Annotated in this window: 109 protein-coding genes (1 of these 109 running past the window's edge); 56 read left to right on the top strand and 53 right to left on the bottom strand. The window is 61.0% G+C overall.

Annotation, left to right across the window (positions count from 1 at the left end):
* Positions 1–68 precede the first annotated feature (68 nt).
* The 4 genes from R1T45_RS09875 to R1T45_RS09860 all read left to right on the top strand — a co-directional run bounded on the left by R1T45_RS09875 (position 69) and on the right by R1T45_RS09860 (position 4762).
* The gene (locus tag R1T45_RS09875; protein WP_317390720.1) at positions 69–872 is read left to right on the top strand and encodes a BtpA/SgcQ family protein; all 804 of its coding nucleotides are present in this window, start codon (positions 69–71) and stop codon (positions 870–872) included.
* Positions 873–1061: 189 nt separating this feature from the next.
* The gene (locus tag R1T45_RS09870; protein WP_317390719.1) at positions 1062–2564 is read left to right on the top strand and encodes an FGGY-family carbohydrate kinase; all 1503 of its coding nucleotides are present in this window, start codon (positions 1062–1064) and stop codon (positions 2562–2564) included.
* Complete coding sequence (locus tag R1T45_RS09865) at positions 2561–3262, top strand: HAD family phosphatase (protein ID WP_317390718.1); 702 nt, start codon at positions 2561–2563, stop codon at positions 3260–3262. Before R1T45_RS09870 ends, R1T45_RS09865 begins: the two co-directional genes overlap by 4 nt.
* A 15-nt stretch (positions 3263–3277) precedes the next feature.
* On the top strand, positions 3278–4762 hold the full coding sequence (locus tag R1T45_RS09860) for a sulfatase (RefSeq protein WP_317390717.1): 1485 nt from the start codon (positions 3278–3280) through the stop codon (positions 4760–4762).
* Positions 4763–4810: 48 nt separating this feature from the next.
* On the opposite strand, the gene R1T45_RS09855 is transcribed toward R1T45_RS09860, so the two are convergent.
* On the bottom strand, positions 4811–5572 hold the full coding sequence (locus R1T45_RS09855; RefSeq protein ID WP_317390716.1) for an SDR family NAD(P)-dependent oxidoreductase: 762 nt from the start codon (positions 5570–5572) through the stop codon (positions 4811–4813).
* A gap of 593 nt (positions 5573–6165) precedes the next feature.
* Between R1T45_RS09855 and R1T45_RS09850 the strand changes: the two genes are divergently transcribed.
* Positions 6166–7149 (top strand): DUF3800 domain-containing protein, encoded by a 984-nt coding sequence (locus R1T45_RS09850; protein ID WP_317390715.1) that lies wholly within the window; start codon positions 6166–6168, stop codon positions 7147–7149.
* Positions 7150–8196: 1047 nt separating this feature from the next.
* Here R1T45_RS09850 and R1T45_RS09845 read toward each other — a convergent pair.
* The gene (locus R1T45_RS09845; RefSeq protein ID WP_317390714.1) at positions 8197–9204 is read right to left on the bottom strand and encodes a tyrosine-type recombinase/integrase; all 1008 of its coding nucleotides are present in this window, start codon (positions 9202–9204) and stop codon (positions 8197–8199) included.
* A 972-nt stretch (positions 9205–10176) separates the two neighbouring features.
* On the opposite strand from R1T45_RS09845, the gene R1T45_RS09840 reads away from it, so the two are divergent.
* Together R1T45_RS09840 and R1T45_RS09835 are read left to right on the top strand one after the other, a co-directional pair.
* Positions 10177–11256, top strand: coding sequence for a DUF262 domain-containing protein (locus R1T45_RS09840; RefSeq protein WP_317390713.1), 1080 nt, complete (start codon positions 10177–10179; stop codon positions 11254–11256).
* Complete coding sequence (locus R1T45_RS09835) at positions 11249–11791, top strand: HEPN domain-containing protein (protein ID WP_317390712.1); 543 nt, start codon at positions 11249–11251, stop codon at positions 11789–11791. Before R1T45_RS09840 ends, R1T45_RS09835 begins: the two co-directional genes overlap by 8 nt.
* 283 nt (positions 11792–12074) lie before the next feature.
* Here the strand turns inward: R1T45_RS09835 and R1T45_RS09830 are convergent, their stop codons facing one another.
* The 5 genes from R1T45_RS09830 to R1T45_RS09810 form a co-directional block, all read right to left on the bottom strand.
* On the bottom strand, positions 12075–12794 hold the full coding sequence (locus R1T45_RS09830; protein WP_317390711.1) for an HNH endonuclease: 720 nt from the start codon (positions 12792–12794) through the stop codon (positions 12075–12077).
* 340 nt (positions 12795–13134) lie between these two features.
* Positions 13135–13500, bottom strand: coding sequence for a hypothetical protein (locus R1T45_RS09825; RefSeq protein ID WP_317390710.1), 366 nt, complete (start codon positions 13498–13500; stop codon positions 13135–13137).
* A 10-nt stretch (positions 13501–13510) separates the two neighbouring features.
* Positions 13511–14734 carry a c-type cytochrome gene (locus tag R1T45_RS09820; protein ID WP_317390709.1) on the bottom strand — a complete coding sequence of 408 codons (1224 nt, stop codon included), beginning with the start codon at positions 14732–14734 and terminating at the stop codon, positions 13511–13513.
* Positions 14731–16491 (bottom strand): GMC family oxidoreductase, encoded by a 1761-nt coding sequence (locus tag R1T45_RS09815; RefSeq protein WP_317390708.1) that lies wholly within the window; start codon positions 16489–16491, stop codon positions 14731–14733. Before R1T45_RS09815 ends, R1T45_RS09820 begins: the two co-directional genes overlap by 4 nt.
* A 16-nt stretch (positions 16492–16507) precedes the next feature.
* Positions 16508–17248 carry a gluconate 2-dehydrogenase subunit 3 family protein gene (locus R1T45_RS09810; RefSeq protein ID WP_317390707.1) on the bottom strand — a complete coding sequence of 247 codons (741 nt, stop codon included), beginning with the start codon at positions 17246–17248 and terminating at the stop codon, positions 16508–16510.
* Positions 17249–17438: 190 nt separating this feature from the next.
* Here R1T45_RS09810 and R1T45_RS09805 point away from each other — a divergent pair, with 190 nt between their 5' ends.
* Both R1T45_RS09805 and R1T45_RS09800 read left to right on the top strand, forming a co-directional pair.
* Complete coding sequence (locus R1T45_RS09805) at positions 17439–18158, top strand: cytochrome c oxidase assembly protein (protein ID WP_317390706.1); 720 nt, start codon at positions 17439–17441, stop codon at positions 18156–18158.
* On the top strand, positions 18155–18667 hold the full coding sequence (locus R1T45_RS09800) for a CopD family protein (protein ID WP_317390705.1): 513 nt from the start codon (positions 18155–18157) through the stop codon (positions 18665–18667). Before R1T45_RS09805 ends, R1T45_RS09800 begins: the two co-directional genes overlap by 4 nt.
* Here R1T45_RS09800 and R1T45_RS09795 read toward each other — a convergent pair.
* Positions 18637–19152 carry a DUF2231 domain-containing protein gene (locus R1T45_RS09795; protein WP_317390704.1) on the bottom strand — a complete coding sequence of 172 codons (516 nt, stop codon included), beginning with the start codon at positions 19150–19152 and terminating at the stop codon, positions 18637–18639. The genes R1T45_RS09800 and R1T45_RS09795 overlap by 31 nt on opposite strands.
* A gap of 45 nt (positions 19153–19197) precedes the next feature.
* Here R1T45_RS09795 and R1T45_RS09790 point away from each other — a divergent pair, with 45 nt between their 5' ends.
* The 10 genes from R1T45_RS09790 to R1T45_RS09745 all read left to right on the top strand — a co-directional run bounded on the left by R1T45_RS09790 (position 19198) and on the right by R1T45_RS09745 (position 29657).
* Positions 19198–19839, top strand: a complete 642-nt coding sequence (locus R1T45_RS09790) for a cytochrome B (RefSeq protein ID WP_317390703.1) — start codon at positions 19198–19200, stop codon at positions 19837–19839.
* A complete protein-coding gene (ctaD, locus tag R1T45_RS09785; protein WP_317390702.1) occupies positions 19836–22319 on the top strand; it encodes a cytochrome c oxidase subunit I in 2484 nt (827 codons plus the stop codon). Before R1T45_RS09790 ends, ctaD begins: the two co-directional genes overlap by 4 nt.
* Positions 22320–22327: 8 nt before the next feature.
* A complete protein-coding gene (locus tag R1T45_RS09780) occupies positions 22328–22639 on the top strand; it encodes a hypothetical protein (RefSeq protein ID WP_317390701.1) in 312 nt (103 codons plus the stop codon).
* 284 nt (positions 22640–22923) lie between these two features.
* Positions 22924–23802, top strand: a complete 879-nt coding sequence (locus R1T45_RS09775; protein WP_067627078.1) for a LysR family transcriptional regulator — start codon at positions 22924–22926, stop codon at positions 23800–23802.
* Between the two features lie 185 nt (positions 23803–23987).
* A complete protein-coding gene (locus R1T45_RS09770; RefSeq protein ID WP_067940074.1) occupies positions 23988–24656 on the top strand; it encodes a DUF4286 family protein in 669 nt (222 codons plus the stop codon).
* A 69-nt stretch (positions 24657–24725) separates the two neighbouring features.
* Entirely contained in the window at positions 24726–25685 is a 960-nt protein-coding gene (locus R1T45_RS09765; protein ID WP_120351599.1) for a TRAP transporter substrate-binding protein, read from the top strand.
* 93 nt (positions 25686–25778) lie between these two features.
* The gene (locus R1T45_RS09760) at positions 25779–26288 is read left to right on the top strand and encodes a TRAP transporter small permease (protein WP_132444396.1); all 510 of its coding nucleotides are present in this window, start codon (positions 25779–25781) and stop codon (positions 26286–26288) included.
* A 2-nt stretch (positions 26289–26290) separates the two neighbouring features.
* Positions 26291–27589, top strand: coding sequence for a TRAP transporter large permease (locus R1T45_RS09755; RefSeq protein ID WP_120351600.1), 1299 nt, complete (start codon positions 26291–26293; stop codon positions 27587–27589).
* 11 nt (positions 27590–27600) lie between these two features.
* Positions 27601–28806, top strand: coding sequence for an amidase family protein (locus tag R1T45_RS09750; RefSeq protein WP_317390700.1), 1206 nt, complete (start codon positions 27601–27603; stop codon positions 28804–28806).
* A complete protein-coding gene (locus R1T45_RS09745) occupies positions 28803–29657 on the top strand; it encodes a hypothetical protein (protein ID WP_317390699.1) in 855 nt (284 codons plus the stop codon). Before R1T45_RS09750 ends, R1T45_RS09745 begins: the two co-directional genes overlap by 4 nt.
* A gap of 185 nt (positions 29658–29842) precedes the next feature.
* On the opposite strand, the gene R1T45_RS09740 is transcribed toward R1T45_RS09745, so the two are convergent.
* The 6 genes from R1T45_RS09740 to R1T45_RS09715 all read right to left on the bottom strand — a co-directional run bounded on the left by R1T45_RS09740 (position 29843) and on the right by R1T45_RS09715 (position 39306).
* A complete protein-coding gene (locus R1T45_RS09740) occupies positions 29843–31825 on the bottom strand; it encodes a tyramine oxidase (RefSeq protein ID WP_317390698.1) in 1983 nt (660 codons plus the stop codon).
* Between the two features lie 74 nt (positions 31826–31899).
* Positions 31900–33318 carry an aldehyde dehydrogenase family protein gene (locus tag R1T45_RS09735; RefSeq protein ID WP_317390697.1) on the bottom strand — a complete coding sequence of 473 codons (1419 nt, stop codon included), beginning with the start codon at positions 33316–33318 and terminating at the stop codon, positions 31900–31902.
* A 100-nt stretch (positions 33319–33418) separates the two neighbouring features.
* Positions 33419–34363, bottom strand: coding sequence for a helix-turn-helix domain-containing protein (locus tag R1T45_RS09730; protein WP_120351603.1), 945 nt, complete (start codon positions 34361–34363; stop codon positions 33419–33421).
* 241 nt (positions 34364–34604) lie between these two features.
* Entirely contained in the window at positions 34605–34928 is a 324-nt protein-coding gene (locus tag R1T45_RS09725; protein ID WP_317390696.1) for an RcnB family protein, read from the bottom strand.
* A 164-nt stretch (positions 34929–35092) separates the two neighbouring features.
* A complete protein-coding gene (locus R1T45_RS09720; RefSeq protein WP_317390695.1) occupies positions 35093–38182 on the bottom strand; it encodes an efflux RND transporter permease subunit in 3090 nt (1029 codons plus the stop codon).
* Positions 38179–39306, bottom strand: a complete 1128-nt coding sequence (locus R1T45_RS09715; RefSeq protein WP_067941158.1) for an efflux RND transporter periplasmic adaptor subunit — start codon at positions 39304–39306, stop codon at positions 38179–38181. The genes R1T45_RS09720 and R1T45_RS09715 overlap by 4 nt, the downstream gene beginning before the upstream one ends.
* Positions 39307–39659: 353 nt before the next feature.
* On the opposite strand from R1T45_RS09715, the gene R1T45_RS09710 reads away from it, so the two are divergent.
* Both R1T45_RS09710 and R1T45_RS09705 read left to right on the top strand, forming a co-directional pair.
* Entirely contained in the window at positions 39660–40118 is a 459-nt protein-coding gene (locus tag R1T45_RS09710) for a MarR family winged helix-turn-helix transcriptional regulator (RefSeq protein ID WP_165935555.1), read from the top strand.
* A gap of 19 nt (positions 40119–40137) precedes the next feature.
* Complete coding sequence (locus tag R1T45_RS09705; protein ID WP_317390694.1) at positions 40138–41274, top strand: YHYH protein; 1137 nt, start codon at positions 40138–40140, stop codon at positions 41272–41274.
* Between the two features lie 237 nt (positions 41275–41511).
* Here R1T45_RS09705 and R1T45_RS09700 read toward each other — a convergent pair whose 3' ends face one another.
* Entirely contained in the window at positions 41512–42309 is a 798-nt protein-coding gene (locus tag R1T45_RS09700) for a helix-turn-helix transcriptional regulator (protein WP_317390693.1), read from the bottom strand.
* A gap of 135 nt (positions 42310–42444) precedes the next feature.
* On the opposite strand from R1T45_RS09700, the gene R1T45_RS09695 reads away from it, so the two are divergent.
* The 6 genes from R1T45_RS09695 (at position 42445) to R1T45_RS09670 (ending at position 49275) form a co-directional block, all read left to right on the top strand.
* Positions 42445–43518 (top strand): ABC transporter ATP-binding protein, encoded by a 1074-nt coding sequence (locus R1T45_RS09695; protein WP_317390692.1) that lies wholly within the window; start codon positions 42445–42447, stop codon positions 43516–43518.
* A 3-nt stretch (positions 43519–43521) separates the two neighbouring features.
* On the top strand, positions 43522–44433 hold the full coding sequence (locus R1T45_RS09690; protein WP_067626922.1) for an ABC transporter permease: 912 nt from the start codon (positions 43522–43524) through the stop codon (positions 44431–44433).
* On the top strand, positions 44426–45229 hold the full coding sequence (locus R1T45_RS09685) for an ABC transporter permease (protein WP_067626923.1): 804 nt from the start codon (positions 44426–44428) through the stop codon (positions 45227–45229). Before R1T45_RS09690 ends, R1T45_RS09685 begins: the two co-directional genes overlap by 8 nt.
* A gap of 20 nt (positions 45230–45249) precedes the next feature.
* A complete protein-coding gene (locus tag R1T45_RS09680; RefSeq protein WP_317390691.1) occupies positions 45250–46269 on the top strand; it encodes an extracellular solute-binding protein in 1020 nt (339 codons plus the stop codon).
* 76 nt (positions 46270–46345) lie between these two features.
* Positions 46346–48028, top strand: a complete 1683-nt coding sequence (locus R1T45_RS09675) for an amidohydrolase (RefSeq protein WP_317390690.1) — start codon at positions 46346–46348, stop codon at positions 48026–48028.
* A 224-nt stretch (positions 48029–48252) separates the two neighbouring features.
* The gene (locus R1T45_RS09670) at positions 48253–49275 is read left to right on the top strand and encodes an NAD-dependent epimerase/dehydratase family protein (protein WP_317390689.1); all 1023 of its coding nucleotides are present in this window, start codon (positions 48253–48255) and stop codon (positions 49273–49275) included.
* Positions 49276–49284: 9 nt separating this feature from the next.
* Here the strand turns inward: R1T45_RS09670 and ptsP are convergent, their stop codons facing one another.
* The 5 genes from ptsP to R1T45_RS09645 all read right to left on the bottom strand — a co-directional run bounded on the left by ptsP (position 49285) and on the right by R1T45_RS09645 (position 54739).
* Complete coding sequence (ptsP, locus tag R1T45_RS09665) at positions 49285–51528, bottom strand: phosphoenolpyruvate--protein phosphotransferase (RefSeq protein WP_120351614.1); 2244 nt, start codon at positions 51526–51528, stop codon at positions 49285–49287.
* A gap of 161 nt (positions 51529–51689) precedes the next feature.
* Positions 51690–52928 (bottom strand): aspartate kinase, encoded by a 1239-nt coding sequence (locus R1T45_RS09660; protein WP_132444380.1) that lies wholly within the window; start codon positions 52926–52928, stop codon positions 51690–51692.
* Between the two features lie 87 nt (positions 52929–53015).
* Positions 53016–53660 carry an SDR family NAD(P)-dependent oxidoreductase gene (locus R1T45_RS09655; protein ID WP_317390688.1) on the bottom strand — a complete coding sequence of 215 codons (645 nt, stop codon included), beginning with the start codon at positions 53658–53660 and terminating at the stop codon, positions 53016–53018.
* A gap of 58 nt (positions 53661–53718) precedes the next feature.
* A complete protein-coding gene (locus R1T45_RS09650) occupies positions 53719–54177 on the bottom strand; it encodes a DUF1178 family protein (RefSeq protein WP_120351617.1) in 459 nt (152 codons plus the stop codon).
* Between the two features lie 94 nt (positions 54178–54271).
* Positions 54272–54739 (bottom strand): NUDIX hydrolase, encoded by a 468-nt coding sequence (locus R1T45_RS09645; protein WP_317390687.1) that lies wholly within the window; start codon positions 54737–54739, stop codon positions 54272–54274.
* Positions 54740–54850: 111 nt separating this feature from the next.
* Here R1T45_RS09645 and modA point away from each other — a divergent pair, with 111 nt between their 5' ends.
* Genes modA through modC form a run of 3 tightly spaced genes read left to right on the top strand, consistent with a single transcriptional unit; the run spans position 54851 to position 57355 of the window.
* Positions 54851–55588 carry a molybdate ABC transporter substrate-binding protein gene (modA, locus tag R1T45_RS09640; RefSeq protein WP_067939887.1) on the top strand — a complete coding sequence of 246 codons (738 nt, stop codon included), beginning with the start codon at positions 54851–54853 and terminating at the stop codon, positions 55586–55588.
* Positions 55578–56270: a molybdate ABC transporter permease subunit gene (modB, locus tag R1T45_RS09635; RefSeq protein WP_132444377.1), complete on the top strand. Its 693-nt coding sequence runs from the start codon at positions 55578–55580 to the stop codon at positions 56268–56270. Before modA ends, modB begins: the two co-directional genes overlap by 11 nt.
* Entirely contained in the window at positions 56270–57355 is a 1086-nt protein-coding gene (gene modC / locus R1T45_RS09630) for a molybdenum ABC transporter ATP-binding protein (RefSeq protein ID WP_411041391.1), read from the top strand. The genes modB and modC overlap by 1 nt, the downstream gene beginning before the upstream one ends.
* On the opposite strand, the gene R1T45_RS09625 is transcribed toward modC, so the two are convergent.
* Positions 57356–58123: an EcsC family protein gene (locus R1T45_RS09625; protein ID WP_132444375.1), complete on the bottom strand. Its 768-nt coding sequence runs from the start codon at positions 58121–58123 to the stop codon at positions 57356–57358.
* Between the two features lie 51 nt (positions 58124–58174).
* Positions 58175–58654 carry an N-acetyltransferase gene (locus R1T45_RS09620; protein ID WP_317391066.1) on the bottom strand — a complete coding sequence of 160 codons (480 nt, stop codon included), beginning with the start codon at positions 58652–58654 and terminating at the stop codon, positions 58175–58177.
* Between the two features lie 105 nt (positions 58655–58759).
* Between R1T45_RS09620 and R1T45_RS09615 the strand changes: the two genes are divergently transcribed.
* Complete coding sequence (locus tag R1T45_RS09615; protein WP_259945703.1) at positions 58760–59365, top strand: flavin reductase family protein; 606 nt, start codon at positions 58760–58762, stop codon at positions 59363–59365.
* A 291-nt stretch (positions 59366–59656) separates the two neighbouring features.
* Here R1T45_RS09615 and R1T45_RS09610 read toward each other — a convergent pair whose 3' ends face one another.
* Positions 59657–61288 carry a SulP family inorganic anion transporter gene (locus R1T45_RS09610; RefSeq protein WP_317390686.1) on the bottom strand — a complete coding sequence of 544 codons (1632 nt, stop codon included), beginning with the start codon at positions 61286–61288 and terminating at the stop codon, positions 59657–59659.
* Positions 61289–61576: 288 nt separating this feature from the next.
* On the opposite strand from R1T45_RS09610, the gene R1T45_RS09605 reads away from it, so the two are divergent.
* The gene (locus R1T45_RS09605; RefSeq protein WP_317390685.1) at positions 61577–62449 is read left to right on the top strand and encodes an S-methyl-5'-thioadenosine phosphorylase; all 873 of its coding nucleotides are present in this window, start codon (positions 61577–61579) and stop codon (positions 62447–62449) included.
* A 168-nt stretch (positions 62450–62617) separates the two neighbouring features.
* The gene (locus tag R1T45_RS09600) at positions 62618–63148 is read left to right on the top strand and encodes an adenine phosphoribosyltransferase (RefSeq protein ID WP_067939895.1); all 531 of its coding nucleotides are present in this window, start codon (positions 62618–62620) and stop codon (positions 63146–63148) included.
* On the opposite strand, the gene R1T45_RS09595 is transcribed toward R1T45_RS09600, so the two are convergent.
* The 10 genes from R1T45_RS09595 to coxB all read right to left on the bottom strand — a co-directional run bounded on the left by R1T45_RS09595 (position 63145) and on the right by coxB (position 72220).
* Complete coding sequence (locus R1T45_RS09595; protein WP_317390684.1) at positions 63145–64560, bottom strand: FAD-binding oxidoreductase; 1416 nt, start codon at positions 64558–64560, stop codon at positions 63145–63147. The genes R1T45_RS09600 and R1T45_RS09595 overlap by 4 nt on opposite strands.
* A 144-nt stretch (positions 64561–64704) precedes the next feature.
* A complete protein-coding gene (locus R1T45_RS09590; RefSeq protein ID WP_067621886.1) occupies positions 64705–65289 on the bottom strand; it encodes a GNAT family N-acetyltransferase in 585 nt (194 codons plus the stop codon).
* Positions 65289–66551 (bottom strand): M16 family metallopeptidase, encoded by a 1263-nt coding sequence (locus R1T45_RS09585; RefSeq protein ID WP_120351626.1) that lies wholly within the window; start codon positions 66549–66551, stop codon positions 65289–65291. The genes R1T45_RS09590 and R1T45_RS09585 overlap by 1 nt, the downstream gene beginning before the upstream one ends.
* A complete protein-coding gene (gene thrC / locus R1T45_RS09580; protein WP_317390683.1) occupies positions 66548–67936 on the bottom strand; it encodes a threonine synthase in 1389 nt (462 codons plus the stop codon). The genes R1T45_RS09585 and thrC overlap by 4 nt, the downstream gene beginning before the upstream one ends.
* Positions 67937–67940: 4 nt before the next feature.
* Entirely contained in the window at positions 67941–68627 is a 687-nt protein-coding gene (locus R1T45_RS09575) for an SURF1 family protein (RefSeq protein ID WP_132444370.1), read from the bottom strand.
* A 95-nt stretch (positions 68628–68722) separates the two neighbouring features.
* On the bottom strand, positions 68723–69529 hold the full coding sequence (locus R1T45_RS09570; RefSeq protein WP_120351629.1) for a cytochrome c oxidase subunit 3: 807 nt from the start codon (positions 69527–69529) through the stop codon (positions 68723–68725).
* Positions 69530–69564: 35 nt separating this feature from the next.
* Positions 69565–70140, bottom strand: a complete 576-nt coding sequence (locus tag R1T45_RS09565) for a cytochrome c oxidase assembly protein (RefSeq protein WP_132444369.1) — start codon at positions 70138–70140, stop codon at positions 69565–69567.
* On the bottom strand, positions 70140–70307 hold the full coding sequence (locus R1T45_RS09560) for a cytochrome C oxidase assembly protein (RefSeq protein WP_120351631.1): 168 nt from the start codon (positions 70305–70307) through the stop codon (positions 70140–70142). The genes R1T45_RS09565 and R1T45_RS09560 overlap by 1 nt, the downstream gene beginning before the upstream one ends.
* Positions 70307–71242 (bottom strand): heme o synthase, encoded by a 936-nt coding sequence (cyoE, locus tag R1T45_RS09555; protein WP_317390682.1) that lies wholly within the window; start codon positions 71240–71242, stop codon positions 70307–70309. The genes R1T45_RS09560 and cyoE overlap by 1 nt, the downstream gene beginning before the upstream one ends.
* 60 nt (positions 71243–71302) lie before the next feature.
* Entirely contained in the window at positions 71303–72220 is a 918-nt protein-coding gene (gene coxB / locus R1T45_RS09550) for a cytochrome c oxidase subunit II (RefSeq protein WP_120351633.1), read from the bottom strand.
* 180 nt (positions 72221–72400) lie between these two features.
* On the opposite strand from coxB, the gene tldD reads away from it, so the two are divergent.
* From tldD to R1T45_RS09520, 6 genes are all read left to right on the top strand, one after another.
* Positions 72401–73822, top strand: a complete 1422-nt coding sequence (gene tldD / locus R1T45_RS09545) for a metalloprotease TldD (RefSeq protein ID WP_317390681.1) — start codon at positions 72401–72403, stop codon at positions 73820–73822.
* 96 nt (positions 73823–73918) lie between these two features.
* Positions 73919–75079: a DNA-processing protein DprA gene (gene dprA / locus R1T45_RS09540; RefSeq protein WP_317390680.1), complete on the top strand. Its 1161-nt coding sequence runs from the start codon at positions 73919–73921 to the stop codon at positions 75077–75079.
* A 242-nt stretch (positions 75080–75321) separates the two neighbouring features.
* Entirely contained in the window at positions 75322–77994 is a 2673-nt protein-coding gene (topA, locus tag R1T45_RS09535) for a type I DNA topoisomerase (protein WP_317390679.1), read from the top strand.
* A 151-nt stretch (positions 77995–78145) separates the two neighbouring features.
* A complete protein-coding gene (locus tag R1T45_RS09530; protein WP_067935999.1) occupies positions 78146–78733 on the top strand; it encodes a L,D-transpeptidase in 588 nt (195 codons plus the stop codon).
* Between the two features lie 95 nt (positions 78734–78828).
* A complete protein-coding gene (locus R1T45_RS09525) occupies positions 78829–79533 on the top strand; it encodes a CoA transferase subunit A (RefSeq protein WP_067935997.1) in 705 nt (234 codons plus the stop codon).
* On the top strand, positions 79533–80156 hold the full coding sequence (locus R1T45_RS09520) for a CoA transferase subunit B (protein ID WP_067621991.1): 624 nt from the start codon (positions 79533–79535) through the stop codon (positions 80154–80156). Before R1T45_RS09525 ends, R1T45_RS09520 begins: the two co-directional genes overlap by 1 nt.
* Positions 80157–80211: 55 nt before the next feature.
* On the opposite strand, the gene R1T45_RS09515 is transcribed toward R1T45_RS09520, so the two are convergent.
* The gene (locus R1T45_RS09515) at positions 80212–81027 is read right to left on the bottom strand and encodes a lytic transglycosylase domain-containing protein (RefSeq protein ID WP_317390678.1); all 816 of its coding nucleotides are present in this window, start codon (positions 81025–81027) and stop codon (positions 80212–80214) included.
* A gap of 358 nt (positions 81028–81385) precedes the next feature.
* On the opposite strand from R1T45_RS09515, the gene R1T45_RS09510 reads away from it, so the two are divergent.
* The 16 genes from R1T45_RS09510 to R1T45_RS09435 all read left to right on the top strand — a co-directional run bounded on the left by R1T45_RS09510 (position 81386) and on the right by R1T45_RS09435 (position 97450).
* Positions 81386–81586, top strand: coding sequence for a hypothetical protein (locus tag R1T45_RS09510; protein ID WP_317390677.1), 201 nt, complete (start codon positions 81386–81388; stop codon positions 81584–81586).
* A gap of 105 nt (positions 81587–81691) precedes the next feature.
* On the top strand, positions 81692–81859 hold the full coding sequence (locus R1T45_RS09505; RefSeq protein WP_243266850.1) for a hypothetical protein: 168 nt from the start codon (positions 81692–81694) through the stop codon (positions 81857–81859).
* 142 nt (positions 81860–82001) lie between these two features.
* Entirely contained in the window at positions 82002–82862 is an 861-nt protein-coding gene (cpaB, locus tag R1T45_RS09500; protein WP_317390676.1) for a Flp pilus assembly protein CpaB, read from the top strand.
* 205 nt (positions 82863–83067) lie between these two features.
* Positions 83068–84495, top strand: a complete 1428-nt coding sequence (locus R1T45_RS09495; protein ID WP_120351638.1) for a type II and III secretion system protein family protein — start codon at positions 83068–83070, stop codon at positions 84493–84495.
* Positions 84496–84499: 4 nt separating this feature from the next.
* Entirely contained in the window at positions 84500–85174 is a 675-nt protein-coding gene (locus tag R1T45_RS09490) for an OmpA family protein (RefSeq protein WP_317390675.1), read from the top strand.
* Between the two features lie 289 nt (positions 85175–85463).
* The gene (locus R1T45_RS09485) at positions 85464–86708 is read left to right on the top strand and encodes a CpaE family protein (protein WP_317390674.1); all 1245 of its coding nucleotides are present in this window, start codon (positions 85464–85466) and stop codon (positions 86706–86708) included.
* Between the two features lie 23 nt (positions 86709–86731).
* Entirely contained in the window at positions 86732–88201 is a 1470-nt protein-coding gene (locus R1T45_RS09480; protein WP_120351641.1) for a CpaF family protein, read from the top strand.
* A gap of 11 nt (positions 88202–88212) precedes the next feature.
* Positions 88213–89175, top strand: a complete 963-nt coding sequence (locus R1T45_RS09475) for a type II secretion system F family protein (protein WP_067621969.1) — start codon at positions 88213–88215, stop codon at positions 89173–89175.
* A gap of 10 nt (positions 89176–89185) precedes the next feature.
* Positions 89186–90163, top strand: a complete 978-nt coding sequence (locus tag R1T45_RS09470) for a type II secretion system F family protein (protein ID WP_165935553.1) — start codon at positions 89186–89188, stop codon at positions 90161–90163.
* The gene (locus R1T45_RS09465) at positions 90163–90762 is read left to right on the top strand and encodes a tetratricopeptide repeat protein (protein ID WP_205570867.1); all 600 of its coding nucleotides are present in this window, start codon (positions 90163–90165) and stop codon (positions 90760–90762) included. The genes R1T45_RS09470 and R1T45_RS09465 overlap by 1 nt, the downstream gene beginning before the upstream one ends.
* 27 nt (positions 90763–90789) lie before the next feature.
* Positions 90790–91641, top strand: coding sequence for a tetratricopeptide repeat protein (locus R1T45_RS09460; RefSeq protein WP_067621966.1), 852 nt, complete (start codon positions 90790–90792; stop codon positions 91639–91641).
* Positions 91642–91644: 3 nt separating this feature from the next.
* The gene (locus tag R1T45_RS09455; RefSeq protein WP_132444361.1) at positions 91645–92139 is read left to right on the top strand and encodes a prepilin peptidase; all 495 of its coding nucleotides are present in this window, start codon (positions 91645–91647) and stop codon (positions 92137–92139) included.
* A gap of 128 nt (positions 92140–92267) precedes the next feature.
* A complete protein-coding gene (locus R1T45_RS09450; protein ID WP_132444360.1) occupies positions 92268–93575 on the top strand; it encodes an ATPase in 1308 nt (435 codons plus the stop codon).
* Between the two features lie 45 nt (positions 93576–93620).
* Positions 93621–96074, top strand: a complete 2454-nt coding sequence (locus R1T45_RS09445) for a ligase-associated DNA damage response DEXH box helicase (protein ID WP_317390673.1) — start codon at positions 93621–93623, stop codon at positions 96072–96074.
* Positions 96075–96359: 285 nt separating this feature from the next.
* A complete protein-coding gene (gene pdeM, locus R1T45_RS09440; RefSeq protein ID WP_317390672.1) occupies positions 96360–97031 on the top strand; it encodes a ligase-associated DNA damage response endonuclease PdeM in 672 nt (223 codons plus the stop codon).
* Positions 97028–97450 (top strand): PaaI family thioesterase, encoded by a 423-nt coding sequence (locus tag R1T45_RS09435; RefSeq protein WP_120351645.1) that lies wholly within the window; start codon positions 97028–97030, stop codon positions 97448–97450. Before pdeM ends, R1T45_RS09435 begins: the two co-directional genes overlap by 4 nt.
* Here the strand turns inward: R1T45_RS09435 and folD are convergent.
* The 17 genes from folD to ruvC all read right to left on the bottom strand — a co-directional run bounded on the left by folD (position 97447) and on the right by ruvC (position 113591).
* Positions 97447–98337, bottom strand: a complete 891-nt coding sequence (gene folD / locus R1T45_RS09430) for a bifunctional methylenetetrahydrofolate dehydrogenase/methenyltetrahydrofolate cyclohydrolase FolD (RefSeq protein ID WP_120351646.1) — start codon at positions 98335–98337, stop codon at positions 97447–97449. The genes R1T45_RS09435 and folD overlap by 4 nt on opposite strands.
* Before the next feature lie 74 nt (positions 98338–98411).
* Positions 98412–100088 carry a formate--tetrahydrofolate ligase gene (locus R1T45_RS09425; RefSeq protein ID WP_317390671.1) on the bottom strand — a complete coding sequence of 559 codons (1677 nt, stop codon included), beginning with the start codon at positions 100086–100088 and terminating at the stop codon, positions 98412–98414.
* A 111-nt stretch (positions 100089–100199) separates the two neighbouring features.
* Positions 100200–100784, bottom strand: coding sequence for an MOSC domain-containing protein (locus tag R1T45_RS09420; protein ID WP_317390670.1), 585 nt, complete (start codon positions 100782–100784; stop codon positions 100200–100202).
* Between the two features lie 45 nt (positions 100785–100829).
* Entirely contained in the window at positions 100830–101483 is a 654-nt protein-coding gene (locus tag R1T45_RS09415; protein ID WP_317390669.1) for a hypothetical protein, read from the bottom strand.
* Positions 101484–101630: 147 nt separating this feature from the next.
* Positions 101631–103547: an ATP-dependent zinc metalloprotease FtsH gene (gene ftsH / locus R1T45_RS09410; protein WP_317390668.1), complete on the bottom strand. Its 1917-nt coding sequence runs from the start codon at positions 103545–103547 to the stop codon at positions 101631–101633.
* Between the two features lie 101 nt (positions 103548–103648).
* On the bottom strand, positions 103649–104920 hold the full coding sequence (gene tilS, locus R1T45_RS09405; protein ID WP_317390667.1) for a tRNA lysidine(34) synthetase TilS: 1272 nt from the start codon (positions 104918–104920) through the stop codon (positions 103649–103651).
* Positions 104921–104926: 6 nt separating this feature from the next.
* On the bottom strand, positions 104927–105787 hold the full coding sequence (ybgF, locus tag R1T45_RS09400; protein ID WP_132444433.1) for a tol-pal system protein YbgF: 861 nt from the start codon (positions 105785–105787) through the stop codon (positions 104927–104929).
* Positions 105788–105860: 73 nt separating this feature from the next.
* Positions 105861–106391 carry a peptidoglycan-associated lipoprotein Pal gene (gene pal, locus R1T45_RS09395; RefSeq protein ID WP_067624244.1) on the bottom strand — a complete coding sequence of 177 codons (531 nt, stop codon included), beginning with the start codon at positions 106389–106391 and terminating at the stop codon, positions 105861–105863.
* A 100-nt stretch (positions 106392–106491) separates the two neighbouring features.
* A complete protein-coding gene (gene tolB / locus R1T45_RS09390; RefSeq protein WP_067624240.1) occupies positions 106492–107838 on the bottom strand; it encodes a Tol-Pal system beta propeller repeat protein TolB in 1347 nt (448 codons plus the stop codon).
* 1 nt (position 107839) lies between these two features.
* Complete coding sequence (locus tag R1T45_RS09385) at positions 107840–109006, bottom strand: energy transducer TonB (RefSeq protein ID WP_317390666.1); 1167 nt, start codon at positions 109004–109006, stop codon at positions 107840–107842.
* Positions 109007–109009: 3 nt separating this feature from the next.
* On the bottom strand, positions 109010–109483 hold the full coding sequence (gene tolR / locus R1T45_RS09380) for a protein TolR (RefSeq protein ID WP_067626442.1): 474 nt from the start codon (positions 109481–109483) through the stop codon (positions 109010–109012).
* Between the two features lie 3 nt (positions 109484–109486).
* Positions 109487–110182: a protein TolQ gene (gene tolQ / locus R1T45_RS09375; protein WP_120351653.1), complete on the bottom strand. Its 696-nt coding sequence runs from the start codon at positions 110180–110182 to the stop codon at positions 109487–109489.
* A gap of 119 nt (positions 110183–110301) precedes the next feature.
* Positions 110302–110700 (bottom strand): YbgC/FadM family acyl-CoA thioesterase, encoded by a 399-nt coding sequence (locus tag R1T45_RS09370; RefSeq protein ID WP_067626446.1) that lies wholly within the window; start codon positions 110698–110700, stop codon positions 110302–110304.
* Complete coding sequence (locus tag R1T45_RS09365) at positions 110697–111314, bottom strand: hypothetical protein (protein ID WP_317391064.1); 618 nt, start codon at positions 111312–111314, stop codon at positions 110697–110699. The genes R1T45_RS09370 and R1T45_RS09365 overlap by 4 nt, the downstream gene beginning before the upstream one ends.
* A gap of 30 nt (positions 111315–111344) precedes the next feature.
* A complete protein-coding gene (gene ruvB, locus R1T45_RS09360; protein WP_067626448.1) occupies positions 111345–112364 on the bottom strand; it encodes a Holliday junction branch migration DNA helicase RuvB in 1020 nt (339 codons plus the stop codon).
* A 46-nt stretch (positions 112365–112410) separates the two neighbouring features.
* Positions 112411–113088, bottom strand: coding sequence for a Holliday junction branch migration protein RuvA (gene ruvA, locus R1T45_RS09355; protein ID WP_067626450.1), 678 nt, complete (start codon positions 113086–113088; stop codon positions 112411–112413).
* Positions 113085–113591 (bottom strand): crossover junction endodeoxyribonuclease RuvC, encoded by a 507-nt coding sequence (ruvC, locus tag R1T45_RS09350; protein ID WP_067916382.1) that lies wholly within the window; start codon positions 113589–113591, stop codon positions 113085–113087. Before ruvC ends, ruvA begins: the two co-directional genes overlap by 4 nt.
* Positions 113592–113944: 353 nt before the next feature.
* On the opposite strand from ruvC, the gene R1T45_RS09345 reads away from it, so the two are divergent.
* Positions 113945–114163: a DUF1127 domain-containing protein gene (locus R1T45_RS09345; RefSeq protein WP_120352269.1), complete on the top strand. Its 219-nt coding sequence runs from the start codon at positions 113945–113947 to the stop codon at positions 114161–114163.
* A 96-nt stretch (positions 114164–114259) separates the two neighbouring features.
* Here R1T45_RS09345 and R1T45_RS09340 read toward each other — a convergent pair whose 3' ends face one another.
* Together R1T45_RS09340 and R1T45_RS09335 are read right to left on the bottom strand one after the other, a co-directional pair.
* Positions 114260–114604 carry a hypothetical protein gene (locus R1T45_RS09340; RefSeq protein ID WP_317390665.1) on the bottom strand — a complete coding sequence of 115 codons (345 nt, stop codon included), beginning with the start codon at positions 114602–114604 and terminating at the stop codon, positions 114260–114262.
* Positions 114605–114714: 110 nt separating this feature from the next.
* Positions 114715–115343: the 3' portion of a 50S ribosomal protein L11 methyltransferase gene (locus R1T45_RS09335; RefSeq protein WP_317390664.1), read on the bottom strand. The gene runs 244 nt beyond the window's last position; 629 of the gene's 873 nt are visible here — the last part of the coding sequence; the start codon falls outside the window, past its right edge; its stop codon occupies positions 114715–114717.

Genomic DNA, 115343 nt, shown 5'->3' with positions numbered 1-115343 from the left:
ATGTTGCATAACTGTGTTTTTATGTTAGTTATTGTTCTGTAGAAATTTTACCCAAGGAGCCTCAACCCATGATTTTCGATTTTTTGGGGGATAAAAAGCGCGCTGTTGTCTCTATGTGTCATATGGGGGCCCTGCCCGGGTCGCCGCTTTATGATTCAGACGGCGGCATCAATAAGTTGATCGACGACGCACTGTCCGACATCCACAAGCTGCAGGAGGGTGGCGTCGACGCGATCATGTTTGGTAACGAGAATGACCGCCCCTACCTGTTGGAGGCGACGCCCGAATCCATTGCTGCCTACTCTGCTGTCGTTCAAGCCTGCAAACCGGAACTGAAGGTCCCGTTCGGGGTGAACTACCTCTGGGACCCGACCGCCTCAATCGCGATTGCAGTTGCCACCCAGGCCAAATGGGTACGCGAAATCTTTACCGGAGTCTTCGCATCTGACATGGGCGTCTGGGCACCCAATGCAGCTCGCCCAGCGCGCATGAAGCGCAACCTCGACCGTCGCGACGTTAAACTATTCTTTAATATCAATGCCGAGTTTGCCCACTCGCTGGATCAACGCCCCATCGAGCTTCGCGCGAAATCCGCCATCTTCTCCTCCATGGCTGACGCCATCCTTGTGTCTGGTCCGATCACTGGTCAACCCGCCGATGCATCAGACCTACGCAAGGTGGCAGAAGCTGTGGGCGAAATGGTGCCCGTTTTTGCCAATACTGGCGTGAATGTCGACAATGTAACTGACGTGATGTCTGTCGCGTCAGGCTGCATTATCGGTTCACATTTCAAGATTGATGGTGACACCTGGAATGCGGTGGACGGAGACCGGGTCAAACGGTTCATGGATAAGGTCAACACTTTGCGCTAAACTTTCCATCCGCTCAAGGGCAAGCAAGCCACGAACGGCCCAACTGCCGTTCGTGCGAATGCTTTTTTTGGAATTATCGAAGCCCATCTGACGGATAACCAGCAATCGGAAGTTTCGAACAATACTTAACAGAAAGCAACAAGCCACCTGGAAACTCGGCATGTGCTTTCATGATCATAAGGGCGGTTCATGAGCTGCGTCATCGGTCTGGACATTGGGACAACCTCAACCATTGGCATCGTTCTTGATGTCTCGACGTCAAGGATCATCGCCTCCGCGACTCGGCCTGTAACACTCTTGTCACCTAAACAAGGCTGGGCTGAGGAAGAACCGAATGAATGGTGGGCAAATGTCTGCTCTATTGTTCCAGAGCTTTTGCATCAGTCCGGTCTGGATCGCACTGCCATTACGGCGATCGGCACAACCGGCATGCTGCCCGCAACGATCGTGCTGGACAGCGACGGGACAGTGCTACGCCCCTCCATTCAGCAAAGCGATGGGCGTACCGGGCAAGAGGTTAAGGAAATTGCTGGCGAGGTTTCAGAGGACGCATTCGTCATGCGCGCCGGCAATGGCATCAATCAACAGTTGGTAGCAAGCCGCATTCGCTGGATCGAAAAGCATGAGCCCGAAGTGTTTAACCAGATCGCAACGGTTTTCGGATCCTACGACTATATTAACTGGCGTCTGACTGGTGAGCGCGCGGTAGAGCAGAACTGGGCGCTGGAGGCTGGGTTTATTGATCTTGAAACGAACGAACTGTCGGATGACTTAATTTCCCTCGCCCACCTGACGCCCGGTACGGTCCCTAAAAAGGCATTTTCCTCCGAGATCATAGGACATGTGTCAGCCGAAGCGGCTGCGCAGTCAGGCTTGGCAGAGGGCACACCGGTCGTTGGCGGTGCGGCGGACCACATTGCCTCCGCCTATGCAGCAGGGGTGTTGGCCTCTGGTGATGTACTCCTCAAATTCGGCGGTGCGGCCGATATCATGATCGCCACCGACAAAGCCCGCCCCGATCCGCGCATGTTCCTCGATTATCACATCATTCCAGGCTTATTCATGCCTAATGGGTGCATGTCGACCGGGGGGTCGGCTCTGAACTGGTTCATTGCGCAATTCGCCAAGGCAGAGACCGCCGAAGCTAAGAAACGCGATATCAGCCCACATCAATATTTAGATGGATTGGCAGCAGAGATCCCGCCGGGCTCCGATGGCGTGACCTTTATCCCCTACCTTTTAGGTGAAAAAACACCCATTCACGATCCAGATGCGCGGGGCACCATTCTGGGCCTCAGCCTCAACCACGACATCCGACACCTCTGGCGCGCACTGCTGGAAGGCTACGCCTACGCCTTCCGCCACCACGTCGAGGTTTTTAACGATATGGGCTTTCCAACCACGCGCTTTCTCGCATCCGATGGTGGTTCTAAGTCGGCGCTTTGGATGCAGATCTGTGCCGACGTCCTCCAGACACCAGTGCAACTTCTGACCGGACATCCCGGTTCGTGCCTTGGTGCAGCTTGGCTGGCAGGGATGGGCACGGGGGCCACCAATGACTGGAGCGGCGTCGCTAAGTGCGTCAGCTACGGGGCCGAAGTCCAACCTAATACCGGGATGCGAGCTCGCTACGACGCCGGATATGCACTCTTCCGCGAAACCTATGAGATGCAAAAGGAACTGCGAAAATGATCAGAGCGATTGCATGGGATATCGATGGCACACTGGTCGACAGTGAGCCTCTTCATCTGTTCGCCCTCAAAGAGGTCTGCCGGGTCAACGACGTGGATATCTCTGATCTGGATGATATGCATTTCGTCGGCGTCCATATCGGCAACGTTTGGAAGGAACTGCAATCGCGCTTTCCCGCCAAGCTCTCCTTTGCGGGCTGGTCAACGCAGTTAAACCGCGTGTTCGCAGAGAACGCGGGTCGACTCGTGGAAATTGAAGGTGCCGTTTCGGCGATTGAAGCTATCGCTGCAATGGACTTGCGGCAGGCCGCGGTCTCTAACTCCAACCGCACAGTGGTAGACACCAACCTTAGCGCCATAGGTGTCACTGACTTCATGAATTTCAGCCTCAGTCTCGATGACGTCTGCGAAGGCAAGCCCGATCCCTTTCCCTTTCGATACGCCTGTTACCGGTTCGGGCTGAATGCGAGCGAGGTTCTGGCCGTAGAAGACAGTGCGACAGGTGTTGCGAGCGCACTTGCGGCTGGCCTGCCCGTCGCATGCATTGGGGGTAACACGGGCGTAACAAAGGGACCGGTTTTCCCGATCTCCACCCTCGCAGATCTTCCGCATGTGATCGCGGAATTGAATGGCGCATCCGATAACGTCCGGAAAATCCGGGAGCATCCTCACGCTCGGCACCAGCTGCGAGAAGCCTGAATGGCAGGAAATAGCATGACATACAAACCGAACATTTTATGGATCACGACCGATCAGCAGCGTTTTGATACAATCAACGCTCATGGAAATGCTGCAATAAATACACCGAACCTCGACAAGTTGGCCGCGGAGGGCATGTCGTTCATGCAAGCGTACTGCCAAGCGCCGATTTGCACACCGAGCCGCGCGTCCTTCATGACAGGCCGCTACCCTGCATCGCATCATGTACATCGCAACGGAAATGATCACTGGCCCACAGCCGAAAAAATCTTGCCAGCAATGCTGAAAGACACGACGAACTATACCACTGGCCTGATCGGAAAACATCACTTGTCGCGTTCTGAGGACCGGATCGAACTGATTCCTGAAGACGGCTATGACGTGGCTGAATTGTCTGATTGCTGGCCGATCGGACGCGATTACGACAAGTGGCTTAAAGAAAAGCATGATGTCGAAGATCCGCTGAAACTCTACCCTGATCTGCTGGCAAACGCCCCGCGCGACTACGGCCCTGGCCTGCCAATGGAGTTGCAGCAGTCGACATGGTGGGCCGAAAGGGCGACAGCCTTTATCAAATGTCACAAAGACGTCCCATGGTTTCTAAACCTCAACGCAGTCGATCCACACCCGCCTTTTTTCCCGCCACAAGAGTTTCTCGACAGATACAAGTGCGAAGACATGCCCCTTCCCCTATTCTGCGAGAGCGACATCGCGCGACAGGAAGAATTCTGGGATGTCGACCAGCAATGGAAGAAGATTCAGGACGTCAGACACTATGACCCGACTAAAGATGTCAACCAATCCCAAACACCACTACAAGACCGCAACCTGTTCGACTTCCCGCCCGATACGTACGACGCGCGTATGGTCAAAGCGTGCTATTACGCGATGATCGAGATGGTCGATGATCGGATCGGCGCGGTGCTGAAGGCACTGGAAGACAGCGGGCAGTCCGAAAGTACGATCATCATCTTCACCTCGGACCACGGTGAGATGATGGGCGATCACGGCATGCTTTACAAAGGTTGCCGGTTCTTTGAAGGGCTGGTTCACGTGCCGCTCATTATCCGCTGGCCCGGCGTAACCGAGCCGGGCGCGCGGACGGATGCACTTGTTGAGCTCGTCGATCTCGCGCCGACGGTGCTTGACATCGCAGGCGTTGACATTCCCTACAATATGCAGGGCATCCCACTGACCGATCTACTTACAGGCAAAGTCACATCACATAAGCCCCATGTGGTCTGCGAGTTTAACGAGGCGCTTGCGGGGATGCCCTATCAGAGTCACGGCACTATGGTATTCGATGGTCGCTACAAGACTTGCATGTATCACGACGCGGGCAAGGCCGAGATTTTCGATCTGCAACAAGACCCCGGTGAGTTCACCTCACTATGGGATAAACCGGGTTTCGAGCGTCAACAGATCCAGCTTTTGAAGCAGCACCTTGATGCGGTCATGGCCACGTCCGACGCCGGCATTGAGCGAACTGGAAATTATTGAAACAGATCGGCGGCGCGGGACACTTTACTATGCCCCGCACCGCTGGCGTTAGGTCATATAGACCCCGCCAGTGACATTTACGCCCTGCCCGGTCATGAAACGCGCGCCATCCGAAGCCAAAAACACCACGACGTCGGCAACGTCCTCTGGGGTTTCGATACGACCAAGCGGGGTCTGGCTTACGTAGTCGGCCAACACCTCCTCAGGTGTCATGCCACGCAATTCCGCTTCCCAAGCGACTTCACGCTCTTGCATCGGCGTGCGTACAAAGCCAGGGCACACCGCGTTAATCCGAATTCCGTCCTTGGCATGCTCTCGCGCGAGCGCTTGGGTCCAGCCGAGCACTGCAAATTTCGACGCTGAATAATGCGCCAAGAGCGGAGCACCGACCTTAGAGGCGAGTGAAGCGGTGTTGACGATCACCCCTTTGGTGTTACGGCCAAGAAAATGCGCCACTGCGACCTGATTGGTGAAAAAAACGCCCTTCGCATTGACGTCAAAGTTAAAGTTCCAATCTTTTTCGGTCAACTCAAGCGCAGGCTTCATATTCGACACGCCCGCATTCGCATGACAATGGGTAATCGTTCCGAATGTCCCTGCCCCTTCCTCAAACGCCGCCTCGATTGACGCCTTGTCTCTCACATCAATCTTAAGACAGATTTTGGGGGCATCGATCCCTTTTGCAGCGGTTTTGCAGCCGTCAAGGTTAATGTCGGTCAAGACCAGATTGAACCCGGCTGCTGCGAACGCGCGCGCCGACGCCAAACCAATTCCGTTGGCCGCGCCAGTGATGAAAACTGTATTTGCCATAGTTATAAGCACCTCTTTTTACTTCGAACATAATATAACTTTTTATAACACAAACGAACCAAAATACCCACTGCTAACAGGATGCGTAAGTGCTTCCCGAGTGATATTCTCCCCGATAATATCGCCGGTAAGCCATGCTTTGCAGGGGTTGGCGCAGAGAGTTCGAAACGTCATCTCTCCCTAATATTGAAGGCATCCAATCCGCGATGCCATCGTCGCACGCCCTGTCCGCATTGGAAGGGCGGCACTTTAGGATAGCGATGCCGCCCAGCTGTGCCTGCCTGATCGCCGACAACAATCCTTGGATTCGAGCAACCATTCCCCCGCTGCGTGCCACCCAATATCCGCAGGCGCCATGTCAGCTTACGGCCCATAGCGGACTTTCTGAGATTTCCCAACACATGACCGTTTCACTTCAAAAGCTACCCTTCGGGTTGCGCCGGCGTAAGGTTGGCTGCACGGGATTGGTAAATACCTTCCTGGCGCACTAAGTTGAGTGGACACCTGAACCGATGTGTTAGGGGCCTCGGACCTCTGAATTATTGCTTAAGGCAACCCACTGGCCTTGAATGGAATCAGAGGAAATCCCAATAATGCATTGTGAAATTTGGGGGCATATCTTAGTGCATCACTACACATTGTTCGTGGACGAAGCCGGGGACGATAAAGTTGACCAGCTCAAGCCATGCCATAAAGACGGAAATTCAGAATGGCTATGTATTGGCGGATATCTCGTTCGCGCGGATCAAGAGAACGATCTTGAGCGCCGTAGAGACGAGATTTTGACTTCATTTGGCGGACAAGCCGGAGGAACTCTCCACTACAAGAAACTCAAGGCTAAAAATAGGATATCTACAGCAAAGCGTTTGGCAAAGAGAGACTTCTCTGCGCGTGGCTTCGTTGTTTGCTCCTATAAACAGACAATGATTGGATACGAAAATCCCCGTGCCGCAGCAGCAGCGACTGGGAACCCGAGAGACGTTCTATACAATTTCGTAAGCAGACTATTGTTGGAGCGTGTCACAACATACGTAACCAAATCCGCAATGCGGCACGCAATTAGAGAACCTGTTTTGCGCGTTGTGATGGCCAGCCGCCGCGGGCACCATTTTGGAAGGTTCAAGGCATATGTGATCCAGCTAAAAAATCAGGCCGTCGCTGGAACAACCTATTTGGACGCAAGGGAAATTGATCCCAGCGTCCTTTGCACCAATCAAATCCTTCGGCTACCCGCTTCAGAGTCACCTGGACTTCAATTGGCCGACACTTTGGTCAGCGCTTTCTTCCAGTCCATAGAACAGGCTTCTCCCAACTACACTGATCAGCCCGCGCTCCATCTGAAGCCTCTGATGGCGGAGAGAGAAAAGAGATTTAGAGGTCAACTTAGGTATAATAACGAAGGGGTGACACTTTATCCGGCCAAAGACGCCATACACTCGTTGACGGCTCAACAATGCGGATTCTTCGAGGCATTCGGGTATGATCCAGAATGGCTGAAATCACGTCCAAGAGAGAGACATAGCCAGCAGTTCTCACAGTCGCAAAGGATGTGGTCTAAGGAGCATCGTGAAGAATAAGATGGGCTACGGACCTACAGAAGATAGCATACAGTAACTCACGCCAAAGGCGCACATTCATCTATGTCCGGTTCCGCGGCATAGCTGTCGGTCGTTCATGGCGCAGCGAGTGGCGGTTCTCCGCCCATTTTGATCAGCGCCGGTGACAGCTTTGAAGGCTTCTTGGAAGAGGATGGGGCCGATGCTACGCGCAACGAGGGGAAAGAAGGACTGCGGCCTCGAGGGCATTAATAGCCAAACCCACGGTGCCAAGGCCTGCTGTCAAGCAAGCTTAAATCAAGGTCGGCTACGTCGGCGCAAAGATCGCATCCGGGTGCAGCACGGACGATGCGAATTTAAGCGAGGAGCCCACCCGGGATGAAGAGGAACAGTTTCTGTCTAATTGACGGGCGCTCTGTACTATCCTTATTGAAGGCGAAAGGGCTAAGAGAAAGTGCGGTTTACAAGGGGCTTGTAAGCCTCTGATCCCAAAGAGGTCAATTTGGGTTCGGTTTACAGAAAAATTCAATCTTTTCAGCGCATGTCGACGGATTGCAAATCCGTGTACACCGGTTCGATTCCGGTACTCGCCTCCATTAAAAATCAACAGTTTAGCTGATTTTTTAGAAACTCGCTCTCGCGCGTCTAAACAAATGTCTAAACATTCTGTTTTTGTTCCGTTCCGTTTTGAATGGCACCTAACAACAGTGCTTGAAGCTCAAACCGGAGGAACTTCCCACTGTTTTTTTGGGTTGGGCTAGGAGCTTGCTGCCGACCGCCCCAGATCAAGCGAATTACCAAACTGAGGATACCAATGTTTTTCACATGGCTTGGAAGGATTTTGGCCTTTGGCCTTTTACTTCGGGGGCTGCTACTTGCAGCGCTCGGTCTCTACGTAGCATATAATTTCGTCGACCAAGCGGCATATGAGGCAGCATCCGCGCGCTATCTTGGAACTAAGAGTTCGGGCCAATCCATCGATCAGGGATTGGAGTACATTGGTTGGGGCATTGTGGTTGGGCTGTTAACGACCATTTCCGGCGCATTGGCAAAGAAGAGTACCTGAAACTATTGGTCGCGCTGCATGGCGCGTCGTTGCTGGGCTTCGACAGCTCTGATCCGCTGGCGTACCTTCTTCGTATAGTGTAGCACCATGGCCGGGCTTTGGCCCGTTACTGCAGCTACAAGATCATCGCTACAGCCTGACTCGACCAGCTCACAGGCGGCATTGTAGCGCCAGCTATGAATATCATAACGTAGGGCACCGATCCGGTCCCGGACCTTTCTGACCGCAGCAGAGGCACCCCTGTAGGACCATCGGTTAGTCCCACGCTCATTTGTTAGAATGAAGACTGAGTGACGACTTGCCGCGTCAAGAGCGGCTTGTAGCTCGTCGAGTATTGGAACCCATAGCTCTTTTTTCGTCTTGCTCTGCCGTACGAAGAACGCGCCCTCCTGAATATCGGACCACCGCATTTCCAATACGTCCCCAATTCGCTGCCCCGTACCGACGCACAGCTCCATGACCAGCCGCTCACGTGTCCCGATGGGACAAACATCCCGATAGGCCTCCAGAAGCTCCTGAGGCCATGGCTCACGCTCCTGCTTAACAGTCTTAAGCTCGGGGACACCACGTGCCGGATTGGTGTCACGCCAGCCAAGGTCTACACAGTGCTCCATGAGCACCCTGAGGACCCGGAGCGAGTAGTTAGCGAAATAAGCCTTTTCGGCGTTTGCATCGCGCAAGCGGATCACATCCTTGCGCTGCATCTTAGCCGGGTTCCGGTCCCCCATGATGGTGGCGAAGAAGTCGAGATGCTTGTCGTAGTCAAGCGCCGTACGGGTCTTCAAATTCGCATACCGGGGCGACTTGTGATAGCTTTTAATGAGCGCATGGAAGGTTCGTGATGTAACGACGCGCGGCTTGTCCTTATGACTGAGTATGTCCGCGTATTCTTTCCAGAACGCGGGTGTTCCAAACTCATGCTCGAACTTCTGGGACGACCATCCGCGCCGCTGAAAATACAGCCCGTTGCGCTGCTTGTAGACGTGCTTTGGTAGCTCACGTTTGGTCATGACGCATGTCTATCCCCGCGTACTCGTCATCCTCACGTTCTTTGGATAGCACGAGTTCAATCCGTTTGCCTTCAATTGTGACACGGCTCACCGTTTTGCCTGCACTTTCGAACGCTCTGAGCATAGAGAGAGCGCGTTGCTCAATGCTAGCGGTGGACATCAGGTCCACCTTGAAAGGGATACTAGTGACACCCCCCCGAAGTCGTCTGCTGAAGCGCTACAGAAAGGAGATATGCGCCGCAGACGCGGCTTAGCTTCGCCGCCCGTTTGACGGTTCGGCTTCGCGACTGCTCGATAGGTTTCTGCCGAAATGAACCTGTTCAATAACTTGAAGATTAAACCAAGGGGGTTTCCTCTGCCGACCCCAAGATTGCCTAATTTTCTCATAGCTAACGTCTTTCACTGATCGGGTCCGCGCGCCTTTTAGGACGAATGGGATAAACCCATGCAAACCACTCTGAGGATCAGTTAGGACATGAAAATAAGACAATACAAACCGGGCATTCGCCTCAGGGTCACTAGATGCATATACTGATCTGTAACAATTCGTGAACTCAGTACTCCAAAAGGAGTGCTGTCTCATGGCGACGATTTTGGAGGCTGCGTCACTAGATGCAGTATTGGATCGAGGGATATACGCATGAGCGCGTGTTACTGATGTGATTCAGAACACGCGCTGTGTCAAGCCTGGTCTGTCGACGGCGGCGCAAGTGCCCAAGGCCCGCATCGCGCCCTTTAAATCTCTACGTCTATAAGGTCGAGAGGCTATCACATTGCTAGCATGCTTTTTAGCTAGCAAGGCAAGAAGGGCGTTGAGCAGAAGTTCCCTGCTAGCGGAACAGACGTCAAATTCGCGTGCTCATAAATTTTCCGCAATTAGATCTATTAACCTTTCTTGCCTTTGCGCCGTTGTCAAACTATCCCAAACAGAGGGACCATTTCTTGAGGTCAATATTGATGAGGCACTTGAGCATGAGCGATCACACGGACCTAGAAATCGAAGACATCACTAGCGAAGAAACGGAGACGTCGACCGTTGAATTCAATATAGTAGTGACATCAAGTGATTGGACGTTGGAATTGCTAGCCAGCAAATTTCAAAGTGGCGACATCATTATCCCAGACTATCAACGGAAATTTGTCTGGGATATCCGAAGGGCATCTACACTTATTGAGTCATTTGCTATTGGACTTCCCGTACCTCAAGTTTTTTTCTATGAGAATGAGGAAGGACAACTTGAGGTAATTGACGGTCAGCAACGAATAACGGCAGTAACATACTTCTTTGAAGGGTACTTCGGAAAAGCAGATGCGGCAGGAAACCGTAAAGTTTTTTCCCTCAAAGGATTAGAACAAAGAAAAGATCTAGAGGGTAAAACCTTTGAACAGCTTGATGAGCGCACAAAGCGAAAAATTAAGAATGCGAGCCTGCGAGGGGTAACAGTCAAGCAGTTGACTCCGGAGCAAGAACAGCCAGAAAGCGTCTACCATATTTTTGAACGACTAAATACAGGTGGACAGCCACTAAATGCCCAAGAAATTAGAAACGCTGTTTATCGCGGGCCTATTCTAGAAAACTTGAACCGTCTAAATATGGACCCAAACTGGAGGACGATTTATGGAAAATCGACTCCGGACCCTAAGCAACGTGATATCGAACTAATTCTCAGACTTTTCGCATTTTTCGAGAATATAGAATCTTACGCGCCTCCAATGAAAGACTTTTTGTCTCGGCAGATGGCAGCAAATCGCGAATTCCACTCAGAAAGAGCGAGGAAATTCAACGCTTCTTTCCTACGTGCCACTCAGACAGTTGTTGATTCTATTCAGCGCCCATTTAGGCCCAGAGGGTTGCTGAATGCTGCCACCTTGGAAGCAGTATTAGTTTCTTTAATGGAGCAAAATGCAGAGGTCGAATTTAACAAGGCCTCATACGACGTGCTTTTGAAGGATGATGATTTTCTTGAAAAAATATCCTCAAACACGTCGAGCCTCGACAATGTGAAGTCTCGAAAAGAAATTGCAACCAAAGTACTCTTTGGTAATGAGTGAACTTGTAGATGAAAATTTTAACCACCTCCGGAACTTGGCCTCAGACATAGAGCTCAGGCTAAGCGGCACATCCACCGCGGAGCAAAGGCTAAAGAATGAGTTGGCGGGAATGTTCGCAGTTACAGTAGCTGCAACTTATGAGGGGATAATCAAAGATTCTTTGATAAATTATGCGACGGAAATTCATCCGACTTACGGCCAACATATTGAGAAAGATTTCGAAAAATTGAACGCTAGAGTTTCTCTAGAGCATCTAAAGGGATACTCAATTCTCTTTGGCATTCCAGAGTGGACTCGCCCCGGTTCAGTGAAAAAGTTGACTACTTTTCACCGGCTTTTAGAGCAAAGAATGAAGGTAGTGGAACGGCGGTTTCGAAAAAACCCATATGATAGTTATAGGAATATATTCATATGGCGAAATGCGTATGCTCATGAGCGTACGACTTCTGCGACATTTAAGGATGTTTACGAGTCCCATAGAGTTGCTCAATATGTGGTACGGACGTTTGTAACATCATTCGATATAGGAGGCTAACCCTTCAGAATAGAAATCAGGTAACGTCAGCTTAAAAAATATACTGCCTTGGTTAATATACCCTTAATGATTAATCTTCGACCTTAGTGAAGCCTGGTATGATAATGTCTTGCCTTGAGTGTTCCAATTAAATGTCCAAGCCCCACGTAGTCGGGCTCGGCCTGCCGAATGCTACTAAACAGCACTACGAAAGGCCGCTTTGGAAGCTGCGCCGCAGTAATTGCCGTCTTTGCGAAGGTCCAGTTCTTACCGTTGTAACCAAAGCAATAATTTGCTGCATTCCTTAGCAGAGCGTCGTCCGCAGCTTCTGCAACGTCCACCATGGCCTCGATGCGTGAACCATTCGGTGACAGTTCGCACAAAGCAGCACGAGGTCGCTCAGCTTGGTCGTCTCGCCCACGGTAAGTTCCGACACAGGCTTGGTATGATGGCATTCAATGAAGCCCTCTCCTCGATCGCCATACGTGGCCTGGAAGTCGAAACCACAAGCTTCACAGCATAGATGCCCATGCTGCTTAAAATGGGATGCTTTCTTACGCTTCACGATAGCCGCATTGCGCTCTCGGTAGCGGTGAATTCGGGATAGCAATTTTCCTTCTCGCGCTTCGGTCACATCATCCACGGCAAGCACAGGCGCGTTAACCTCAATAGCGGCTTGAGTAACGTCAAGGATTGTGGTGACAATTCTGCTTAAAGCTGCGGGATCGTTCGAAAACTCAATCCAAACGACTTTTTCTAGTCTATTTCCTCTGCTCAAGCCTTTGGTATCGTGGTTCGGGTCATGTGACCGGAAGTTCAGAAGCTTCATTGAAACGCCGTTGGCGTTGCGTAGCGTGTCAGAGCCTGACAAGCCAAGAACCTTTGCAATCTGACTGATCGTGGCAGTCAGTGCGAGCACACCTTCACCTGACGGAGAGAAGTAGTCGTCCGGATTGCGAAGGTAGTAGTCAAGCGCGACAAGTAATTCGTCACGGGTCCAAGGCGGGTTTCGATCCGTAACCATAAGCGGACGCTAACTCTTCTGCTCGTCCACCACAAGATTGCGTTGCAACTTAGAAGCTGATGAGCGCCGGATGGTGACGCCAATGCAAGGCTCACGAAATCGGTCTAAACATTCACGCTATGTTCCGCCGGCTTTCGCTAGCCGTCTAAACATATTTCTTAATATTCCCATATACAATCAGTGTCTTGCAAATCCGTGTACACCGGTTCGATTCCGGTACTCGCCTCCAATTTATCTTTATGCAAATCCGGTTGTTTTTGCCCCTTTGGGGACGCTGAGTTAGCCGAAAGCGGCCCTTAACGTCTGCAGGCGAGCCCCCCAAAAAAATGGCGTCTTTCCCCTAATATGTGATGCCGGCCGCGACACAGTCCCTCGCAGCTACGTGAGAGAGGTCCGGCAGTTCGCCCGTCCCGTTACCTGAAGCAAGGCGGTCTACTGCAATGCCAGGGGAGCTGGCGAAAGGCTTTGGCTGTCCTGCACCAGCTTCCTTATTGCCCTCCTCATCATCTCTTGAAAGCCCGGCGATTTTTGCTGCCTCAACCTCTGCCTGCAGGCCAGCACAATGCTCCACGATCGCAACCATGACAGCGCGGTCATCGGTATTGTATTCCACTTCGCCAAGATAGAGCGGTTCCGCCATCGCCGCGCGCGAGAAGCACAGCGCAAGGCTCAATGTCGCGACAAGCGACGGCTCGGCATTTGTCATCGGGTCACCCTCAATATTCCTCAGCTAGATATTCGCGCATCTCGGCCACGGCCTCAGCAGAGACCGCGCCGCTCTGGCGGTCCCCGGTATTGCGCAGGTAGGTCAGCAAGTCGGCGATCTGCGCGTCGGTGAGTTTCCACGCGAAGGGTGGCATGGCCAGCATGCTTGGGATCGTTTCGGTCGGCTGGGCGCGGGCGCCGCCGAGGATGACACGGATCGCTGTCGAAGGATCCTTGGCGTGTAATTTGTTCGACGTGCTGAGCGGGGCGAAGAAATAGGGCACGCCCGAGGCATCGGCCACGTGGCAGGCGGCGCAATTGTCGAAGTAAAGCCCTTCCCCGGCCTCCATTCGCGCCGTCTCGGGGGCCTCTTCCGACGCGCGCGCCGTGTCGTCGAGGGTTTTGAGATAGGTGGCGACGGACCGCAGGTCTTTCTCTTCCAGAAACTGGGTCGAGATCGAAACAACCTCCCCCATGCGCTGCATCGGGGCGGTGTGTTTGGCGCGTCCGTATTTCAGGAACTCGAAGATGTCGTCCTCGCTCCAATGCGCAATGCCGCCATTCTCACCGCCGCGGATGTTCGGGGCGAACCAATTCTCCAGCGTACCGCCGCGCAGGTATTCATCGTCCTTGCTTGCACCGAGGATGTTCTTGCCGGTGTGACAGCCGCCACAGTGCAGCGGCCCGTCAACGAGGAAACGGCCACGGTTCCATGCCTCGGAGCGGTCCGGGTCGGTCACAAATTCCTCGTCCTCGAAGAACAACAGCTTCCAGCCGCTCACCGACATGCGGATGTTAAGCGGAAACGGCAGATCGTTTTCCTCTTCCTCCACATGCACCGGTTCGAGCGATTGCAGATAGGCAAAGATCGCATCGGTCTGCTGCCGGGTCATCAGGGTGAAATAGGGATAGGGCATCGCGGGGTAGAGGTGCCGCCCCTCGTCGTCGATCCCCTCGTTCAACGCATTGTAGAAATCCTCGCGCGACCAGCGGCCCAGCCCGGTCTCGTCATCCGGGGTGAGGTTGGCGGAATAGATCGTGCCGAAGGGCGTCTTCAGCGCCCTGCCCCCGGCAAAGGGAATGCCGTCGTTGTCGATATCCGTGTGGCAGGCTTTGCAGTCGCCCGCCTGCGTCAGGTAGCGGCCCCGCTCCACTTCGGAGGAGGCAAGCTCCTGCGCCTCAGCCGGGACAAGGCTCGCGCCGCAGAGGGCGGTGATCAGGGCCAGCCGCTTCATGCCTGCACCAGCGGGCCGGGATCGGCCATATATTGATCGATGATCGCCGCGACCGACCAATAGGCCAGCGCCGCCACGGTGCCGGTCGGGTTGTAGCCCGCGTTTTGGGGAAACAGCCCTGCCCCGGCGACGAAGAGGTTGTGCAGGTCCCAACTCTGGCAATAGCGGTTGCAGACGCTGGTCTGCGGGTCGGTCCCCATGATCGTGCCGCCGGTGTTATGCGTGGTTTGATAGGGCATCGAGTCGTAGGATCCCTTGCGCTCGGCCACGTTGACTTCACGGCCGCCCATGCCTCGGGCAATCTCTTCGGCCACCGGGGTGAGATGGGCAGTCAGCCGGCGGTCGTTCAGCGTGAAATCATAGGTCATGCGCAAGAGCGGCCTGCCATGTCGGTCGGTATAGGTGGGATCAAGATCGAGGTAATTGCTGCGATGCGCCATCGAGGCGCCGTGCACGCCCACGTTGGTGGTCTTGAGGAAATTGGCCCGGACCGACTGTTTCCATTCGCTGCCCCAGCCCGGCACGCCCTCAGGCACCGGATGGCTTTCGATGGGCCGGGCGTTGGTGGTATAGCAGGCGATATAGCCGCCCCCGATAAAGCCCAGCCCGGAATGGTCGAAATTGTCGCCGTTGTATTCATCCACCGCCATGCCGAGCGCGCCCGCGCCGACAAAGCCGTTGGTATATTCCTCATCGTAAAAGACCGTCGCGCCGGACATCACCTGATAGCAGTAGTTCTTGCCCACCACGCCTTCACCGGTCTGCGGATCATAGGGCGTGCCGATATCGGACAAGAGCATCAGCCGGGCGTTCTCAAGCGGGTAAGCACAGAGCACCACGACCTCGGCGGGCTGGAAGAATTCCTCGCCGCTGGTGTCGACGTATGTGACGCCAGTGGTGCGGGTGTCATCGGGGGATTTCTCGACCGAGAGCACTTCGGAATCCGTGCGTAGGGTGAAATTCTCCCGCTTCATCAAAACCGGGATAATCGTGGTCTGCGGCGAGGATTTGGAATAGTTGCCGCAGCCGTGTTTCTCGCAAAAGCCACAATAGGTGCAGGGGGCCAGCTGCATCCCCAGCGGATTGACATAGGCGCGCGACATATTGGCCGAGGGCACGGGGAAAGGGTTCAACCCCATATCCCGCGCCGAAGCGTCGAACCGGTCCTGCGAAAAGGTCATCTGCATCGGCGGATTGGGGTAGTCATCGCTGCGCGGCCCCTCGAAAGGGTTGCCGCCCTCACGGATGTCACCCCGCAGGTTGCCCGCCGTGCCGGAGATGCCGCAGATCTTCTCGAAATAGTCGAAATGCGGCTCCAACTCGTCATAGGTGACGCCGTAGTCCTGCACCGTCATCCCCTCGGGCAGCGGGCCATAGCGTTCCTCGTTATGGCTTTTCGCGACGAAATCCGATGGCAGGAAACGGTAAGTCTGGCCGTTCCAATGCACGCCCGAGCCGCCCACTCCGTTGCCCGGCAGGAAGGACCCCCAGTGCCGCATCGGCAGCGCCGTCTGTGCGCCGTTGTTGCGGAAAGTGACGGTGGATTGCGAGGCTTCCTGGAACATGCCGTGGCGCCAGTAATAGCGCAGTTCGTCCTGCGCGAAGGTGGTGGCGAAATCCGTGGGCGTGTCGCGCCACGGGCCGCGTTCCAGCGCCAGCACCTCCATCCCGGCGGCGGTCAGCTTCTCGGCGTAGATCGCCCCGGTCCAGCCGAAACCGACCAGAACCACGTCGACCTTTGGAAGCTGCTTCGTCATCGTGTCACCTCGTGTCTTATTCAGAGCTGTTCCAGCCGGGACGGCCCATTAGGCTGACCGGCGGCAGATCAATGCGCGCGCCGTTGTGGCCCACGAAATCGCGGTAATCATAGCGGGTGCCGGGGAAGCCGACGTAGTGCCACGCCACCATGTCCCGGTTGCCGCCGTAGATCGGATCGGCGAAATAGCCTTCGATGGTGTTTTTCAGGATCAGGTCAAAGAACGCCTTGGCCGAGACCGGGTCGAAGGTGATTTCCTCGTCGTCCATACCTTTGAGGATCTCGTCCTGTTGCGCCGCGCTCAGCGCGGCAAAACCGGCGTCCTGCTGTGCGCGGCAATAGGCGTCAAGTTCGGCAAGCGCGTGGCGGTAGAGCTCTGCCGGGGGGTGCTCGCTTTGATAGCCTTGGGTCGCCGTGCCTTCGAGGAAGGGGCCCTTCATGTACCAATGCTGCCCACGGCCATAGAACCCCGCCATCTGCCGGTCGAGGAAGGTGATCACATCAGCCTCAACCGCCCCCGGCCCGTCCCCATCCGAGGGGATCAGCCGCGCGCAGATCGCGGCGACGGCCTCGCGTTCATCGGGGGTAAAGAACCGATCCTCTTGGGTGCCGTAATACGGCGGCTGGCCCTTCAGGGGCTCCCAAGGCATCCCCTCGCCCCGGCCATAGATCGCGCCGAAGACAGCCGAAGGGGCGGCGATGGCGGTGCCGCAGAACAGCAGGGATTTCAGAATTTTGCGGCGCGTCGGAAAAGACAAGTGACCCCTCCAAGTGATGCATGTAGCCTCGGGGCGTAATGCGCCCTGTGGTAGAAGCTGGATCGCTTTTACCGCGGGTCAAGGAAAATTGATCGGGCTGAGGGGAAACCCAACCGCGACTCAATTCGTTTGGAACGATGTGCCCGCGCGCAGCGTTCCTCTTAAGGAACGACCGAAGGGAAAATAGACCTTGCTCAGCGATGCTTGGATCCGAACCTATTGTGGACCGGCACCGGGGCCGGAGGATTTTTGGTTTCGCTGGAACTTCGATCCGCTCCTTCTCGCCGCTCTGTCCCTGCTCTTCTTCGTTGTCCTGCGCGCGCGCAGCTGCCACGGATTGGCTGCCGCGGGCGTTCTGGTGCTGGCCTTCGTCTCGCCCCTCTGTGCGCTTTCCTCGGCTCTGTTTTCGGCGCGGGTGGTGCATCACGTGCTGCTCGTCGCCGTGGCTGCGCCGCTGCTGGCCCGCGCATGGCCCTCGCGGCGGGCGGGTGGTGCGATGGCGGCCTTCGCGGTCTCGACCGTGGTGCTTTGGGGCTGGCATCTGCCGGTGGCCTATGACCTCGCGCTCTCGCATGTCGGGGTGTACTGGCTGATGCAGATTAGCCTGCTCGGCGCTGCCTTATGGTTCTGGCGCGCTGTCTTTTCCCCCGGCCGCACACCTGTCGAAGCGCTGACCCTGCTCATCGCCGGTTTTGCCCAGATGGGTCTTTTGGGGGCGATCCTGACCTTCGCGCCCGAAGCGCTTTATGCCGCCCATGCCGTTGCCCCCATGGACTGGGGCTTCTCGCCGCTGGCCGACCAGCAGCTTGGCGGCATCCTGATGTGGGTGCCCGCGGGACTGCCCTATGCGGTCGTCGCCGGGGCCGTGGCACGGCGCGGATGGGCGACCCTGCGGGCGGGCAGCGCGTGAGCGGCTGGTTCCCGGTTCTCATCACGCTCTTCAAGGGCGTGCATATCGCCGCGCTTATCCTGTGGTGCGCGGGGCTGCTCGCCCTGCCCTTGATGCTGTCGCGCCATGATCCCGCTGGCACGGCGGCAGAATACAGTCGCATCCGCCGCGCCACTCATACGACCTATGCCATCCTCGTCACCCCCGCTGCCGTCGTGGCGGTGGTGGCAGGCACATGGCTGATCTTCTTTCGCGAGGCATTCGTCCCCTGGCTCTATGCCAAGCTGCTGTTTGTCGCGGCGCTTGCCGCCGCCCATGCTTGGATTGGGCATCTGGTGGTGCAGGTGGCCGAGAAGCCAGAGAAACACCGCCTGCCCCGATCCTATCTGCCGATCACTGCCGTCGGCATCCCCGTCATCGCGATCCTCATGCTGGTTTTAGGCAAGCCCGACCTCTGGGACTTCCCCCTGCCCGGCTGGCTGCTTGAACCGCAGGGCGGTCAATTGCCCTTTGACGTGCCCAAACGATAATCAAAGACCAATTTGCCCCCATGCCAACCCGTGAACCCCACCATCACCGCGCCCAGCCCCGACAGGAGGATGCCGTAAGGCAGCACCGCCGCCTCATAGCCATAGAGCCGGTGGCCCCAATTCGCGCCCAAGACCGCCAGCAAGGTCACGGCGATGATCGCATGGGTCCAAGCGGCAGCGCGGGAGCGGATGCCGCTCACGAGCAAAAGCTCGGCGGTGCCGGAAAACCCCGCCAGCACGCCAAAGAAGAACGCCGTCCCCGCCGCCCAGAGGGCCGCCCGCGCCCAAAAGGCATCGCCGGTCCACCAATAGAGCAGATCGGCCCCCAGCAAGCAGAAGGGCAGCGCGATGGGAAAGGCCACGCTCATGGCGTGGATCGGGTGGCCCTCAAGCGCGATGCGGGTCTCGGTCTCTTCATAGCCGGGCTGAGAGGCGATCGGGTCGATCAACCGGTCCTCGCCCGTCTCATTGCTTTGCTCGCTCATCGGGGCAGGCTCCTTCGGGGGGTGATTGCAGGGACAACGTGCGGTGTGCTGATTGGTTGCAGCGGCGATCTGTCGGTGGTCGATCCGGCGGGCCCGGCGGCGCGCGCCATCGCGACGCTCTGGTGGGTGATGTTCATCGGCGCGGGGCTGATCCTCGCGCTGGTGGCGGCGCTGGTGATCGGCGCCTTCAGGACACCCCGGCAGGCAGAAAATGTCACGCGGGATGAAAAGGTCTGGATCATCGGTCTGGGCCTGTGTTTTTCCATCGCGGTCCTTGCGGCCTTGCTGGCCTATGGTCTGGTCACCGGCGAGCGGCTGATGCCCCGCGCCGCGGCGGATGTGGTGCGGGTCGAGGCCGAGGCCCGGCAATGGGCCTGGCGCTTTTCCTATGACGACCGCCCCGGCCATGTCACCGAGAACCTGCTGCACATCCCCGCCGGGCGGCCCGTCGATGTGGCGATCACCAGCCGGGATGTGGTGCACAGCTTTTGGGTGCCGCGTCTGGCTGGAAAGCTGGACGCCATTCCCGGCCATGTCAACGTGCTGCGGATCGAGGCCGATGCCCCCGGCACCTACCGGGGCCTGACCGCCGAGTACAACGGCGAGGGCTACAGCCGCCATACCTTCTCGGTTGAGGCCCATGACCCGGCGGGCTGGGCCGCCTTTACCGCGAAGGAGACGCCATGAACGCGCTGCGCCGTCACCGCAAGCTGGATACGATCTGGGCCTCAGAGCCGGGCTGGAAGGGCTGGACCAGCAGCGTAAACCATTCCGACCTCGGGCGGATGTTTCTTGTCACTGCCTTCTTCTTCTTCCTCGTCGGTGGTGTGTTGGCGATGTTGATCCGCGCGCAACTGGCGACACCCGATTCCGCTTTCGTGGATGCCGGTGCCTTTGCGCAGTTCTTTACCATGCATGGCACGATCATGATGTTCCTATTCGCCATTCCCGCCTTCGAGGGGCTGGCGATCTATCTGCTGCCCAAGATGCTGGGCACCCGCGACCTCGCCTTCCCGCGGCTCACCGCTTACGGCTACTGGTGCTATGCCTTCGGCGGCGCGATGCTGCTGGTGGCGCTGTTCTTCGGCATCGCGCCTGATGGCGGCTGGTTCATGTATCCGCCGCTGACCGGTCCGCTGCATTCGCCCGGCATCAACACCGATTTCTGGCTGATCGGCATCACTTTTGTCGAGATTTCCGCGATCTGCGCCGCCGTCGAATTCACAGTCTCGATCCTGAAATACCGCGCGCCCGGCATGTCGCTCGACAAGATGCCGATATTTGCTTGGTACGCGCTGGTCACTTCGCTGATGATCCTCACCGGATTTCCGCCGCTGATCCTCGGCTCGGTGCTGCTTGAGGTTGAGCGCGCCTTCGGCCTGCCGTTCTTCCAAGCCGATCTGGGCGGCGACAGCCTGCTTTGGCAGCACCTGTTCTGGCTGTTCGGCCACCCGGAGGTCTATATCATTTTCTTGCCCGCCGCCGGGGTGATCTCGACCGTGATCCCCGTGATGGCGCGCACGACGCTGCTGGGCTACGGCTGGATCGTCGTGAGCGCTTTGGCGCTGGCTTTCCTCAGCTTCGGGCTTTGGGTGCACCATATGTTCACCACCGGCATTCCGCATATGGGACTGGCGTTCTTCTCGGCCGCCTCGACGCTGGTGGCGGTGCCGACGGGGGTGCAGGTCTTTGCCTGGATCGGCACCATGTGGAAGGGGCGGCCCGAGTTGCACATGCCGATGCTGCACATCCTCGGGTTCTTTGTCACCTTCATCATCGGCGGGCTGACCGGCGTGATGGTGGCCGTGGTGCCTTTTGACTGGCAGGCCCATGACACGGCCTTCATCACCGCGCACCTGCACTATGTGCTGTTCGGCGGTTTCGTCTTTCCGATGCTGGCGGGGATCTACTACTGGCTGCCGCTGGTGAGCGGACGCAAGCGGCTGTTCCGGCTTGGCGAACTGGCGTTCGCGCTGATCTTCCTAGGCTTTCACGGCACCTTTCTGGCGATGCATTGGGTCGGCCTGCTGGGCCAGCGCCGCCGGATCGAGACCTATGACGCCGAGACTGGCTGGGGGGTCATTAACTTCATCTCTTCGGTCAGCAGTTTCGTCATGGCGATCGGCCTTGCGATGGTGCTGGTCGACATCATCATCCACAGCTTCGTCGCGGTGCGCGGCCCGCGCAACCCGTGGCGGGCCGGTACCTTGGAATGGGCCGGCATGTCGCCACCCGCCTCCTATAACTTCGCCAGCCTGCCGATGGTGGGCGCGCGTGCCCCGCTTTACGACACGCCAGATCTGGCCAACCGGTTGGCCAAGGGCGAAGGTTACCTCGGCGCGCCCGAGGTGGCCCGACGCGAGACCTTGATGGTCGATGCCGCCAGCGGTCGCCCCGAAGCGCTGGTCATCTATCCCGGCAACACACGGCTGCCGATCCTGATGGCGGCGGTGACGGGCGGGTTCTTCCTGTCGATCCTGCTCAAGCTCTTTTGGCTCACCCCGCTGGCACTGGCCGGCGTGGCGGCCTTGGCGCTGGTCTGGGTCTGGCAATTGAGCGCGCGCGGCGATCAAGGTCCGCAAAAGGTTGGACGCGGCACGACATTGCCGTTGGCAAGTGAGGGTGACAGATCGCCGGGCTGGTGGGGCTCGACCTTCCTGCTGGTGGCCAATGCGACCTTCTTCGGCTCCCTCCTTTTCGGCTATGCCTTCCTCTGGACCGTCGCGCCCGGCTGGCCCCCAGCCCAATGGCTCGCCCCCTCTTGGGTCGAGCTTGCCTTCGGCATCGGTGCAGCGCTCGCCGCCGCCTTGGCCCAGCACCTGAGCGCCCGCCGCAACCGCGCGGGCACCGCCCCTATGGTCGCCCTTGCTCCGGCGTTGCTGGCGACGGTTGCCACGGCGGTGGTGTTCGGGGCCCTGCTGCTGCGCCTGCCGCCCCCGGACGGCCATGCCTATGCCGCAACGCTCCTGATCCTCGGCGCCTATGGGCTGGCCCATGCAATGCTCGTCGGGCTGATGCAGGGCTTTCTGATCCTGCAGGTCCGGCGTGGTTTCACGTCGCCTCAGCGTCGGGCGGGTTTCGCCATTGTGGCGCTCTGGTCCGACTATCTGGCAGCGATCACGGTGCTGATCCTGCTTGCGGCGCATCTGCCGGGGCTGATCGCGTGAGAGAGTTGTTGCGCATTCTCCTGCCGCTGCTGGTCTGGCTGGCCAGTTTCAGCGCGATCTACGGGCTGCACGGCCTCGGCTGCGCCCTTGGCTGGCCGGAGGTCGCCTGGCTCGGCTTGTCACTTTTTCGCTGGGCGCTGCTGATAGCCTGGCTTGCCGCGATTGTGTTGCAACTGGTTCTATTGCTGACAGTGGGGAAATGGTCTTTTGGTCCGACCTCGGATTTCTACCGCAAGGTAAATCTTGCAACCGCCTTGTCCGGCTTGACCGCGACGGTCTGGACTTCTTTCCCCATAGTCGTGTCATCCACCTGCGGTTAGAGAGGGCCAACCAGCACGGGCCAACCCCGGCTCCGTTGGGCAAATCAGATAATGACCGAAGTGCCCCTTTTCCCGGACGAACTTAATGGGCTTCAGTGGGGCCATCCAGACGAAACACAATGTAGCCGTGCTGCCAACCATGCCGGACCGTTCGAACGTAGCGCTCGCTACAGGCGCTCCCCTAAGGCTTTCCGGGCCAAAAGCCCATTGAGAACAGGTGACTTTACCGCCAGCTTAACCTACCCTCGTTCTTCGCGACCGAAACATAAGAATAGAGGTTCTTGGTGAACACGCGCTTTTTAGAAACCTTCGTCACGGTCGCCAACTTGGGAAGCTTCCGGGCGGCAGCCGAGCAGTTGAATGTCAGCCAAGCGACGGTGTCCAGTCGGATTTCCTCACTTGAGACGGACCTTCAGGTGGACCTGTTTGACCGTGAATTCCACGCCACCCGGATCACGGTGGCCGGGGCGATGATCCTCGACAAGGCGCAAGAGATGCTCGCGACGGAGCGCAATTTGCGCAACACGCTCTCCGATCCCACCACCGCCGCGGGGCGGGTGCGTTTGGGGTTGGTGTCTTCGGTCGTTCATACTTGGCTTTGTGATCTGATCGAAGAGGTGGCGCGATGCTATCCCCGGCTGGAGCTTGAACTGACGGTCGAGCCCACGCCGAACATCGCCGCGGCCTTTGAACGCGGCGCGCTGGATATGTTGCTGACGACAGATGACCGCCACGACCAAACCTGCGTTTGCGCGGACTTGCCGCCGCTGGCCATGGGATGGTTCGGCCCGGAGGGGATGCGCGACGAGAAACTGTCCCTCGCCGATGTCGTTACCAGTCCGCTGATCACCTTTACCCGCAATTCACGCCCGCACGCCAATGTTCTTGCGCTTTTCAGCGATCGCGGCCTGCGGCCTTCGATCGTGCATTGCATCACCTCGATGGCTGCGATTGCGCGGTTGACGCAGCGCGGGCTGGGCATCGCGACCCTGCCGCTGGCCTGCGATTTGGCCGGGCCGGGAATCTATGAGCTTGATGTCGATGCGCAGCTGCCGCCGCTCCCCCTCTATTGCATCTGGCGGCGCAGTTCCGACGTAGCAACCTACAAGGCAATTGCCGATCTTGCGCGGGCCTGTGCGGAGCGTCATCAGCGGCAGACCTGACATGGCCTGAATTGGCCTGATCGGAAAACCCTATCACCCCCCCCTGAATAATCCCGTTTGTCGTTGGACCCCATCTCGGCAAGTGTGCCCCAACAACAATCGACAGAGCTTGACCGCACCTCGATGGAGACGGGCCGTGCCCCGCCACGTGACGGGAAAGCTTTGTCCAAGGATCAGGATGCAGAATGAGCAATATCCGTACAACCGATCAGGCACAGCTTTTCGTCTGGAGCGATATCGACCCCGATCATGAGGCTGACTTTAACCAGTGGTATGACCGGGAACATATGGAAGAGCGCGTTCGCATTCCGGGCTTCACCGGCGCGCGGCGCTATCGTGCGGTATCGGGCTCGGCACGGCGCTACCTCGCGCTTTACCGCGCCAGCAACCTTGCCGATTTCACCTCCGAAGCCTACCGCAAAGCCTTTACCAAGCAGACCCAATGGTCGATCACCAACTTCGGGCGCATGTCCAACACCCGCCGTCGGGTGATGCAGGTCGCGCAAGAGGGCGGCTTTGGCTGGGGCGGCGCGCTGGTGCTGATCGAACTGGTGCCAGATGCCATGGATCGCGACGCCGTCGCCGACGTGCTTGGTAAATTGATGGCCGAAGAGGGTGTGCTGCGGGTGCATCACATGATCCCCGACGAAACCCTTTCGACCCCGCTGCCGTCTGAAAACACCGAAGGGCGCGTTCTGGCGCCTTGCATCGCGGTGGATGTGACGTCAGAGCCGATCGCCGAAGCGACCCTGCGCCAGCTGACCGAAAAGCTGGGCGGCGCGGTGCGCGAGGCCGAAACCTTCCGCCTGATGTGGTCGCTGGACGCGCAAGACCTGCCCGCATTGGAAGACTGAGTGAACCACCCTGCCCTGCCAATACGGCAGGGCAAGAACAACAAACCACCCCAACAGGAGATACCACACATGAAACACCTTCTCATCGGAACCGCGATCGCGGCCCTGACAGCCGGTCTTGCCCATGCCGAAACGTGGAAAATGTCGGCCGATGCGCCCGACGGCAACTATCTGACCCAGAACATCCGCGCCTTCGCTGATGACGTGGCCCGCCTGTCGGATGGCGCGCTGGAAATCGACGTTGTGTCGAACTCGGTCCTGCTCAAGCGCCCCGAACTGAAGCGCGGCGTGCAGCGCGGCATCGTTCCCATCGGCGAAGTTCTGATCTCAGCGCTTGGCAACGAAGACGCGGTTTACTCTGCCGATGCCGTGCCGCTTTTGGCGACGACATTTGACGAGGCCCGCGCTCTTTGGGAAGCTTCCCGCCCGATCTACGAAGAAAAGCTGGCCGAAGATGGTCTGGTGCTGTTGTTTGCCGCCCCCTGGCCGCCGCAGGGCGTTTACATGAACCAGGAAGTCACCGACGCCGCCTCCTTCGAGGGTGTCAAGTTCCGCGCCTACAACCCCTCGACCGCGCGTCTGGCCGAGCTTTTGGGCGCCGTTCCCGCCACCATCGCCACTTCCGAGATCAGCCAAGCCTTCTCGACCGGGGTCATCAACGGCATGATCACCTCGCCCTCGACAGGTGTCGACAGCCAAGCATGGGACTTCGTGTCGCATTACTATGACGTTCAGGCCTTCCTGCCCAAGAACATGGTGATCGTGAACAAAGGCGCCTACGACGGCCTCTCTGACGAGGTGAAAACCGCGCTGCAAGAAGCGGCTGAACTGGCGGAAACCCGTGGCTTTGAAATGGCCGAGGAAGCCACTGGCGAAGCAACCAACACGATGGCCGACAATGGCATGAACGTCCTGCCGACCCCCGAAGGGCTGGCCAGCGACTTTGAAACCATCGCCGCGACGATGCGCGCGGAATGGCTGGAACAGGCTGGCGAAGAAGGTCAGAAAATCGTCGACGCGATGAACTGATCTCAGCAGGCCCGGGCAGTCGTTTGCCCGGGCCTTTTCTACTAGACCGGGGTATTCGCCCCCTCCCCGCCCCCTTATTCGGAGCCCGCCGCCATGATGCTGACCCGCCATCTCTTCAACTTTTGCGGAGCCTTGGCCGCGCTGTCCTTGCTGGGGATCGCGGTCTTGATCCTGTCGCAGATTGGCCTGCGCCTGATGGGAAGCCAAATCCCGTCAGCCGATGATTTCGCGGCATGGGGGCTGAGTGCGTCGATCTTCCTCGCCCTGCCGGCCACGCTGATACGGGGTGATCATATTCGCGTCACATCGTTGCGGCAGTTGATGCCGAAACGTCTGGGTCATATCGCCGATATTCTGGCGGCGGCCTTTGCCGCCGTGATGATGGGCTGGGTCGCTTGGGCGATCTTTGGCTATGTCCACGAAAGCTGGACCTACAATGAAGTCAGCCAAGGCGTGGTGGCCGTCCCGCTGTGGTGGCCGCAATCCGCGATGGTGCTGGGGTCGGTGCTGTTTGCACTGGCCTTTGCCGAGCGCACCCTGCGCCTGATCCTCGGGCTGCCAGTCGAGAGCGACGATACAAACGAACAAGGTCGGGGCGAATAATCATGGATATTTTTCTGCAATCGGCCGTTCTGGTCGTGACCTTGCTTGTGCTTTTGGGCTTGGGCATCTGGGTTGGCGTGGCGCTGATGGCCTCGGGCGTCGTGATCTTCTTGATGTTCACCTCTACGCCGGTCGATGCGATCCTCGGCACCACCATGTGGGCCCATTCCGCCAGCTGGACCTTGACGGCGCTGCCACTGTTCATCTGGATGGGCGAAATTCTTTACCGCACACGTCTGGCCGAAGACCTGTTTTCTGGTCTGGCCCCATGGGTCGGGCGGCTGCCCGGCGGCTTGGCGCATGTCAACGTCGTGGGCTGCGGTATCTTTGCGGCGGTCTCGGGGTCTTCGGCTGCCACCACCGCAACCGTTGGCCGCATTTCCCTGCCAGAGCTGAAATCGCGCGGCTATGCCGACCGGCTTGCCATCGGTTCCTTGGCTGGATCGGGCACGCTTGGCCTGTTGATCCCGCCGTCGATCGTGATGATCGTCTATGGCGTCGCGGCCCAAGTGTCCGTGAACCGCTTGTTCATAGCGGGCGTGGTGCCGGGGCTGATGCTCATGGCGCTGTTTTCGGGCTATATCGCGATCTGGGCTAAGATGAACCCCGATGGCGTGCCAGACCCCGAACCCCGCATGCCCTTGGGTGAGCGCCTGCGCCGCCTGCGCATGTTGCTGCCGGTGGTGGGCTTGATCATCGGGGTCATCGGCTCGATCTATGCCGGTGTGGCCACCGCAACCGAGGCCGCCGCCATCGGTGTGGCCGGGGCGCTGATCATCGCGGCTTTTGGCCGGTCGCTGAACGCCGAGACCTTCGTCGCCTCGCTTCTGGGGGCCACCCGCACCTCTGCGATGATCGGGCTGATCCTGCTTGGCGCGGCCTTTCTCACCTCCGCGATGAGCTTTTCGGGCTTGCCCGGGCAACTGGCCGAACTCATTTCCGCCAGCGGGCTGAGCGCTGCGGGTTTGATCGCCGTGCTGACCGTGTTCTTCGTGCTCCTTGGTTGTTTCCTCGACGGGATCTCCATCGTTGTGCTGACGACTTCGGTTGTGATGCCCGCCGTGGCTGCCGTGGGGATCGATCCGGTGTGGTTTGGGATTTATCTAATCATCGTCGTCGAAATGGCGCAGATCACGCCGCCGCTGGGGTTCAATCTGTTTGTGATCCAGAGCCTGACTGGTAAATCGATCTTTGAGATTACCCGCATGATCATCCCCTATTTCATGATCTTGGTGCTGGCCGTGATCCTGCTGACGGCATTCCCCGGCATCGCGACGTGGCTTGTGGAACAAACGATTTAAAGGCTGATTTGATGACACACACCCCTCAATCCCTCCTCGACGCGGCCCGCGCCCGCGCTGCCGCGCCCGATTTCACCCAGACCTTCGATGATCCGGTCGAAGGCGAAGGGCCACTGTCGGGGCTGAACGTGGCGGTCAAAGACCTGTTCGACGTGCGGGGCCAAGTCACCCAGGCGGGGTCGCTGGTCCGCAAAGGCACGTCGCCCGCCACCAAGGATGCCGCGGCGGTCGCGCGGCTGCGCAGCGCAGGCGCGGGGCTGATCGGCCACGCCAATATGACCGAATTTGCCTATTCCGGCCTCGGCCTGAACCCACATTACGGCACCCCCCTCACCCCCTTGAGAGAAGGCTGTATCGCGGGCGGCTCGACCTCGGGCGGTGCCTCTGCCGTGGCGCGCGGCGTGGCAGACATCGCGCTTGGGACAGACACTGGCGGCTCTGCGCGTATCCCGGCGGCCTTTTGCGGGCTCTTCGGGTTCAAGGCCACGGCACAGACGATCTCCCGCGCGGGGGCGGTGCCGCTTTCCCATTCGCTTGATAGTGTCGGCGTGCTGACCCGAGAAGTCGGCCTGCTGCGCCCGGTTTTGAACGTGCTACGCGACCAACCGCTCGCCGCGTCTGCCGCGCCGCGTGCCGTCATCGTGCCGGAAAATTTCGGCATGGACGAATTGGACCCCGAGGTTGCCCAAGCCTTCGAAGCCGCCCTCGAAGCGCTTCAGGCATCTGGCGTGAGCCTACGTCGACAAACGCTCGACTTCTTCGATGACTACCGCGCCCTGCCCGTCTGGCAGTTCTCGGCAGTGGAATCCCGCGCCCATCACGGGGCGCATTTCGACGACGCCCGCGCAGAGCTTGATCCGCGTGTGGCATCACGTATGGCGCGGGCGGATGGTGTCACCGGGATCGAGTTTGCCCGCACGATAGCCGCGCGGGAAGCTTTGATCGCACGGGCGGCGCATCTGTTTGGCGACACGCCGGTCGCCCTGCCGAGCGTGGCCATCATGCCGCCAAAGCTGGATGATCTGCGCGAGGATGCCACCTATGACCGCATCAATCTGCTGGCGCTGCGCAACACCAGCTTTGCGAATGTAATAGACGGCTGTTCGGTCAGCATGCCGAACACCAGCCACCCCGGCGCGGGGCTGATGCTGACCGCGTCTGCGGGACGGGATGCGATGTTGATCAATATGGCCGAAACATTGCAGGGCGCGCTTTGAGCGAAACGGCCAAGCGCCCCTCTGCCTATGTGGCCTTGGGCGCCCAGCGCTACCGTGTGACCCATGTCAGCGATCCCATGCTATCGGGTATTTCCGATGTCGCGGTCATAGGCGACAGGATCGTGGTCCTCAGACGGCAAGCGCCTGAATTGGTCATGCTCGGGCTGGACGGCACAATGTTGGACGAAACCGCTAATCTGCCGCAGTTCGTTTGCGGCCATGGCCTGCGCGCGACCTCCGCCAGCCAAGTCGCCGCCACGGACATGGATGGCCACAAGGTCGTGCTGCTTGATGACACCTTACAAGAAACCGCCCGTATGGACTGCGCAGAGCATCCCGGCTTGGGGCGGCCCTTCAATCATCCCTGCGATTGCACCCAAGGTCCGGACGGACGCTATTATGTCGCTGACGGATATGGCAACAGCGCCGTTCATATCTTTGCCCCGGCGCTGCGCCACCTCAAAACCTTTGGACATCCCGGGACCGAAGCGGGCGCGTTTTCGACCCCGCACTGCCTGTTGTTCGACAGCCAAGGCAGGCTCTGCGTGGCGGACCGCGAAAACAACCGCGTTCAGTTATTTGACCCCGAAGGCATCTGGCTGGGTCAGATCAAAGGCCTGCACAAACCAATGGCGCTGGCGTTGACATCCCAAGGCGTCTTACTGGTCACTGACCAAACCCCGCGCCTGTCGGCATTTGCCCCGAATGGTGAGCTGATTGGCCGCTGCCGTACTTTTTCAACCTATGGTCACGGATTGGCTGTGCAGGACGATGGCACCATCGTGATCGCCGAAATGAACCCAGATCGACTGACCCTGCTGATCCCCGTGCCCGATGCGAGGGTAGGTTGATATACCACACTAGGTTTTGCGCGGTAGGGTCTAGCGGCGGCTCTTCGGCGCTGCCCGCCGTATTGGCCATGACTTGGATGCCAGCGCTCTAGTAGAGCTGTTTCTGCGCAGGGAATAACTTCACCTTGCGGCTGAGAAAGGCGAGCGACCTTGTGCCTCTCGCCTCCCTCTTTTCTCAAGCGTCCTTATTCAGGATCGCGGATCGTGATCGCCGGGTTCATCGGGAAGAAGTTATGCGGCATGATATGCACGGTCTTCCATTCGGTCGACATCACAGGCCAATCCTCGGTGCGGGGCACATGGTGGAAGCCTGCCGTGAACCACGTCACGATGTCCTGATCCTGTAATGGCGCGTCTTCTTTGACCCATTGCGCCAGCGTGTCTGAGCCGTCGCTTTGCAAAGCAAACTTACCGCCCGCATATCGTTCCTCAGGATCATGCACCGTGTTCCAAACCGAATTCTCGATATAGGCGTTGCGGATCATCGGGGGGTCGTTCTCAAAGTCGAAAGGCCCATAGGCGACGCTGCCGTGGTGGATCATGTAGCCCGGCTTGTGCCCCAACGGGCCTTTGCGGTCGGGGTTTTGCAGCATGAAGTAGCGCGGTTTGAACGAAGACACCTGATAGGTCGCCTCGGCCTCGGATCTGGGCATGTTGTGCTCAACCTTCCACAAGGACCTGCGCGGGCTGTCCTCGGCCACTTCGGCGGGGACGATGTCCATCGTCATGAAGCGGTTGCTGGGCTGGTCGATGTCGAAGTCGAGCCGGAAGTTAAAGTAGTGGTCATGGTTCGCCGCTACCAGATTGGGCGCGATCAGCGTGCCATACTCCGTTTCTCGCGCTGCCGAAGGATCATCCATCGACGTCGCATCGGCACCTTTCACACCATCGAGACCCGTGGCACCGATCTTGATCTCCATCTGGCCGTTCTGCTTGAAACGGTAGTCGATCAGATAGTCGTAATTGCCAACCTCTGACGCCGTACGCACGACCAGTTCCGTCTCGGGCCGACCTTCGGCGGGGGTGTATTGGTCGGGGCCTTGGGCAAATACCTCAAAGTGTCGCCAAGCCGGATCACCGATGTTGCGCTCAAAGATGCAGACCGCGTCGGGGATCTCCAGCGGCTGGCCATCGTCACCCGCGATCATTGCTGGCAGGAAGGTCGCGTAAGAGGGGCAGTCGATCCCGGCCACCAGCGGGGTCAGGAACAGGCCAAAGCCGTACTCCCCACTGTCCATATAGGTCCGCCAATAGAGCCCAGCGCTTGGGTCCATATAGGGCACAAAAACTTCGGACAGATGCGCTTGATAGAGCAGCGTGCGCCACTCCTCGCCATCCTTCACGTCGATGTTCGACAGCACCGGACCGGGGCGTTTGTCGACCCGCAGGCGCATGCGCCACATATCCCATTCCAGCGCGCCATTGGCATAGGTGAAGTTCGGCCCGCCCTCTTGGGTCAGCACGGCGGGATTGGTCGCGGCGCGTTGTGGGGTCCGGGCCTCAATCTCCTCGCCGGTGTAGCCCCAGCCGTCCTCGGGGATCGCTACGTTGCCTTCGTCGATCACACGCAGCGCCTTGCCGCTTTGCAGATCGACCACAGCATAGATGTTCTCAATCGGCTTGGCATAGAAATTCGACCCTTCGGGCGAAACATAGCAAGGCACTTTCATCAAGCGCGTGCCGTCGTCTTCGTCAGAGAAGAAGTTGCCCGCAGTGAGCGGCAGGCAGAACACCTGATCCGGCGTCAGCCCGCGTTTCTCCAGCCCCGCGATCATGTCGGGATGCTCTAGTGCGGCGGTCATAGCATTGGCGAACTCGTTGAAAAGGATCATCGGCTGGCCTTCGGTGGGGGCGCTGCTTTCGATCTCTCCAGTGGTCAGGTTTACGATGGTTTCAACAAAACCGCTGTTGTCGGCGTTGGACATATGCACCATCGCGCGGCGGTCGAGCGTGTCGCCCTCGCTCCATGCCAGCACATCAGCCTTGGGCGGCTCGATCAACTCGATCAGCGGATAGAGCGTGTCATCCCCGGCCAGATCGCCTGCGCGCAGGATTTCATTGATCTTTTGGTATTCCTCACCGGAAAAACCATCAAGCGGGTGCGCAAATGACGCCCCGCTGGTCAGGGCAAAGGCCGCGGCCCCGCCAAGTAGAATTTTACGTAACATGCTGTCTCCCTTCATGTTTTTCTTGAAGGTGCCCGCCATAGCGGACACCGAATGATCGCCCTCGCCTCCCAGCGTCAGGCGAAAATTACCTGAATGTCGGTGTATTCTTTCAGCCCTTCTTCGCCGAACTCGACGCCGAAGCCTGACTTCTTGACGCCCCCGAAGGGCGCGTTGGGTTGGATCATGCCATGGCTGTTGATCCAGACCGAGCCGCATTCCATCCGTTTCCCCACCTCCTTGGCCGCCGATTTATCCGACGACCAGACAGACCCACCAAGGCCCACGTCCAGCGCATTGGCCTGCGCCAGCGCATCGTCCAGATCACTATAGCGAATGATCGGCAGCGCGGGGCCGAATTGCTCTTCGTAGACCAGCGGATCGTCGGCGCTCATCCCGGCTATGATCGTCGGCGGATAGAACAGCCCCTCGCCCGGCTCTCCGCCAAGCAGCACCTGCCCGCGCTCTTTGGCCTGCGCCACCAAACGCGAGAGTTTGTCGAATTGCATTTGGTTCTGCACGGGGCCAAGAACGCTGTCCTCCTGCGTGCCTTCGCCCACTTTGATGTTACGTGCATAGGCGACCAACGCGTCGCAGACTGCGTCGTGGATATCGTCGTGGACATAAAGCCGCTTCATCGCGGCGCAGGTCTGACCGTTGTTGATGAACGCCCCCCAGAAAAGCCCTTCGGCAATCGCCTGTGGATCGGCATCGGGCAGGACGATGCCCGCGTCATTGCCGCCCATCTCAAGGGTCAGACGCTTCATCGTCTCGGCGCTGGATTGCATGACCTTCTGGCCGGTGCCGCAAGAGCCGGTGAAGACGATCTTGGCGATATCCTCATGCGCGGACATGGCCGCGCCCATGTTAAATGCACCATCGGCGGCGCTCACTGAATTAACCACGCCTGCTGGCAGTATTTCGTTCATCAACTCAATCATGCGCAGTGACGCGAGCGGTGTCATCGGGGACGGTTTGCTGACCACCGTATTGCCACTGCGCAGCGCGGGCAGGATGTGCCAGACCGCGATCAGCACGGGGAAGTTCCAAGGGGTGATCGACCCCACCACGCCCAGCGGCTTGCGGTACATCTCGACCCGGCCTTCGGGTGTGTCTTGCAGCACTTCCATCGGCAGCGACAGGCTCGCGGTATAGCGCGCCCAAGCGACCGCGCCGCCCAACTCCCATTGCGAACCGATGCCACCCAAGGGTTTGCCCTGTTCTGCAGTAATCAACTGCGCCAATTCCTCAGCATGCTCCTCGAGCGTGTCAGCCACGGCATTGCAGGCGGCGGCGCGCTCTTCGTCAGAGGTAGCGGACCAGCTTGGGAATGCCGCCTTCGCCGCAGCAACCGCCCGGTCTAATTCTGCCTGACCGGCATCCGGCGCCGTGCCTGCTTGGCCGCCCGTGCCGGGATTGGCCACGGGGAAACGCGCGCCCGTTTCAACCCGCGTACCGCCCGCGATCAGGCCGATGCTATCGATGGTGTCTTTCATGATGTCCTCCGTCATCCCGTTCCGGCACCGTGCCGAAACGCCTCCTCGGGTAAGAGGTTAGGCGCGGATCGGATGGGCATCTTGGGATAACGCGACAGCGCTATTGGACGATCGCGCCACCGTTGCGGACTTCTGCGACAACGGCACCGGGGGTCATGCCGTAACGCTGCCGGAACGCACGGTAGAAATGCGACAGATCGTTAAAGCCGCAGCCATAGGCGCAGTCGGTGACAGAGACCTCTTTGCCCCCGCGGCGAGAGAGTTCGGCGTGCGCTTGGGTCAAACGCAGGTGCAGCAGACGTTGACCCGGCGTTTCGCCCAAGGGTTCGAAATAGCGTTGCAGGCTGCGCAGCGATACGCCCAAATGCAGCGCCAAAGCGCTCGGCCCGAACTGAGGGTCGCGGTAGTGGCGGGTCATGAGTTGCAAAGCGCGCTCCATGACCTGCCCGCGTGCATCCAAGGTCTGGCTGCGCCGCTCGTGGAAATAGGCCCCCATCAGCCCATAGAACGCCTCGCTTAACTGTAACCCTGCCTCGGGCGGGCAGTGCAACATCTTGTAGAGCACTGCCCGCAGCGCCAGCCACAGCGGATCATTGCGGTCAATCGCCACACCGCCATCACAGATAGCGCCGAACCTGCCGATCATCTCATCCCGCGGAAGATGCACTGAAATTTGATGCGCCAACTGCCCGTCATAAACAAATTTCGATGGGCGCGTCGCGTCGACGATGAACATGTCACCGGGCCGCAAGAGGGTGGATGCGCCGCTTTGATGCACCACGCATTCGCCGACATCCTGTACCAGCATAAAGAAATATTCGCCCGGATCGCGCCGAATGCAGGTCTGGGTCCGGGCTGCTTCCTGAGCGTCGAGCGAGACCAGTGCGGCCTCAAAGCCGCCCATCCCCCGCTTGCGCGCCCGACCATGAGATGGCCCATCGCGGCGCGCGGGTTCCACCTCGAACGCACCGCAGATTTGCAGAATATCGTCGCGTAGCACTTCGATGGGCGTGGACCTTGTCGAGATTCGGCTCAGTGCTTTCACGATCCCATGCCCCCTAGAAACCGGCGTGTTGGTGCCTCTCGAAAAACGCTAACCCATCCGTTTGCATGCATCAAGCGCGGCAAAGCTCAGGTCCGTCGACGGTGGGCGGGACCTGAGCAACCGTTCTGGTGCCATCCTTCCGGCGGTTCTTGCAGGCCGCCGCGCCGGGAAATGTTTGACCCGCGTTCCGGCCTAACACCGGCCCTCAATCGCGGATCAACCCCTGCCCGGAGGGCGCATCTCAGTTTACGAGGGCCTTGACCAACAACGTCGCTGCGGCCGCAAGGTAAATATCATTGCCATCGACGACATAGACTTCATTCCGGCCCGGGCGCGAAAGGCCGCGGGCGCGCCAGTTCTTGACGACGACGACATCCTGCTTGCGGAGACGCTGGCCAACCGCATGCCGATGGCGCTGCTGTTTCACCACCTTCACCTTGGCGCCGCGATCAACACGGCTGTGTTGAGCCTCCGCTCTGTCGGCCATTGCCGTCATCGGCACGAAAGCCACTGTGGTGGCTGCCAATAGCACGACAGTCGCGCATTTTTTCACCCGGTTTTGCATTGGGTCTCTCCTCTTTGCTTACGTCATATTTAACGTCTGCCAGAGAGATTCCCGTCGCTGGCGTGGGGCAGTTTTTCGCCGTCAGCTATGCAAGAGCCGTGGACCTTGTAGCCGCTCCCAGCCTTTGCGCAGGGGAGAGCATCCGATACGCAAAGGCCGTCGCGCTACACGCTTGCGGTCGCCTCCACCTCGGCTTTCAATCTATGCGCAGACCCTCCGGGGGTTGCGCCCCAGACCGTGATCCAGCGGTAGAAAATCGGCGTGAGAAACAAGGTGAACACGGTGGCAAAGCCCAAACCGCCGACGATCACCCAGCCCACGGCGATCCGGGCCTCCGCGCCCGCGCCAGAGGTCACGATCAGCGGCAGGCCCCCGAAAACAGTCGACACCATCGTCATCATCACGGGCCGGATGCGCAGGCGCAGCGCGCTTCGGATGGCGCTGTCGATGTCTTCGCCTGCTTCGCGCAGCTGATTGGCAAATTCGACGATCAGAATACCGTTCTTGGCCATGACCCCGATCAGCATCACAAGGCCGATCTGGCTGTAGTAGTTCAGCGATCCGCCCGTCATCGATATCGCCAGCAATGCGGCAGCCATCCCGAAGGGCACTGTCATCATGATCACCACCGCACTGGCAAAGCTCTCGAACTGGGCGGCCAGCACCAGAAGCACCACGATCAGCGCGACGCCGAAAACCATGTAGATACCGCTTTGGGAGCCGTCGAGCGTCGCGGCCTCTCCGGTGAAGGTGATGCCCATCCCATCGGGCAAAACCTCTTCGGAAAGTGTCAGCACCCGGTCCATCGCGGTGGACAGATCGACACCTTCGCCAAGGTTCGCCTGCATTGCGACGGACAGCGCTCCGCCCAAACGCTCGATCTGCGCGTCGCTTACCACCGTCTCGAGCGAGGCAACCGCGGACAGCGGTACATAGGCGCCACTGTCGAGGCGGATGGACATGGAGGCGATGTCAGACGGATCGTCAATCGGCGGGCCACCGGGGACGACGTTCACATCCACTTCGACATCATCCGAAAAGACGCTGACTGCCACATCGCCCTGAACCATGGCGCGCACGAGGGAGGAGACATCGGAACTGTTGAGCCCCATATCGCCAGCGGCGCTGTCGTCTACCGTGACTTCCAATTGCGCGGTCACGCTGTTGTTGGACAGTTGCGGGTTCAGAAAAGTCGCGTCCTGGGCCATCGCCGCCGTGAGCCTGTCGGCGGCTTCGGTCATTTCAGCCAGATTGGTGCCGGTCACCGCGAAACTCAGCCCGCCACCCGCGCCACGAATGTTAAGGCTGTTGGTCGACCGTGCGCTCACCTGCACGCCGGGGACCGCAGACAACTGGCCACTGATCTGCGCGATCAACTCCTGCTGGGCAAAGTCACGCTCGACCCAATCCGGCAGGCGGACGACGATGAACGCACTGGTGCCGCCGCCGACGCCAATAATGCTTTGCACGGTCTCGATCTGCCCGCTCTCTCGATACGGGGCGAGGATGTCCTCGACCATCGAGACCTGCGTATCGAGGTAATCAATCGTCGTGTCCGATGCACCGCGCGCCTGTACGAGAAAGAAGCCACGATCCTCCTCCGGCGTGACGGTGGAAGGCAAGGTCATCGCGGCCCCCATGGCGATCATGGCAAAGCCTATGGCGATCGACAGAACCAGCAGCGGCGTGCGGATGGCGAAATCCATCACCCGGTCAAAGCCGCGCGCCAATGCGCCCGGCGTGGCGGCTTCTGCGTCGCCCAAGGTTTTGCCCGGGTCCAAGAGAGCCGACAGGACGGGCGCAAGGGTGAGCGCCGTGATCGACGACAGGGTAACGGCAAAGGCCAGCACGAAGCCGAATTCAGAAAAGACGCCCCCCGCCTGCCCCGGCAGGAAGGAAATCGGAATGAAAACGGCGGCAAGCGTGGCGGTGGTGGAGATCACGGCGAAGAATACCTCGTTCGTGCCCGAGGCCGCGGCGGCAAAAGCCCCCATGCCGGACTTGCGCTTGCGCACGATATTCTCGACCACGACGATGGCATCATCGACAACCATCCCCGTCGCCAATACCAGCGCCAGAAGGCTGATCGTGTTGACCGAAAACCCCGTAAGCCAGATCGCGGCAAGCGTCCCGATCAAAGCCACGGGGATCGTAACCGCGGGGATCAGCGTGGCCCGTGGGGAGCGCAGGAACAGAAAGATCACGACCACCACGATGCCGGTCGCCATGAGGATGGATTTGACGACCTCGTTGATCGACCCTTCGATGAAGATACCGTCGTTCGAGGTGACCAACAGTTGCACGCCTTCGGGAAGTTGCGCCTGCAATTCCTCGACTGCGGTGCCCACATCGCGCGAAATTTCCAGCGTGTTGCCAACCGATTGCCGGGTGATATCAAGGCCGATGGCCGTCTCACCATTCACGCGGGTATAGACGTTCGCGTCTTCGGGCGCCAGTTGCACAAAGGCGATATCCGCGACTTGGGTCGTGTCATTGATCGGCAATTGGTTGATGGTCTCGACGGTGACATCCTTGCTGCCCACCCTGAGCGAGAGGGTCTGCGTTTCGCTGGAAAGCGAGCCCAGTGCGGTGTCGTCGCGCAGCTGCGCGAGTGCTGTGGAGACATCAAAGATGGTCAACCCCCGGCTCAGCAAAGACGGCATGCTCACCGCCACGCGGAACTCATTGGCACGGTCACCGCGCAGGGTCACCTCGGCAATGCCATCGATCAGGGAAAGCCGTTCATAGACAGCCCCTTCCGCCAGTTGGGTCAGCGTGTCGAGGCTGGCATCGCCAAGCAGCGCAAGGCGAATGATCGCATCCGCATTGCTGTCGCTTTTGCTGACGCTGGGGTCTTCGATATCGTCGGGCAAGGACCGCAAGGCGCCCGATACGATCTCGCGCGCCTCATTGGCAGCAACGTTGACATCGGTGCCATCCGAGAGATCAATGGTGATCCGGCTCGACCCCATGCTTGACGTGGATTCGATATAGGACATGCCATCAAGCGCGCTGAGCGCGTCTTCGAGGACTTGTGTCACTTCGGTGTCTACCATGCTTGGCACCGCACCTTCGTAGTCGGTTCTGACAGAAAGCACGGGCTGGTCCACATCTGGCATCTCGCGGATGTCGACACTGGTATAGGCCGCCAGCCCGGCGATGATGATCAGCAGGTTCAGCACGATCCCGAAGATGGGCCGCGCCACGAAAATATCCGCGAGACCAGCTTTATGCGCTCTCTTCTCGAAACTCATGCGTCTGGCCCCCCGCGCGCGCCAGCGGCGGTAACCTGCGCGCCTTCACGCAGCTTCGCCGCGCCCTCGGCCACGATCTGCGCGCCCAAGGGGGCTTCGGTTTCGACCCAGACCTGGTCGCCCTCGCGGTAGCGGATGGTGACAGGGACACGGGCGGTGCTGCCCTCATCGGCGACCCAGATGCCCGCGCCGCTTCGATCCCATGTGATGGCGGTGGCAGGCACCACGGGCAGCGGGTCGGTCTCTTCGGTCATGCGGATGGCAAAGGTCATGCCGGCAAGCAGCAGCCCCTCGGGGTTCTCGATCTCGGCCTCTACCGTCGCACTGCGGGTCACGCTGTCGAGACGGCTGTCAAAAGCGGTGATCGTCCCCTCGAAAATGCGCCCCGCATAGGTGGGCGTGGAGACGAGAACCGGTTTGCCCTCGGCCAAAAGACCGATGGAGCGTTCTGGCACTTCGAATGTGGCAAGCAGGCGGGTGGTGTCGTCGATGGTCACGATGGCCTCCCCGCTCGACAAGCGATCGCCCAGACTAATATCGCTCAGCCCCAAACGGCCAGAGATCGGCGCTTTGATCGTGCGGTCATCCAACGCCACTTGGGCCAGCCCCACATTGGCTTCGGCCAAGCGCAAGGCGACCCGCGCTTCGGAAAGGCTTACGTCGGTGACCACGGAACTGCCGTTGCTGCGCAGCCCCTCATAGCGGGTAACGGTGTCCTGCGCCTGATCGCGGTTGGCCTCGGCGATTTCTAGCGCCAGCCGTTCGGTGCGGTCGTCCAGTTTCAGCAAGACATCGCCCTTTTCCACCATCGTATTGGCGGCAAGCGCGGTTTCGACCACCTCGCCCGCATCGGTTGCGGTCACTTCCGTCTGGCGAAGGGACACCGCGCTGCCCACCGTGCGCAGGACGAGCGTATATGCGCGCGCCTCCAGCGGCGTCAGCACAACGGTTGTCGCCCGTCCTTGCCCGCCGCGCCGCCCGGGCCGCGCGTTCTGAGGCGCATCATCCGTCTGGGTGACACTGCCGCCCCAAAGCTGCGCAACCTCATCGGGCACGCCGAATGCGATGCCATATGCGCCTGCAATGATGACGATGGAGACGACGGCGTAGATTAATCTTTTCAAAGTCTTCAGGCTCCTGAAAGGCGCTGTGGGGGAAAGTTTCATGGCCTTGCCAAACCGCCCCCCATGTCAGAACAACCCGGCCTCGAACGAAGGCGTGGCTGAGCGATTTAAACAGTGGCGAGCGGTGCGAAATTGGGTGTTGGAAAGGTCCCTGCGATACATGTGCTTCTTCTCAAACGGCGGACGAAGAATATTCCGTCGCAAAAATATTGCCGTTCCGATGAAAAATGTCGGTTCCCCTCGACCCGTGGGCCAAACTCCCCATGCGCGGCATTCACGTCAGCTGCTCCTATCTTCGACTCGGCCATGCCCGATCTTGCCTTTCGCCGTTAATTAGCCTACTAACTGTTAGTATGCAGTTCGACCCCGTCAAATTACACTATCTGCTTCATGCAGCCACTCTGGTGGAGGAAAAGCTGCGCCACCGGCTTTCCGAAATCGGCATATCGCCCCGTCAGGCCCGCGTGATCGACGCACTTGCCCGAATGGGCGCCGTTTCGCAAATCACCCTCGCCCGTGAGTTCGCCATCACCCCCGCCAGCATGAGCACCATGACCGGGCGGCTGATCGCGGCAGACATCATCACCCGCAAAGTCGATCCGACCGAAGTGCGCAGCAATATCGTGGAACTGACACCGCGCGGGCGCGCGTTGCTGGCAGATGTCCATGCCGCATGGCGCGATATCGACACGCTGATCGCTGAGACACTGGGCGCGGAGGATGCCGCCGCGCACGCCACGCTCAATCGCCGCCTCCGAGACCGCCTCGGCGGCAAGGTGCCCGGCTTGGCGTCCGACAACACTCACAAGTAACGAGACAGGAGACCCTGCGATGAGATTTCTACGTTCCTGCGCAATCTGCGCAGTTTTCACACCGGCAGCCGCGTTTGCGCACCCCGACGCGCATTCGGTGGCGGATGCCGCGCTGGTCAGCCCCGCCGAGATCGTGGATTGCACGCTCGAGACCGGAGAGACTGCACAATGCGCGCGCTATGTGGTGAAATATCTGCCCGACGACCTTGAGATCGGTCCGTTCTGTCCGGCGACCTTGGAGGACAAGGGCGGCATTTGGCACTGGGACGGCGATGAGGCGGGGCTCTACCGGATTGACGGCGATTTCCTGCGGATGCTGGACGCGCAGGGCTACACCTTCTTCAACGCAGACGGAGAGGTCTATTCTTTCGACATTCGCATCGAAGGGCCGACCGAGGCGCATGAGTGCATCCAAGGTTCGGTCGATCCCGATGTCGAGATGACGGTCCTCATTCCGACGAACCCGGTGATGGCGGATGAGCCGACCAGCCTTGGCACTGTTGCAAAGGTCGGCATCGGGTTGGACGGCGTCCCGATCTTCGCCGACGCCCCTTCGGTGCTGGAAACCGGGCATATGCCCGCGCTCGATACCTGCGGCGGCCATGTCGACCCGGGCGGCTGGTACCACTGGCATGCGACCGCTACGGATGTGAACGCGATCTATGACTCCGAAGGTGTCGATGCGGAATGTGTGAACGTCGCTCAGGATCAGACGGCACAGTTTGGCTATGGCTTTGACGGGTTCGCGATGTTTGGCCCGCTGAACCACGACGGTTCCCTTCCCGATGATCTGGATGACTGCGGCGGCCATGTCGGCCTGACCGAAACGGACGGAGAGGCCGAGTATCACTATCACGCGGGCAGCACCTTTCCGAACCTGCCTGCCTGTCTGGCAGGCGTGGTCGCGCAGGACAACTTCGCGACCAATGCGGCAAACGGCATCGGGTCTGCGAATGCTGGCGGTGGTCCCGGCGGGCCGGGCGGAGGCCCAGACTTTGACGCGGTTGCCGAGACCCTCAACGTGGATGCCGAAACCCTGCGACAGGCCATGGAAGACGCAGGCGGGCGTGGCGCCGATCTGGCCAAGGTCGCAGAGGCTTTGGGGGTCGATGAAGACGCCCTGCGCGCAGCCATGCCCGCGCCTCCGCAACGGTGATGGAAGGCAGGGTCTGAGCTATCAACCCAGACCTTGCGTGTCTCGCCCTTCCCCCGCTCGGGGCGGTGGCGGACAGGTGAGGGCTGGTCAGTCGGCCTAGCAGATGTGGAACGCCCGCCCTCCGGGGTCACTGGTTGCGCATCCGCGCTTTGAATTCTGATACGTCAAAGTATCACCATCGCCGCTCAACCCACGCATTTCGAATGCCCCGCCCAGAGCCATCGGCTCGAAGACCAACTACAACAGATGCTTGAACACGCCGAAGAGTTCGCGCTGTGTTGAGATGACGAGCTTGCGGTAAAGGTTCCGACGATGGACCTTGCAGGTTTCCGTCGCGATATCGAGCAGTTTCGCGGCGGAGGCATTCGAATGGCCCTGCAGCACCAACCCCGCGATCTGCGCCTCCCGCAGGGTTAGACCGATGCTCAGGCGATCCGCAGCATGGCTTCTGATGGCATCGGACAGCGGGGGGCGGGCCGTTCCGGGCTGGTCGACGGGGGCCGGGGCCACGGCATTGCAATGCTGCGCCAGAAGCTCCAGCAACAAGGGCGCATAGCTTTCCACGCTGCGAAGCTCACTGCGCCGAAATGGCCCCTGCCCATCCCGCCTGCTCAGCGACAGATGCGCAACGCCGCCATCCTGTAGTGGGATGAGCAGACCAACCTCGTCACAAAGCCCGGTGCCCCGGTAATATTGCAGATAATATTCGCTGGAAAAGAAACGGTCCGGCGCGATGTCGGCCAAACGAAACAGCCCGCCCTCCTTCGGCAGGCTGCGATACAGATAGAAGGGGTCAAAGGCATAGCTGCTCTCCATATAGTCTTCGAGAGGTCGCCCGATCAATTTGCCCGGCTCGATCCAGTGATCCAGCAGTAAGGGCGGTTGGTCCGCATCAAAGCGCAACATCAAGAAGGTGCCGAAGGCGATGCGGGTGCTGAAAAAGGTCTTATAGGCCTCGAAAAAAGCCGGGCTGCCGACGGCCCGAAGCGCATCGCGCAATTGCTCAATCGCCAAATTTGTCAGCCTATCGCCCAAAGATACTCCAAAATCTGATCAAAATTTCAAGAACACTACCCCACAAGGGGTATATTCACCAATTACTATTGGCGCAATCATGCAGGGCAAGCTTTGCTCAAAACCAAGAACCGAATTGGGCGATCAGGGGGAAAGATGACCAAGGCAATCACCGCACAGGCGCTGCGCAAAGTGTATCCCGGCAACCCGCCGGTCGAAGCGCTCGCGAGTATCGACCTCGAAATTCAGGACAACGAATTCTTCACGCTGCTGGGCCCTTCGGGCTGTGGCAAGACGACCTTGCTGCGACTGATCGCGGGGTTTGAGCATCCCACATCCGGCAGGCTGGACATGTTCGGCGAAAGCCTGCTCGCGCTGCCCCCCTACAAACGCCCCATCAATACCGTCTTTCAAAACTACGCCCTGTTTCCTCATATGACCGTGGCCGAGAACATCGGCTTTGGCTTGCAAATGCTCGGCACGCCCAAATCTGCGATCAACTCGACCGTCGAAGAGATGATGGAACTTGTGCAGATGACCCAGATGGCGGATCGGCAGACCAGCCAGATCTCCGGCGGGCAACAGCAGCGCGTCGCCCTCGCCCGCGCTCTGGCGCCACGGCCCAAAATCCTGCTGCTGGACGAACCGCTGAGCGCCTTGGACTTCAAACTGCGCAAGAAAATGCAACTGGAGCTAAAACGGCTTCAGACCGAAACCGGCATCACCTTTATCTTCGTGACCCACGACCAGGAAGAGGCGCTGACCATGTCGGATCGCATCGCGGTCATGTCCAACGGCGCGGTGCGTCAGGTCGGACGCCCACGCGAGATTTACGACCGTCCTGCAGACCGGTTCGTGGCGGATTTCATTGGCGATACCAACTTCTTACCGGCTGAAATCATTGGCCGCGAGGGGGAGAGCGCTCAGTTGCGTCTGCCTTCAGGCAAGCTTGTGCAGGCCCATGCGAATGAAGCCCCCACGGGCCGGGTCACGCTGGCCCTGCGACCGGAACATGCGGAATTGACCTCCGAAGCCGATGGCCTCTTGGCCGGGAGCCTGCGCGAGGTGGTCTATTTCGGGACCGATACGCATTTTCACGTCGGCCTCGACGATGGCAGCGAATTTGTACTGCGCCAGCAAAATGGCCCCACGGTCACGCATTCCTATGTGACGGGCGATCGGGTTGGGGTGTCCTTCCCCGCCGGTGCCGCTCAGGTTCTGAGGGACTGACCCATGGCAGAGCTTTCAAACACCGTTGCAAAACGCGCCGCCCGAAACCGCTGGCTGCTGCTGACGCCCGCGCTGATCATCCTGATCTTTGCCGCCAGCGGGCCGCTGCTGATCACGTTGTTCTATTCCTTCCTCACCCCCGGCGACTATGGCGGGGTAGTCTGGGATTTCTCGACCGATGCGTGGTTTGGCGTGCTGATGCAGCGCGATATCTTCGACGACACATTGGGCTGGTCGGATGCCCATCTCAGCATCTTCTGGCGGTCGCTCAAATTGTCGATCCTGACAACGCTCGCCTGTTTGTTCTTTGGTTTCCCCACGGCTTACTTCATCGCCACACGGCCGAAAAAGCAGCGCGAATTCTGGATGTTGCTGATCATCATCCCCTTTTGGACGAACCTGCTGATCCGCACCTTCGCCATTCTGGAATTGATCCGCAACGAGGGCACCGTGAACTCAATCCTCATCGCGCTTGGTATCATTGATGAGCCGATCCAGATGCTTTTCACCGAGTTTTCGATCATTCTGGGCATGGTCTATGTCTATCTGCCGCTGATGGTTCTGCCGATCTATGCCTCGCTTGAGCGGTTGGATTTCCGGCTCGTCGAAGCAGGCTATGACCTTTACGCCACCCGCTTTCACGTGCTGCGCCGGGTGATCTTGCCGCTGGTGAAACCGGGGGTGATCGCGGGGTCTATCCTTGTGCTGGTGCCCTCGCTTGGGGCTTATGTCACGCCGCGCGTCATGGGCGGTGGCAATCAATTGATGATCGGCAATCTGATCGAATTGCAATTCGGACAGGGGCGCAACTGGCCCTTGGGCGCGGCGCTGTCGATCACCCTGCTGGCTATCGTGATGGTGGCACTGCTGGCCTATGTCCGCGCGGCGGGGAATGAGGAGGTGCAGCATGGCTAATCGCGGGTTCGACATTCGCAAGCTTACGGGCTTTTCCAGCATCGCGATGGCGTGTTTTTTCATGCTCTACATGCCGATCATCCTGCTGGTGGTCTATTCCTTCAACGCAGGCACCTCCATCGCGATCTGGGAGGGGTTTTCGTGGCGCTGGTACGCCTCGGCTTGGGACAACGAAATGGTCCAAGAGGCCACGGTGCGCAGCCTTATCATCGCGGTCTCTGCCGCAGCCATCTCAACCAGTGTCGCTGTGCTTGCAGCCCTCGGCACCACCCGCACAGGCAAGTTTCGGGGGCAGACCACGGTCTTTGCGCTGATCCACCAGCCGCTCATGGTGCCCGAGATTGTCACGGCAGTGGCGCTGCTGATCTTCTTTGCCTCGATCAAGGTCGTGACGGGCTATACTGGGCTGATGTATCTGATCATCGCGCATTCCGCATTCTGCATCCCTTTCGCCTATTTGCCGATCCGAGCGCGGCTGCAGGGCATGGACCTGACCCTCGAACAGGCGGGGGCGGATCTCTATGGCACGCCGTTTCAGGTTTTCCGCCATGTGACCCTGCCCCAGCTTTGGCCGGGCATCCTCGCCGGGGCGATGCTGGCCTTTGTCATCAGCCTTGATGACGTGGTCATTACCGAATTTGTGAAATCCGCCGGGCAGGACACTCTGCCGACCTATATGCTGGGCCAACTACGGCGGGTGGTGACACCTGAGATCAATGCGATTTCAACTGTTCTGTTGATGATCTCGGTGACGATGGTGATCGCCTATACCCTGCTCAGCAAAGTCAAAAAATAATTAACCAACGGGAGCTAGACATGAAAAAGACACTGACGGCACTCACGCTCATCCTCGCGGGGCCTGCCATGGCCGAAGGCGAGTTGAACATCTACAACTGGGGCAACTACACCAGCCCCGACATGATCGAAAAGTTCGAGAAAGAGACCGGCATCAAGGTCACCATCACGGACTATGACAGCAACGATACGGCACTGGCCAAGATCAAAGCGGGCGGTCACGGCTTTGACATCGTCGTGCCCTCGGGCACCTATGTCCCGATTTTCGTGGGCGAAGGGCTGCTGATGGAAAGCAAGCCCAACGAGATGGAGAACTTCAAGAACATGGACCCGCAGTGGGTCGATGTGGAATTCGATCCGGGCCGCAATTACACCGTGCCATGGCAGTGGGGGACCGTCGGGGTGACGGTGAACACCGCGGTCTATGATGGCGACATCAATACCGCCGCCGTGATCTTTGACCCGCCAGAAGAGCTGAAGGGCAAGATCAATGTGGTGCCCGAGATGAATGACGTGATGGGCATGGCGATCCACTTTGCGGGCGGTGAGCAATGCACTGCCGACAAGGAAGTGCTGAAAAAAGTCCGCGACATCCTGCGCGAGGCCAAGCCCAATTGGTTGTCGATGGACTACGGCAATATCGAGAAATACGCCAAGGGTGACCTCGCCGCCGGGGTGAACTGGAACGGCGCATCCTTCCGAGCCCGCAACCAAAACCCCGACATCGCCTTCGGCTACCCGCAAGAGGGCTATCCAGTCTGGATGGACAATGCCGCGATTTTGGCGGACGCGCAGAACGTCGAAGAAGCCAAGACCTTCCTCAACTTCATCATGGACCCGGAGAACGCCGCGATGCTGTCCGAGTTCGCCCGCTACGCCAACGGCATCAAAGGCTCCGATGCGTTCATGCCAGAAGACATGAAGTCCGCCCCCGAAGTGGTTGTGCCCGAAGACCTGAAAAGCGCCGCATATGTCGCCAAGGTCTGCCCGCCCGAGGCGCAAAAGCTCTACACCGCGATCTGGACCGACCTTCAGAAATAACGCGCGCTTTGTTCGATAAACACATTGCGTCCCGGCCATCGGTCGGGGCGCGCATCGCAATAAGGACCCTAAGACCATGCCGGCAGATATTGTCATTCACAACGGCGCGCTGATCACCTTTGACCCGGATCAGCCCCAAGCCAGCGCTTTGGCCATCACCGGTAATAAGATCTCGGCGGTCGGATCGGATGCTCAGATCACGGTGCTGATCGGCCCAGACACCAAGGTGATCGATGCGCAGGGCGGCACGGTGCTGCCGGGCTTTATCGACAGCCACGTGCATCTCTTTGGCGGGTCCGTCGAACTGGAATATCTCAACCTCTATGGCCTCACCGGGCTGGAGGAGATGCGCCGCGCGATCCTGCCCTATGCCGAGGCAAACCCAGACGATAAAATGCTGTTCTGCGTCATGGCAGACTACGGCATTTTGGGCACCGGCAAGACCCTCACCCGGCATGACCTTGATGCCATCCTGCCCGACCGCCCGCTCGCCATGTTCGCCCCCGACCATCACACGGTCTGGGCCAACACCGCCGCGCTGAAGGCGGCAGGGCTCTTGCAAGGCGGCAAGGTCGACGCAGGCTCTGAAATCGTGATGGGGGAAGATGGGCTCGCCAATGGGGAGTTGCTTGAGCCCGGCGCCTATAGCCCGATCCTATCGCTCACCCGCTATGGCGGCCGCGATATGTTGGGCCTTACCGCCGGACGCGACCCCGAGCCGCCCGCCACACCCGCGCAGCGCCTGATGGACAAGGACGTTATCGCACGCGGGCTGGCCCATTGCGCCGCGCAGGGCATCACCGGTCTGCATCTGATGGATGGCAACCGGTATCAGCTTGAGCTTCTGTCTGAGTTGGAGGCCGAGGGCCGCCTGCTCTGCCGCTGTCATGTGCCCTTTCACCTCAAAGGCACGGACACTGTCGCGCGTCTGACCCGCGAAGCCCCTGCCCTGCGCGATGACTTTCAAGGGGATAAGGTCCGCTGTAGCCACGTCAAAATGTTCATCGACGGGGTGATCGAAAGCGGGACCGCACTGATGCTGCAGCCCTATCCGGGGGAGATGGGCAGAAATGGCAATTGCGGCGATGAGGTTTTCACCCAAGAGCATTTCGTCGCCGCCTGTGTCGAAGCGGATCGTCTGGGGTTTCAGATCGCCGTTCATGCCATCGGAGACGCCGCCGTGCGCCGAACGATCGACGCCTATGAGGCCGCCCAAAAGGCGAATGGAAAACGCGACAGCCGCCACCGGATCGAGCATATCGAAGTGATCCACCCCGATGACATTCCCCGGCTCGCCGATCTGGGCATCGTCGCCTCCCTCCAGCCCGGCCACGCGCCTCGGGGCCATGTCTTTCCGCCCTCTGGCGTCGGGGACTATATCCGCCCCGAGCAGATCGAAGGGGCCTATGCGTGGCAAACCATTCGTGACACCGGGGCCCGGGTGATCTTCTCAACCGATTGGCCGGTCATCCCGGTGGATGTGATGTCCACGCTCAAGGCGGCCATCGCGCCGCTGGACCTCGGCGGCGATTGGCCGGATCAGACCCAGACCCTCCAAGATACCCTCGCAAGCTATACCCTCGACAACGCTTGGGCGGAGTTTGCCGAGAATACACGCGGACGGCTGAAAGAAGGCATGGACGCCGACATTGCCGTTCTGAGCCATGATCTGACCCGATGGCCCGCCGAGACGATTACCGACGTAGATGCGATCACCGCCATTATGGACGGTCAGATCACGTTTCAGCGCGGGCATTGATGTAAATCTTCGCGCGACCCCTCGCCCTCTGATCGCGCAGCCCGCGAACCGTTTTGCCTTGCCGGGGCTTGATTGACGCCCCGCCAGCAAGTGCTTTGCCGTTTCTATGCCAAATTTAACCAAATTTTCAGCATTCACATCCCAACCTTGATCAGGACATGGAAAAGGCAACTCAAGCCGCAGGCTCAATGGGCGCGGCATGCCGCATGCGCGAGGATGCCAGAATGGACAGCACGCAGAGGATACTGGTCACCGGCACGGGCGGCTTCATCGGCTTTCACCTTGCCCGCCTGCTGCTGGCCGAGGGCGCGCGGGTGCAGGGCTATGACGGGATGACCGATTACTACGACGTCGCCTTGAAACAACGCCGCCACGCGATGCTGCTTCAGCATGAGCATTTCACGACCAAAGAGGCGCTGCTGGAAGACCGCGAGACCTTCGATGCGCTGGCCGATGACTTTCAGCCAGACATGATCGTCCACCTCGCGGCGCAAGCGGGCGTGCGCCACAGCATCGACCATCCCCGCGCCTTTCTCGAAGCCAATATCACCGGCACTTTCAACGTAATGGAAGCCGCGCGGCGGCTGGAGGTCAAACATCTGCTCATGGCCTCATCCTCTTCGATCTACGGGGCCAATACCGATATGCCCTTTGGCGAAACCGGGGCCACCGACCGGCCCCTGTCGATCTACGCCGCCACGAAAAAGGCGAATGAGGGGATGGCCCATGCCTATGCCCATCTGTGGAACCTGCCGACGACGATGTTTCGCTTTTTCACCGTTTACGGGCCTTGGGGGCGCCCCGACCTAGCCTTGAGCAAATTCGTCGATGCGATCCTCGACGGGCGCCCGATCGATATCTACAATCACGGAGAGATGTACCGCGATTTCACCTGTGTCGATGATCTGGTGCGCGGCATCTGTCTGCTGATGGACTGCGTTCCGCCCAAACCGGGCAGCGCGCCACCGCCGCCGGAATGGGATTCGCTCTCTCCTGCAGCGCCCTACCGGGTGGTGAATATCGGCAATTCCGAAAAGGTCCGCTTGCTTGATTTCGTCGAAGCGATCGAAGCCGCGCTCGGCAAGCGGGCGGTGCGCAACTATATGGGCATGCAGATGGGCGACGCCCCCGCCACATGGGCCGATGCAACGCTGCTACACCGGCTTACCGGCTATCGCCCGCAAACCGATATTCACGAAGGCATCGCGCGTTTCGTCGCTTGGTTTCGCGACTATCACGGCAAATAGCTGCAGGCCTCAATGCTGGTGCTGCTGACGCACGTAGTCCATCACCGCGCCTCTTACCGACATCTCACCCCGCTCGCGCGCCGCGTGGATAACCTCGCGCACGTCATCAAGGTTGCAGCGCCGCAGCAGGCTCTTGACCGGCCCGATTGAGGCCGGGCGCATCGACAGGGTCTTGAGCCCGATGGCCGCGAAACACAACGCCTCGACCGGGCGGCCCGCATCCTCACCGCAGAAAGACAGTGCCGTATCGGTTTGCGCACAGCGCTCCACAATGCCCTCAAGGAAGGTCAGGAAAGAGACGTTCAGCGTGTCATACCGCCGCCGCACCCGCTCGTTCTCACGGTCAGCGGCGAAAAAGAACTGTTTCAGATCGTTGCCCCCGATCGACAGGAACTCAACCTCTTCAAAGAACTTCTTTGGCGCAAAGGCGAGGCTGGGCGTCTCAAGCATGGCGCCGACTTCCAGCTTTTCGGGCAACACATGGCCCAAGATACGCTCGCGCTCCATTGCCTTGTCGACCTCGGCGCGGGCGGCGCGGAATTCCTCAAACTGGGCGATAAAGGGGAACATCACCGCCAGCGGGCGGCCCGCAGCGGCGCGGATCAAGGCTTGCAACTGCATGCGCATGACACCGGGTTTGTCCAGGCCCACCCGGATCGCGCGCCAGCCCAAAGCCGGGTTCGGCTCATCATGAGGCTTCATATAGGGCAGTACCTTGTCCGAGCCGATGTCGAGCGTGCGAAACACCACCCGGCGGCCATGCGCGGCATCAAGCACGCGCGCGTAAAGCGCCGCAAGCTCGGTCCGGCGGGGCATCTGGTTGCGCACCAGAAACTGCAATTCGGTGCGGAACAGCCCCACGCCCTCGGCCCCCGACCCTTCGAGCGAGGGCAGATCGGCCATCAACCCCGCGTTCATCTGCAGGCTGATGATCCGCCCGCATTTCGTCTCAGCCGGTTTATCGCGGATCGAGGCATAGCGCTCCTGCGCCGCCGCTTGCATCGCGATCTTGTCACGAAAGGCCGTGGCCACGGTATCATCGGGCCGCAGATGCACCACACCTTGCTCCCCATCCACCATGATGTGATCGCCATTCAGCGCATCATTGGTGATGCGGCTCGCGTGGACGATCAGCGGAATCGCCAGTGCCCGCGCCACAATAGCCGCGTGCGACCCGACAGAGCCGCCCTCCAACACGATGCCGCGCAGCGTCCGGCCATAGTCCAGCAATTCTGCCGGGCCGATGTTGCGCGCCACAAGGATCGGATCGACCGGCATCTCGGCTCCGGTATCACTGCCCTGCCCCGTCAGATTGCGCAGCAGACGGTTCGACAGATCATCCAAATCCGACAGACGTTCCCGCAGATAAAGGTCGTTGACCTGCCCCAGACGGGCGCGGGCCATGGATTGCTCTTTCTCGACCGCAGCCTCGGCGCTCAGCCCGCTTTGAATATCCTCCACCATGCGCCGCATCCAGCCTTTGGAATTGGCGAACATGCGGTAGGCTTCGAGCACCTGTTGCTGCTCTTTGTCGGCGGTAAGGCTTAACAATTGGTCAACGCTGACGCGCAATTGCTCGACCGCTTCGGTCAAACGCTCCGTCTCGCGCTCCGGGTCATCGGCGATGGGGTTGGATACCACCACCCGCGGCTCATGCAGCCAGACATGGCCCTCGGCCACGCCCTCTTGCCCCACGGTGCCGCGCAGCAGAACCGGCTGGCTGTGGCGCGCCGACATCGCCGCGCCCTCGCCGACAAAGGCACCAAGCTCGGCCATTTCGGCCAGCACCATGGCCACGACCTCAAGCGCGTAGACCTCATCTGCCGAGAATTCGCGTGCCTGTTTCGACTGCACCACCAAGACGCCCAGCGTCTCGCCCAGGCGTTGAATCGGCACGCCAAGGAACGAAGAATAAATCTCCTCCCCCGTCTCTGGCATGAAACGGAAACCGGCAGCCTGCGGCGCATCGGGCGTATTGATCACCGTGCGGCGCTTAGCCACGCGCCCCACCAGACCTTCACCCAGTTTCATACGGGTTTCATGCACCGCCGCCTCGTTCAGACCTTCGGTGGCACAAAGCTCAAGCGTGTCTTCGTCGCGAAACAGATAGATCGAGCAGACTTCGCAGCCCATGGAGTTGGCGATCAACTGGGTGATCTTATCGAGCCGCGCTTGCCCCGCCACATCACTGGCCATCGCATCACGCAGCCGCCCCAGCAGCTTGCGGCTTTCTGTTTCAACCCGTTCGGCCATATGATCTGGTCCCTGTCCCTCTGGAGCAGGGTTTAGCGCACTCGCGCAAGGATAGAAATGCTATTCGCGACATACCCTGCATCCTCTGCCAGCATATCGGCGGGATGCTGCAGTTTTACGCGAGGCGCGACCTCGCGTAAAACCCATTTGATCGCAGATGCTTAAGCGGCTTTATCAAGCTCGAAAGCATCATGAAGCGCCTGCACGGCCAGCTCCATATACTTGCGGTCAATCAACACGCTGATCTTGATCTCAGAGGTGGTGATAACCTTGATGTTGATCCCCTCATCCGAGAGGACTTTGAACATCTTAGCGGCCACGCCGGTGTGGCTGCGCATGCCGATGCCCACCACGGAAACCTTGGCCACACCCTTGTCGGCGATCAACTCTTGATAGTTGATGATGCCCTCTTCATGGGCTTTCTCCATCGCCTTTTCGGCGCGGATCACCTGATCGACGGGGCAAGACCACGTCATATCGGTGCGGCCTTCTTCGGCGATGTTTTGGACGATCATGTCGACGTTGACGCCACCTTCGCTGAGCGCGGTAAAGATCGTCGCCGCGATGCCGGGGCGGTCCGCCACGGACACCAAGGTCATCTTTGCCTCATCACGGGAAAACGCGACCCCGGCCACCACATTGCTTTCCATGATTTCCTCCTCATCGCAGACGAGCGTCCCGGCATCGTCAGATTGTTCTTCGAAACTGCTCAGCACGCGCAGTTTAACCTTGTAGCGCATCGCCAGCTCGACCGACCGGGTTTGCAAAACCTTCGCCCCGAGAGAGGCCAGTTCCAGCATCTCTTCAAAGGAAATCTTGTCAAGTTTGCGTGCCTTGGATTCGACCCGCGGGTCGGTCGTGTAAACGCCGTCCACGTCGGTATAGATATCGCAGCGCTCAGCATCAAAAGCAGCGGCAAAGGCCACGGCGGTCGTGTCAGACCCACCCCGGCCCAGCGTGGTGATCCGGCCCTGCGGGCTGATGCCCTGAAAGCCTGCGACCACGGCAACCTTCATGCCTTCGCCGAATTTGGCGGTGATGTTGTCTGTTGGAATTTCCTCAATCCGCGCGGCGGAATGGGCATCGGTGGTACGCACCGGCACCTGCCAACCCTGCCAAGACCGCGCGGGCACGTCCATTTCCTGCAAGGTCAGCGCCATCAGCCCGGCGGTGACATTCTCGCCACTCGACACGATCGCATCATATTCGCGCGCGTCATAAAGCGGCGAAGTCTCGTTGACAAAGCCCACCAGCTTGTTCGTCTCGCCCGACATGGCCGAAACGATGACGATCACGTCATAGCCTTTGGCCACCTCAACGCCGACGCGCTTTGCCGCGCGGCGGATACGGTCCAAAGTGGCGACCGAAGTCCCACCGAATTTCATAACCAGAACAGGCATATTGTCCCCCGCGCAACAGTCCAGCGCGGTCTAAGCCCACGGCACGGCAAGGGCAAGCCTATTTAACATGACGTTATGTCGAGTGCCCTAGAACGGATGCGCCCGGCCATCCCATGTCTCAAACGCGCCCGTCCGCGCCAGATCAAGCGCAGCGATCCGCTGGGCAAGACCTTGGGCAAACTCCGCCACGCTGATTTCGCCCTGATCACCACCCATATCAGTGCGCACCCAGCCGGGGTGGTAAATCCCCACCGCGATGCCCTCTGGCTTCAGGTCCACCGCCAAATTGCGCCCCAGATTGATCGCCGCCGCCTTGGAGGCGCGGTAGATATAGCTGCCCCCCGGTGCCCGCGTCTGCGACCCCATCTGCGAGGCGATAATCGCAATTTTCGCGCTCTTTGCCGCACGCAGGTTCGGCAGGAGCGATTGCACCGTCAGAAAAACCCCGGTCACATTGGTCGCGAAACTCTGCGCCCAGAGATCAGGCCCGAAGCCCGCATCCAGATCATCGCCCTTATCCAGATAGACGCCTGCATTGCAGATCAGCAAGTCCAGCGGACGGTCCGCGAGGCTTGCGGCAAAAGCGGCGTGGCTTGTCGGGTCGGTCACATCCAACACGGCCTCCGCCCCCGCGCCGCGGGCGGTGCCGATCACCTCTTCGCCTGCATCTTTATACTGTGCGGCCAGCGTCGCGCCGATGCCGCGGCTCGCGCCTGTGATCACAATGGTCATGGAGGGTCCTTTATCAGAATCGGCCTTTACCAGAATGCGCCTTTGCGAGAATGCGCCTTCAGGAAAGTTGGCGTTTGGGTTTGAACGGCAGGGGCATCAGCGGGACGCCTTCTTCGATCAAGGCGCGGGCTTGATCCAGCCGCGCTTCGCCATAGATCGCGCGTTCGGGCGTGCGCCCCGCGTGCATGTCGCGCGCTTCCCGAACGAAATTCTTGCCGACATAGTCCGAGGTCGCCTCGACCTTGTTGCGCAGCGCGGTCAGCGCTTTTTCCACATCGCTCGCCGGATTGGACAGGACCGGCGCGGGTTTCTCGGCGGGCTGCGGTTTCTCGACCGCTTCGGGGGCGCACTCGCCCGAGGTGACCCGCGGGGCCATCAGCGATTTACGCACCTCGGCCGACCCACAGACGGCACAGCTCAGATGGCCGCCGCGGGCGAGGCTGTCAAAGGCTGCCGCCGATTGGAACCAACTGTCGAAGCCATGTCCGGCCTCGCATTTCAACGCATAACGGATCATTCACCCGGTCCTTGAACTCTCTGCTCTAAATGGGCTGCCGCAGGAACGAGGTCAAGACAGGCGGGATCGGCCCGCACGTGCCATTGTCGCGCAATCAGCCCGCCAGACCGCCGTTGCGCGGATCGAAATCGCGGATCAACCGCGCCAGATCGGGCGCATCCACCAGCCGCGCAGCTTTCCGGCGCGAGCACCACAGCCGCTTGCGCTGTCCCTTCTCGGGGAACTGTTTCGCCAATGTCTTGACCTTCACCGGGTAAAGCATCGCCAAACAGGGCACTGCCCCATCCTCCCCGGTTTTGGCATAGCTATAAACGCCCAGACATTGCCCGCGCACCTGCCCCACGACGCCGCCTTCCTCCCATGCCTCGACCAGAGCCGAAGCGGCGGGGGTTTTACCGTCCATCGGCCAGCCCTTGGGAATGATCCAACGCTTGCTGCCGCGCGAGGTAATCAGCAAGATCTGCAACTTGCCACGTTTACGACGCCAGCAAAGTGCTGAAAATTGAATGCGCAGATCGTCCTTTTGTCCGCCGTTCAGCGATATCGGTGCCTGTGTCGTCATCCGTCGCAGCCGCGCCCTCTGGCTGGTTGTTTTCGCCTTCACCCTAGCGCGGCAATCCTTGTCTGGCCATATGCACTTGCCCCCCTTCAATGCATCAAAGATACTACCAAAATGATAAGATTTTGCGCCCTTCTGACCCTGTTCTGCGGCCTTGCCCTCCCCCTTCGGGCCGAGGCACCGCTGACCGTCTTCGCCGCCGCCAGCCTACGCGGCGCGCTGGAGGAGATCGCAGAAGCGTTCCCCGCGCCATTGGCCTTGGCCTACGGCGGGTCGGGCACGATGGCGCGGCAGGTCGCTGCCGGAGCGCCTGCCGATGTCGTCCTTCTCGCGAACACCGATTGGATGGATTGGCTGTCAGATCAAGGGGTTAGCACCGCCGAGAAGGCCCAGATCGTCGCCCGCAACCACTTGGTGCTGATCGCCCCCCGTGGCACCGCCGCGCTGTCCCAGCCTGCCGACCTGCCCGCCCGGCTGGGCCGCATGGGGCGGCTCGCCATGGGCCAACGCGATGCGGTGCCCGCAGGCAGCTATGCCCGCGAATGGCTGACCCATGAGGGTCTATGGGAGAGCCTGCAAAGCCAATTGGCCGAGACCGACAATGTCCGCGCCGCACTGGCTTTGGTCGCGCGCGGTGATACGCCTTTTGGCGTGGTCTATGCCAGTGACGCCCATGCCGAGGAGGACGTGCAGATCGTCTATGAGGTGCCTGCCGATACCCATGCCCCCATCACCTATCCCGCCGCTGCCCTGACGCCGGAAGGCACCGCGCTGGTCGATTTCCTGATCACGCAAAAGGCGCAGACGATCCTTGAGGATCATGGTTTCCTTCGGGCCGATCATGGATCTTGACGCTGCCGCTTGGGCCGCGCTCTTGTTGTCGCTGCGGGTGGCGACTGTGGCGATGCTCTGCTCTCTGCCGCTGGCGCTTTGGGTTGCGTGGATCCTCGCCCGGAAGGAGTTTCGCGGCAAGGGCGTGTTGAGCGCGTTGGTCCATCTGCCACTGGTTCTGCCGCCGGTGGTGACGGGCTATCTGCTGCTGTTGAGCTTTGGCCGCAACGCCCCCATGGGTCGTCTGTTGGAGAGTTTCGGCATCGGCCTTGCCTTCCATTGGACCGGCGCAGTGCTGGCTGCTCTGATCATGAGCTTTCCGCTGATGGTCCGCGCCATGCGGCTGGCGATCGAAGCCGTTGACCCACGGATCGAGGCCGCCGCCGCCACGCTTGGCGCGCCGCGCATCAGCGTGTTCTGCCGCGTCACCCTTCCACTGATCTTTCCCGGCATCCTTGCCGGGGCGGTGATGGGCTTTGCCAAGGCGATGGGCGAATTCGGTGCCACGATCACCTTCGTTGCCAATATCCCCGGCCAGACCCAAACCCTGCCGAGCGCGATTTGGACGGCATTGCAGGTGCCGGGCGGTGAGAGCCGCGCGCTGACCATGGCGGCGTTGGCCGGGCTGGTGGCGCTGGCCGCCGTGCTGCTTTCCGAAGCATTGGCCCGGCGGGTCGCCAGACGCATCGCCGGGGCGCGCTGATGCTGGAGGTCACGCTGCGCCATCGGTTCGACGGCTTCGATCTAGACCTGTCATTCACCACCGAAGGGGGCATCACCGCGCTTTTTGGCCGCTCGGGTGCGGGCAAGACGACCGTGATCAACGCGCTTGCCGGATTGCTGCGCCCTGATGTCGGCCGCGTGGTGTTGGAGGGTGAGGTGCTCTTGGATACGCAGCGCGGCATCTGGGTGCCGCCACATCGCCGCAGGCTGGGCTATGTCTTTCAGGATGCGCGGCTTTTTCCGCATCTTGATGTGCGCAAGAACCTGACCTTCGGCGCGCGCTATGCCCCGCGCGGCAGCCAAGGCGCGGACTTTGAGGATGTCGTGGCGCTTCTGGGGCTTGAACCCTTGCTCGACCGTGCCCCGGCGACCCTGTCGGGCGGAGAAAAGCAGCGTGTTGCCCTTGGTCGCGCCCTGCTTTGCCATCCGCGCCTGCTGCTGATGGACGAACCATTGGCGAGCCTCGATGGCCCGCGCAAGCAAGAGATTTTGCCCTATCTCGAACGCCTGCGCGACGGGGGATTGGGCCTGCCGATCCTCTACGTCAGCCACGCGGTGGATGAGATTGCCCGGCTCGCCGATCGGCTGATCTTGTTGCAAAACGGGCGGCTAAAGGCGCAGGGCGCGCTGTTTGATGTCATGGCCGACCCCGCCGCCGTGCCCCTGCTGGGCGTGCGCGAAGCGGGTGCGGTGCTGGAGGCTGACGTCATCGCCCATGCAGAAGACGGGCTTTCGACCCTCGCCGTGCGAGCGGGGCAGCTGGAATTGCCGGGGGTGCAAGCGCCGATAGGCACGCGGGTGCGGCTGCGGGTCTTGGCGCAGGATGTGATCTTGTCGCGCCAGCGGCCCGAGGGGCTGTCTTCGGTTAACATTCTGCCCGTGCGGGTGGATGCCGTGCACCCCGGTGACGGGCCGGGCGCTGCCATTGCGCTGGACGCGGGCGGTGACCGCCTGCTTGCCCGCGTCACGGCGCGGGCAGTGCGCGATCTTGATCTGCGCGAGGGGATGGGGTGCTACGCCATCATCAAGGCCACCACCGTAGCGCCGGGCAGTATCGGGCGCTGATCAGATCTTGGGCGGCGTCCGACCCATTTTCTGTCGCAGTCGGGCAACCAGATCCTCTTGCGGGATATCCGCCTCTATCGCCAGTCTGCGCAGGCCGAAATGCACATGGGCCATGTCTTGGTAATAGCTGGTATAGGCATAGTTTGTCGCCGCCCCGGCCACAGCGCCCAGCACCGGCACCGCCTGCGCGGCCAGCTTTTGCCCCATCACCAATGCCAGCCGTGGGGCCACGCGGGCGATCACCGCGTTCATCGCGCGGCCCGTCAGCGCCATGCGGACCGTCAGAAACCCCAGATCGGCACTATCGTCATCGGCCAATGGCCCTGCAGCGGTGAAGACATGGACGCAGTCGAACTGCACATTCTCAGCCGCCGGATCAAACCCATGTTCTGCCGCCACGCCTTGGATGACACGCAAAAGCAGCGTTGTGGTCACGGGCAGTTCGGCCAATGCAGTGGGCAGCCCCCCGGCCCCGCCAGCGGCCCCCATGGCGGTTGAGACCGCTTGGTTCAGCCAGCCCTGCTGGTCCTTCACATAGCTGCGGCTGGAATGGGCGGCCTGCATGGCATGGCCGAGCGCCTTCATCGTCGCCCCTTCGAGATTGCGGCGCACTGCACCCGGCAATCGGTCGATCAACCCATCCGCGCTGCCGCCGATGAGGTTCAGCACATGAATGCCCACGCCGCCCGCCTGTTTATAGCGGCGGGCGATTTCATCCAGCCGGGCGTCGACATCAATAGTGCTGGGCAGGTTGCTTTCGATCTGCATGGGCGTCCCTCTTTGAGCTTAGGCTCAATGTGGGTCGGGTCTGGGGTAAAATCAATCGTGCCAGCGGCGAACCTTGCCGGTGACCCCGGCCCAAGCCCCCTCGGCCAAGGCGCGGCCCAAGATGCGCGCGGGGTTCGTGGGCGGGGGCATCTCGACAGCTTGTAGAAGGGTAAAGCCAAAGCGGTTGTAGTAAGGCGCGTCGCCCACCAGCATCACACGTTCCCACCCCAGCGGGGCCGCTTGCTCTAGTGAGGTTTCGATCAGCCCCGCGCCCAGCCCTTCGCCTTGCCTTGTCGGGTGCACAGCCACCGGGCCAAGCAACAGTGCGTTCGCCGCGCCGATGCGCACGGGCCAATAGCGGATCGCGCCCGCCAGAATGCCTGCACTGTCGCGCGCCACATGGCTCAGCCCCGCCACAGGCGGCACGCCGTCGCGTAGCCGGTAAGACGACAGCGCCTCGCGCCCCGGCGCGAAACAGGTGTCGTAAAGCGCTTCGACCTCCCAATGGTCGGCGGGCCCCTCCGGGGTCATCTTGTAGGGCGTCTGATGCAAGGCCGGAGGCTTTCAGGAGCAATTGCGGGTGGCGCTGGACGTAGCATGAGGCTAGCCATGGGTGCAAACCATCAAGGAGTGTTCATGTTCTATCGTCCCGAAGACGGCCATGGTCTGCCGCATAATCCGTTCAACGCCATCGTCAGCCCCCGCCCCATCGGCTGGATCTCCAGCCGTGACGGTCAGGGCCGCGACAACCTCGCACCCTATTCTTTCTTCAACGCCGTGGCCTATGTGCCGCCGCAGGTGATGTTCGCCTCGACCAGCGCCAAGGAAGACGTGGACGGCACCAAGGATTCCGTGGCCAACATCCGCGAGACCGGGGTGTTTTGCGTAAACGTGGTGGAATATGCGGCGCGCGACGTGATGAACGTGACCTCGGCCACCCTGCCCCATGGCGAGGACGAATTCGCCCGCGCCGGGATCGACAAAGCCCAATGCGAACAGATCGCCTGCGCGCGGGTGGCCAATGCGCCAGCCAGCCTCGAATGCAAGCTGACGCAGATCGTGCAACTGCCGGGCGAGGCGAACTTCGCGGTCTTCGGCGAGGTCGTGGGCGTGCATATGCGCGACGATTGCGTGGTTGACGGGCGGTTTGACGTGACGCAGTTCCAACCGCTGTCGCGTCTGGGCTATCGCGATTACACGGTGGTGCGGGATGTGTTTGAGTTGAAGCGGCCGGATGATTGAAGGCTGAGGGCTGCCGTCGAGATGCAAGGGTCATCGCCTGCCCGCGGGTCGGCGATGAGACAAGGCCAACTGCCACTTTATGGTTCAGTCGTGATGTGCGTTCTCTATGTCGCGCCAAACCTCACCAAATCGCCCACCCGGTCGCACCGGAGGTGCGCTCAGAATGATACGGCACGCCTTTGGCGTGAAGGGCGGGCAGGCGATGGCCCGGCGCCTTCGGCTTGATTCCGGGCCGGTGGTAACCTCGAACAAAAAACAAAACCCGGCACCTCTTGGCGCCGGGTTTTCTATTCAGTGCCCGCCCAGAACCCCGGTGCGCACGTCGTAATCAACCGCCAGTTCATAATCAGGGTCGTCATCGCTATCGACCATCAGATGCCCCGCCTTGGTCAGCAACCGGTGACAATCGCGGCTCAGGTGACGCAACTGCAGACGCTTGCCCGCCGCCTCGTATTTCGCGGCCATCGCCTCGATCGCCTGTAGCGCGGATTGATCCACCACCCGGCTGTCGGCGAAATCGACGATCACCACCTCGGGGTCGTTCTCCACGTCGAACAGCTCGGCAAAGCCATCGGACGAGCCGAAGAACAGCGGGCCGTGGATCTCATAGACCTTGGCGCCCTCTTCGGTCACCGACCCCCGCGTGGTCGCATGGATACGGCGCGCGTTGTTCCACGCATAGGCCAGCGCCGAGACGATCACGCCGACGACCACCGCCACGGCGAGGTCTTCCATCACGGTCACCACCGTCACCAGAATGATGACGAAGGCGTCGATCAGCGGCACTTTCCGCAGGATGGTGAGCGAGTTCCAAGCGAAGGTGCCGATCACCACCATGAACATCACGCCAACGAGGGCGGCAAGCGGGATAAGTTCAATCACCGAGGAACCAACGAGGATGAAAAGCAGCAAGAACACTGCCGCCGCGATCCCGGCAACACGGGTGCGACCACCGGATTTCACGTTGATCATCGACTGACCGATCATCGCGCAGCCGCCCATGCCACCGAAGAAACCGGTGACCGTGTTGGCCACACCTTGGGCGATGCACTCTTGGCTGGCGCCGCCGCGCTTGCCGGTAAGATCACCCACAAGGTTCAGTGTCAGCAAGCTTTCGATCAGGCCAATGGCGGCGAGGATCACGGCATAGGGCAAGATGATCTCAAACGTCTCCCACGTCAGCGGCACCATGGGGATATGCAGGCTCGGCAGGCCGCCTTGGATCGACGCCAGATCGCCCACCCGCGGCACGTCGAGGCCGAAACCGATCACCAGAGCGGCAATAACCCCGATGCCCGCAAGCGGCGCGGGGATCAGTTTGGTGATGCGCGGGGTGATCCAGATGATCGCCATGGTTGCCGCCACCAGCGCCAGCATCAGGTAGAGCGGCTGGCCCGAAAGCCATTCGCCACCGCCCATGCCGTGGCCGGTATCGACCATGGTGCCGGGCACTTTGAACTGGCTCATCTGGGCAAGGAAAATCACGATGGCAAGGCCGTTGACGAAGCCCAACATCACCGGATGCGGCACCAGCCGGATGAACTTGCCCCACTGCATGACCCCTGCGAAGATCTGCAAAAGCCCCATCAGCACCACGGTGGCAAAGAGGTATTCAACCCCATGCTGCGCCACCAAGGCCACCATGACCACCGCCAGCGCGCCTGTGGCGCCCGAGATCATACCCGGCCGACCACCGATCAGCGCGGTGATGAGACCAACGAGGAAGGCGGCATAAAGCCCGACCAGAGGGTGTACCCCGGCGACAAAAGCAAAAGCCACCGCTTCGGGCACCAAGGCCAGCGCCACGGTCAGCCCCGACAGCAATTCGATGCGCAGCCGCCCGATGGAGAAACCGTCATCCGGCATCCAACGCAGATCGGTCACATCAAGGTTCTTGGCAAAATTGTGCAGCGTGGCGCGCATGGGGGCGTCCTTTGACTTTCGGAAAACGGATATAGCGCCCTGACCGCGGATGCGGGGCGCTTTTGGCTGCATCTAGAGGAATTTCGCCGCGAAGAAAAGCGTATTGCCTCCCTTCGGGCAGAGTTTGCTGCAATGCAGAAACGCTTTTGCGGGCCGAGTGAGCGGCGCAGGACCGGTACCTCCTGACGCAGACGTGTCGCGTCTCTTGGCAAAAACACTTGATCCCCGTGGCATTCTATGAGGTTCTTTGGGCCTTACCGGCAACCATCCAAGGCACAGGCTCCCTCCATGACAGATACGAAAATCGCCGTGATCGGCGGCTCCGGCATTTACGACATCGACGGGCTTCAGGATGCCGATTGGGTCACGGTTGAGACTCCTTGGGGCGCGCCGTCGGATCAGGTGCTGACCGGAACGCTGAACGGGGTCGCCATGGTCTTTCTGCCGCGCCATGGCCGGGGGCATGTGCATACGCCGACCTCTGTCCCCTACCGCGCGAATATCGACGCGCTTAAGCGATTGGGCTGTACGGATGTGATAAGCGTTTCCGCCTGCGGGTCGTTCCGCGAGGAGATGGCACCGGGGGATTTCGTGGTCGTCGATCAGTTCATCGACCGCACCATGGCCCGCGAGAAAAGCTTTTTCGGCCCCGGCTGCGTGGCCCATGTCTCTGTCGCCCATCCCACCTGCCCGCGGTTAAGCGACGCCTGCGAGACCGCCGCGCGGGACGCGGGCATTAACGTGCACCGTGGCGGCACCTATCTGGCAATGGAGGGGCCGCAGTTCTCGACATTGGCGGAATCGAAAATGTACCGCGAAAGCTGGGGCGCGGATGTGATCGGCATGACCAATATGCCCGAGGCAAAGCTCGCCCGCGAGGCCGAGCTTTGCTATGCGAGCGTGGCGATGATCACTGATTACGACAGTTGGCACCCCGACCATGGCGAGGTGGATGTGACGCAGATCATCGCCACGCTGATGGACAATGCCGACAAGGGCCGCGCCATGGTTTCGCGGCTGCCCGCGCTTTTGGGTGCCGACCGCGCGCCCTGCCCGCATGGCTGTGACCGGGCGCTGGATTTTGCGATCCTTACCCAGCCGGATGCGCGCGATCCGGAGTTGCTGGCCAAGCTGGATGCGGTGGCGGGGCGGATGCTTTGACCGCGGGCAGCGGCCCTGCTTGGCTGAGTGCGGACGGTATTTAAGAAAGGATGAAGGGAGGGGGGTTGGCGCCCCTTTCTGGATGTTGTGCGGCGGGCGCAGATGGGGGGTTCGCCCGGGCGGCGCGTTGCGCTAAGACGGGTCCGGTCAAACACGCGGAAGGGCGGCATGAAACAGGTTCAGGATTATATTCGCACGATCGTAGATTTCCCCCATGAGGGAATCATGTTTCGTGACGTGACAACGCTTTTTGCCGATCCGCGCGGGTTTCGCATGGCGATCGACCAGATGCTGCATCCCTATGCGGGGATCAACATCGACAAGGTGGTCGGGTTGGAAGCGCGCGGTTTCATCCTTGGCGGGGCGATTGCGCATCAATTGAGCGTGGGTTTTGTGCCGATCCGCAAGAAGGGCAAGCTGCCCGGCACGGTGATCAGTCAAGAATATAAGCTTGAATATGGCGAGGCCATTGTTGAGCTGCATGACGATGCGATCAAGCCGGGCGAGAAGGTTTTGGTTGTGGACGATCTGCTGGCCACGGGTGGCACGGCGGAGGCCGGGATCAAACTGATAGAGCGTTTGGGGGGCGAGATCGTCTCTTGCGCCTTTATCATTGATCTGCCCGAATTGGGCGGGCGCAAGCGTTTGGAAGCGCTTGGCAAAGAGGTCCATGCGCTTTGCGCTTTCGACGGGCTTTAACCGCGTAGGACGGCACCGGGGTTCATGATGCCCTTGGGGTCGAGGGCCGTTTTGATCGCCCGCATGGCGGCGAGCTTGGCGGGGTCGCCGTAGCGTTCGAGGTCATCGACCTTGACGCGGCCCACGCCATGTTCCGCGCTGAATGACCCGCCGAGTTCATGGACGAGATCGTGGACCAGACCTTTCACATCATCGCGTTGATCTTCGTAATCGGCGCGGGTTTTGCCCTTTGCGGGGAAGACGTTGTAATGCAGGTTGCCGTCTCCGACATGGCCGAAGCAGTTGATGCGGAAATCGCCGAGGGCGTTCAGTGCTTTGGTGGCGCGGGTGATGAATTCGGGGATTGCGCCGAGGGGCACCGAGATGTCGTGGCTGGAGACCGAGCCGACCAAGCGGTTGGCCTCTGGGATGGTTTCGCGGATCGTCCAGAAATCTTGGGCCTGCTGGGCGTTTTGGGCGATGAGACCGTCCGAGACGAGACCTGCGTCGAGGGCGGCGGCGAAGAGTGTCACTAGCGCGGCGTGGGTATCGATCTCTCCGGGGGTGCCGATGTCGATCAAGACGCTCCATTGCGGGGTTTCGGCGAAGGGTTGGCGGATGTTGGGCAGGGTTTCGTTAAGGAAATCGAAACCTCTGCGGTGCATCAGTTCGAAAGCGCTGATCATTTCGCCCAAGTGGTCCCGCGCGAGGGAGAGAAGCGTCAGCGCCGCCGCTGGGCTTTCGACGACCATCAACGCGGTGCCACTGCGGGCCGGGCGCGCATAGAGTTTGAGGGCGGCGGCGGTGATCACGCCGAGCGTGCCTTCGGCGCCGATCAGCAGGTTGCGCAGGTCGTAGCCGGTGTTGTTTTTGCGTAGGCGCGTGAGGCCGTGCCAAATCTGGCCGTCGGGCAGGACGGCTTCGAGACCGAGGCAAAGGTCGCGGGCATTGCCGTAGCGCAGCACGCCGGTGCCGCCTGCGTTGGTCGAGAGTGTGCCGCCGATGCGCGCCGTCCCTTCGGCGGCGAGGGACAGGGGGAAGAGGCGGTTTGCCTCTTCGGCGGCGGCTTGGACATCGGCGAGGATGACGCCCGCTTCGGCGACCAGTACGTTCTCTTCGGGCAGCACGGCACGGATGCGGTTCATGCGCTCAAGAGAGAGGATCAGCGGTGCCGGGCCATCGCTGCTGATCTGCCCGCCGACAAGGCCGGTACCGCCGCCATAGGGCACCACCGGCACGCGGGCGGCATGGGCGGCGCGGATCAGGGTGGCGACCTCTTCGGTGCTGCGCGGCAGGGCCAGCACACCGCCCTGCCCGGCGTAGCGGCCTCGGGGTTCTTCGAGGTAGCGCTGTTCGGGCTTGCGCAGCACGTCGTCGGGCAGTTGTGCGCGCAGGGTATCGGTAAAGGCTGTGTCGGCGGGGTTCAGTGTCATGGTCCTTTGATCCTGCGCAGCGCAGGAGGATGCAAGGGCAAAGCGTATGAACAGTCGGTGCGGATGCTTGATGGGGATGGGGGAGTGTTCCCCCTGTGTGAACCCTGCGGGACCCGGGGGACGTTTCGGACAGCGCCCGGAGACCTAGCCGACATCCGTGCGGCCGCGCCGATCTTTACGGAGGGAGGCATAGAGCACATGGGTCCGCCAGCGGCCATCGATTTGCAAATAGCTTTGCGCGACGCCCTCATATTTGAAGCCAGCCTTCTCTAGCAACCCGCGGGAGGCTTGGTTTTCCGGCAGGCAGGCGGCTTCGATGCGAGACAAGTCAAGCCGGGTGAAAGCCTGATGCACCGTCGCCTCTATCGCCTCGCGCATGTAGCCTTGGCGGGCGAAGGGTTCGCCCGTCCAATAGCCGAGCGTGCCGGATTGCGCGGGGCCACGGCGGATGTTGTCGAGCGTGATGGCACCGACGAGGTTTTGATCGCTGCGGCGGATCAGGAAGAGCGGCATGGCGTTGCCCGAGGACACCGAGCGCTGCGCCCAGTAGACGCGGTTGGTGAAAGCCTTGCGGGTGAGGTGATCCTCGGCCCATGTCGGCTCCCACGGGCGCAGGTAGTCGTTGCTGGCGCGGCGCAGGGCGGACCAGGCGCGGAAATCGGCATGGATCGGCGGACGCAGGGTCAGCCGTTCCGTTTCGATCCGCAGTTTGCGTCGCCCCAGCAGCATCAGGCGGCGCGTCTGCTGTGAAGCTCGTCGAGCGTTGGTGCGCTGTCGACCGGGCCGTAGAGGGCCAACGCCGCCGGAGCTTGGGTCGCCATGCGCTCGGCGAAATCGCGCACATCGCCGGTGGTGACGGCGTCGATCTGGGCCACGGTCTCTTCGAGGGGCGGAACGCGGTCCCAGATTTGGATGAGGCGGGCCAGACGTTCGGCGCGGTTCGAGGGGCTTTCCAGCCCCATCAGCAGCCCGGCTTTCATCTGGGCGCGGGCGCGGGCGACTTCGGCGGGGGACATGTCAGAGGCCGCGCGCTTCATCTCGTCAATGGTGATGTTTGCCAGTTCGGGCAATTGCTCGGCGCTGGTGCCGGCGTAAATCGTGGTCATCCCGGTGTCGGCATAGGCGCCTGCTTGGGCAAAGATCGTGTAGCAGAGGCCGCGGTTTTCGCGGATCTCTTGAAACAGGCGCGAAGACATGCCGCCGCCCAAGGCAGAGGCGTAGATTTGGGCGATGTAGATGTCATCCGAGCGGTAGCCGGGGCTTTCAAAGCCGAGGGCGAAATGGGCCTGCTCAAGCTGTTTGACCTGCCGGAACTCGCCGCCGCCGAAGCGGGCGCTGTCAATTTGGTAGAGCTTTTTCGAGGGCATGTCGCCAAAGAGGCTTTCGGCCAGTTTTACGATCTTGTCGTGGTCCACGGCACCGGCAGCCGAGAGGATCATCTGCTCGGGGCCGTAGTGGTCCGCGATGAAGCGTTGCAGATCGTCGCGCGAGAAGGCCGAGACACGTTCGGACGGGCCGAGGATGGTGCGGCCGATGGGTTGATCTGGATAGGCCTGCTCTTGGAGCCAGTCGAAGATCACATCGTCGGGCGTGTCGAGGGCTTGGCCGATCTCTTGCAGGATCACGCCGCGTTCGACTTCAACCTCAGAAGGGTCCAGCACCGGGTTGCGCAGGATATCGGCGATCACGTCGAGGCCGAGCGCCACGTCGTTTTCCAGCACGCGGGCGTAATAGGCGGTGACTTCGCGCGAGGTATAGGCGTTGATATAGCCGCCCACGTCTTCGATCGCTTCGGCGATTTGCAGCGACGAACGGGTGGCGGTGCCCTTGAAGGCCATGTGCTCAAGGAAATGCGCGATGCCGTTTTGTTGAGGCGTTTCGTGCCGTGCGCCTGCGTTCACCCAGACGCCGATGGCGGAGGAGGCGAGCCCCTCCATATGTTCGGTGACGATCCGGAAGCCGTTGGGCAATGTGGTCTGTTGGAGGCTCACGCGGGGAGGTTTCCTTTGATATGCGCTTTCAGCGCGTCGAGGTCATTGGGCAGCCGGGTGAAACGTTCTTCCCGGTCGAAAAGGTCCGCCATGCGCGGCGGCAGGGGCGGGCGAATGCCGGTGGCGGCTTCCACCGCGTCGGGGAATTTGGCCGGATGCGCGGTGGCCAGCGTGACCATCGGGGTGGCCGGATCGCGCAGCTCATCTGCGACTTTCACGCCAACGGCGGAATGTGGGCAGAGCAGCTCGCCCGTGGTGCGGCGGCGGTCGGTGATGGTGGCACTGGTTTCTTCTTCCGAGGCGCGGCCCGAGCGGTAGGTGTCTTGCAGCGCCTGCATGGCGCCTTGGGAGACATCGAAACCGCCCTGCCCCAATTCGTCCATCAGTTGCGCCACGGCCCCGGCGTCGCGGTCGTATGCATCAAAAAGGGCGCGTTCGAAATTGGACGAGACTTGGATGTCCATCGAGGGGCTGATTGACGGGGTTACGCCGCCTTTGTGGTAGCCTTGGCCTGAGAGACAGCGGTGCAGGATGTCGTTTTGGTTGGTGGCGACGACCAGATCGGCAATGGGCAGGCCCATGCGTTTGGCGATGTAGCCAGCAAAGATGTCACCGAAGTTGCCGGTGGGCACGGTGAAGCTGATTTCGCGGCCCGGTGCGCCGAGGCTGGTAGCGGCTGTGAAGTAGTAAACCACCTGCGCCAGCACCCTGCCCCAGTTGATCGAGTTCACCCCTGCCAGCCGCACGGAATCGCGGAAGTCGAAATCGTTGAACATGTCTTTCAGGCGCGCTTGGCAGTCGTCGAAATCGCCATCGATGGCCAGCGCGTGGACGTTGGACTCCGCTGGCGTGGTCATCTGGCGGCGCTGCACGTCAGACACCCGACCATGCGGGTAGAGGATGAAAACATCGACGTTATCAAGCCCCTTGAAGGCTTCGATCGCGGCCGAGCCGGTGTCGCCCGAGGTCGCGCCGACGATGGTCACCCGCTCGCCCTTGCGACCCAGAGCGGCCTGAAACATCTGGCCGATCAACTGCATGGCGAAGTCTTTGAACGCCAATGTCGGGCCGTGGAAGAGTTCCAGCAGGAAGTGGTTCGGAGCCAGTTGCACCAGGGGTGCGCGGGCGGTGTGGCCGAAACCCTCGTGGGCGCGGGCGATGATGGCGCGGAATTCGTCGTCGGTAAACGTGTCGCCGATGAAGGGGCGCATAACCGTAAAGGCGACCTCTTCGTAGCTTTGGCCCTGCATGGCGTTGATTTGCTCAGGCGTAAGCGTCGGGATGGTTTCGGGCACATAGAGCCCGCCGTCACGGGCAAGGCCGGTCAGCATCGCCTCTTCGAAGGACAGGACAGGGGCGGTGCCACGGGTAGAGATATAGCGCATAGGGTCAGTCGACTTTCGGCGTTGCAGGGGCGCGGCGGCGGCGCAGGAAAAGAACGGTCATCGCCAGCCAGATGGCGGCGAGGGAAAACCAGGTGATCGCATATTGCAAGTGATCGTTGGGGATACGGGCGGTATCCACGGGCAGCGGCGTGATCTTGGGGTCCGGCCCGCTGCCGTCGCGGACCACGACGAGGAGCGGCTCGGTGTTGAGCGTGTCAGCCATGACCTCCACATCCCGGGCGAACCAGATGTTGCTTTCGGTGTCGGCTTCGGGCGTGAAACTGTCGACCTCTTGGGGCCATTGCAAGTTGCCGGTCAGGGTGGCGCTGCCCGCGGGGGCGATGGCGTCTTTGTTCGCTGTGGCGGTAAAGCCGAGGTCGACGAGGATGCGGCGGCTATCCTCCAAGGTCATGGGCGCGATGACACGGTAGCCTGCGCCTTTCTGCTTCTGGCTGACCAGCACATGCAGCGCCTCGGCCCCGATCTCTCCGCTGACCGTGACGGGCAGATAGGCGTCGGCTTGTGGGTCAGGATCGCGGGGCAAGGCCACCGGAGCGGCGGTGATCCGGGCGTTGATATCGGCGATGATCGCCTCTTTCCATGCCAGCCGCTGCACCTGCCAGACCCCGAGTGCGACGAGGATGGCTGCCCCGCCAAGGCCGACGATGATGAAGAACAGGCTGCGCCGCATTCGAATCTCTCTGGCTGAAACGACAAACGCGCGAAGAGGGCTTCGCGCGTTTGGGTTTTACGGGTGTGGGGCGCGGATGCAACCCCGCCTTATGTTTAGGGCTGGCCCCACATGTAGACGGCAAAGAAGAGGAACAGCCAGACCACGTCAACGAAGTGCCAGTACCACGCCGCCGCCTCGAAGCCGACGTGGCGTTCGGGGGTGAAGTGGCCGCGCATGGCGCGCAGCAGGCAGACGAAGAGGAAGATCGTGCCGATCACAACGTGGAAGCCGTGGAAGCCGGTCGCCATGAAGAAGCTGGAGAAATACATATCGCCGCCGAAGGTCCAATCGTCATGGACCAGCAGTTCGTAGTATTCGTAAGCCTGCAACGCGGTGAAGAGCACGCCGAGGATCACGGCGATGGTCAGGCCCGAGATCAGGTCCTTGCGGTTGTTCTCATGCGCCAGCGCGTGGTGGGCCCATGTCACGGCACAGCCCGACAGCAGCAGCACCAGCGTGTTGATTAGCGGCAGGTGAAAGGCGTCAACCGCGTGGATTTCGGGCTGGACGTACTCTGAGCCGACATACTCATACATCGGGTAAAGGGCCTGTTTGAAGAAGGACCAGAACCACGCGACGAAGAACATGACTTCGGACATGATGAACAGGATGAAGCCATAGCGCAGGCCGATCCGCACCACACCGGTGTGATCGCCCACTTCGCTTTCAGAGACCACTTCGGACCACCATGCGAACATGACGTAAAGTGTGGCGACCAGCCCGCCCAAGAAGACGAAGGGCGTCATTCCGTGCATCCACAGGACGGCGCCCGCCAGCATGGCAAATCCGCCTACCGACCCCAAAAGCGGCCAGGTCGAGGGGGGGAGAATATGGTAGTCGTGGTTTTTTGCATGGGCCATGGTTGCGGGTCCCTCACCTTTGTTTAATCAGGTCGTTAATTCGTTGTTGTGGCGCTGTCCTGATCGAGGGCGGCATAGCCCTCGGGCAGGTCAATTTCGTAGAATGTATAGGACAGAGTGATGGTATGTACAAACTTCCCATCGCGGTCTTCGACCATTTCCGGATCGACGAAGAAGCTTACCGGCATCTGCACGCGCTCGCCCGGTGCCAGCACCTGTTCGGTAAAGCAAAAGCAGTCGATCTTTTCGAAAAACGGCCCGGCGGTATAGGGGGTCACGTTGTAGCTGGCCTGCCCCGCGACGGCGTGGTCGGTGGGGTTATAGGCTTCGTAGAAGGCCAGTCCGGTCTCGCCGATCCGCACTTCCATTTCACGCACCACGGGTTTGAACTCCCACGGCATGCCATCGTTGAGCGAGCCGTCAAAGCGGACCTTGACGGTCTGGTCGAGCACATCCGCGCTGCCTTCCGATACCTGCCCCGGCGTCCCGCCGAAGCCTGTCACGCGGCAGAACCAATCGTAGAAAGGGACAGATGCCCAAGCCAAACCGCCCATCAGCACCACGACACTCACGGTTTGCATCACTGTTTTCTGAGGACCGGAAAGCGCCATTACTGGGTCACCTCACGCTGATTGGCCGGCAGTTCAAAATCCGTTTGCGTGATCTTGACGTAGGTCAGCGCCATGATCAGCACCACGAAGGCACCCAGCATCAGGCCCACGCCGATGTTGCGGCCCCGGCGGCGTTCGTGAAGCTCGTGTTCTGGTCGGATGCCCATTACCAGCCCCCCAATCCAAAGGTGCGCAGGGCCGCTTCGCCCAGAATCGCCCCGAAGTGCAAAAAGAGATAGCCCAGCGACAGGCGGAAGAACTTACGCTCTTCGGCATAATCGTCACCCTCAGCCATGACCTCGTCCCGCTTCCAGATGCGGTAAGCGCCCAGCAGGAAGGCGGCGTTCAAGACCAGCGCCACGGCGAAGTAGAAGATGCCACCGATGGCGGTGAAGGCTGTGCCAATGGCCAACGCGGCCAGCAGAACCGTGTAGACGAAGATGTGCAGCCGCGTCGCCGGACGGCCGTGGGTCACGGTCAGCATGGGCACTTTGGCATCGTCGTAGTCAGAGCGCATGAAGAGCGCCAGCGCCCAGAAATGCGGCGGGGTCCACATGAAGATCAGTGCGAACATCAACCATGCCTCGACCGAGAAGCTGCCCGTGGCGGCGACCCAGCCGATCACCGGCGGGAAGGCCCCGGCGGCACCGCCGATGACAATGTTCTGCGGCGTCAAACGCTTGAGCCACATGGTGTAGAACACGGCGTAGAACAGGATGGTAAAGAGCAGCATCCCCCCCGCCAGAAGGTTGGTCGCCAGACCCAGCATCATCACCGACAGACCCGACAGCGCCACACCGAGGGTCAGCGCCTCTCCGGGTTGGACCCGGCCCGAGGGGATCGGACGCCCGCGCGTGCGGCGCATCACCGCGTCGATATCGGCATCCCACCACATGTTGAGCGCGCCCGAGGCGCCGCCGCCGATGGCAATGAACAAGATCGCGCAAAAGCCGATGACGGGATTGACCGAGACCGGTGCGGCCAACAGCCCCACGAAGGCCGTGAAGACGACAAGCGACATGACGCGCGGTTTCAGCAGGGCGAAGTAATCCCCCAGCTGCGCGTCGTATTCACGTGTTGGCGTATTGGTGATGTCAGTCATCCCGAACCTTCCAAGGGTAAACACGGGGCACGGGCCTGCGCCCTGCCCCGTGGCACTGGCTTACTTAGAGGCGACGGTCAGCGGCTGCTCGATGCCAGCATATTCCGCCTTGGCGTTGCCAAGCCATTCCGCATAGGCCTCTTCCGAGACGACTTTGACGGTGATCGGCATATAGGCGTGGGCCTGACCGCAAAGCTCGGAACACTGACCGAAGTAGACGCCTTCCTGTTCGGCGGTGAACCACAGTTCCGCCAAACGGCCCGGCACGCCGTCCTGTTTCACGCCGAAAGCGGGAATGGTCCAAGAGTGGATCACGTCGCTTGCCGTGACCTGCACGACGATGGTCTTGCCCACGGGGATCACCACCGATGTGTCGGTGGCCAGCAGGAAGTCTTCGCGGGCATAGCCTTCGTCTTCGAGCTTGGCGACCATCGCGTCGTTCAACACGAAGGGGGTCACATCTTCGTCGCCGTCACCCAGCGTGGCCGGAGCACCGATCATGTAGCTGTCAAAGGCAATCTCTTCGTCGACATATTCATAGGTCCAGTACCACTGGTTGCCGATGGCCTTGATGGTGATGTCAGCTTCGGGGATTTCCTGCTGGCGGAACAGGATCGGCAGCGAATAGGCACCGATCAGCACAAGGACCAGAATCGGCAGGATCGTCCAAGCGATCTCGATCGGGGTGTGGTGCGTGAAGGACGAGGGGTTCGGGTTCCGCTTTTTGTTGTAACGGATCATGACCCAGATGATCAGACCGGTCACGAAAATGGTGATCAGCGTGATGATCACGAGAATCAGGTAATCCAGATCGTGAATATCCTGCGCCACCCGCGTCACAGCGGGTTGAAAGCCTGTCTCGCCGTCAACAGGTCTGCCGATGACATCAAGCCCGTCAATGCGCAGGCTGTCCTGTGCCAATGCAGGCAGGGCGGCAAGGCTGGTCAAAAGACCGGAAAGGGGGAGTAGATGTTTCATATGTCGTCCTGATCTTGTGACCATTAAGAAGCCGATAAGGCACCCCAAACCGCTGCTGCGACCCGGTGCCGTTGTAATCCTGGATGCTTACAATCATATTCTGCCTACAAGATAAAGTCACATGCTTGCGTCATAGAGCCGCGCGAGACAGTTTTGTGACAGCAAGCAAGGATACCCCCAATGAGCCGCGCGCATTTCACCCCCTTCGAGGCCGATCTGGACCGAGAAACCGCTCTGAGCGTGCTGCGCGAGGCCGTGGCCGGTGCCGATGACGGGGAATTGTTCCTCGAACGCCGCCGCTCAGAGGCGCTGGTGTTCGACGACGGACGCCTCAAAACCGCCAGCTACGATGCCGCCGAGGGCTTTGGCCTGCGCGCCGTGCGCGGTGAGGTGGCAGGCTACGCCCATTCCACCGAACTCAGCGAGGCGTCCCTGCGCCGCGCGGCGGAGACGGCGCGGCTGGCGGTGGGCGATGGCGGCGGCACGTGGGCCGATGCCCCGCAGGCCAGCAACAAGCGGTTTTATACGGACGAAGACCCGATCGCGGGCCATGCCTTTCCGGTCAAGGTCGATACCCTGCGCGAGATCGACGCCTATGCCCGCAGCCTCGATTCCCGCGTGGTGCAGGTGAGTGCGACAATCGCGGCCAGCATTCAGGAGGTCGAGATCCTCCGCCCTGAGGGGCATTCAGTGCGCGACGTGCGCCCGATGACACGGGTCAATGTCTCGGTCATCGTGGAGCAAGACGGTCGCCGCGAAAGTGGCGGTGTCGGCGGCGGCGGGCGGATTGGGCTTGATGGCATGCTCGCGCCCGACGACTGGCAGGCCAAGGTCCGCGAAGCCCTGCGCATCGCCTGCGTGAACCTAGAGGCCGTCCCTGCTCCGGCGGGCGTGATGGACGTGGTGCTTGGCCCCGGCTGGCCCGGCATCCTGCTGCACGAAGCCATCGGACACGGGCTTGAGGGCGATTTTAACCGCAAGGGCTCCAGCGCCTTTGCCGGGCTGATGGGCCAACAGATCGCGGCAAAGGGCGTGACCGTGCTGGACGATGGCACGATCCCCGACCGGCGCGGCTCGATCTCGGTCGATGACGAGGGCACCCCCTCGGCGCGCAATGTGTTGATCGAGGATGGCGTGCTGGTGGGCTATATGCAGGACCGTCAGAACGGGCGGCTGATGGGCGGAGCCTCAACCGGGAACGGACGGCGGCAATCCTATGCCCATATCCCGATGCCGCGCATGACCAACACCTATATGCTAGGCGGCGATGCGGCACCGGAGGACATCGTGGCCGACCTCAAAGATGGGATTTATGCCATCGGATTTGGCGGCGGTCAGGTCGATATCACCAACGGCAAGTTCGTATTTTCCTGCACCGAGGCCTACCGCGTGCAAAACGGCAAGATCGGCGCGCCGGTCAAAGGGGCCACGCTGATCGGCGACGGGGCCACGGCGCTGCAGCAGATCCGCGCCATTGGCAATGACCCGACGCTGGACCCCGGAATGGGCAACTGCGGCAAGCAGGGCCAATGGGTGCCGGTGGGCGTGGGCCAGCCGACCCTGATGATCGGCGGGCTGACCGTGGGCGGGGCCGCGACCTGACGACACGTCTGAGTTGAATCGAATGGGTTGGAGAAAATTCATAGGTTGTTAAGCACTAAATCCTATACCTGATTCTGCAACGGACGGAGCTTCGGGATGACTGACAAGGACCTACATCCTTCTTCCACTCACCCCCCACTCCCACCCACCCAGGAAGATGAACAGTTTGCCCGGCTTCGTCTGTTGCGCTCACGCAGGGTGGGCATTTCCACTTACCGGCGTCTGCTGGATGAACATGGCTCTGCGATCAATGCGCTGAACGCCTTGCCCGAAGTGGCGCAGGCCGCAGGCATTTCGAACTATCGCATTTGCCCCGAAGGGGTTGTTCAGGCCGAACTCAATGCCGCCCGCACCGCCGGGGCGCGGCTGCTGGTTCAGGGACAGGCGCCCTACCCCGACCTATTGAATGATCTCGACGATGCCCCGCCCTTTTTGTGGGTGATTGGTGACCCATCCCTCCTCACCCGGCCTATGATTTCATTGGTCGGTGCGCGGAATGCCTCCTCGCTTGGGCTTCGCATGGCACGCACCCTCGCGGCAGAGCTTGGGGAGGCTGGATTTGTCGTCGTCTCCGGCCTTGCGCGGGGCATCGACGCCGCTGCCCATTCGGCCGCGCTGGCCCATGGCACCATCGCCGTGCAGGCGGGCGGGGTCGACATTATATACCCAAGCGAGAATGCAGAACTGGCGGAACAGATCGCGGCGGAGGGGCTGCGCCTGTCAGAGCAACCAATGGGGCTGCAACCGATGGCGCGGCATTTCCCACGCCGCAACCGCATCATCTCTGGTCTGAGCCGGGCAACCGTGGTGGTTGAGGCGGCGGCCCGCTCGGGCAGTTTGATCACCGCACGCGATGCATTGGATCAGGGGCGCGACGTGCTGGCGGTGCCCGGCCACCCGATGGACGCGCGCGCGGCGGGCTGCAACATGCTGATCCGCGATGGCGCAGTGCTGGTCCGCTCCGCCGCTGACGTGTTGGAGGTTTTGCCGGAGTTGGCCACGCAGGGGCCCGAATTACCCCGACGCAAGCCCGCGCCGCCCCCACTTCGGGCAAAAACGCCTCCGCCAAAACGCGGCCCCGTCGCAAAGCTCCACGCGCAGATCCTCGCCCGCCTCGGCCCCGCCCCGGTCGCAGAGGATCAGTTGATCCGCGATCTGCAAGTGCCCAGCAGTGACGTGGCCCCTGCCCTGCTTGATCTTGAGATGGAGGGGGAAATTCAGCGTCAGCCGGGCGGGTTGCTAAGCCGTTCCGCCTGACGGCGTCGCACATTTCGTCCCGGCCTGAGCAGAGTTGCGCCGTGGCACCTCCGCGAGCAACGCCCCCGACCAAGGCGCTGCCGAAAGCCGCCCGCTAATAGCGGCAATACGGCCCATCTGCCCTGCCAAACCGCTGCGCGCCAAACCCCTCATCCGCAGCAGCCGCATTGACAAACACCCCCGCCATCCCACATGAGACAGCGCAAAGCCGCCCTCATTTTTGATCTAAGGTGCCTGTATTTATGCCCGTCGTCGTTGTCGAATCCCCAGCCAAGGCCAAAACGATCAACAAATATCTGGGCGACGATTACACCGTTCTCGCCTCTTACGGCCACGTCCGGGACTTGCCGCCAAAGGACGGATCGGTCGACACCGACGCCGATTTCGACATGAAATGGGAAGTCGCCTCTGACAGCAAGAAACACGTCAAAGCCATCGCCGACGCGCTGGCCAAAGACAACGCACTGATCCTCGCGACTGACCCCGACCGCGAAGGCGAGGCGATCAGCTGGCACCTGCAAGAGGCGCTGACCAAGCGCAAGTCGATCAAGAAAGACACGCCCGTTAGCCGCGTCGTCTTTAACCAGATCACTAAAAAGGCCGTGACCGAGGCGATGCAGAACCCGCGTCAGGTCGATATGCCGCTGGTCGAGGCCTATCTCGCGCGCCGCGCGCTGGACTATCTGGTGGGGTTCAACCTCTCTCCCGTGCTTTGGCGCAAACTGCCCGGTGCGAAGTCCGCCGGACGTGTGCAATCGGTCACCCTGCGCCTGATCGTTGAGCGCGAGATGGAGATCGAAGCCTTCCGCGCCCGTGAATACTGGTCGGTGAAGGCCCTGCTCGCCACGCCGCGCGGCCAAGAATTCGAAACGCGCCTCGTTTCTCTTGCGGGCAAAAAGCTGGATCGCTTCGATCTGGCCGACGCCACGCAGGCCGAGATGGCCGTGCAGGCGATCACCAGCCGCGCGCTGAAAGTGATGAACGTCGAGGCGAAACCGGCCAGCCGCAACCCCTCGGCACCATTTATGACCTCGACCTTGCAGCAGGAAGCCAGCCGCAAATTCTCCATGGGCGCGCGCCAGACCATGTCGACCGCGCAGCGCCTCTATGAGGCCGGGCACATCACCTACATGCGGACCGACGGCATCGACATGGCGCCCGAAGCGGTGAGCATGGCGCGTGATGCGATCGCTGACCGTTTCGGCGCGGATTACGTGCCGAAAGAGCCGCGCATCTATAAAAACAAAGCGAAAAACGCTCAGGAAGCGCACGAATGTATCCGCCCCACGGATATGACCAAAGACGCGAAGACACTGAAGCTCGATGCCGATCAGGCAAAGCTTTATGACCTGATTTGGAAACGCACGCTGGCCTGCCAGATGGAAAGCGCCCGGCTGGAGCGCACCACGGTTGAGGTCGGCAGCGATGACGGTCAGGTTGGCCTGCGCGCCAATGGTCAGGTCGTGCTGTTTGATGGGTTCCTGCGTGTTTACGAAGAAGGCCGCGATGATGTGGTCGACGAGGACGACAAGCGCCTGCCCCAAATCAACAATGGCGATGCGATGGACAAACGCTCCGTCACGCCCGAGCAGCATTTCACCCAGCCGCCGCCGCGCTATACCGAAGCCACGCTGGTTAAACGCATGGAAGAGCTCGGCATCGGCCGCCCCTCGACCTATGCCAGCATCGTCACCACGATTCAGGACCGCGAATATGTTCGCAAGGACGGCAACCGTCTGATCCCCGAGGATAAGGGCCGGCTCGTGACCGCCTTCCTCGAAAACTACTTCCGCCGCTACATCGGCTATGATTTCACCGCCGATCTCGAAGACCAGCTTGATAAGGTCAGCGCGGGCGATGCCGCCTATAAGGAAGTGCTGCGTCGCTTCTGGCGTGATTTCTCGGCGGCGATTGCAGAAACATCCGAGTTGCGCATCACCGAGGTCTTGGAAAAGATCAATGAGGTGCTCGAGCCCCATCTTTTCCCGCCGACCGAAGACGGTGGCGACCCCCGGCTTTGCCCCAATTGCGAAATTGGCCGCCTGTCGATGCGCACGGCCCGTTCGGGCGGCGCCTTTATCGGCTGCTCGAACTACCCCGAATGCCGTTACACACGCCCCTTTGGCCCGCCCGATCCGGAGGCCGAAGCCTCGGCCATTCCGCCTGATGGCAAGCTTTTGGGTGAGGATCAGGGCGACGAAATCCGCGTTTTCAAGGGCCGTTTCGGGCCTTACGTCCAGCGCGGGCCGGTGACCGAAGAAAACAAAAAACCGCCGCGCCAGTCGATCCCCAAGGATTGGGTGCCCGAGGATTTGACGCTGGAACAGGGCGTGATGCTGCTCTCCCTCCCGCGGGAGATCGGCCCCCACCCCGAGGACGGCGTGATGGTCTGGGCCAATATCGGCCGCTACGGGCCTTACATCAAACACGCCGAAAGCACCTCGGACCGCGGCGGCACCAATGCCAACCTTGAGGGCATCGATGAGGTTTGGACCGTCGGCATGAACCGCGCGGTGCAGCTTTTGGCCGAGAAGGTTGCCAGCCGTGGTGGCCGTGGCAAGGCCGCAAAACCGATCCGCGAGATGGGCGAGCACCCGGATATGGGCGGCGCGGTCAATGTCATGGAAGGCAAATACGGGCCTTACGTGAAGTGGGAAAAGGTCAACGCGACGATCCCGAAAGAGATCGAACCGGCAGACCTGACCATGGAACGCGCGGTCAAGTTGATCGAAGAGAAGCTCGCCAAGTCCCCCGCCAAACGCAAGGCGGCGACCAAGAAGGCACCGGCGAAGAAAGCCGCCGCCAAAAAAACCGCAGCAAAGAAGCCAGCAGCCAAGAAAGCGCCCGCCAAAAAGGCTCCGGCCAAGAAACCCGCCGCGAAGAAGCCGGCGGCGAAAAAGGCCGACAGCGCGTAATTACGCCGCCAGACCACAGCGGCCGCGCCGGGGATCGGCGCGGTTCCGCCTGTGGGCGGCGTTTACATCCAACATCATGAATATGTGATTTGCCATCTCCCTTCGATTTTCCGATCAGGGAGCCGGCAAGACCAATATGAAAGGCAGATAGATGTCAGGCATTAAATTCAGCCGACGTGGCGTGATCGCCGCAAGCGGTGCCGCGTTGCTCACCCCGCAAATCCTGCGCGCGCAGGAATTCGGCCAAGCGGCCCGCGAATTTTCCAACGAAGCCCCTGTTTCACGCAACGCGTCGAGCTTTGCCACGCAGCGCTGGCAAGACCATTTCGACAGCCTCGGCAAAGGCGCGATCGTGGCCGACACCATCAGCCGCGCCCTGCATTATTGGAGCGCCGACGGCCAGACCTACAAGGTCTACCCGACCTCCGTGCCCGCCACCGAAGAGCTGACCAAACGCGGCTACACCGAAATCGTGCGCAAGAAAGAGGGCCCGGATTGGACCCCGACCGCGTCGATGATGGAACGCTTCCCGCACTACAAATACATGCCGCCCGGCCCCGATAACCCGCTTGGCACCCATGCGATGTATCTCAGCTGGCCCGCCTATATCATCCACGGCACCCATGACACGCGCAAGATCGGGCGACGGTCCTCGGACGGTTGTATTGGTCTCTATAACGAGAAGATCGAAGAGCTTTTCGGCATGTGCCCCGTCGGCACGCAAGTGCGTATCATCTGACCCTTCTGGGCGGCCTCGCTGCGTAGCACCACGTAATTGACACTGCGACGACGCAGGGTCACATATGGCGCAACGAAACTAGAGGGAGGTCGCCCGTGAACAAAATCTATGGATCCGCCGCCGAAGCGCTAGAAGGCGTTCTGTCGGATGGCATGCTGATCGCCGCGGGGGGCTTTGGCCTTTGTGGCATTCCGGAATTGCTGTTGCAGGCGATCAAGGAAAACGGGGCCAAAGACCTCACCTTTGCGTCGAACAACGCGGGCGTCGATGATTTCGGCATCGGCATTCTGCTGCAATCGCGGCAGGTGAAAAAGATGATCTCCTCCTACGTGGGCGAGAACGCCGAGTTCATGCGCCAGTACCTCTCCGGTGAGTTAGAGTTGGAGTTCAACCCCCAAGGCACCTTGGCCGAGCGCATGCGCGCCGGTGGCGCGGGCATCCCGGGCTTTTACACCAAGACCGGTGTCGGCACCCAGATCGCCGAGGGCAAAGAGGTCAAACAATTCCGGGGTGAGGATTACATCCTCGAAGAGGGCATCTTTGCCGATCTGTCGATCGTGAAGGCTTGGAAAGCCGACGACACTGGCAACCTGATGTTCCGCAAGACCGCGCGCAACTTTAACCCGCCTGCCGCCATGTGCGGTAAGGTCTGCATCGTCGAGGTCGAAGAGATCGTTCCGCGTGGCAGCCTCGACCCCGATAAAATCCACCTGCCGGGCATCTACGTGCATCGCATCATCCAAGGCGATCACGAAAAGCGCATCGAAAAGGTCACGACACGCAAGCGGGAGGAAGCATAATGCCTTGGGATAGAGATCAGATGGCGGCGCGGGCCGCAGAGGAACTCGAAGACGGCATGTATGTGAACCTCGGCATCGGGATTCCGACGCTGGTGGCGAACTACGTTGGCGACAAGGACATCACCCTGCAGTCGGAAAATGGCATGCTGGGCATGGGCCCTTTCCCTTTTGAGGGCGAAGAAGACCCCGACCTTATCAACGCTGGGAAACAGACCATCACCGAGCTCAGCCGCACCGCCTATTTCGACAGCGCCATGTCCTTTGGCATGATCCGCGGCGGCAAGATCGCGGCGGCGATCCTCGGTGCCATGGAAGTGGCCGAGAACGGCGATCTGGCGAACTGGATGATCCCCGGCAAACTGGTCAAAGGCATGGGCGGCGCGATGGACCTTGTCGCCGGCGTCAAACGGGTCATCGTGGTGATGGACCACCAGAACAAAGCGGGCGAGTCAAAGGTGCTAAAGGAATGCACCCTGCCGCTGACCGGCAAGGGCGTGGTCGACCGGATCATCACCAACCTTGGCGTGCTCGACGTGGTCGAAGGCGGTCTGAAGATCGTCGAATGCGCCGATGGCGTGACCGAGGACGAGCTGCGCGCCGCGACCCAAGCGACCATCGTTTAACAACCACCCCGGCGGCACCCCTCGGCGGCATCCGCCGGGGGCACGGCTTTCGCGATCAGTTCATCGCGGCAAAGACGCAGCCATCGCTGATCAGTTCCGGCGGTGTCAGGCAAAGCCCCTGCGCGACTTGAAAAGCGGCCAGCACCTTGGGCACGTAGTCGCGCGTCTCAGCAAAAGGCGGCACGCCCGCATGTTTGCGCACCGACCCCTCCCCCGCGTTATAGCCCGCCAGTACGAGAATCGGATCGCGATCGAACTCCCCCATCAGCCAGTTAAGGTATTTGACCCCGCCTGAGATATTCTCGGCCGCGACCATACTGTCGCCCACGCCAAAGCGGGCAGCGGTATCGGGCATCAATTGCATCAGTCCAGCCGCCCCGGCCCGGCTTACCGCATCGGTACGTCCCGCCGATTCCACGCTGATCACCGCCAACACCAGCGCCGGAGAGACATTCGTGCCGACCGTGGCGCGCAGGATGTCCACCCCATTGCTGCGTGCGATATCTTGCAGGTGCTGCAGGCGCGGCGCGGGCACCTTGCCCGTTGAAAGCGCCGCCATCGCAGGCGCCAACCGCCCCGCCCCGCCGCGGTCCGCTGCGGGAGAGACCTTATCCCAGAACCAATCAAACTGCCCCGCATTCAAAGGCGCAATCGCGCCGCTTGGCGTGGCGGCCACTGCGGGGCCTGTGTCGACCTTTGCCGCAGCGGCTGCGCGTGCGGCCGGGTCAATTTGCACGGTGATGCGTTTGGCCCCCGTCTTGGGCGGGCCGACCCGTTTGGCGGAAAACTCAGGAAAGGATTTCGGGCCCTCTGCCGCAACGGCAGGGGCCATAAGGGCCGTGACCAGCGAGAATGCCAATATACGATACATGCCTGCTCTACCTTGCGTCTGACGCGCCTTTGTTCGGCAATATCTCACGAATCGTGGAATCGGACCAGCGTTTGAGGCGGGGATCATGGCGATTTCGCCGCAATTGTCCTCTCAGGCGACGGGAAAGCGGAGCAGGACGGTCAGGTAGAAGAATTAAACTCCATACAAACAGAGAGTTAAGAAGTTTTTGCAAGAAAAAAGTGAACGGTCTGAAAAAGGCGCAGTTGCTGCCAAATTCGCGCCCCAATCTGACGGCTATATAGGGTCATACCAAGTCGGACAGCCTCAATGAGAGAACGAGGCAAACCGGACGGCGAGGTTAAGACCTTTTACTCAGTGATCCTTGGAGGGACATGACATGATGAACTTTATCAAAAACTTCCGCAAAGACGAAGACGGTGCCGTGACAGTTGACTGGGTCGTTCTGACCGCTGCGATCGTTGGTCTGGCTATCGTCGCGTTCAACGCAATCGGCGACAGCACAGGCACAATGGCGGGCAATATTGCTCAAGATATTACGACTTTTGAAACCACTGCCGATCGCACACCAGCGAGCTAAGCAGATCAGAGCTGGTCGGCTCTACGAACAATTGGGACCGCTTCCCAACCTGGGAAGCGGTCCTTTTGCATACCTAACGGTGTCGCTCAGCAAGCGGAGATACGCATGCGCAGCCATTTCAAGAAATTCTTCTGTGACCAAAACGGCGCCGTCAGCGTTGATTGGGTTGTCCTGACCGCCGGACTGGTGGGCCTAGCAATCTTGGTGCTGGGCCTATTCTCCGACAGCCTTGACGGGCTTGTCGAATACATCCGGGTCCAGCTGACCGCTTAAGACAACGGCGCCGCAAAGACGCACCACGGCAAGCTTCATCGCATCGCCGCCGTGGCGACCAAATCTCGCCATATTCGGCGGCTAATCTGCCGAGGTGATCAAAGCGGGCCGAGACTCGCTTCCATAGCAAAGAGGTGATGACATGCGAGCCGTATTCGGATTGGTTCTTTTGGTGGGTATAGCACTTGCCGGTGGGGCCGTTTATCTGGCGAAAGACCGGATTTCACAGTATCAAGCCGCGAACGCGCAGGCCCAAGCTGCGCTGGCGCAAGTGGTGCCAACCAAAACCGTTTGGGTGGCCGACAAGCCCCTGAAATACGGTCAGCCCCTCACCCGCGAAGATGTGCGCGCCGTCAAATGGCCCGAGAATGCCATCCCCGAGGGCACATTCTTTGAGGAAACCGTGCTGTTTCCGGAAAACACCAAAGATCAACGCATCGTGCTGCGCAACATCGAGAAAGATGAAGCGATCATGGCCGTGAAGGTGACCGAGCCGGGCGAAGATTCCGGTCTGACCTCGCGTCTGGCACGCGGCATGCGCGCCTTTGCCCTCAAAGTCGACGTTTCCAGCGGCGTGTCGGGCTTCCTGCGTCCCGGCGACCGGGTGGATGTCTATTGGACAGGCCGCGTGAACGTGGGCAACCAATCCAGCAACGGCGATGTAACCAAACTGATCGAATCGGCCGTGCAGCTGATCGCCATCGACCAAAGCGCAGATGCGCTGGTGATGGGCGAAGCCTCAATCGCCAAGACCGTGACCGTGGCCGTGAACCCCCAACAGGTCGCCGCCCTTGCCCAAGCGCAATCAACCGGCCGTCTGTCCCTTGCTCTGGTCGGTACGAATGACGACACCGTGGCCGAGGCTATTGAAGTCGACCAACGCTCGCTTCTGGGCATCGAAGCGCAGGAAACCATCGCAGAGGTTACCAAAGAAAAGGTTTGCACGATCCGCACCCGCCGCGGGGCCGAAGTGGTCGAACTGCCGATCCCCTGCACAAACTGATCCGATAACAACCTCTTGCTAAGCTAAAAAAGACGCCGCAGTCCCCCTGCGGCGTCTTTTCCATTCTCTGTTATGTTGCGAATAGCCCACATGCACAGCGCCCGCGAAGAGCTTGATTCTTGCAATAAAATTTGAATTGCCGCAGAGTGCTGCCAAACGAGGGCGAAAAGACCCATCCCGAGGCGTGATCAAAAAGGCAGGTCACATGAAAATCGATAGATTTCTAAAAGCGGCCCTGCTGGGGCTGACACTGGGCGTGATGCCGATGGCATTGACCCTGCCCAGTTCAGCTGGCGCCGACACGCTGCGCGTCGTGAAACGCGGTACCAATTCCAGCCTCGACGTTCCGATGAACCGCGCTGTGGTGGTGGAAAGTGACATCCCCTTCGCGGAGCTTAGCATTGCCAACCCCGGCATCGCGGATATCTCATCTTTGTCTGACCGCACGATCTATGTGCTGGGCAAATCTCCGGGTCTGACCACGCTGACGCTGCTCGACGCCGGGGGGCAGTTGATTACCAATGTCGATGTCCGCGTCGCAGCGGATGTGTCTGAATTCAAAGAACGTCTGCGCCAAATCCTACCGGGTGAGAAGATCGAAGTGCGCACCGCCAATGACGGCATCGTGCTCTCGGGCATCGTTTCTTCGACGCAGCGGCTGCAACGCGCGCTCGATCTGGCCGAACGCTATGCACCCGAGCGGGTCAGCAATCTGATGAGCGTCGGCGGCATTCAGCAGGTCATGATGAAAGTCCGCTTTGCAGAGATGCAGCGCAACGTGTCGAAATCGCTCGGCTCTTCGCTGGCCATCAATGGCGGGTCCAACTTCAGTGCGGGCACAGGCGGCACGAATACTTCGGGCGGGGTCGCGACCTCGCTCGGCGGGTCGATCCCATCGGCGAACCAGAACGCGGGCGCGGTGCTTTTCGGCTTCAACGCAGGCTCGACCCAAGTGGGCATCCTGTTGGAAGCACTGGAAGAAAAGGGCGTCGTGCGGTTCCTGGCCGAGCCGAACCTCGTGGCGCTTTCGGGGCAAGAGGCCAAGTTCCTCGCCGGGGGCGAATATCCCATCCCCGTGGCCCAGACCAGTGATACCGTTTCGGTGGAATTCAAACCCTTCGGCGTAGAGCTCGCCTTTATCCCGCGCGTCGTGGACAAGGATATCATCAACCTTGAAATGAACGCCGCCGTTTCGGCCATCGACGCGAGTAACAGCATCTCATTGGGCAACGGCATTGAGATTTCCGCCTTCACCCGCCGCGAAACCTCGACCACGGTCGAGATGCGCGACGGTGAGAGCTTTGCCATCGCGGGCCTTCTGACCGACGACTTCACCGACAGCACGCGGCAACTGCCGTGGATCGGCGATGTGCCGGTGCTGGGCGCGCTGTTCCGGTCAGCGGATTATCAGCGCAGCCAGACGGAACTGGTCATCATCGTCACTGCGCATTTGGTCACGCCAACCCGTGGCGAGGCGCTGGTGCTGCCCACGGACCGCATCAAACCGCCGTCCGAGAAAGACCTGTTCTTGCACGGGCGCACGGCGGACGGCACCCGCACCCCCAGCCGGGGTGCTGCGGGCGAAGTTGCCAAACAGGACTTCCGCGGCTCCTACGGTTATGTACTGGATTGATCCGATGACACGCAGACATATCACGTTGATTGCAGGCACCGCGGCCCTCGCCGGGCTCACCGCCTGCTCCCCCAGCAATGATCCGGTCTATACGCAGTTCTACCGCGAGGCGGGGTCGGTCGTGGACACCGGCCAGTTCGGCAATGCTACGCTGCACAACCGGCAGGTCATGACCGGCGAAAAGCGTGTAACCTTTGATCTGGCGAACCGCTTTGCCAGCGAGGTCCGCTCTACCGTGACGTTCGCCTTTAACTCCGACCGGTTGGACGCCAATGCGCAGGCGATCCTGCGCCAGCAGGCCGGTTGGATTCGCCAATTCCCCGAGATGCGCTTCCGCGTCTATGGCCACACCGATCTGGTCGGCTCGCAGACCTATAACCGCGCCCTCGGGCTGCGCCGCGCGCAGGCTGTGGTGCGCTATCTCTCGACCTTGGGAATCAGCCCCAGCCGATTGGAAGCCGTTGTTTCCTTTGGCGAAACGCAGCCCCTGATCGTGACCCAAGGCCGTGAGCGCCGCAATCGCCGCACCGTGACCGAGGTCAGCGGCTTTGTGCACGGCCACCCGATGCTGCTGGATGGCAAATATGCGCAGATCATCTACCGCGAGTATGTGGCCAGCGCCGTGCCCCCCTCGCAACTGAGCGCCAGTGCCACCGTCGCAGGTGGTGGCGGAGAGTAGGGCAAGCCCCTCTTTCGACAAGAGAATATCCCCCCGCACCTTCGGGCCACGGGGGTTTTTCGTCCCAGCCCGTCCATGGTCAATCGGGCGTGAATGAGCAGATCGTTTCAAGATACCCAACAATAGAGGCTTTTTGGCCCCAATCTCGCCCCAGTTGGGGGTGATATTCGACACAGAAGGATAAATGTGCCCGGCTCAAGGGCCGCGCATGAGGCAGAGGTCAGAGCGATCGCAGCGACAGAATATCGCCGCCCTCCGGCCAAACCGTTGATGTAAAGGACAAAAGGTCATGAGCAGCACTATGCCCCACCCCGAAGCAGCGCCGATCGTTGCCTGCACAATCAGCCGCGATGTACAGAACTTCGACCTCTTGATCGAAGACATGGAGGCCACTCTGGGCGAAAGCTGGGGCGATCTGGGATTCGCCGAAGCGCTGGCGTTCTTTGGCCAGCCCGAGGCTGAGGCGATGGAATTTGTCGCCCTCGCCATGGATGAGACCGACGAAGACAACCTTGTTCTGATGACTGAGATCATCACGCAGGCCAAGGCCCGCGACATCCGGGTGATTCTGATCGCCGAAGACATGACCCCCGCCGCGCTGCATTCGCTGCTGCGGCAGGGTGCGGATGAATTCGTTCCCTATCCGCTGCCCGAAGGCGAGTTGGCCCAGGCCATCGCCCGCGTCCGCGCCGGAGAGAACGCGCCCCCTGCCCCCGCAGCCGAGGCCAGCGCCCCGCAACTGAAGGCCGGCGCGCAAAAGGATGGCGCCCTGATCGTGGTGCACGGGCTGGCTGGTGGCACCGGGGCCACGACCCTTGCCGTGAACCTTGCGTGGGAGCTGGCCAATGCGGACAAGAAAAATCCGCCCTCGGTCTGCCTGCTGGATTTCGACCTGCAATACGGCTCTGTCGCGACCTTCCTTGATCTGCAACGGCGCGAAGCCGTCTATGAGATGATGTCCGACACGGAAACCATGGACGAGGAAATCTTTGGCCAAGCGTTGCAAACCTTCGAGGACAAGCTGCATGTGCTGACCGCCCCGGCTGAGATGCTGCCGCTCGATATCGTCACCAACGAAGACATTGATCGCATCCTCAACATGGCCCGCAACCAGTTCGACTATGTCATCGTCGACATGCCTTCGACGCTGGTGCAGTGGTCCGAGACCGTGCTGACCAGCGCGCATGTCTACTTTGCGATGCTGGAACTCGACATGCGCTCGGCCCAGAACGCACTCCGCTTTAAACGGGCGCTGCAATCCGAGGAACTGCCCTTTGAAAAGCTGCGCTACGTAATGAACCGCGCACCCAAATTCACCGATCTCAGCGCCAAGAGCCGGGTCAAGCGGATGGCCGAATCGCTCAGCATCTCAATTGACGTACAGCTGCCCGATGGCGGCAAAGCGGTGACGCAGGCCAATGACCATGGGCTGCCGCTGGCCAACTCGGCTCCGAAAAGCCCCCTGCGTCGCGAAATCGCCAAGCTGGCAAGCTCCATCCACGATCTCAAGGGCGAGCAGGCCAAAGCGGCCTAAGCCCCTAGCGAAAGAGCGTACCGATGTTCTCCAAATACAAAAAACCAGCCTCCGCGACCCCGAAAGCCGCTGCTCCGGTCCGAGAGGCCAAGCCTGTCAAAAAGGTCGAGCCCGCCCCTGCGGCCCCCACCCCCGCCCCTGCCGAGGCGGTTAGACCGGTTTCGATGCGCCGGGCCGTCAAACCCGCCGCCGCTTCGCCCGAGGATCGCGAGGTCAAGCGCAAGCAGCGGATGAGTGAGATCAAGCTCGAACTGCACCGCGCCCTGTTGGACAACCTCAACCTCGCCGCGCTGGAACATGCCTCCGAGGCCGATTTGCGGCAGGAGATCAACGATATCGCCGTCGAGGTTCTCTCGGAAAAGAGCATCGTGCTCAACCGCGAAGACCGCATGACGCTGAACTCCGAGCTTTATGACGAGGTGACCGGCCTTGGCCCCCTTGAGACGCTGCTGAAAGACGACAGCGTCAACGATATTCTGGTGAACGGCCCGCAGCAGATTTTCGTCGAGCGGGACGGCAAGCTGCAGTTGACCGACGTGACGTTCAAGGATGAAAAGCACCTGCTGCGGATCATCGACAAGATCGTCTCGGCAGTGGGTCGGCGCGTGGATGAAAGCAACCCCTACGTCGATGCGCGTCTGAAAGACGGCTCGCGTTTCAACGCCATGGTGCCCCCCGTCGCGGTAGACGGCTCCTTGGTGTCCATTCGTAAGTTCAAGAAGGACAAGCTGGGCATCGACGATCTGGTGAATTTCGGGGCCTTCTCGGAAGAGATGGCCGCCTATTTGCAGGCCGCCGTGGCGACCCGTCTGAACATCATCGTTTCGGGCGGTACGGGTTCGGGTAAAACCACCACGCTCAACGCGCTGTCGTCGTTCATTGCCAACGACGAACGCATCCTGACCATCGAAGACACCGCCGAACTCCAACTCCAGCAGACCCATGTGGGCCGGATGGAAAGCCGCCCGCCCAACGTCGAAGGCAAGGGCGAAGTCTCTCCCCGCGACTGTCTGAAAAACGCCCTTCGGATGCGTCCAGACCGGATCATCGTTGGCGAGACGCGCGGCGAGGAGGTGATCGACATGCTACAGGCGATGAACACCGGCCACGACGGTTCCATGACCACGATCCACGCCAACTCGGCCCGCGATGGCGTCAGCCGTTTGGAAAACATGATCGCCATGGCCGGGATCGAAATGCCGCTCAAAGCCATGCGCAGCCAGATTTCCTCGGCTGTGAACCTGATCGTGCAGGCCAGCCGCTTGCAAGACGGCTCGCGCCGGATGACCTCGATCACCGAGATCACGGGCATGGAAGGCGAGGTGATCTCGATGCAAGAGATTTTCCGGTTCCAGCGCGTGGGCCTGACGCCCGAGAACAAGATCATCGGCCATTTCACCGCCACCGGCGTGCGCAGCCACTTCTCCGAGCGGTTCCGCATGTGGGGCTATGACCTGCCCGCCTCCATTTATGAACCCGTGGCGGCCCAGTAAGGATTGATGCAATGAGTGCCGAACCAATCATCTATGGTCTGATCTTTATTGGCGTCTTGGTGCTGGTCGAAGGGCTGTACCTTGTCGCATTCGGCAAATCCATCAGCCTTAACAGCCGCGTGAACCGACGGTTGGAAATGCTCGAGAAAGGGGCCCGCCGCGAAGAGGTGCTCGACAAGCTGCGCAAGGAAATGCAGCAGCATATGAACGCCAAGTCGATCCCACTCTATTCTCTGCTGTCAGAACGTGCGCAGAAGGCCGCGATTGCCTTCACGCCGCAGCAACTTTTGATGATTATGGCCGGTTTGGCCGTCTTGGCCTTTCTGGGGCTGACCATCGGCACCGATACATCGGTGCCGGTGCGCGCCATGATGTCCGTCGGCATGGGCGTCGGCGCGGTGTTCTTTTGGGTGTCCCATAAAGCGGGCAAACGCATGGCGATGATCGAAGAGCAGCTTCCCGATGCGGTTGAGCTGATGGTCCGCAGCCTGCGGGTGGGCCACCCGTTCTCCAACGCGATCTCGATCGTGTCGAAGGAAATCCAAGACCCGCTCGCCTCCGAATTCGGGGTGATCGCGGATGAAGCCGCCTATGGCCGTGATCTGGGCGAGGCGCTCAAGGATATGGCCGAACGGCTCGACATGCAGGATTTGCGCTTTCTGGCCGTGGCGGTGACCATTCAACAGCAATCGGGCGGCAACTTGGCCGAGATCCTCGCCGGTCTGGCCAAGGTGATCCGCGCCCGCTTCCGTCTGTTCCGCCGTGTCAAAGCGATCACGGCCGAGGCGAAATGGTCGGGCAAGTTCCTCTCAGGCTTCCCGCTGGCCGCGCTGGTGGTGATCAACCTTGGCGATCCGCATTACTACGACGAAGTGCGCGATCACCCCTACTTCATTCCTGCCTGTTTCCTTGTGGGCATCTTCCTTGTGCTGAACCTGTTCGTGATGCGCATCCTTACCAATATCAAAGTCTGAGAGGCCGATGATGGAATTTCTCAATCAGCTTAACGATCAGATCAACCAAGCCTTGGGGCCGATGGGCCTGATCATCATCGTCGGTACTTTGGGCGTCACCTTGGTGGCGATCACGCTTGTGCTGATGCTGCGCCAGCCCGAAGACCCGCTGACCAAGCTCAAACGCACCAGCACGGCCCCCACGGGCGATAGCGCGCGCGAGAAGCTGCGCCAGTCCGACCAGAACGCGCAGTTGCAAAAGTTCGCCAAGTTTCTTGAGCCCGAAGACGTGGCCGAACTCAGCGCCAAACAATTGATGCTGCGTCAGGCGGGTTATCGGTCGCGCGATGCGGTGCGGCTCTACTACTTCGCGCAGTTTGCCCTTGGGATGCTCGGGCTGGTGGGCGGCCTGATCTACACCAATGTCTTGGGCGGCGGCGAAGGGATGACCACGCAGCAGACCATGATGTGGGCCATCGGCCCCGGTGCGATTGGGTATTACCTGCCCAAATACTGGGTCAAACGCCGTGTCGATTCCCGCAAAGAAGAGATTACCCGCGGTTTTCCCGACGCGCTGGATATGATGCTGGTCTGCGTCGAGGCGGGGCAATCGCTAGATCAATGTATCGTCCGCGTCGCCCGTGAACTGCGCGCCTCCTACCGGGCCCTGTCTGAAGAGTTCGAGATGGTCGCCTATGAGATGAAGGCCGGCAAGGACAAGGTGTCGGTGCTCCACGACATGGGCGAGCGTTGCGGCGTGCAGGATGTCTCCTCCTTCGTGACCGTGCTGATCCAATCGGCGGCCTTTGGCACCTCCATCGCAGACGCCCTGCGCGTCTATGCCGAAGAGATGCGCGACAAACGTGTGATGCGGGCCGAGGAAGCGGCAAACAAGTTGCCAACCAAGATGACCCTTGCCACTATGGGCCTTACCGTACCGCCGCTGTTGATCATTCTGGTCGGCCCCTCGGCGCATGGCATCTCGAAATTGGGTCAGATGGGGAATTAATGACGGAGAAAATTCGGCGCAGCCTCGCCCGCGCCGTTTTCATCGGGCCGATCTTAGCCCTTGCTCTGGCCGCCTGTTCAACAGGCGGCTTTTCCGCGTTGCGCGGGGATCAGAAGCCCGAAAGCCTCTATGCCCCCGGCGTGAACCCGCGCGCAGAAGCTGTCGACGGCATCGAAGTGGGCCACAGGCTTATCGCGGCGGGACAGTATGAACTGGCCATCAAATCCTTCAACCGCGCCGCGCTGGATCACGGGCTAACGGGGGAAGTCCTCTCGGCTTTGGGCAGTGCCAACCTCGGGCTGGGGCGTTTGGGTCAGGCCGAAACCCTGCTGCGCCGCGCGGTTGAGAAGGACGCTGCCGAGCCGGAAGTCTGGAACAACCTTGGCGTTGTGCTGATGGAAAGCGGCCAGACCGCCGAGGCCGAGCAGATTTTCCGCAAAGCCTATGCCCTCGATAATGGCGAAAGTGACGCAATCCGGGACAATCTGCGCTTGGCGCTCGCAAAAACGGAAAAATCTGTTATAACAGAAGTCAATGAAGATAATTACAAATTGGTGCGGCGCGGCAGCGGGGATTACCTGATCCGTCCGACACCATGACCCGGCAGAGCAGTAAAAGGACGCAAAATGCGCCATCCAATCATTCTGGCCGTCTGCATGGCAGGCGTCACCGCCCTTGCTGGCTGCGGTGAAAAAGATGCGAACGCCACCGTTGAACGGGCCTTCAAGGACGTCAATGTGGTGGATGAAACCAACCTCTCCGACGTGATGCTTACCGTGGCTGACCCCAATGAGGCGGTGAGTTACTTTGCGCGTTCCGTCAAGGAAAGCCCCGACCGGATCGACCACCAGCGCGGGCTTGCCGCATCGCTCGTGCGGGCCAAACGCTCCACCGAAGCTGTGGGCGCATGGGACAAGGTCACCAAGATGAAGGGCGCCACGCCCGAAGACAGTGTGCAATTGGCCGATGCGCTGATCCGCTCGGGCAACTGGGCGCGGGCTGAGACGGTCCTCAACAGCATCCCCCCCACCCATGAGACATTCGCCCGCTACCGGCTCGAAGCCATGGTTGCCGACAGCAAAGAACAGTGGAGCCGCGCCGACAGTTTCTATGAAATCGCCGTCGGGCTGACCACGACCCCTGCCGCCGTGATGAACAACTGGGGCTACTCCAAACTAACCCGCGGTGATTACCCCGAAGCCGAGAGGCTTTTTGGCGAGGCGATCCGTCAGGACAACACGCTTTTCACCGCCAAGAACAACCTCATCATGGCCCGCGCCGCACAGCGCGATTACACCCTGCCCGTCATGCCGATGGAGCAGTCCGAACGCGCCCAGCTTTTGCACACGATGGCCCTGTCGGCGATCAAACGCGGCGATGTGGAGACCGGCAAGGGCCTGCTGCGCGAAGCGATCGACACCCATCCCCAGCACTTCGAAGCCGCCGTCCGGTCTTTGCGCGCGTTGGAAAACGGCTGAGCCATGGCGATCTCTGCCACGGCGGCCCTGTGGTTTCTGCCCTTCGTCCTGCCGATCTGCCTCTATGTCGCCTTCACCGACATGAAGCAGATGCGCATTACCAATCAGGCGGTCTTGGTGCTCATCGCGATCTTCGTGGTGTTGGGTCTGTTCCTGCTGCCCTTTGAAACCTATCTCTGGCGCTTGCTGAGCCTCGTCATCGTGTTGGTCATTGGCATCGTGCTGAACGCCGCTGGCGTCATGGGCGCCGGAGATGCCAAATTCGCCGCCGCTGCCGCGCCCTTTATCGCCATCGGTGATCTGCGCCTGCTGATGATGCTTTTCATGGCCACCCTTCTGGCCGCCGCTGCCACGCACCGCGGGGTGAAATACACCCCCCTGCGCCGCCTCGCGCCCGATTGGCAAAGCTGGCAGGAAACCAAGAAATTCCCCATGGGCCTCGCCCTTGGCACCACGCTGGGGCTCTATCTCATTCTAGGGGCGCGCTACGGGGTCTGAACGCGCCCTGCCCGCCGCAACTTTCTTTTATTGCGGAATAAGCGTCCACATTCACGCCATATTCAAGATTTACCCTGCAGTCTGACCGACAAGCCGCACCGCCGCATGCTTTGCCAAGGAAGCCATTGATGAACGCCCCGACCAGCACAGTGCTTGCCCCGCCGCCCCCCAAGCGGTTGGAGGATATGAAACTGCCCATCGTGATGATGCGCGACATCCTTCTGAAAACGATCTTTCGCAAGAACGTCGAAATGGTCAGCGATCTGGCCCAAGCGCTCTGCCTGCCGACCCAAGTCACGCAAGAAATGGTCGACCAAGCCCGCGGACAGCGCCTGCTAGAGGCGACAGGCACGCTCAGCGCCACCAGCGGCAATGAAATGGGCTATCAACTGACCGACGCTGGCAAAGCGCGCGCCTTGGATGCGCTGGCGCAATCGGAATATTTCGGCGCTATGCCCGTCCCGCTTGAGGTTTACCGCGAGCAGGTCAAACGCCAATCCGTGCGGAACCTGCAAATCACCCGCGATCAGCTCACCGGGGCCATGGGCCATCTGGTGCTGCCCGACAGCCTGTTGGACCACCTTGGGCCTGCCGTCTCTGCCGGGCGGTCAATCTTGATGTACGGCCCGCCGGGAAACGGAAAATCAAGCATTTCCAACGGCATCCGCGACGCGCTTGGTGATAAGGTCTATGTCCCCCGCGCCATTGAATACGCGGGCCAAGTCATCACCGTCTATGACCCGATCGTGCATTCCTCCGCCGAGGCAGAGGTCCAAGACCCGACCTCCCTGCGCCGTATCACCCGTTATGACGCCCGCTATGTCTGCTGCGAACGGCCGACGGTCATCACCGGCGGTGAGTTGACGCTCGACATGCTCGATCTGGTCTACAACCCCACGGCCCGAACCTATCAGGCCCCGCTGCAACTCAAAGCCACCGGCGGCATCTTTATCGTCGATGACCTTGGCCGTCAGCAAGAGCCACCGCAAAGCATCATCAACCGCTGGATCGTGCCGCTTGAGGAAAGCAAAGACATCCTCGCCCTGCAATCGGGTGAGAAATTCGAGGTGCCCTTCGACACGCTGGTGATTTTCTCAACCAACTTCCACCCGAATGAGATTTTTGATCAAGCGGCCCTACGGCGTATTTTCTTCAAGATCAAAATCGACGGGCCGGACCAAGAGAACTTCCTCAAGATCTTTGCCATGGTCGCCCGCAAACGCGGCATGCCACTGGATGAGGCGACGCTGATCCATCTACTCAAGGTGAAATACCCGACAATCGACAACGTCTATGCGAACTATCAGCCGAACTTCCTGATCGACCAGATGATCGCCATTTGCGATTTCGAAGGCATCCCCTATCAGATGAACCCCGATCTGGTGGACCGTGCATGGGCCAATATGTTCGTCCGCGATGAGGTGATCGTTAAATAGCCCTGGCCGCTGGCCCCACGGCCTGCCGATACTACATTGGCATTCATGCGCGCCCTACCCCCCAAATTCGCCGATTGGTTCGCCCAGAACGGCTGGTCCCTGCACCCGCACCAGCAGGAAATGCTGGACCGTGCCGCGGCCCCCGCCCTGCTGCTCATCGCCCCCACAGGTGGCGGTAAAACGCTGGCCGGTTTTCTGCCCACCCTCGTTGATCTGGCCGAGCAAGAGCACGAGGGGATGCACACGCTCTACATCTCCCCCCTCAAAGCGCTGGCTGCGGATATCAAACGCAACCTGACCCGCCCGGTGGACGAGATGCGCCTGCCCATCCGCATCGAGGATCGCACCGGCGATACCCCGCAATCGCGCCGCCGCCGCCAGCGCGCCGACCCGCCGCATATCCTGCTGACCACCCCCGAAAGCCTCGCTCTGCTGACTTCCTACGAGGACGCCGCCCGCACCTTTCGCGGTCTCAAACGCGTGGTGATCGATGAAATCCACGCCCTCGCCGAAAGCAAACGCGGCGACCAGTTGATGCTGGCACTGACCCGTCTTCAAGCCCTCTGCCCCGGCCTCAAACGGGTGGGCCTCTCGGCCACGGTCGAAGACCCTTCGGCCATCGCCCATCTCATGGCCCGCCACCCGGACCCTTGCGAAGTGCTGCTGGCCGATCCGGGCCCCGCCCCCGACATCCAGATGCTACACACCGAGGAAGCCCCGCCTTGGGCCGGGGGCGGTGCTGCCTATTCAATTCCAGCGGTGCTTGAGCAAGTGCGCCAACACAAGACCACGCTGATCTTCCACAACACCCGCGCGCAGGCCGAGATTTTCTTTCACAAACTCTGGCTCGCCAATGAAGACGCCCTGCCGATCGCGATCCACCACGGGAGCTTGGATCGCGCCCAACGCGAAAAGGTCGAAGCCGCCATGGTGCGCGGCGATCTGCGCGCCATCGTCTGCACCGGCACGCTTGATCTTGGCATCGACTGGGGCGACGTCGACCTCATCATCCAGATCGGCGCCCCCAAAAACGTAAAGCGGCTGGTCCAACGCATCGGCCGCGCCAACCACCGCTACAACGCGCCCTCCAAGGCACTTTTGGTGCCTGCCAACCGCTTTGAAGTGGTCGAATGCGTGGCCGCGCTAGAGGCTGTCCTCGAAGGCGCGCTCGACGGCCACCCGCGCGGCCCCGGCCCGCGCGATGTGCTGTGCCAACATATTCTCATCGCCGCCTGCGCAGGCCCCTTTGACGCTGACGACCTCTTCGCGCAGGTCCGCTCCGCCGGGGCCTACGCCGCCCTGTCCCGCGCCGACTTCGACGCCTGCCTCGACTTCTGCGCCACCGGCGGCTACGCCCTGCGCGCCTACGACCGCTGGCAACGCCTGCTGCAACGCTCCGATGGCCAGTGGCAACTGCGTGACCCGCGCGCCGCCCAACGCATCCGCATGAACATCGGCACGATTCAAGATACCGATAAGCTGAAGGTTCGCATGAAACGCAACCGCGGCGGCAAACCGCTGGGCGAGATCGAAGAAGGCTTTGCCGCAACGCTCACCAAAGGCGACACCTTTCTGATCGGCGGCCAAATCGTGCGCTACGAAGGCCTGCGCGAAACCGTTGTCGAAGTCAGCCGCAACGCCGCAAAAAAGCCCAAGGTGGCCACCTTCGGCGGCACGAAATTCGCCACCTCCACCCAGCTTTCGGCCCGCGTGCAACAGATGTTCACGCAAGACAGTTGGCCCGAATTGCCGCGCCACACCGCCGAATGGCTGACCTTGCAACGTGAGGTCAGCCAATTACCACAACCCGGCACGCTGCTGGTCGAAAGCTTCCCCCATGACTTTGCCGAACAAACGGTCTTCTACGGTTTTGCCGGTCGCAACGGCCAGCAAACGCTGGGTCTTCTGTTGACCAAACGCATGGAAGACCTCGGCCTGCGCCCCATGGGCTTCGTAGCAACAGACTATGCCACGCTCATCTGGGGCCTCTCCCCCGTCGACGACCCCGCACCGCTGCTCGACCCCAGCGTGCTGCACGAGGGTCTCGACAGTTGGCTTGCGGGCAATGCCGTGATGAAACGGACCTTCCGGGCCGCGGCGACCATCGCCGGGCTGATCGAACGCAACAGCCCCCAAGCACGCAAATCCGGGCGACAGACGACCTTCTCCAGCGACATCCTCTACGACACCTTGCAACGCTATGAACCGGACCATCTGATGCTCGACATCACCCGCGAGGAAGCCTTGAGCGGTCTGGTGGATTTTGGCAGGATCGAAGAGATGCTGGGCCGCATCGCCGGGCGCATCACCCACCGCAAACTGACCCGCGTAAGCCCGCTCGCCGCACCGCTGTTTCTGGAAATGGGCCGTGTGCCTGTCGAAGGCGCCGGACAGGAACGCATGCTGGCGGAAGAGGCCGAAAGACTGATGGAAGCCTCCGGCCTCGCGCAGCTCACTCCGCCGCCCTCGGATCAGCCGCCTTGGCGAGATGGGCGTTGAACACCGAGGTGCCGCAGGCGGAAAGGTTCTGCAAGGTATTTGAAAAAGGATGAAGATATTAAGAGTTCTTTAACCCACGCGGCGCATCTTGATCCCGCGGTACAGGCTGCGGAGCCGATGACCGCAAAGGATGAAGGCGCGTCTCCGGTCAGGTTAACGCCCGGCTGCGGGGCGCGTTTTCTACCTTTCATCCTTTCTTAAATACCGCTGCGCTGCCGTTTCCGGTCTTCTGACAATCGCGTTTATCCCCTTGCCAAATCGGCGGCGATCTCAGATGAACAAAGGATGAACAGCCTTGATTTTTCATTCGCCGGCGCGGCGCTTACCGCGCTTGGCTCTGGCGCGCTTTTGTGGCGCGACCGGGATTTGCTATGCGTAAGCGACCTGCATCTGGGCAAGTCTGAGCGGATCGCGCGGCGCGGCGGGTCGGCACTGCCGCCTTATGAGACCCGCGATACGTTGAACCGTCTGGCAGCGGATCTGTCCTTTACGCAGGCGCGACATGTGATCTGCCTTGGCGATAGTTTCGACGACCTCGGCGCGGCGCAGGCGCTGCCGGAGGAAGAGCGGTTGTGGATACTGGGCCTGCAAGCCGGGCGGCGGTGGGATTGGATTGAGGGCAATCATGATCCCGGCCCCGTAGGCTTGGGCGGCACGCATTTGGGAGAGATTGCGCTCGGCCCGCTGACCTTTCGGCATATCGCCGCGAGCGAGGTCCGGGGCGAGGTGTCGGGGCATTATCATCCTAAGGCATCGATCCGTGCGCGGGGCCGCAGCATCTCGCGTCCGGCCTTTCTGTTTGACAGCAAGCGGCTTATCCTGCCTGCATATGGCACCTATACCGGCGGGCTGCGCAGCCAGTCGCGGGTGCTTTGTGATTTGATGGGGCCGGAAGCCTGCGCGGTGCTGACAGGCGCGCAACCAGTGGCGATCCCCATGCCTGGAAAGGCGAGATGATGGACCAGATTGAACACCGGGTGCGGGAGAGCTTTGGCAAACAGACCATGATGCAAACCTTGGGGGCGGAGATCATCGACGTGCAGCCCGGTTTGGTCCGGGTCACGGCACCGGTCCTGCCCGGCGCGATGCAGCAGCAGGGTTTTGGCCATGCGGGACTGACATTTTCCATCGGCGATTCCGCGGCTGGTTATGCAGCGTTGAGCATGCTGCCGCCGGAGGTTGATGTTGTCACGTCTGAGATCAAGATCAACCTGCTGGCCCCCGCCCGTGGGGACCGGCTGATTGCCACGGGCCGGGTGGTAAAACCGGGCCGGCGGCTTTGTGTCGTAACCGCAGAGGTGCATGCGGAGACGGATGGCGCGGCCAAGCTCATCGCCATCCTGCAGGGCACCATCGTGCCTGTGTCTGCCTCTTAGGCGGTCAGCCCTTCAGGTTCTTCCAACCCGTTGGCGCGGCAGCAGGCGGTGACCGTATTGGCCAACAGGCAGGCGATGGTCATCGGCCCGACGCCGCCCGGCACGGGTGTGATGGCCCCGGCGCGTTGGCTGGCACTGTCGAAATCCACGTCGCCGACCAGTTTGGTCTTTTCGCCAGTCTCAATCCGGTTGATGCCCACGTCGATCACCGTGGCGCCCTCTTTGATCCAATCGCCCGGCACCATCTCGGGGCGGCCAACGGCGGCGACGACGATATCGGCGCGGCGCACCACTTCTGGCAAGTCGCGGGTGCGGCTGTGCGCGATGGTCACGGTGCAGCTATCCCCCAAGAGCAACTGCGCCATCGGTTTGCCCACGATGTTTGAGCGGCCGACAACCACCGCGTTCATCCCCGACAGATCGCCATGGTGGTCCCGGAGCATCATCAGGCAGCCAAGCGGGGTGCAGGGCACCATGCTTTTCTGCCCCGTGCCCAGCAGCCCGACGTTGGAGATGTGGAAACCGTCCACGTCCTTGGCGGGCGAGACGGCATTGACCACGCGGGCTTCATCAAGATGATCCGGAAGCGGAAGCTGTACGAGGATGCCGTGTATCTCGGGGTCGTTGTTCAGCGCGTCGATCAGCTTGAGCAGGTCGTCCTGATCCACAGTCGCGGGCAGCTTGTGTTCGACCGATTTCATGCCGACCTCGCGGGTCATTTTGCCCTTGGAGCGGACGTAGACTTGGCTTGCCGGGTCTTCCCCCACCAGCACCACGGCAAGGCCCGGCGTGATGCCGTGATCCGTCGTCAGCCGGGCGACATGGCCCGCCACCTTGTCACGCACCGTTGCTGCAAAGGCTTTGCCGTCGATGATTGTCGCTGTCATATCCGTCTCACTTTCGCTCGCTGCACGTTGAACACGCCCTACATCACCGCGACGGCGGGGCATTGCAACCCGCCTTAGAACAATCCCTCCACATCGCCATCGGCGTTGAGCTTGATTGCCTCCGCAGAAGGCACCCGAGGCAGGCCCGGCATGGTCATGATCTCTCCGCAGATCACGACGACGAACCCCGCCCCCGCCGAAAGCCGCACCTCGCGGATTGGCACGCTGAAGCCTGTGGGCGCGCCGCGCAGGTCGGGATCGGTCGAGAAGCTGTATTGGGTCTTGGCCATACAGACCGGCAGATCGCCATAGCCCTGTGCCTCCCAGTCTTTTAACTGGTTGCGCACCTTCTGATCGGCCAGCACCTCGTCGGCGCGGTAGATGCGTTTGGCGATGGTCTCGATCTTTTCGAAAAGCGGCATCTCGTCGGCATAGAGCGGGGCAAAGTTCGCGTGATCACCATCGGCAATCTCGGCCACGCGGGTGGCAAGATCGGCAGAGCCTTCGGAACCCAACTCCCAATGGCGCGACAGGATCGCCTCGGCCCCTTGGGCCGCGACATAGTCCTTGACCGTGGCGACTTCGGCGTCGGTGTCGGTGACGAAATGGTTGATCGCCACGACGACGGGCACGCCAAAGGATTTTACGTTCTCGATATGGCGGCCAAGGTTGGCGCAGCCTTTTTGCACCGCCTCTACATTTTCCGCCCCAAGGTCCGCTTTCGCCACGCCGCCGTTCATCTTCATCGCCCGCACCGTGGCCACAACCACGACCACCGATGGCGCGAGCCCCGCCTTGCGGCACTTGATGTTCATAAATTTCTCGGCACCGAGATCGGCACCAAAGCCCGCCTCTGTCACCACGTAATCCGCCAGTTTCAGCGCTGTGGTCGTGGCGATGACCGAGTTGCAGCCGTGCGCGATATTGGCAAATGGGCCGCCATGCACGAAGGCCGGGTTATTCTCCAGCGTTTGGACGAGGTTGGGTTGCATTGCGTCTTTCAAGAGCACAGTCATGGCCCCATCCGCCTTGATGTCGCGGGCATAGACCGGGCTGCGGTCGCGGCGGTAGGCCACGATCATCGCGCCAAGGCGCTCTTGCAGATCGCTGAGGTTCTTGGACAGGCAGAGGATCGCCATGACCTCGGAGGCGACGGTGATGTCGAACCCCGTCTCGCGCGGGAAACCGTTGGGCACGCCGCCCAAGGATGCGGTGATCTGGCGCAGGGCGCGGTCGTTCATGTCGACCACGCGCCGCCAAACGACGCGGCGGGTGTCGATCTCAAGCTCGTTGCCCCAGTAGATGTGGTTGTCGATCATCGCCGCCAGCAGGTTATGAGCGCTGGTGATGGCATGAAAGTCGCCGGTGAAATGCAGGTTCATCTCTTCCATCGGCACGATCTGGGCATAGCCGCCGCCTGCCGCCCCGCCCTTCATCCCAAAGTTCGGCCCGAGGGAGGCTTCGCGGATGCAGACCGCCGCCTTTTTGCCGATCCGGTTCAATCCATCGCCGAGCCCAACAGTGGTGGTGGTCTTGCCCTCTCCCGCTGGCGTGGGGTTGATCGCGGTGACGAGGATCAACTTGCCGTTCGGCCGGTCTTGGACGGAATCGATGAACGTCTGGCTTACCTTTGCCTTGTCATGGCCATAGGGCAGCAGGTCGTCGCTGGAGATGCCCAGCTTTTCGCCGATCTCTTGGATAGGGCGTTTCGCCGCTTCGCGGGCGATTTGAATGTCGGTTTTGAAAGCCATGAGAGTCCCCTGTTGCCGTTGGTGGCGATTTTTATTCCTTAGCCATAGCGCGACAAGACCCCGACGGGGGGCCGTGTTTCCGACACTCAAGCATCGCGAAACGGCGCGCGGTCAGCCGAGGTGGGGCCAGACGGGCTGGTTCGGCACGAAAAGCGTCAACCTGTCGCCCACGGCCAGCGGCCCTTCCCGCTCGACCCAAGCGGTCACGCCGCGTTTGCCCTGCGCGGCGGGTTTGAAGCCCTTGCCATGGCCGGGGGCGTCAACCTCAATCTCACGCGCGGGCAGATTGCAGGGGCCATTTTCGATATCCACCACCAAGGTGGCGCCATGTGCGTTTTGCAGCCGCGATCCGGGCGGGACGAGCGTAAAGTCCGGGATGCCTATGAGGATAATCGACGCGCCCAGCAGGGTCGGGTCAAGCTCAGGCAGGTCCATGGCGGCGGCAATCTGCGCCATCTCTTCGGCCGAGAGGATAGACAACTGGCGGGTATTGCGAATTTCCGTGCCCTTAGGATGCAGGTTGCGCACGCGGACGCAGGCCGGACGGGTCAGCCCGGCGTGGAAATCCCCCTCGAAGCCTGCATAGGTCGCACGCGCCTGATCCATCGCGACCGAGCGGATGTTTTCGCGATCCTGAGGGACCATACCCAGCCAAGTGATTTCGGCGACATGGTCTGTCTTGCGTAGCTCGGGCATCATGCGGTCCTTCGGGGTGGTTTGGGTGACTGCTGAAACCTAGGCTCACTGTCGGATCAAATGCACCTTAAATCCGCCACCGCTCAATGAGGCCTTGGTGAGGGCGCCCGCGGTATAGACAAGCGCCATCCCGAAGGATTTTAGATAAAAGGGAGAGACATAGCCCGGCCCCATGACAACGCGGTAAGACATATCGCAATGCACGGCAGGGCCTTCCTCACGGACCTCTTGGGTCGCGACTTGGACCACGCGGCGGCCATCGTAGAGCGCCAGCGGAGAGGGGCAGCTATTGCCAGTGGCAAGGGCGGCGAAAAGCTCAGGCGGGAAGAGGACGCCGGGCGGCACCGCTTTGGCATCCGACATTTCCGTCATTTCCGAAGACGGCGTAATTTCAACCGAGGTGACCCGCCCCGCCGTCCGGTCAATCGCGATATCGCGCGTCTCGCTCCCCCGGTTCGCACCCAGATAGCTGGCCGTGTTCCCGTTAGACTGGGTAACCGCGTTGAAGCTGCCGTTCTTGATGCCGAAAGGGGCGTTGTTGAGAGACAACAAAAACGCCGCGCTCCGGATTTGACCGTTGAACTGCAACGTGCCCAACTGACGCCCGCCCAATGCCACGGCGTAGGTCTGCGGATCGGCCCAAGCCGGACCGCCGGTAAGCGCAAAGAGAACGGCAAGGGCAGAGAGGATGCGGCGCATAAGACCCCGGCAGGTTAGGAATTCCACCCCTGTCTAACGCGGTAGCGGCTGTGAAGCGATAGGGGAATTTCCGCCCATTGCCCAAGGGTCAGCCCAAAACGAAAAAACCCCGCCGAAGCGGGGTCTTTCATAGGGTCGCAGGCCGGATCACACCGAAGGTTCAGGCTCCATTCCGTCATCCTTCGGCGGGGTTTTCTTGCCCTTCGCCTTGGGGACCGCGGTGACGCTGGGTGCGCTGCCCGCGTCGGAGTTGTCGTCGTCGGAGTCTTCGGCTGGCGGCAGACCATCCATGACACGTTTGATCTCATCGCCGGTGAGGGTCTCATATTCCAGCAGACCTTGGGCCAGACGCTCGAACTCCACCTCTTTCTCTGAGATGATCTTCATCGCGTGGTCATAGCCGTCTTGGATGAACTGCTGCACCTCTTTTTCAACCAACTCCTTGGTGTTGGCCGAGACGGAGAACCCAGCGGTATTGCCCTGATAGCCCTGCGCGGCTTCGGAATAGTCGATGTTGCCGACCTTATCGGACATGCCCCATTGCAGCACCATCGCGCGCGCCAGCGCAGAAGCCTGCTGGATGTCGCCCGCCGGACCATTCGACACGGAATCGGGGCCGTATTTATGGATTTCCGCCGCCTTGCCGGCCATGGCCATGGCCAAGCGCTGGTGGCATTCGTCCTTGAACATGTTCAGCCGGTCGATCTCAGGCAGGCTCATCACCATGCCAAGCGCGCCACCGCGCGGGATAATCGTGGCCTTGTAGACCGGGTCGCATTTGGGCAGCGTCATGCCGACCAGCGCGTGACCAGCTTCGTGGTAAGCGGTCATTTCCTTCTGCTCGGCGGTCATCACCATCGAGCGGCGCTCTGGGCCCATCATCACCTTGTCCTTGGCCTGTTCGAAATCGACCATGGTGACGAAACGGCGACCGACACGGGCAGCCATAAGTGCTGCCTCGTTCACGAGGTTCGCCAAGTCCGCGCCCGAAAAGCCCGGCGTGCCGCGCGCGATAATGCGCAGGTCAACATCCGGCCCCAGCGGGGTCTTGCGCGCGTGAACCGAGAGGATCTTTTCGCGGCCCTTGATGTCGGGGTTCGGCACGGTCACCTGACGGTCAAAACGGCCCGGACGCAGCAGCGCGGGGTCAAGTACGTCACGGCGGTTGGTCGCGGCGAGGATGATGACACCTTCGTTGCTCTCAAAACCGTCCATCTCGACCAGAAGCTGGTTCAAGGTCTGCTCACGCTCGTCATTGCCGCCGCCATAGCCTGCACCCCTGTGACGACCGACGGCGTCAATCTCGTCGATGAAGACGATACAGGGGGCGTTTTTCTTGGCCTGTTCGAACATGTCGCGCACACGGGATGCACCGACACCGACGAACATCTCGACAAAGTCGGAGCCGGAGATAGTGAAGAAGGGCACGCCCGCCTCACCCGCGATGGCGCGGGCCAGCAGCGTCTTACCGGTGCCCGGAGGGCCCACCAGCAACGCGCCTTTGGGGATCTTGCCGCCAAGGCGCGAGAATTTCTGCGGGTTGCGCAGGAATTCGACGATTTCCTCAAGCTCTTCCTTGGCCTCATCGATGCCCGCCACGTCGTCAAAGGTCACGCGGCCCTGCTTTTCGGTCAGCATCTTGGCCTTGGATTTGCCAAAGCCCATCGCCCCGCCTTTACCGCCGCCCTGCATGCGGTTCATGAAGTAGATCCACACACCGATCAGCAGCGCGATGGGCAGAAGCGACATCAGGAAAGTCTGGAAACCAGACTGTTGCTGCGGACGCGCTTTGACCGGAATATCGTTGGAGATCAAAAGCTGGGTCAACTCGGCATCGCCGGGTTTGATCGTCAGGTAGTCGGCGCCATCCGCCTTGCGGAACCGAACCTGCTCGCCATCCAATGTCACATTACGGACATCACCATCCTGTACGGAGGTGACGAATTCGGAATAGCTGACCTCATTGTTTTGCAGCGACCCGCTGGACCCGCTGAACAGGTTGAACAGCGCCAGTACCAGCAACATCAGGACAACCCAGAAGGCGAGGTTACGAACATTTCCCAAGGGAATTCTCCTAAATTCACATGGCCGCGGGCAAGTCCCGCGACCCAAGGGGCGCCCGTTCGGGCAACCACCACACTAAGATAGACATGATGCGCTCATGTTCAATGCGATAATGGCGCGGTTTCGTTGCATTCCACGCCGCTTTCGCGCTGGACATGCCATTTCTCGTCCAGCCCGGCAAGGGGCGCTGCAAGCAGGCGCGCGCCCTGCCAGATCGCCGGGGTCGACAGCAGCATAGCACGGGGCCGCCCGAGGCTGCGCCAATCGGGGCATTGGGCAAGGCCCTCGGCCCCCAAGGCCCGCAATTCAGCGCCCTGCGGCAGCCCCTCTGGGGGCGTCGCACGCCAGCGCCGGTCCCAAAGCTGATCCGCAGGCACCCGCAGGTCGCGCACCGCGTTATATTCCCGAAAGACCCAGATTTCACCGCGCCGAAGCAGCGCCTGACAGCCCCCCAGCGTGGCCGCCTGCCCGTCGGCCAACCCCGCGATCAGGGTCCCCACGGGGCCGCGGCGCGGGGGATAGGTGCCGCCGTTGACCTGCCCAAGCGCATGAATCATCAAGCGGCGGCGGATCTCTTCGGGCGCGGCAAAAAAGCCCTCGGCCTGCATCACCTGTGCGCCCGCCTCCATGCGCAGAATATCGCCTGCCGTTCTGTCGGTCTGGCTTTTCAGCGCCTCCCGGGCGGTGGCCATGTTGCGCGCCACCTCGGCCAAGGCCTCTACGTCGATGCCAAGCGGCGCGAGGGCGGCAAGACTTTGACGGGTTTGAATGCGGGCGAAACGCGGGTCATCGTTGCTGGGGTCGTCGACCCACTCGAGATCCGCGCGCCTCAGATGCCCTCGCAATGCCTCACGTCGGGCAAAAAGCAGCGGGCGCAGCCATGTGATGCCGTGCCGCTTGCTGCGCGGCGCCATGGCCGACAGGCCGTCCACCCCCGACCGGCGGGCCAATCGCATCAGCACCGTTTCGGCCTGATCGTCCGCCGTATGGCCAAGCGCCACGCAGGGCAGCCCGCGCCGCTCTGCCCAATCGGCCATCAGCCGATACCGCGCCTCACGCGCCGCGTTTTGGAGGTTGCCTTGCCCGTCCCACCCACGCCAGCGCAGTGTTTCATGCGACAGGCCCAGAGCGCTGGCACGTCGCGCGACAAAGGCGGCCTCTCCGGCGGCTTCGGGGCGCAGACCATGGTCGACAGTCACGGTTTCAAGATGTGTGCCCGCCGCTGCCGAAAGCCCATGCAGCAGCGACAGCAGAGCCATGGAATCGCCCCCGCCCGAGACTGCAACGCCAAGGCGGGGGGGCAGCGCACCGCCCAGCCCCGCCAGCAGCCCCTTGGCCAGCGCTGCATCAGCCGTCGCGGCAGGCGCAGTCATCAGCGGTTAGGAACAACCCAGCGTCTGGCGCTGCGCTTCGGCTTGGCTCACCTGCGGGGCGCCCGGGAAACGCACGGCAACCTCCGCGAGGGTCACGCAGGCCTCTTGTGTTTGCTCCAACACGCCAAGCGCGCGCCCCAACTCAAACAGCGACTGCGGTGCCACCGGCCCTTCGGGATCGGTGCTGAAGGCCGCGAGATAGGCACGAGCCGCTTCGCGGTTGTCGCCCAAACCGGTCAGCGCTTCGCCGCGGCGCATCTCGGCTTCGGCGGCTAGCGGACCACCGGGATAGGTCTGACTGAAGGTCGCAAAGAGATCGGCGGCGCTGCGAAAGTCACCGTTTGCGAGCGCCCCCTGCGCCCGCTCGAAATCGGTCTTCTCGCTGACCGCCAGCTCTGCTTCGTTGATGGGGGTGATGATGCCGTTTGAAGGTGCCGCCCCACCGCTGCCGGGGGTCATCTCGACCACCTCGCGGTCGGCCTCGGGGGCGGGTGCGACCACGGTTGGGGCCTCCCCTCCGCCGAGGGTCGAGGTCTCTCCAAGCGTGCCCAGATCGCCGCCTTCAAGCTCAACCAGACGGTATTCCAGATCCCCAATCCGGTTGGTGCCATCGGCAACGATCCGGTTTATCCGGTTCTCCATCTCTTCGGTCTTGGAGGTGAGGCGTTGCAATTCGCTTTCCATGGTGCCGACACGCTCAAGCACAGAGCTGCCGCCGGTCTCAACCGAGCCGCCGCCCGTGGTCGAAAGTTCGCGGCGCAGCTTTTGCACCTCGACACTGAGCACGGTCAACTGCTGGCGGATGTCCGCCAGCGTCTGATCGTTGTCCTGCGCCATAAGCGCGGCGGGGGCGGTCATCAGCCCCATCACCGCCACGAAGATATATCGCTTCAGCACATCGGCCTCCTTGGATTGGTCATTGCTTGGACTGTCGCCGCAATTAGCTGGTCAGTGCGCCACCGGCCAGAACGGTCACGGCGCGGCGGTTTTTGGCATAGCAGGCCTCTTCCGAGCAGATCTCGATCGGGCGCTCTTTGCCGTAGCTGATGGTCTTGAGACGCGAAGCCGCAACACCGCGGGAAATCATATACTCGCGCACGGCATTGGCACGACGACCGCCAAGCGCGATGTTGTATTCACGGGTGCCCTGCTCATCCGCGTGACCTTCGATCACGGCTTGATAATCTGTATTCGTCTGCAACCAAGCCACCTGCCCGTCGAGCGTGGCACGGCCTTGGTCGGTCAGCGTGGATTGGTCCACAAGGAACAGCACCCGGTCGCCGACAGCCTGCTGGAAATAGGCGGTGGAGGTGGGGTCGTTCGCGCTGCCCGGCACCACGCCGGCGTTGACCCCTGCGCCTGCATTGGCCCCGGCACCGCCCATGCCATCGGCACCAAAACGGTCGGGGTTTGTACAGGCCGACACGGCCAATGCGGAAATCAAAAGCGTGCTGGTCAAAATGCGTTTCATGGGGGTCTGCCTTCTCTTTGGTGGCGTTGTTGTTGCTGGTGTTAACACAGGCGCGAGATCATTGGAATTGCCCGCGCCCGTATGGGAGGTCTGGAAAACGTTACTGCTGCAGCGGTGACCAAGAGGGGTCAGAGCCGCCTTCGGGCGTGCGCACCGGCTTGAGGTTGCGCCCCGAAATATCGACCGAATAGAGCGAGGACGACCCGCCTGCCCCTTGGGTTTCGCGGGCGAACATGATCACCCGGCCATTGGGCGCCCAAGTCGGACCTTCATCAAGGAAAGAGGCCGTCAGCAGGCGCTCTTCGGAGCCATCAAGCCGCATCACGCCGATGTGGAAACGGCCCTTGTTCTGCTTGGTGAAAGCCACCAAATCCCCGCGCGGCGACCAAACGGGCGTGCCATAACGCCCTTCGCCAAAGGAAATCCGCGTCGCCTCTCCGCCTGTGGCGGGCATGACGTAAAGCTGCGGACTGCCGGAACGGTCGCTCTCAAAGACGATTCTGCTGCCATCGGGAGAGAAGCTGGGTGCCGTCTCAATGGCGGGGGTATTGGTCAGGCGCACCGATTGGCCGCTGTTGATATCCATCGAGAAGATATCGGTATTGCCGCCTTGGCTCAGCGAATAGACAACCGTTTGACCACTGGGCGAGAAGCGTGGCGCAAAGGCCATGGAGCCTTCGGCGCTTTGCAGCGCGCGGCGTTGGACGGTGCCGATGTCCAGCACATAGATGCGCGGGAAACCGCTTTCGTAGCTGGTATAGAGCACCCGGTCACCGCTGGGAGAGAATCGCGGGGCAAGCACGATGGAGCCGGAATCGGTCAGGTACTTCAGGTTGGCCCCGTCGTAGTCCATTACCGCCAAACGCTTCTGGCGGTCGTCCTTCGGCCCGGTTTCGGAAACAAAGACAACACGGCTGTCGAAATAGCCACCCTCGCCGGTGATCCGGCTGTAAACCGCATCGGCCACCTTATGCGCCATGCGGCGCCAGCCATCGACGGTGCCGCTGAATTGCAGACCGCCCTGCCCACTGCTGTCGAGCAATTCCTCGCCCGAGAAGACATCGTAGACGCGGAACTTCACATTCACGCTGTTGCCGGTGACATTGACCGCCCCGGTGATCAGCGCCTGCGCGTTGATCGCTTTCCAGTCGGCATATTCCACCGGCGCGTTAAAGTCGCTGACGGTCGAGATATAGGCGCTGGCCGGGATTTCGCGGAAAAGGCCCGTGCCGGTCAGGTCTTCTGAGACGACGCGCGCCAGATCGACGGCCAGTTGCCCGGCCTCACCGCTTTCAGGCTGAAAGCTGGGCACGGCAAAGGGCAAAGGCTCAATCGTCGGGTCGTCGATCACGATGCGCAGCGGTTGGGCCTGCGACGCATTGGGGGCCAGGGTGAACGTGGCCGCCGTGGCGCAGAGCGCCAGTAGTCCCAGAAGTCTAGTCAGCATGTTATCGGCTCCTCATTGGGTCGAATGTCATCTCGATGTCTTGCCATTGGCTGTATTTTTCCTGCGGCAGTTTGTAACCGCTGCTGCCGCAACGAATGACCGCGCGTTTCGCGGCTTCAAAGGCCTGACGTGCGGCGGTGTCGCTGCCACCGCTGGAACTCAGCAGGCGGATCGAACTGGCCACGGGCGTGCCGTCGGTGTTCATCTGCATGCCGACAACGACCGTGGTACGCGCCGCTTCGGTCGACAGCGCGCCGATGTTCCAGCAGGCCGATACCGCGACGCGCAGAGACTCGCGCTCACCCGATGACAGCGGCGGGCCGCTTGGCACGGGCGCGGTTGTCTCTGGCTGGCCCAAGACTTCGCTCAGCGCATCCGCGATGGCATCTTCGGTCGAGCTGGAGGTCGTGGGTTCCTCAACGGGCTCCGGGGTTGGCTCCGGCTCGGGCGTCGGGGCGGGCGCTGGCGTCTCGGCGGGTTCTTCCGGTGCCTCGGCCACCTCGACAGGCGGCGGCGGTGTCGGGCGGCGGCCCGGCGGACGCGCAGAAGCCGCCGGCGCTTTGTCGGCTTCGGTGACGATCTCGGTTGTGCTGTCCTCAGGCGTGCGGGCCTCTTGCGGCTCTTCCACGACGGTTTCCGCCTCGGCTTCGGCATCCGGCGCGACGGCGGGCTGCTCGTCCAGATCGGGGCGCAGTTCGGGGTCGGGCTGCTCTACCGGTTCGGGGGCCACGCGGGGCGCTTCGCGCGGGCGGGCTTCGGGCGCGATTTCGGGCACCAGCACGGCGGTATCGCCCACCGGCTCGTTCATTTCGGGCGGCGTGTCATCCACTTGGGTCTGCGGTGGCAACTCCAGCTCGGTCACCTCTGGGGGGAGGTCTTCGGGCGGGGTTTCGGTCTGCACCGGCTCTGGCTGTTCGATCTGCGTGTCCGGCTCTGCCGTCACCTCGGGGGTCTGTTCGCTTACCTCAGGCGGCGCGGGCTGGGCCACTTCGGTGGCCGACGCGGGCGGCTGCTGGGCCGCGACCAGCGCGTCATATTCGGCGGCCGAGATCACCGAGACCTCGGTCATCTCAACGGGCTCAGGCTCGGAGGTGAAGATGCTTCCAAACAACAGCCAGCCGATAAGACCCAGATGCCCGGCACCTGATATGTAATGCCCGGTATGCACCGCTCAGCCACCCGACGTGTCGCTGCCGTCCAACGCCGGGCCGCCGATGTCGGTCACCAGACCGATGTTGGAAAAGCCGCCTGCGTTGAGCGCGCCCATGACTTCCATGACCTGCGCATAAGACACTTTGCCATCCGCGCGCAAAAACACCCGGTCGCTGGCCCGTTCAGAGGCAATCGCCCGCAGCTTGGTAATCAGTTGGTCGCGGGGTGTGTCGGTGGTTTGGATTTGCACGGCCCCCTCGGCGGTGAGCGTAACGGTCAGCGGCTCTTCCTGCTCGGATGGCAGGGCCGTGGCGGCGGTCTTGGGCAATTCCACCGGCACGCCCACAGTCAGCAGCGGAGCCGCGACCATGAAGATGATCAAGAGCACCAACATCACATCGACGAAAGGCGTGACGTTGATCTCGGCCATCGGTTGCGCGCGTCCGCGACGCCGCCCCTTGCCGCCTTGTTTTTTCATGACACCTGCGCCCATGGCTTAGCTGTCCAACTGGCGGCTGAGGATGGTGGCGAATTCGTCCGAGAAAGCCTCGTAATTGCCAAGGATGCGGTCACTGTCGGCGCTCAGCTTGTTGTAGAACACAACCGCCGGGATCGCGGCGAGGAGGCCGATGCCGGTCGCCAAAAGCGCCTCGGCAATACCGGGGGCGACGACGGCGAGGTTGGTGTTCTGCTGGGCCGCAATCTCGATGAACGAGTTCATGATGCCGAAAACCGTCCCGAACAGGCCGACGAAGGGGGCGGTGGACCCGACGGTCGCCAGCACCGGCAGCCCCTTTTGCAGACGCTCTGCCTCTTTGGCGATGGCCACGTCCATGGAGCGGTCGATCCGGGCAGTGGCACCGGGGATCAGCGCGCCATCTTCACGGTGCGACCGGCGCCATTCGGACATGCCAGCGGCGAAGATCTTTTCCGAAGGACCATCCGGGTCAGCGCCGATGGTGTCAAAGAGCCCGTCGAGCGGCTCGCCCGACCAGAACGCCTGATCGAACTGCGCGGCCTCGGCACGGGCTTTGCGGTACTGGATGGTCTTTTGAACGATGATCGACCAAGACCAGAAAGAGGCCCCGATCAGCATGATCATTACAAGTTTGACCGTGACCGTCGCCTTCGCGAACAGACCCCACAGGGAAAAATCCATCCCCTGTGCCAATGCCAGCGTCTCTGCTTCCATTTAACTATGCTCTTTTACTGCCGCCCCTTTGGGGCATTCTGCCTCTCGGGCCGTATTTTTCTGGCCTCAATTTGGAGCAAAGCTAACGGACTGCAACCGAGATTGCCAGAATTATGGTATCACGCCGCAGGATCGCCGTCCGACAGGCGGAGTTTCGCTGGCAAACGGGTGGGTTTACCCGCTGTGGTCATGCAAACGGCGGTGACTTTGGCGCGAAAGATGACCTTGCCATCGCGTAGCACGTCTTGGTCGAACACCCACCGGACCGGCCCTTCGGCCTGATGGGTGGTCTGCACCTCCAACCGGTCGCCAAAGCGTGCGGCACCCAGATAATCCGCCTCTACCCGCGTCACGACAAAGACCAGCCCTTCATCGCGCATGGCGCGTTGATCAAGGCCAATCTGTTCGACGATATCCGAGCGCGCCCGTTCGATATAGCGCAGGTAGTTGGCGTAATAGACCACGCCCGCCATGTCGGTGTCTTCGTAGAAAATGCGGACTGGAAAGGTATGGCTCATGCCGACACCCGCGCGGCGAGGCGCAGCGCATGGCTTGCGTCATTGGCGGCGGGCGGCATCACCGGATCATAGGCGGCGCGGATCACGTCGGCCACTTCGGGGCGCAGCACCAGCGCCTCATCGGCCAGCGCCAGCGGCGACTGCTCGGCAAAGGCGTCCTCGGACCAGAGCAGGATGACCTGCACCGCTTGGCTCAGCGCCAAGACTTGCGCCGACATATCGCGCAAACTGTCGTCCATGCGCAGGAAGACAAAGGCCGCCTTGATCGCGCCGTTTTCTTCAAAGCGGAAGAAACGGTACTGATTGGCCCCAGCGGCCTGCAAGCGTTCGACCTGTTGGGCCAGATCGGGCACCAGCCCGTCCATCCCCGGCACGTCCAAAAGCTCTGCCCAATCGGCGAAGAAGAACATCATCAGATTGCTGCCCAGTTCGGGATCGGTCTCGACCATGTCGTGTCCGGCGAGCTTGGCAACAGCCTCAAGCGCGCCTTTCACCACTGGCAGCGCCGCCTCTTCGATCGCAAAGGCCACCGGCGCGATGGGGCGGCCCCAGCGGGCAAAGGCGAACTGCCCATCGCGGCGAGTGAAAAGGGTCTCGATTTGCTCTGCGGTCATTGTCATCTGTTTTACCTTCGCTCTGGGGCGTCAGCCAAAAAGGTCGCTCTGCCCTTTGGGCGCGGCCATGCCGAGATGGCTCCACGCCTTGGCCGCCAACATTCTGCCGCGCGGGGTACGCTGGATCAGCCCCTGCTGCAACAGGAACGGCTCGATCACCTCCTCCAGCGCATCGCGGCTTTCCGACAGCGCGGCGGAGAGGGTTTCGATCCCCACCGGGCCGCCCTGATAATTCTCTGCGATCAGTTTGAGGTAGCGGCGGTCTGCGCCATCAAGGCCCAGATGATCGACCCCAAGCCGCGTCAGAGCCATGTCGGCCAAATCGCGGGTCACGCGGCCATCGCCCTCAACCACCGCGAAATCCACCACCCGGCGCAGCAGGCGGCCCGCGATGCGCGGCGTGCCGCGGGCGCGTTTCGCAATCTCGCGGGCACCGCCTTCGTCGGCGGGCGCGCCCAGTTTGCGGGCATTACGGTCGACGATGATGTAAAGCTCGTCTTCGGTGTAGAATTGCAGCCGGGTCGGGATGCCGAAACGGTCGCGCAAAGGCGTCGTCAGCAGGCCCATGCGGGTGGTGGCTCCGACCAGCGTGAAGGGCTGTAACTCGATCCGCACGGTCCGCGCGGCTGGCCCTTCGCCGATCACCAGATCAAGCTCGAAATCCTCCAGCGCGGGATACAGCACTTCTTCCACTGCGGGGTTCAGCCGGTGGATTTCGTCGATAAACAACACGTCACGCGCTTCGAGGTTGGTCAGGATCGCCGCCAAATCGCCCGCCTTGGCCAGTACCGGGCCAGAGGTCATGCGAAAGCCCACGCCCAACTCCCGCGCCATGATCTGCGCCAGTGTGGTTTTGCCTAGGCCCGGAGGCCCGTGAAACAACGTGTGATCCATCGCCTCGCCGCGCTGGCGGGCGGATTGGATGAAGACGGCAAGGTTCGCGCGCGCCTCGGCTTGGCCGACAAATTCCGCCAGCATCTGTGGCCGCAAAGCGCGGTCAAAGTCTTCGGGCATCGGCTCGGGCCGCACGGTGGGGTCAATGTCGGTCATAGGGCCTCGTTATGGCGCAGGGCGGAGGGTTCTGCCAGAGGGGGCGTCACCCCTTGGGCGCCAACAGCTTGAGCGCCGCGCGGATCAGCGTCGGCGTGTCCGCCTCTGGCATCTCGCCCGCCGCCTGCGCCACGGCGCCCGCCGCATCACCGGGGCCGTAGCCAAGGTTGCCAAGCGCCGAAAGCGCCTCGGACTGGGCCGAAGCATTGGGCGCGGCGGCTTTCGGCGCGGGGCGTGGGGTCGCGGCTTCGATCACGGTCTCATCGGCGGCGGCCTGCGCCTCTCCCAGAGCGTCGGCCACGGTGCCGGTCATCGCCATCACGCCGGGGGCCTTGTCCTTGAGATCAAGCACCACGCGCTGTGCGATTTTGGGGCCAATGCCCTTGGCGGCCTTTACCGCGTTCCAATCGCCAAGCGCGATTGCGCGGCTCACGCCATCCGGGCCGAGCGTCCCGAGGATTGCCAGCGACGCCTTTGCCCCGACCCCCTGAACCGAGGTCAGCAACCGGTGCCATTCCTTTTCCACCAGCGTTTGAAAGCCAAAGAGTTGCATCAGGTCTTCGCGCACCACCAGATCGGTATAAAGCGCCACGACTTCGCCCACACCGGGCAGCGCGGCCATGGTCCGGTCAGAGACATAGACGAGGTACCCCACGCCGCGCACGTCGATCAGCACATGGTCGGCGGCACGGTAGTCAATGCGGCCCGAGAGTTTGCCGATCATGCGCTCGCCCTCGCCACCGCTTGCGCGAGGGTGCTGGCCCCGCCGTGATGCGCGTGACAGATCGCGATGGCCAGCGCATCGGCGGCATCCGGGCCTGCAATCTCGATCCCCGGCATCTGCATCTTCACCATATGCGCCACCTGTCCCTTATCCGCGTGGCCCACGCCGACCACGGTTTTCTTGACCTTGTTGGGGGCATATTCGCCCACCGTCAAACCAAACTGCGCGGGCACTAACATCGCAATGCCCCGCGCCTGACCCAGCTTCAGGGTCCCGGCCCCGTCTTTGTTCACGAAAGTCTGTTCAACCGCCGCCGCCTGTGGCTGCCACATGGTCAGCACGCGCGTCAGCTGCCCGTGCAAGGACAAAAGCCGCGCGCCAAGGTCGTCGCCTTCGGAATGACAGATGCCATTGGCCACATGGGCGATTCGGCTGCCCGAGACGTCGATCACGCCCCAGCCCAAATTGCGCAGCCCCGGATCTATGCCGATCACCCGTATCATCTCTGCCCTCGTTAAAATTGTTGCTTTTTTGGTGCACTAGCACGAAACGCGAACATCGCAAAGCCCTGATGCTCGGCGGGCGCTTTACGACAAGCATCCTGTCGCTTTTGAACCGCGGTGTCGGATTGCGCCTCTCCATGCTGCAAAACCGACATCAGTAAGCCGGAAATTTTCCGGTAAAGATAGTGGGTTAGCCGTCATTTCGACCTATGCACAAAACGCAAGGCACGCTGTCGTTTTTGAGGGATTGCGCGGGGCGCTTTTCAGGCATAATTGCCGAAAATCACGTTTTGCACGGCGCGCTTTCCTCGGCCCCTGCAGACACAACCGACGATCAAACAAAGGACGGCCCCATGGCAGCTTTCGACACCACCCGCACCGCTTACGGCTCCACCCCGGCCGTCACACGTATCCTTGGCTTTTTCGGCGCGTTCTTCGCGGCGGTCGAAGATTGGCAAGACAGCCGCGCCACCCGCAAGGCGCTGTCGGACCTGACCGACCTTGAATTGCAGGACATCGGCTTGATCCGGGGTGACATTGACCTCGTCGCACAGAACCACTTCGTGCGCTAAGCCTGCGCCTGCCCGCATCAATACCTACCCAAAGAAAAAGCCGCAGCGGAAGGCATCCGCTGCGGCTTTTTCATGTCAAAAGTCAGTGGCTTAAGATCACCGCATGATCGGGCCGGTCAGCCCGGCTACTGTCTTGGTCAGCGGGTCGATGCCCATCATCTTGGCGCCGATCTGCTCTAGGTTTGAACCATTGGCCAGCCGCGACAGGCGTTCGTTATAGGTCACCGGGCCGATCGCGGCGAGGGTGAAGGCTTTGAAGCCGAAAAATACCAGAACGATCAGGAAAAACCCCATCATCGGGAAACCCCGACGGGCACGTTTCGGCAAGACGGAGATCAACCCGTCGCGCCCGACGCGGGTGACATATCCCCGTTCCATCTTCCGATGCTTGCGCCCCAGAAGTTCGATCCGTTTCGCGAATTGAGCGTGTCCTTCAGCCATCACAGCCTCCGTAGCAATCCGGCCCCCACCGTTTGCTGCCAATTTGAATAAAGGCAAATTGTGGCAACAAAGCGGCAAAAGGGCCAAATGCAACGAAAATGAGGCGCGAATTATGCGTTAGTTTGCAGCGTTAGTGTCGTCCAGTCACCAATGCTCTCACGGTGCACCAGATTGATGCCAGATCGTGCGTAAACCTCGATCACCTCGTCGGCCTGCTCGTTCAGAAGGCCCGAGAGAATCGCATAGCCCGCAGGTTGCAGCGCCCCGGCCATATCCGGGGCCAAGGCGACCAGCGGCCCTTTGAGGATATTGGCAAAGACCAGATCAAAGGGGGCAGCTTCGGCCAATTGGGGATGATCAAAGCCTGCGGCCTCGACACAGGCCACACGGCCCGACAGATTGTTGGCATCGACATTGGCCTGCGCCACTTCGACCGCGACCTCATCGATGTCACTGGCCAATACCGGCTCGGGCCAGATGCGGGCGGCGGCCATGGCCAGCACGGCGGTGCCGCAGCCGATGTCGACCACGTTCTTGCCGTGAAACCCCTCGCCCGCCAGACGGTCCAGCGCGCGCAGGCAGCCCAGTGTCGTGCCGTGGTGCCCGGTGCCAAAGGCCATGGCGGCCTCGATCAGCAGCGGCTCGCAGTCTTCGGGCACCTTGTCGGCGTCATGGCTTCCGTAGACGAAAAAGCGGCCCGCCTCGACGGGGGCGAGTTCACGCCGCACATGGGCGACCC

Source organism: Sulfitobacter sp. LC.270.F.C4 (assembly GCF_032922545.1).
Taxonomy (GTDB): Bacteria; Pseudomonadota; Alphaproteobacteria; order Rhodobacterales; family Rhodobacteraceae; genus Sulfitobacter; species Sulfitobacter profundi.
The sequence above is the reverse complement of the archived record's forward strand: the minus strand, read 5'-3'. Positions and strand labels throughout refer to the sequence as shown.

Bases quoted from the DNA above. Each gene is read 5' to 3' on its own strand.
- R1T45_RS09765 (WP_120351599.1), top strand. From the start codon at position 24,726: ATGAAACACCTTCTCATCGGAACCGCGATCGCGGCCCTGACAGCCGGT.
- R1T45_RS09345 (WP_120352269.1), top strand. From the start codon at position 113,945: ATGGCAGCTTTCGACACCACCCGCACCGCTTACGGCTCCACCCCGGCC.
- R1T45_RS09560 (WP_120351631.1), bottom strand. From the start codon at position 70,307: ATGGGCATCCGACCAGAACACGAGCTTCACGAACGCCGCCGGGGCCGC.
- tolQ (WP_120351653.1), bottom strand. From the start codon at position 110,182: ATGGAAGCAGAGACGCTGGCATTGGCACAGGGGATGGATTTTTCCCTG.
- R1T45_RS09795 (WP_317390704.1), bottom strand. From the start codon at position 19,152: ATGAGCGAGCAAAGCAATGAGACGGGCGAGGACCGGTTGATCGACCCG.
- R1T45_RS09460 (WP_067621966.1), top strand. From the start codon at position 90,790: ATGCGCCATCCAATCATTCTGGCCGTCTGCATGGCAGGCGTCACCGCC.
- R1T45_RS09825 (WP_317390710.1), bottom strand. From the start codon at position 13,500: ATGACAAATGCCGAGCCGTCGCTTGTCGCGACATTGAGCCTTGCGCTG.
- tilS (WP_317390667.1), bottom strand. From the start codon at position 104,920: ATGACTGCGCCTGCCGCGACGGCTGATGCAGCGCTGGCCAAGGGGCTG.
- R1T45_RS09515 (WP_317390678.1), bottom strand. From the start codon at position 81,027: ATGTATCGTATATTGGCATTCTCGCTGGTCACGGCCCTTATGGCCCCT.
- R1T45_RS09510 (WP_317390677.1), top strand. From the start codon at position 81,386: ATGATGAACTTTATCAAAAACTTCCGCAAAGACGAAGACGGTGCCGTG.
- R1T45_RS09760 (WP_132444396.1), top strand. From the start codon at position 25,779: ATGATGCTGACCCGCCATCTCTTCAACTTTTGCGGAGCCTTGGCCGCG.
- folD (WP_120351646.1), bottom strand. From the start codon at position 98,337: ATGACAGCGACAATCATCGACGGCAAAGCCTTTGCAGCAACGGTGCGT.
- R1T45_RS09660 (WP_132444380.1), bottom strand. From the start codon at position 52,928: ATGCCTGTTCTGGTTATGAAATTCGGTGGGACTTCGGTCGCCACTTTG.
- tolR (WP_067626442.1), bottom strand. From the start codon at position 109,483: ATGGGCGCAGGTGTCATGAAAAAACAAGGCGGCAAGGGGCGGCGTCGC.
- R1T45_RS09615 (WP_259945703.1), top strand. From the start codon at position 58,760: ATGTTCTATCGTCCCGAAGACGGCCATGGTCTGCCGCATAATCCGTTC.
- tldD (WP_317390681.1), top strand. From the start codon at position 72,401: ATGAGCCGCGCGCATTTCACCCCCTTCGAGGCCGATCTGGACCGAGAA.
- R1T45_RS09855 (WP_317390716.1), bottom strand. From the start codon at position 5,572: ATGGCAAATACAGTTTTCATCACTGGCGCGGCCAACGGAATTGGTTTG.
- R1T45_RS09720 (WP_317390695.1), bottom strand. From the start codon at position 38,182: ATGAGTTTCGAGAAGAGAGCGCATAAAGCTGGTCTCGCGGATATTTTC.
- R1T45_RS09365 (WP_317391064.1), bottom strand. From the start codon at position 111,314: ATGACCGCAGAGCAAATCGAGACCCTTTTCACTCGCCGCGATGGGCAG.
- R1T45_RS09455 (WP_132444361.1), top strand. From the start codon at position 91,645: ATGGCGATCTCTGCCACGGCGGCCCTGTGGTTTCTGCCCTTCGTCCTG.
- R1T45_RS09625 (WP_132444375.1), bottom strand. From the start codon at position 58,123: ATGCAGATCGAAAGCAACCTGCCCAGCACTATTGATGTCGACGCCCGG.
- R1T45_RS09595 (WP_317390684.1), bottom strand. From the start codon at position 64,560: ATGACACTGAACCCCGCCGACACAGCCTTTACCGATACCCTGCGCGCA.
- cyoE (WP_317390682.1), bottom strand. From the start codon at position 71,242: ATGACTGACATCACCAATACGCCAACACGTGAATACGACGCGCAGCTG.
- cpaB (WP_317390676.1), top strand. From the start codon at position 82,002: ATGCGAGCCGTATTCGGATTGGTTCTTTTGGTGGGTATAGCACTTGCC.
- coxB (WP_120351633.1), bottom strand. From the start codon at position 72,220: ATGAAACATCTACTCCCCCTTTCCGGTCTTTTGACCAGCCTTGCCGCC.
- R1T45_RS09570 (WP_120351629.1), bottom strand. From the start codon at position 69,529: ATGGCCCATGCAAAAAACCACGACTACCATATTCTCCCCCCCTCGACC.
- ybgF (WP_132444433.1), bottom strand. From the start codon at position 105,787: ATGGGGCTGATGACCGCCCCCGCCGCGCTTATGGCGCAGGACAACGAT.
- R1T45_RS09505 (WP_243266850.1), top strand. From the start codon at position 81,692: ATGCGCAGCCATTTCAAGAAATTCTTCTGTGACCAAAACGGCGCCGTC.
- R1T45_RS09445 (WP_317390673.1), top strand. From the start codon at position 93,621: ATGCGCGCCCTACCCCCCAAATTCGCCGATTGGTTCGCCCAGAACGGC.
- ctaD (WP_317390702.1), top strand. From the start codon at position 19,836: ATGAACGCGCTGCGCCGTCACCGCAAGCTGGATACGATCTGGGCCTCA.
- R1T45_RS09450 (WP_132444360.1), top strand. From the start codon at position 92,268: ATGAACGCCCCGACCAGCACAGTGCTTGCCCCGCCGCCCCCCAAGCGG.
- R1T45_RS09340 (WP_317390665.1), bottom strand. From the start codon at position 114,604: ATGGCTGAAGGACACGCTCAATTCGCGAAACGGATCGAACTTCTGGGG.
- R1T45_RS09610 (WP_317390686.1), bottom strand. From the start codon at position 61,288: ATGCGCGCCACGCTGCACAATTTTGCCAAGAACCTTGATGTGACCGAT.
- R1T45_RS09710 (WP_165935555.1), top strand. From the start codon at position 39,660: ATGCAGTTCGACCCCGTCAAATTACACTATCTGCTTCATGCAGCCACT.
- R1T45_RS09495 (WP_120351638.1), top strand. From the start codon at position 83,068: ATGAAAATCGATAGATTTCTAAAAGCGGCCCTGCTGGGGCTGACACTG.
- R1T45_RS09480 (WP_120351641.1), top strand. From the start codon at position 86,732: ATGTTCTCCAAATACAAAAAACCAGCCTCCGCGACCCCGAAAGCCGCT.
- pdeM (WP_317390672.1), top strand. From the start codon at position 96,360: ATGAACAGCCTTGATTTTTCATTCGCCGGCGCGGCGCTTACCGCGCTT.
- R1T45_RS09565 (WP_132444369.1), bottom strand. From the start codon at position 70,140: ATGGCGCTTTCCGGTCCTCAGAAAACAGTGATGCAAACCGTGAGTGTC.
- R1T45_RS09605 (WP_317390685.1), top strand. From the start codon at position 61,577: ATGACAGATACGAAAATCGCCGTGATCGGCGGCTCCGGCATTTACGAC.
- topA (WP_317390679.1), top strand. From the start codon at position 75,322: ATGCCCGTCGTCGTTGTCGAATCCCCAGCCAAGGCCAAAACGATCAAC.
- R1T45_RS09425 (WP_317390671.1), bottom strand. From the start codon at position 100,088: ATGGCTTTCAAAACCGACATTCAAATCGCCCGCGAAGCGGCGAAACGC.
- ruvB (WP_067626448.1), bottom strand. From the start codon at position 112,364: ATGACCGACATTGACCCCACCGTGCGGCCCGAGCCGATGCCCGAAGAC.
- pal (WP_067624244.1), bottom strand. From the start codon at position 106,391: ATGAAACGCATTTTGACCAGCACGCTTTTGATTTCCGCATTGGCCGTG.
- R1T45_RS09415 (WP_317390669.1), bottom strand. From the start codon at position 101,483: ATGCGCCGCATCCTCTCTGCCCTTGCCGTTCTCTTTGCGCTTACCGGC.
- R1T45_RS09755 (WP_120351600.1), top strand. From the start codon at position 26,291: ATGGATATTTTTCTGCAATCGGCCGTTCTGGTCGTGACCTTGCTTGTG.
- R1T45_RS09655 (WP_317390688.1), bottom strand. From the start codon at position 53,660: ATGACCATTGTGATCACAGGCGCGAGCCGCGGCATCGGCGCGACGCTG.
- R1T45_RS09520 (WP_067621991.1), top strand. From the start codon at position 79,533: ATGCCTTGGGATAGAGATCAGATGGCGGCGCGGGCCGCAGAGGAACTC.
- R1T45_RS09600 (WP_067939895.1), top strand. From the start codon at position 62,618: ATGAAACAGGTTCAGGATTATATTCGCACGATCGTAGATTTCCCCCAT.
- R1T45_RS09465 (WP_205570867.1), top strand. From the start codon at position 90,163: ATGACGGAGAAAATTCGGCGCAGCCTCGCCCGCGCCGTTTTCATCGGG.
- R1T45_RS09750 (WP_317390700.1), top strand. From the start codon at position 27,601: ATGACACACACCCCTCAATCCCTCCTCGACGCGGCCCGCGCCCGCGCT.
- R1T45_RS09695 (WP_317390692.1), top strand. From the start codon at position 42,445: ATGACCAAGGCAATCACCGCACAGGCGCTGCGCAAAGTGTATCCCGGC.
- R1T45_RS09675 (WP_317390690.1), top strand. From the start codon at position 46,346: ATGCCGGCAGATATTGTCATTCACAACGGCGCGCTGATCACCTTTGAC.
- R1T45_RS09490 (WP_317390675.1), top strand. From the start codon at position 84,500: ATGACACGCAGACATATCACGTTGATTGCAGGCACCGCGGCCCTCGCC.
- R1T45_RS09830 (WP_317390711.1), bottom strand. From the start codon at position 12,794: ATGGTTACGGATCGAAACCCGCCTTGGACCCGTGACGAATTACTTGTC.
- R1T45_RS09645 (WP_317390687.1), bottom strand. From the start codon at position 54,739: ATGACGACACAGGCACCGATATCGCTGAACGGCGGACAAAAGGACGAT.
- R1T45_RS09770 (WP_067940074.1), top strand. From the start codon at position 23,988: ATGAGCAATATCCGTACAACCGATCAGGCACAGCTTTTCGTCTGGAGC.
- R1T45_RS09620 (WP_317391066.1), bottom strand. From the start codon at position 58,654: ATGACCCCGGAGGGGCCCGCCGACCATTGGGAGGTCGAAGCGCTTTAC.
- R1T45_RS09485 (WP_317390674.1), top strand. From the start codon at position 85,464: ATGAGCAGCACTATGCCCCACCCCGAAGCAGCGCCGATCGTTGCCTGC.
- R1T45_RS09875 (WP_317390720.1), top strand. From the start codon at position 69: ATGATTTTCGATTTTTTGGGGGATAAAAAGCGCGCTGTTGTCTCTATG.
- R1T45_RS09680 (WP_317390691.1), top strand. From the start codon at position 45,250: ATGAAAAAGACACTGACGGCACTCACGCTCATCCTCGCGGGGCCTGCC.
- R1T45_RS09475 (WP_067621969.1), top strand. From the start codon at position 88,213: ATGAGTGCCGAACCAATCATCTATGGTCTGATCTTTATTGGCGTCTTG.
- R1T45_RS09840 (WP_317390713.1), top strand. From the start codon at position 10,177: ATGAGCGATCACACGGACCTAGAAATCGAAGACATCACTAGCGAAGAA.
- R1T45_RS09670 (WP_317390689.1), top strand. From the start codon at position 48,253: ATGGACAGCACGCAGAGGATACTGGTCACCGGCACGGGCGGCTTCATC.
- R1T45_RS09685 (WP_067626923.1), top strand. From the start codon at position 44,426: ATGGCTAATCGCGGGTTCGACATTCGCAAGCTTACGGGCTTTTCCAGC.
- ruvC (WP_067916382.1), bottom strand. From the start codon at position 113,591: ATGATACGGGTGATCGGCATAGATCCGGGGCTGCGCAATTTGGGCTGG.
- R1T45_RS09740 (WP_317390698.1), bottom strand. From the start codon at position 31,825: ATGTTACGTAAAATTCTACTTGGCGGGGCCGCGGCCTTTGCCCTGACC.
- R1T45_RS09870 (WP_317390719.1), top strand. From the start codon at position 1,062: ATGAGCTGCGTCATCGGTCTGGACATTGGGACAACCTCAACCATTGGC.
- modB (WP_132444377.1), top strand. From the start codon at position 55,578: ATGGATCTTGACGCTGCCGCTTGGGCCGCGCTCTTGTTGTCGCTGCGG.
- R1T45_RS09735 (WP_317390697.1), bottom strand. From the start codon at position 33,318: ATGAAAGACACCATCGATAGCATCGGCCTGATCGCGGGCGGTACGCGG.
- R1T45_RS09705 (WP_317390694.1), top strand. From the start codon at position 40,138: ATGAGATTTCTACGTTCCTGCGCAATCTGCGCAGTTTTCACACCGGCA.
- dprA (WP_317390680.1), top strand. From the start codon at position 73,919: ATGACTGACAAGGACCTACATCCTTCTTCCACTCACCCCCCACTCCCA.
- R1T45_RS09725 (WP_317390696.1), bottom strand. From the start codon at position 34,928: ATGCAAAACCGGGTGAAAAAATGCGCGACTGTCGTGCTATTGGCAGCC.
- R1T45_RS09835 (WP_317390712.1), top strand. From the start codon at position 11,249: ATGAGTGAACTTGTAGATGAAAATTTTAACCACCTCCGGAACTTGGCC.
- R1T45_RS09850 (WP_317390715.1), top strand. From the start codon at position 6,166: ATGCATTGTGAAATTTGGGGGCATATCTTAGTGCATCACTACACATTG.
- R1T45_RS09420 (WP_317390670.1), bottom strand. From the start codon at position 100,784: ATGCCCGAGCTACGCAAGACAGACCATGTCGCCGAAATCACTTGGCTG.
- R1T45_RS09470 (WP_165935553.1), top strand. From the start codon at position 89,186: ATGGAATTTCTCAATCAGCTTAACGATCAGATCAACCAAGCCTTGGGG.
- ptsP (WP_120351614.1), bottom strand. From the start codon at position 51,528: ATGGCCGAACGGGTTGAAACAGAAAGCCGCAAGCTGCTGGGGCGGCTG.
- R1T45_RS09815 (WP_317390708.1), bottom strand. From the start codon at position 16,491: ATGACGAAGCAGCTTCCAAAGGTCGACGTGGTTCTGGTCGGTTTCGGC.
- R1T45_RS09590 (WP_067621886.1), bottom strand. From the start codon at position 65,289: ATGCTGCTGGGGCGACGCAAACTGCGGATCGAAACGGAACGGCTGACC.
- R1T45_RS09860 (WP_317390717.1), top strand. From the start codon at position 3,278: ATGACATACAAACCGAACATTTTATGGATCACGACCGATCAGCAGCGT.
- R1T45_RS09650 (WP_120351617.1), bottom strand. From the start codon at position 54,177: ATGATCCGTTATGCGTTGAAATGCGAGGCCGGACATGGCTTCGACAGT.
- R1T45_RS09530 (WP_067935999.1), top strand. From the start codon at position 78,146: ATGTCAGGCATTAAATTCAGCCGACGTGGCGTGATCGCCGCAAGCGGT.
- R1T45_RS09370 (WP_067626446.1), bottom strand. From the start codon at position 110,700: ATGAGCCATACCTTTCCAGTCCGCATTTTCTACGAAGACACCGACATG.
- R1T45_RS09845 (WP_317390714.1), bottom strand. From the start codon at position 9,204: ATGACCAAACGTGAGCTACCAAAGCACGTCTACAAGCAGCGCAACGGG.
- R1T45_RS09435 (WP_120351645.1), top strand. From the start codon at position 97,028: ATGATGGACCAGATTGAACACCGGGTGCGGGAGAGCTTTGGCAAACAG.
- R1T45_RS09865 (WP_317390718.1), top strand. From the start codon at position 2,561: ATGATCAGAGCGATTGCATGGGATATCGATGGCACACTGGTCGACAGT.
- tolB (WP_067624240.1), bottom strand. From the start codon at position 107,838: ATGCTGACTAGACTTCTGGGACTACTGGCGCTCTGCGCCACGGCGGCC.
- R1T45_RS09575 (WP_132444370.1), bottom strand. From the start codon at position 68,627: ATGCGGCGCAGCCTGTTCTTCATCATCGTCGGCCTTGGCGGGGCAGCC.
- R1T45_RS09690 (WP_067626922.1), top strand. From the start codon at position 43,522: ATGGCAGAGCTTTCAAACACCGTTGCAAAACGCGCCGCCCGAAACCGC.
- R1T45_RS09820 (WP_317390709.1), bottom strand. From the start codon at position 14,734: ATGAAGCGGCTGGCCCTGATCACCGCCCTCTGCGGCGCGAGCCTTGTC.
- ruvA (WP_067626450.1), bottom strand. From the start codon at position 113,088: ATGATCGGCAAACTCTCGGGCCGCATTGACTACCGTGCCGCCGACCAT.
- thrC (WP_317390683.1), bottom strand. From the start codon at position 67,936: ATGCGCTATATCTCTACCCGTGGCACCGCCCCTGTCCTGTCCTTCGAA.
- modA (WP_067939887.1), top strand. From the start codon at position 54,851: ATGATAAGATTTTGCGCCCTTCTGACCCTGTTCTGCGGCCTTGCCCTC.
- modC (WP_411041391.1), top strand. From the start codon at position 56,270: ATGCTGGAGGTCACGCTGCGCCATCGGTTCGACGGCTTCGATCTAGAC.